Raw genomic sequence first — 104,844 nt, forward strand, 5'->3', positions numbered from 1 at the left:
GAAGAGATGTGCGAGCGCGTCGCGCTGGAGCGCCATTTTTCTGCCGATGAGCGCGACCGATTAGTCAGCCACAGCGAGGCGGTGATCCGCCAGGGGCGCGAAATGCTCTACGCCTGGGATAAGCACCCCGATGCAGAACACGCCGCTGCGCTTGCTGATGCGCTGGACGCCTACGCCAGCGGGCTAGCGCAGAACGGCAGCATCACGCCGACATTGAGCCCGGCTGCACGCGACAACCCCACCGCGCAGCACCTCACTCTTTTACCCGACTGGAGCAACCCGCCGCCCGTAGAGGCCGCGCGGGCGCAAGGAGCTATGCCACAATGACCCGACATTTTTCCCGCTTGCTGATTTGCAGCCTGCTCGGCACCACCACGCTGCTCTCCGGCTGCGCGTTGATCCGCAAAGACGGAACGCCGAGCCCGCAAATCGCCCCCGAGCAGATCAAGCTCGCCGACGACATTCATCTGGCAAGCCAGGGCTGGCCACAGGCCCAGTGGTGGAAACAGTTTCACGATCCGCAACTGGATGCGCTGATCGCCAGAACCCTTGCCGGATCGCACACGCTGGCCGAGGCGAAGCAGCATGAAGAAAAAGCGCAGTCGCAGGCTGAACTGCTGGAAGCCGGTTCACGGTTGCAAATGGCGGCGATCGGTATGTTGAACCGCCAGCGCGTTTCGGCCAGCGGCTTCCTGAGCCCTTATGCGATGGATGCGCCACGTTTAGGCATGGACGGGCCGTATTACACGGAAGCGACCGTCGGCGTGGTCGCCGGGTTTGATCTCGATTTATGGGGCGTGCATCGTTCAGCCGTCGAGGCCGCCATTGGCGCGAAAAACGCGGCGCTGGCAGAAACCGCCGCCGTCGAACTGTCGTTGACCACGGGCGTCGCCCAGCTGTATTACAGCCAGCAGGCGAATTACCAGATGCTTGATTTACTGGAGCAAACGCGTGATGTCATTGATTACGCGGTGCAGGCGCATCAAAGTAAAGTTAATCAGGGTCTGGAGGCAAAAGTACCGTGGCACGGCGCGCGCGCGCAGTTGCTGGCGGTGGAAAAACAAATCGCCGCTGTGAAAGGCCAAATCAAAGAGACGCGGGAATCGTTGCGCGCCATCATCGGCGCAACCGATATGCCGGACCTCAAACCGGTAGCGCTGCCGCAGGTTGATACCGGGCTGCCGTCGTCGCTCTCGTATGAATTGCTCGCTCGTCGTCCGGACCTTCAGGCCATGCGCTGGTACGTGCAGGCATCGTTGAGCCAGGTCGATGCCGCACGCGCGCTCTTCTATCCGAGCTTTGATATCAAAGCCTTCTTCGGCTTCGACGCTATTCACCTTGAGGATATGTTCAAAAGCCCGAGCAAGCAGATCAACTTCATCCCCGGCCTGCGTCTGCCACTGTTTGACGGCGGGCGGCTGAACGCCAATCTGGCGAGTACGCGCGCCAGCAGCAACATGCTGATTGAGCGCTACAACCAGTCGGTGCTCAACGCGGTACGCGATGTGGCGATTAACGGCTCACGCCTGCAAACGCTTAACGACCAGCGCGTCATGCAGACCGAACGCATCGACGCCGCGCGTTATACCCAGGCCGCCGCACAAGCCGCGTACAGGCAGGGCCTAGGCAGTCGCTTGCAGGCAACCGAAGCCCAGCTTCCAGTACTGGCGGAGCAAATGTCGCTGATGATGCTCGACACCCATCGGGTCATTGAAAATATTCAGCTCATAAAATCGCTGGGCGGCGGCTATCAGGCCATCAATCAAAAGTAATCTTCTCGCCGCGTGCCCCGTCACGCGGCGACCCTTCGACACGTCAAAACTGACGACAGACTGTTTTTCGTCAGGGTTTTGTCTAAATAACCCCCGTAATATCCGTGGATACCCACAATAAAAACATGGCATAGAACCTGCATAATAAAAGCCGTTAAGCGCGTTTACGCTGATTGATAACTGGAGCAAGACCGATGAAAAAAGTCGTCACGGTTTGCCCGTATTGCGCCTCAGGTTGCAAAATCAACCTGGTGGTCGATAACGGGAAAGTCGTTAAGGCTGAAGCGGCGATGGGGAAAACCAACCAGGGCACGCTGTGCCTGAAGGGTTATTACGGCTGGGATTTTATTAACGATACCCAGATCCTGACTCCGCGCCTGAAAAGCCCAATGATCCGTCGCCAGCGCGGCGGCAAGCTGGAAGCCGTCTCCTGGGACGAAGCCCTGAATTACGTTGCTGACCGCCTGAGCGCGATCAAAGCAAAATATGGCCCAGACGCCATTCAAACGACCGGCTCCTCTCGTGGTACCGGTAATGAAACGAACTATGTGATGCAAAAATTTGCGCGCGCCGTTATTGGTACCAATAACGTCGATTGCTGCGCACGTGTCTGACACGGCCCATCGGTTGCAGGTCTGCACCAGTCGGTCGGTAATGGCGCAATGAGTAATGCCATCACAGAAATTGATAACACGGATCTCGTGTTCATCTTCGGGTATAACCCGGCAGATTCACACCCGATTGTGGCGAATCACGTGATTAACGCCAAACGCAATGGGGCAAAAATTATCGTCTGCGATCCGCGCAAAATTGAAACCGCGCGCATTGCTGATATGCACATCGCATTGAAAAACGGCTCGAACATCGCGCTGCTCAATGCTATCGGGCATGTCATTATCGAAGAAAATCTGTATGACCAGGCGTTCGTCGCTGGCCGTACCGAAGGCTTCGAAGAGTACCGCAAAATTGTTGAAGGCTATACGCCGGAGTCCGTCGAGGAAATCACCGGCGTGAGCGCGCAGGAAATTCGCCAGTGCGCCCGTATGTATGCTTCAGCGAAAAGCGCGGCGATCCTGTGGGGCATGGGCGTGACTCAGTTCTATCAGGGCGTAGAAACCGTGCGTTCTCTGACCAGCCTGGCGATGCTGACCGGCAACCTTGGGAAACCAAGCGTCGGCGTAAACCCGGTTCGCGGTCAGAACAACGTACAGGGCGCGTGCGATATGGGCGCACTGCCGGATACCTATCCGGGTTATCAGTACGTCAAATTCCCGGAAAACCGCGAGAAATTCGCCAAAGCCTGGGGCGTTGACAGCCTGCCGGAACACACCGGTTATCGTATCAGTGAGCTGCCGCACCGCGTCGCACATGGTGAAGTGCGTGCCGCCTACATTATGGGTGAAGATCCGCTCCAGACTGACGCTGAACTCTCTGCCGTGCGTAAAGCGTTCGACGAACTGGAACTGGTGATTGTGCAGGACATCTTTATGACTAAAACCGCCTCGGCGGCTGACGTCATTCTGCCGTCCACCTCCTGGGGTGAGCACGAAGGGGTTTACACCGCGGCTGACCGTGGCTTCCAGCGTTTCTTCAAGGCCGTTGAGCCGAAATGGGACCTGAAAACCGACTGGCAGATCATCAGTGAAATCGCCACCCGCATGGGCTATCCGATGCACTACAACAACACTCAGGAAATCTGGGATGAGTTGCGTCATCTTTGCCCGGACTTCCTCGGTGCGACCTATGAAAAAATGGGCGAGCTGGGGTACATCATGTGGCCGTGCCGCGATGAATCTGACGCCGACCAGGGGACGTCGTATCTCTTTAAAGAGAAGTTCGACACGCCGAACGGTCTGGCGCAGTTCTTCACCTGCGACTGGGTTGCGCCTATCGACAAACTCACCGACGAGTACCCGATGGTGCTGTCGACGGTGCGTGAAGTTGGGCACTACTCCTGCCGTTCGATGACCGGTAACTGTGCGGCACTTGCCGCGCTGGCGGATGAACCAGGCTACGCGCAAATCAACACGGCTGATGCGGCACGCCTCGGCATTGAAGATGAAGCGCTGGTGTGGGTCAATTCACGCAAAGGGAAAATCATTACCCGTGCTCAGGTGAGCGATCGCCCGAATAAAGGCGCGGTGTATATGACCTACCAGTGGTGGATTGGCGCGTGTAACGAGCTGGTGAGTGAAAACTTAAGCCCGATTACCAAGACGCCGGAGTACAAGTACTGTGCGGTCAACGTTGAGCCGATTGCGGACCAACAGGCGGCAGAGCAGTATGTGATTCAGGAATACGACAAGCTGAAAGCCCGTCTGCGCGAAAGCGCGTTGGGTTAATAACGAAACGCCCCCTCACCCCGGCCCTCTCCCAAAGGGAGAGGGTGAAAACCGGCGCTGTATTTAAGTACGTGCACCATCGGTTCCCTCTCCCTCTGGGAGAGGGTTAGGGTGAGGGGCAAACCAACAAAAACGGGGATGAAAATCATCCCCGTTTTTGTTGCCGAACGTTACATATTCGCTTTCTTATCAAATTTACCCAGCACATCGCGTTCATACGCCAGCGCTTTTTTGCGGTCAAATTTGTGTTCCCACTTGGCGATAACCAGCACCGCCAGAGCATTACCTACCACGTTCAGCGCGGTACGCGCCATGTCGAGGATACGGTCAACACCGGCAATAAACGCCAGGCCTTCCAGCGGAATACCCACGCTGCCCAATGTCGCCAGCAGAACCACGAATGAAACGCCCGGTACGCCAGCAATCCCTTTCGAGGTCACCATCAGGGTCAGCACCAGAATGATTTCCTGCCAGATAGAAAGCTCAATACCGTACAACTGCGCAATAAAGATCGCCGCAATACTCTGATACAGCGTTGAACCATCAAGGTTGAAGGAGTATCCGGTCGGGACCACGAAGCTGGTGATCGCCGGTGGCGCGCCGTAGGCTTCCATCTTCTCGATAATACGCGGCAGCACGCTCTCGGAACTGGCGGTGGAGTACGCCAGAATCAGCTCATCTTTCAGGATAAGAATCAGGGTCCAGATACTCAGTTTACAGATGCGCGCAACCGCGCCCAGCACCACCAGCGCGAAGAACAGGATCGCGGCATAAACCAGAATCACCAGCTTCGCCAGCGGCCACAGTGATGCAAACCCAAAGTTGGCGACCGTCACCGAGATCAGCGCAAAGACACCGACCGGCGCATAACGCATCACCATATGGGTGACTTTAAACATGGTTTCAGAGATGGAGCGGAAAACGGTAACCAGCGGTTCGCGGTGCGTCGCAGGCAACGAGGAAAGGCCAAGACCAAACAGCACCGAGAAGAAGATGATCGGCAGCATATCGCCCTTCGCCATCGACGCAATAATATTGGTCGGCACCAGCGAAAGAATCGTGCCCATCAGACCGTGCGCATGACTTTGGACATCCGCCGTGGTGCTTTGGTATTTCGAAATATCCACCGTCGCCAGTTGCGACATATCAATGCCCGCACCCGGCTGGAAGACGTTGGCAAGCGTAATCCCGAGGATAATCGCCACCGTGGTGATCACTTCGAAATAGATAATGGTTTTTGCGCCGATTCGCCCCAACTGTTTGGCATCGCCCACGCCCGCAATCCCCACGATAAGGGTGGAGATCACAATCGGTACGACGATCATTTTAATCAGATGGATAAAGATATCACCCGCCGGTGATAAAAGGTTAGCAATCAACCATTCACGGCTATCACTTTGATAATGCAGGTAACTACCCAGCAGGATGCCCAGAATAAGGGCAATCAAAATCTGCCAGGCGAGGCTGATTCTCGTTTTTTTCATAACAACAGACTTCCTCAATGAAAGCTACCATTCCAAAAAGGAATGACATCTACTTGAAAGGGATGATTTGTGTTGCGTTTGTTTATGGGGTTTTTTAACGCGCAGTATCAGTATCATCTGGACGGTATGTTGCGCAACCCTTTAAGAACAGGGCTTTTCACTCCCTTCACGCATATTCTCATTAATTTCTACCAATAAACTATTATAAGTTTTTGTTATAAATAATAATTTTTTTTCACATTTTTCATAAATAACGGCTGGCAATTATTTTCCTTCAAAGAATCAAATGCACATTATTTGAACAATTCTAATAATGCGTGATCTGTCGCCCAAATAGTAAACAAAGGTCGCAATACCCCTACAATTAACTTTTTGGCGACATATTATTAACATCTTACAAGGAGAAAAAAAGCATGAGCCAAATACACAAACACTCAATTCCTGCGAACATTGCAGACCGTTGCCTGATCAACCCGGAGCAGTACCAGCAGAGATACCAGCTCTCTATCTCCGATCCTGATGCATTCTGGGGAGAAGAAGGTAAAATTCTCGACTGGATCCAACCTTACACAAAGGTCAAGAACACCTCGTTTGCGCCGGGCAACATCTCCATTAAATGGTATGAAGATGGCACCCTGAACCTGGCGGCGAACTGCCTGGATAGACACCTGCAAGAGCGCGGCGACCAGACCGCCATTATCTGGGAAGGCGACGACGCCAGCCAGAGCAAAAACATTACCTATAAAGAACTGCATCGCGACGTCTGCCGCTTCGCTAACGTCCTGCTCTCGCTGGGCATTAAGAAAGGCGACGTGGTCGCAATTTATATGCCGATGGTGCCGGAAGCCGCAGTCGCTATGCTGGCCTGCGCCCGTATTGGCGCGGTGCATTCGGTTATCTTCGGCGGCTTCTCACCGGAAGCGGTAGCCGGGCGTATTATCGACTCCAGTTCACGTCTGGTTATCACCGCTGACGAAGGCGTGCGCGCCGGGCGCGGGATCCCGCTGAAGAAAAACGTCGATGATGCGCTGAAAAACCCGAACGTCAAGACCATCGAAAACGTGGTGGTGCTGAAGCGTACCGGCGGCAATATCGACTGGCATGAAGGTCGCGACCTGTGGTGGAGCGACCTGATTGAAAAAGCTGACGACCAGCATCAGCCGGAAGCAATGAACGCCGAAGATCCACTGTTTATCCTTTACACCTCCGGCTCAACCGGGAAACCGAAAGGCGTACTGCACACCACTGGCGGCTACCTGGTCTACGCGGCGACGACCTTCAAATATACGTTTGATTATCATCCGGGCGACATCTACTGGTGCACCGCGGATGTCGGCTGGGTCACCGGCCACAGCTACCTGCTTTACGGCCCGTTGGCCTGCGGCGCAACTACGCTGATGTTTGAAGGCGTGCCGAACTCACCGACCCCGGCGCGTATGTGCCAGGTTGTCGATAAACACAAAGTTAATATTCTCTACACCGCGCCAACGGCGATCCGCGCCCTGATGGCGGAAGGCGATAAGGCGATTGAAGGTACCGACCGCTCTTCCCTGCGCATTCTCGGTTCCGTCGGCGAGCCGATTAACCCGGAAGCGTGGGAGTGGTACTGGAAGAAAATCGGCAAAGAGAAATGCCCGGTGATCGACACCTGGTGGCAGACCGAGACCGGTGGCTTCATGATCACCCCGCTGCCGGGCGCGACTGAACTGAAAGCCGGTTCCGCCAGCCGTCCGTTCTTCGGCGTACAGCCTGCACTGGTGGATAACGAAGGGAATCCGCAGGAAGGCGCGACCGAAGGCAACCTGGTGATCACCGACTCCTGGCCAGGCCAGGCTCGCACGCTTTTCGGCGATCACGAGCGATTTGAGCAGACCTACTTCTCCACCTTCAAAAATATGTATTTCAGCGGTGACGGCGCACGTCGCGACGAAGATGGCTATTACTGGATAACGGGGCGCGTCGATGACGTGCTGAACGTCTCCGGTCACCGCCTGGGTACGGCAGAAATCGAGTCGGCGCTGGTGTCGCATCCGAAAGTCGCGGAAGCGGCGGTAGTTGGCATTCCACACAACATTAAAGGCCAGGCGATTTACGCCTACGTGACGCTGAATCATGGTGAAGAGCCGACGCCGGCACTGTACACCGAAGTGCGTAACTGGGTGCGTAAAGAGATTGGCCCGCTGGCGACGCCGGACGTGCTGCACTGGACAGATTCATTACCCAAAACGCGTTCGGGCAAAATCATGCGCCGCATTCTGCGCAAAATTGCCGCGGGCGATACCAGCAACCTCGGCGACACCTCGACGCTCGCCGATCCGGGCGTGGTGGATAAACTGCTCGAAGAGAAGCAGGCGATTACCATGCCTTCATAACCATACCTTGCCCGGTGGCGCTTCGCTTACCGGGCCTACGGTAGGCCGGATAAGCGAAGCGCCATCCGGCAACTGCTTGCCCCATAACAAACCCCACTTTTACCTCTGGAGACTCTGTGATGAATGACACCATTTATCAGCGGATAGAAGACAGTGCGCGTTTCAGGGAGTTAGTCGAAAAACGGCAACGGTTTGCCACCATTCTGTCGATTATCATGCTGGTGGTTTATATCAGCTTTATCCTTTTGATTGCTTTCGCGCCTGGCTGGCTGGGCACACCGCTGCATGCGGGTACCAGCGTCACCCGGGGTATTCCGATTGGTGTGGGCGTGATTCTTATCTCCTTCGCCCTGACCGGTATTTATATCTGGCGCGCAAACGGCGAGTTCGATCGTCTTAACAAAGCGGTACTGCACGAGGTAAAAGCATCATGAAGCGAGTCCTGACGGCGCTTGCCGCCACACTACCCTTCGCCGCCAATGCAGCCGATGCGATTAGCGGTGCTGTACAGCGCCAGCCGACTAACTGGCAGGCGATTATCATGTTCCTTATTTTCGTCCTGTTTACGCTTGGGATCACCTACTGGGCCTCTAAACGCGTGCGCTCGCGTAACGACTATTACACCGCAGGCGGCAATATCACTGGCTTCCAGAACGGACTGGCGATTGCGGGTGACTATATGTCTGCCGCATCATTCCTCGGGATCTCCGCGCTGGTCTTTACCTCCGGCTATGATGGGCTTATCTACTCTCTCGGCTTCCTGGTGGGCTGGCCCATCATTCTGTTCCTGATTGCCGAGCGCCTGCGTAACCTGGGCCGCTACACCTTTGCGGACGTCGCCTCATATCGTCTGAAACAGGGGCCGATTCGTATTCTCTCTGCCTGTGGCTCGCTGGTCGTCGTCGCGCTGTACCTCATCGCCCAGATGGTCGGTGCGGGTAAACTGATTGAGCTGCTGTTCGGCCTGAACTACCACATCGCGGTGGTGCTGGTTGGCGTGTTGATGATGATGTACGTGCTGTTTGGCGGCATGCTCGCCACCACGTGGGTACAGATTATCAAAGCCGTGCTGCTGCTGTTTGGCGCGAGTTTTATGGCCTTTATGGTGATGAAACACGTGGGCTTCAGCTTCAATAACCTGTTCACTGAAGCCATGGCGGTTCACCCGAAAGGCGAAGCCATTATGAGTCCTGGCGGGCTGGTAAAAGATCCGATTTCCGCGCTATCGTTAGGCCTTGGCCTGATGTTCGGTACGGCGGGGCTGCCACATATTCTGATGCGTTTCTTCACGGTCAGCGATGCCCGCGAAGCGCGTAAAAGCGTGTTCTACGCCACCGGCTTTATGGGTTACTTCTACATCCTGACCTTTATCATCGGCTTTGGCGCAATCATGCTGGTGGGGGCGAACCCGGTCTATAAAGATGCGGCTGGCGCGCTGATTGGTGGTAACAACATGGCGGCGGTTCACCTGGCCAATGCGGTCGGCGGTAACCTGTTCCTCGGCTTTATCTCCGCTGTGGCCTTCGCCACCATTCTGGCGGTCGTCGCCGGGCTGACGCTGGCAGGCGCTTCGGCGGTCTCACATGACCTTTACGCTAACGTCTTCCGTAAAGGCGCCACCGAGCGTGAAGAGCTGCGTGTTTCGAAAATCACCGTATTGATTCTGGGCGTGATTGCTATCGTGCTGGGCGTGCTGTTTGAAAACCAGAACATCGCCTTCATGGTTGGCCTGGCGTTTGCCATTGCCGCCAGCTGCAACTTCCCAATCATCCTGCTCTCCATGTACTGGTCAAAACTGACCACCCGTGGCGCGATGCTGGGCGGCTGGTTAGGCCTGCTGACAGCGGTGGTGCTGATGATTCTCGGCCCAACCATTTGGGTACAGATCCTCGGCCACGAAAAAGCCATCTTCCCGTATGAATACCCGGCGCTGTTCTCCATCACCGTGGCATTCCTGGGGATTTGGTTCTTCTCGGCAACCGACAACTCTGCTGAGGGTAACCTTGAGCGCGAGCAGTTCCGCGCCCAGTTTATCCGTTCGCAAACCGGACTCGGCGTCGAGCAGGGGCGCGCGCATTAATGTTAGATTCCCCGGTCGAAAGGCCGGGGAAGCCTTATCCTGCAAAGAAAACACGCAATAATTTCAGTTGCCCATCTATCATCCCAAATTCCAGTATGGTTGTGCCATCACACACACTCGGTGGGATTTGCTCATTAGCCTGCGAGCCAATATTCAGCGTAATACCATCGTCAGAGATATTCCCCGACATTGCCAGTTCACATATGCCCGTGACGTAATGGCGCGCCCCTTTCTCTTCGTAATAGAAACGCCCGTCATCGAGGGGATAATACGTTCTTTTTTGCTCCACAGGCGTCAGCGACTGACTGAGATAATCATCAATCCATTGCGTACCCGGATGGATCGTGAATTTTGTTACGTTATGCAGACGCCGCATAATGGTTTCTGAATGGCGATCAAATAACGCTTCTGTGAAGGGTTCAGATTCAGGCAACTCAATCTCAGCGAGAAAGCCGAAATAGGTATCGTAGGGGAATTTTAAGAAGGTTTTTAGTTTCGTGGCATCCTTTGCACTCAGTGCTTGCTGAAACTTTTGCAATTGCGTTAAGGCATCTTTTTTCTGCTCCTGCGTGACCAGGGGCTGTACGCGCACCGCCTCGCATTCGCGTTGTGAATTTCCAGCAGGGCAAGTTGCCAGGACGGCCTGGCTCAGAAACAGCAGAGATAACCAAAAATATTTCACGGTGTCTATCCATCCCTGGATAAAAAAGATAACCCGCAGTGTACGTCATGGGCAAAACGCAGAGGATAGCGGGTTTTAAAATCGGAATAGTGCCTGCCCATATATCCCTGCTGAGGACGTTACACCACACTCCCCCACACCAGTTGCCCTTTATGGAACGTCGCCGTTCTCGGCGAGATACGCGCCACCGCCTCGGCAGAACAGGAGGCGTCCACCAGCACAAAGCTGGCGTCATCCTGCGCTTTTGGCCACACACGCTCGCCTTTTTCGTTGAGCGGCAATACATCGCCAGTGGCTAAAAACAGCGAGCGGGAGAGGTTCTGTTCGTTAGGACGAATATAGAGCTGCGCGTACAGATTGGCTTTTTCCAGCATGTCGCCCAGGCCGTAAGGCGACCAGTGGTCGATAACGCTGTCAGTGCCAGTCATCACTTTTACGCCTTTGTCGTGCAGCTGTTTGAGCGGCATATGCAACGTGCCAATCGGCACCGTCGAGGCGATAGAAATTTGCTGCGCCACCATCCGGTGCGCCAGCTCATCGACCTGTTGCTCGTTGAGCGTTGCCAGCGCAAAGGCGTGACTGATGGTCAGCTTGCCCTTCAGCTGTGGCGTTTTCTCTACCGTTTCAACCATATAGTTGATGGCTGCCACGCCTGCCGGAGTGGTTTCGTGCAGGTGAATATCGACGCCTTTGTCGTAGTCCAGCGCAATCTGGAACATGGTGTCGAGGGATTTTTCCATCGCGCCATCAACACTGGTTGGGTCCAGCCCGCCGACGTAATGCGCCCCCGCCTGCATCGCTTCGCGCATTAAGGGTTCCGATTTTGACAGCAGCAAACCGTGCTGCGGGAAGGCGACAATTTCACACTCGAAGCCCGCCTGACGTCGCGCCAGCACCGCCTGCAAATTTTGCAGATTTTTCAGGCCGGAAACCGGTTCGATATTGCAGTGGCTGCGGGCAATGGTAGTGCCTTTCGACTGCAATAAATCGATCAGTTTTTCCGCTCGTTCCTGAGTGTACGGTTGCAGCTCCGGCAGCATTTTCTGCTCGAGTTTGATCATGTCCTGGATGGTGGTGCCTGCCGGACGATTGAGCGAGCGCCACGGCCCGCCGTAAAAGGTTTTGTCAAGATGAATATGCATGTCGCGGGTGGTAGGCAGCATCAGCTTACCGCCAGCGTCATAGTGCGGCAGCGTGGCGTCCGGATGCTGCTTATTCTCGCGCAGGGCGACAATTTTGCCGTCCTGAATCTCCACGGTCTGGCGCGCCGTGCGGGTCTGCACCGCCACGCCATTTTCGTAGTCAAAACCGGTTTCCAGCAGCACGTTATCGAGATAGTAATGCGGGTCAGTGATTTTCATGGTGTTGTTCGCTTCGCAGTTTAGGGTGCCAGCTACCGCCGCATGGGCGAGCGGCACAGAGGTACCAAACAGCGCGGCGGCGGTAACCATCTTACCGCTCTGGCTCAAAAACTCACGACGGCTATTGCTTTCTTTCATCTTACGTCCTTACGTTTTAATAATATGGGTGCCCGTTTCGCCACGCAGCGCCGCGGGCAGGCATTCCGGCGTGGTGATAATCACTTCTTTGCCGCCCTGTTCCAGGAACGTCAGGCTGGCGATGATTTTTGGCAACATGCTGCCGGGCGGGAAATGCCCTTCCTGCATATAGCGGGTCATGGTGGCAATATCCACCCGATCGAGCGCCTGCTGCTGCGGCTTGCCAAAGTGAATACACACTTTTTCCACGCCGGTGGTGATCACCAGAATGTCGGCGTGAATTTCGCGCGCCAGCAGCGCGGTAGAGAGATCTTTGTCGATAACCGCGTCCACGCTTTGGTAATCCCCCGCGTCAGTACGCACCACTGGAATTCCGCCGCCGCCTGCGCCAATCACCACAAAGCCTTGCTGGATCAGCGCCTTAATGGCTGGTGCTTCGACAATACGTTTCGGTTCCGGCGAGGCGACCACGCGGCGATAGCCGCGTCCGGCATCTTCAACAAAACGCCAGTCAGGGTTAGCCTTTTGTAATTCGTCACGCTGGCTTTCACTGAAGAATGCGCCAATGGGTTTGGTGGGATGGGCAAACCCCGGGTCGTTTTTATCCACTTCCACCTGAGTCACCACGGTGACGGCTTTTTTCTCCCCGTGACGCGCCAGCCGGTTGTTCAGCGCCTGTTGGATCAGATAGCCGATGCCGCCTTGCGTATCTGCCACACAGTTCGCCAGCGGCGTTAAGGGCAGCCCTTCACGCTCGTGGGCTATCTCCGCGCGGCGTAAATCCAGACCGACCTGCGGCCCGTTGCCGTGGGTCAGCACAATGTCGTAATCGGAAGCCAGCATTTCCAGCACCGTATCGGCGACGGCTTTCACCGCCTCCGCCTGATGCTCAATCGACTGGCTGGCGTTATCTTTGATAATGCTGTTGCCACCAATGGCAACGACCACAAGTTCTTTCATGTTGTTATGTCCGCTACAGAGGGTGATGGGGTTATGACCAACGCCAAATTGCCTGATGCGCTACGCTTATCAGGCCTACCATTCTTGCGCCATTCGTAGGCCGGATAAGGCGTTCACGCCGCATCCGGCATAAACATGTAAGTCAGACGCCGTAACGTTCGCACCAGCCAAGAATGGCTTTCTCGAAGCAGGCGAATGGCGGATGCACAATACCCGCGCCAATCATGCCCACGCCCGCATCTTTATGGGCGATGGCGGTGTTGATCACCGGCAGAATGCCGCTGCTGCCAACGCGGGTGATGTCGATAGCCGACGGCACGCCCATAAAACCGAGCAGCGGAATGGTGACGTTCGGGTTTTCACCGAGGGTGATTTCGCGCATCTGACGAGAGAAATCGATAGCCTCTTCCACCGTGCCCCCCACCAGCGCGACGATTGCAGGCGCGGTCGCCATAGCAAATCCGCCAATACCGTAGGTTTCGGTGATGGCGCTGTCGCCGATATCCAGCCCCGAATCTTCCGGCTTATAACCGGCAAACATCGGGCCGATGACCTGCTGCGCCGGACCGGTAAACCATTGCCCCGGTAATCCGCTGACCCGCAGGCCAAACTCGACGCCGTTACGCGCCATCGTGGTGACCACGGTGCTGTATTCGATGCCGTGCGCCGCATCCATCGCCGCTTTACACATCGCCATCCACGTCGGGCCGGAGAAGTAGTCGCTGCTGGCGACAAACTCAAACACTTCGCGCTGTTGCTCGACGGAATAACCTGCCTGAATAATCCCCGGCGTCAGCGCCTGAATCAGCAGCGTCGTCCCGGCGTTATTGCGGTTATGGCACTCATCGCCCATATGCAGCGCTTGCGCCAGCATTAAGCGCAGATCGATCTCGCCGATAATTTTCATCGCGTCGCGCAGCATTGGCCCCTGCACATCGCGCATCCAGTTGAGGCGGTCAATCACGCTCTGATCGTTGGCACCCATACGCAAAATCTTCGCCATCTGCTCGCTCATGTTGGTGTAAGCGACGTTGCCGTAGGTTTTGTTTTTCACGATGTGCATAAACATCGAGGCCGAGGTGACACCCGCCATTGATCCCACACAGTCGTGTTCGTGGCACGGCGAGAAAGTGATCTCCCCGGAAGCCGCCAGTTCAGCCGCCTCGTCGAGATCTTTCGCCAGCCCTTCGAACACCAGTGCCCCGGTGACCGCGCCTTTCATCGCGCCGCACATTTTTTCCCAGGTAACCGGCGGCCCGGCGTGAAGAATGGTTTTCGGCGTCATGCCCGGTACCACGTTGATCGCCTGATCAAAACCAATCAGCACCGGATGGGACTGGATAATGCGCTCCAGCGCCTGCTGGTTAGCGGCGGCGATTTTGTCTGCCAGCGGTGAATCGGCAATGTTGTCCAGCGCCTGCACCACCTGCATATTGCCCTGCCCCGGCGGCGTCCAGTCGAGTTGGGTCACTTCTACATGCTGCTTTTTCAGGTCATCGCTAAACATGGCGATGCCGACGTTAATAACGTTCAACGGTTGGCTAAACAGTGACTGGCTCATCAGGCTTCCTCCCCTTTGCAGATAAATTCACGCGCCAGCAATCCGGTATTGGTGCTGCTGCTGGCCAGAATCGCTCCGGCATCAAGCAGCATCTGGCTTTGTTGTGCTAACGATGGCGTATCGAGATCGGTACCCAGCACATAGGCGAGAATGATCAACTCGCGTCCTTCGGCTGCGGCGATCGCTTTCGCTTCTTTGATCGCCTCGAGGGTGGAGCCGACCGGATCTTCATGCGATCCAAATCCGAGCACAAAATCCATCACGATCACCGCCACTTCTGGATCGCGCGCTTCTTCGATCAAGCGGCTGATGCGGTTGGTGGGGTCGATCATCGGGTGCGGCTTGCCGTTGGTGAAGTCGTCATCGCCAAAGTCGAGGAAGGTGTGTTTGATACTGCGGTTGATATCTTTCAGGCGGAATTCAGGATCGGGCTGGATGTTGCTGTAGACATCGCCGTGTTTTTCCATCACCGCGAACATGGTTTCGTCACACAGCGTGCCGCCGCAGAACAGGCCACGAATGTACTTCTGCTGCGGTTTCAGGCGAGCACGTACGTCAGCAATCAACGGCTGGTTCAGGGTATGCAGGTCGAGATGTTCCTGTTTCACGCCGGAGAGCATCACTGCTTTCAGCGCCGCCTCTTTGGTGCCGCGGGCAAACTGTAGCCCCTGCTCGTCCACTGGCGTTTCACCACGACCGAGGAAACAGACCACCACTGGCTTACGGCAGGTGCGCGCGCGTTCCAGCACTTTGCGGGCCACCGCAGGCGCAGGCGGTTTGGAGATCAGCGCGATGATTTCAGTTTGCGGATCGTTTTCCAGCATCCCGATAGCGTCGAGCATCATCAGGCCGCCGATTTTCTCGCTCAGGTCGCGCCCGCCGGTGCCGATCAGTTGTGAAACGCCGCCGCCAAATTCATGGATACGGACGCTCAGTTCCTGGCTACCTGTGCCGGATGCGCCAACAATACCGATGTTGCCGCGACGCACGGCGTTACCAAAACAGAGCGCCGCGCCGTTAATAATCGCCGTGCCGCAGTCTGGCCCCATCATCAGCAGCCCTTTTTCGTGGGCCAGTTGCTTGAGCGCCAGTTCATCTTCAACCGAGACGTTATCGGAAAACAGCATCACGTTAAGGTCGTTTTGCAGCGCCTGACGCGCTTCGCGAGCGGCAAACAGACCGTTGACCGAAATCACTGCCAGGTTACTTTCCGGGATATGCTTTTTGGCGCTGGCAAGGGTAGCGTAACGCGCCTCATGCGAGCCGCTTTGCGCTTTGCTGTTGAACAGTTCTTCAATCTCCGCCAGCAACTGCTCGTTGTCAGCGCCCGCTTTGCCATTGATGACAATCATCAGGTCGCCGTTTTTCGCCTGTTCCAGCTCCGGCGTCAGCAGCCCTAAATTCTTCAGCACGCCTTTGTTCATTTCAGTCGCCATCGCCACAAATGCCTGCTCGACGCCGTCGAGTTTATTTGCACGCGTGGAGATAGACATCAGCGAGACAGAATCAAAATAGGTATTCGGTTTAATGACTATTTTAACTGACATAATTCCCTCCGTAGGTTTGGCTCAGCGCACAACCATCAGCCATGCCATACAGCATGTCGCAGCCGGAACTGGAGCCAATATTTTTAATACCAGCGATATTCTTTTCCGATAATTGCCAGGGTTCATTAATCAGGCTGGCAATAAACGCAAAGATATTTTCACGATAACGATAATCAAATGCCGCCTCGAGCGTCGTGGCACTCAAGGATGTTGTATTTTTTCTGGCGCACGCCAAAGCCGATATAAATTCATCACGCAGATGCGCTGCCGGGTGACCAGGAATAAAAAGAATCGCACTCATCCCCACCAGATAATCATCGGAAGACGGCGTGAGCCCGATGCCTAAACCTATCATTTGCGTAACGGCGGACGTGATATTTAAATTATTAAGCAGCGCCTTAAGAAGTATTTTCCGGTTGCACTGCAATTGCTCAGAGATCGCCTGATAAAAAGGGTTACTCCCACCGCCAAGAAAAAGCGTTTCATGCGTTTGCAGTTGCTGAGTAATTGTATCGCGCCATTTAAGCCACGGTATCTGGTGAAAACGTTCGGCACTCAGCATTAATTTCGGCGGTTGCCAGCAACGACATGAAACCGTATCAATTTTCAGCTTATCAGCAACCCTGATTCCGTGAGGATGCAACTGAATCAACTGGCCCGGCTGAAATGAATCATCAAAGTGAGTGAGCGCTAACCTACAGCTGTTTGGGGCGTTGTCGCAGGTTTCACTGAGCAGCGTCAGCCATCGCTGCCGGGCAGGCAGCCAGAGATTAACCGCCCGGTTAAATACCTGTGCAATCTGCCCTGAGCCTCGTTCGGCCAGAAAACGCGCATCAGCCGTTAGCGCCTGCACACACCGGAGTTGAGGTGTGTTAATGGCGATTCTCCTTCGTTATGCACCCGCCGCAATCAGCAGTTCAGCAATGTCGGAAAAACCCTTTTCGCGCGCCAGTTCCAATGGCGTTTTACCATATTTATCGGTCATATGCGGGCTGGCGCCGTATTCCAGTAAAAGACGCACAATTGCCTGCTGCGTTTCACCACCATCATTGAGCACAATGGCTTCCAGCAGCGGCGTCCAGCCAACATAGTTGGTCTGATTAACGTTAATATCGGTGCGCGTTAATAATTCCCGCACAATATTGATATGGCCTTTTTCGCAGGCGGGTGTCAGCCCTACGCCGCCAAAACGGGTTAGTCGATTGAGATCGGGATTAGCGGGTAGAATTAAATTTAAAAGCGTTAAATCATTAGTCAGACAACTTAGCAAGAAAGGGTTTGCACAGATATTATCCTGTATATTAATATCGGCACCTGCCTCTATCAGTATTTGCACGCAATCATAGTGTTTATGCAGGCTTGCCAGAATAATAGCTGTTTGCTGAGTGGCATTGCGGGTATTAATATCAACGCCCTGCTGTAGGCAGTTTCTGAGCGCATCGATATTTCCGTGTTGGGCTGCCAGCAAAAACTCACTAGCCAAATTATTCGTGGTCATAAACATTCCCCTGATGATGGTGTGGCTGTTTGTTCCATGAATCGAGAATAGCAATGAAATTTCAGGAAAAGAAGGCGGTTAAATTTAATTCGCCGTAATACGCTTTATTATTGAAAATAATTCAACAATGAAAGCAGAGTGTGCGTTAAGGCACTGTTTGTTCTTTTCCCGCTATACCCCTTAACTCAACCGGGTTTTATTTGGATATAGTTCCGAAACGAAACCAACACATTCAGACAACATAACATTGGGGGCACCATGAACGGACTCACCGCAACAGGTATCACTGTCGGTATTTGCGCAGGGCTCTGGCAAATGGTGGCCTCTAAGGCCGGAATGACGCCAGGCTGGGAGTTATTGGGCACCACCGGCTTTGTCTCGTTTTGTAGTTTCTATGCGGCAGGCGGCGGAAAAGCCGGGTTTACAAAAAGCCTGTTCGTTAACGTCTCCGGGGCGGTATGGGCTTTTCTGGCAGCGCTGGCGACGGGCTGGTTAGCCACCGCGTCCGGGCTCTCGCCGTGGCTGGCTGGCGTGATAATGACCATTCCCTTCTCGGCGGTTATCGTCTGGCAGGGGCGCTTCTGGCTGACCTCGTTTATTCCCGGCGGCTTTCTTGGCATGACGCTGTTTTTTGCCACCGGGCTTAACTGGGCCGTTGCGCTGTCAGGGTTTATCGTCGGGAACGGCATCGGACTCATCTCGGAATATACCGGGCGCAGGCTGAGTGAGGCCACCTCAAAAGAGAAGGCGTAATGAGTTTTAAAAGTTATTCAAAAGTGATTGTCTCTTGGCCCTGAGAATCACTACAGTAAACAGGCGTGTATTGCGGCAACCGGAGCAGGAAAATGAACTCAATTTTTACGGAAGAAAACCTGCTGGCGTTTACCACCGCCGCACGTTACGGCAGCTTTAGCAAGGCGGCGGAGGAACTTGGGCTGACGACTTCCGCTATCAGCTACACGATCCGCAGGATGGAAACCGGCCTTGATGTGGTGCTGTTTACCCGCAATACGCGCAGCATTGAGCTTACGGAATCCGGGCGCTATTTTCTGCGTAAAGCCAGCGATCTGCTCAACGATTTTCACGCCATTCGCCGCAGCATCGACACTATCGCGCAGGGAATAGAGACAAGAATTCGTATTTGTATCAACCAGTTGTTGTATACACCGAAACACACTGCCCGCCTGCTTCAGGTGCTGAAAAAGCAATTTCCAACCTGCCAGATAACCGTCACGACTGAAGTGTATAACGGCGTCTGGGATGCGATGATCAACAACCAGGCCAGCATTGCCATCGGCGCGCCGGATACCCTGCTCGACGGCGGCGGCATCGATTACACCGAAATTGGCGCAATTCGCTGGGTCTTCGCTATCGCCCCCGATCACCCGCTGGCTTTTATGCCGGAGCCCATCGCCGAAAGTCAGCTGCGCCTTTATCCCAATATCATGGTGGAAGACACCGCGCATACCATCAATAAAAAAGTGGGCTGGCTGCTGCATGGTCAGGAATCGGTGCTGGTGCCCGATTTTAATACCAAATGCCAGTGTCAGATCCTCGGTGCGGGGATCGGTTTTTTGCCTGACTATATGGTGCGTAAAGCGGCAGAACAATCGCTGCTGGTGACCCGGCAAATCCACAACCCACGCCAGGATTCCCGTATGCTGCTGGCGACGCGCCACTCCGCCACCGGGCAGGTGACGCTGTGGATTAAAAAAGAGTTCGCCCCCGGCGGTATTTTGAGTGAGATTTATCAGGACCTTTTGCATAAAGAGAACTAATTTCGATGGGCATTTGCGAGAGTCCAGAATATCTCGCTGATATTCGTATTATTGCTGAATCACATTTTCACGCCCCTCTGGTGACTGGAATCACGCTTTGCGAACGTTGAAAAACGATCTGCATCACATTGATTTTTCACAACCTGCTACATCCATCACACTTTTCCCCCCTTCTGCCCTGCGCAATGCGTCTTCCCTCTGCCCGCAGGCGACTTTTCGCAGACCGCTCCCTATTCTTACCCCATCGACAGGCTGTAAGCGAAACGGCTCAGACGTTCAGGATTCAACAACATCGACAAAAACAGCGGGCTGCCCGCTGGCGGCGTTTCCAGCCAGCGGTCGAGCGTATCGGCATAGCGCAGCAGCGCATTTTGCTGTTCTGCAAGCGTACTGGTAGAGGGCTCGCTACCGTAGTGATCGTGCCAGGTGAGCAGCGTCACGCTGGCGGCGACGCGGGAAAACATCTGGCTGTAGACCTCGGCGCTACGCCAGGCGGCGAGCAGTTGCTCCAGTGAATCGTTCGGGCAGGTGATGCGCGGCATCAGTTCCCGCAGGCTCTGCACGGCGTTGGCGGCGAGGAAGCAGGCAGTCTCTTTCTCAAGGGCGATCAGCTCCCGCTGCTCATTGCCAAGCGCCGGGTCATCGGTGGGCATCAGCGGCTGGTACGCCTGCATCCAGTTGGCGCTGCGGGTATCCATGTGCAGCAGCTGTTGAGCCTGAGCGAGGCTTTCGGGGATTTGGCTTTGATAGTGCATACGCCTCCCCAGCAGGTTGGGCGTTTTGCACAACCAGTCATAGCTGGTGTGCAGCAATGTGGCGAGACGTTGTTTATCCTGCGCGGAACGGAAACGGAGCTGATGCTGCTCCGCCCAGCGTTCGAAGGTGGAGGGCGCGCCCTCCTGAAGTTGATTCGCCGCCGACAGGCCGAGCAGATTGATGGCGTTGACGGAGTCCATCACCCGGCTGTCGGGTAACCACTGCCAGCTGACGCGGGAAGTGATGGCTTCAACTTCGTTTTCCGCCACGCTCAGCGCCCAGCTCAGGCGACCGCTGATTTCATCTGCGAGATAGCACGGCAGCGCCGTCCAGCCGTAGCCGGTGCCGAAGAGGTCAAACTCGATCCACTTATTGTGGCCGGGCAGCGTGGCGATATTGGGATGGTTAGCGAAGCCGGGGTGGTAATCCAGCTCGGTGGCTTTGATGGAGGCGCGCACATCGCCCGGCAGGGTCGCGAGAATGCTCGAGAGCTGCTGGCGCGGCCAGCTGTCATCGATAAAGTCGCGCAGTACCAGCTTCTTGCCCTGCCCGCGCAGCAGGCTCCAGACGGAATGCAGGCTGCGCTGCCAGCCGGAGGTCTGAAACGCGGGCGTGGTCAGGCTGAGAATTAAACCGCTCAGATGCGGCAACGCCTGCAATAACGGATGCATGATTGCCGCATAAAACTGCGGCCAGAAATCGGGCGCGCTTTTTTCATCGAAAGCCATCTCGGGAAATTTGCGCTTAATAATGTCATCCGTCGGCGCGGCTTCACCCTGAAGCCAGAAGGATAAATTATTGTCGGCCAGATAACGGTCAACGCGTTTTAAATACAGCAACGCGTAATTTTGCTGATGAATAAGGTTCTCGACATTCAGTTTCTGACTCAATGGCGAGGGCGTAGCCAGAATAGAAAGCAGTTCCTGTTGGTGCAGGATTATCCCGGTGAAACCATGCTGTTTCGCACTCTGCACGCCCTGAACAAACCAGGGCCAGTGCCAGATAAAGGTGCTATTCAGTTCCATCAACTGGTGGGGAATACGTTTCATCGCGACATCCTGCCATTATTTGGTCGTTTATCATAATCGAGGACACAATGAAAAAATATGCGCTGGTCGGCACGGGAGGACGTGCAGGTTTATATATTTCAGCTATCGGCGGTCAATGGCGCGAAAATGCCAAACTGGTGGCCTTTTGCGATACCAATCAGACGCGCATGAATTACGCCAATACGCTGCTGCAAAAGGAAGGCGCCGAGCCCGTTTCTACCTGGAAAGCCGCGCAGTTTGAGGAGATGATCCGCGAAACCCGCCCGGATATTATTATCGTCACCACCATGGACCGCACGCATGATGACTATATCGTGCGGGCGCTGCACGCGGGCTGCGATGTGATCACCGAAAAACCGATGACCATCGATGAGAAGCGCGCCCTGCGCATTCTGGACGCCATTGAAGAAACCGGGCACACCGTGCGCGTGGCGTTCAACTATCGCTATGCACCACACCACAGCAAGGTGCGCGAACTGCTGATGCAGGGCGTGATCGGTCAGGTCACATCAGTGCACTTCGAGTGGCTGCTCAACACTGAACACGGGGCAGACTATTTCCGCCGCTGGCACCGCGAAAAACGCAACAGCGGCGGCCTGCTGGTGCATAAATCCACCCACCACTTCGATCTGATGAATTTTTGGCTGGCAAGCTACCCGGAACGCGTTTACGCCGAGGGCAGCCTGCAATTCTACGGCAAAGAAAACGCCGAAAAACGCGGCGTGACGCAGTTCTATCCACGCACTCACGGCTACGCGGAAGCGAAGAACGATCCGTTTGCGCTGGAAATGGCGGAAAACGCACAGCTTAAAGCGCTCTATCTGGACGCCGAACATGAAGATAACTATTTCCGTGACCAGAGCGTCTTTAGCGATGGTATTACCATTGAAGATACCATGTCGGTACTGGTGAAATACCAGAACCAGGTACAGCTCACCTACTCCCTGAACGCTTACTTACCGTGGGAAGGGCTGAACGTGGTGTTCAACGGTACCGAAGGGCGTCTGGAGATGAAAATCATCGAGAAATCCTACGTTAACGCGGGCGGCAAACGCGAGAACGAAGGCAGCCTGGAGCTGTGTGATATCACCGTCTTCCCGATGTTTGCCGAGCCATGGAAAGCGGATTTCACCCTCGGCGAAGGCGGCCACGGCGGTGGCGATAACGCCATGCTGGCGGATCTGTTCGGCGTGCCGGGCAACGACCCGCTACAACGCGCCGCCGACCACCGGGCCGGGGCGATGTCCATTCTCACCGGAATTGCCGGGAATATTTCGATGCAGCAGCAGCGCCCGGTCAATTTTAAAGAGTTTGAACTCGTTTCCCGCCTGACCAAACGTTAATCACCACGGCGCGGCGACCTGCCGCGCCGAGACCTCTGGTTAGTATTTTGCTGTTACTCACCTGCTTCTCTGTTTCGGAGTCGATAATGAATAAAATAGCTACAGGTGTTATCGCAACCCTTTTAATGTCCTGCACCACCGCCTGGGCGCAGCCCGTGGAATTACGCATGTCCTGGTGGGGCGGCAACAGCCGTCATCAGTCAACGTTAAAGGCTATCGCCGCGTTTGAACAAAAATACCCCGATATCAAAGTAAAGGCGGAATATACCGGCTGGGATGGCCATCTTTCGCGTTTAACCACGCAAATGGCGAGCGGTACCGAGCCCGATGTCATGCAAACCAACTGGCCATGGCTGATTATTTTCTCTAAAAATGGCGAAGGCTATTACGATTTAAATAAGCTGAAAGAGGTGCTGGATTTGGCGCAGTACGCGCCGGGCGATCTCAATTCCACCACCGTGAAAGGTAAACTTAATGGTCTGCCGATTTCAGTGAATGCCCCGGTGTTTTATTACAATGATATCACCTGGAAAAAAGCAGGGCTGACGTATCCAAAGAACTGGGATGAACTTTTTTCGGCGGGGAAAACCTTTCGCAGCACGTTAGGGGAAAACTATTATCCGTATGCGATGGTTGATCAGGATGTTATTTTACTACTCAACGCGTGGATGATGCAGAAATACAGTAAACCGATGTTTGACTCCAGTGGCAAATTCACCTGGAATGACGCGCAGTGGCAAGAGGCTTTTTCTTTTGTGAAACGTCTCAGCGACGATCACGTTATTCCAGGGCCAAAAACGATGTCCTCTTATGGCAAAGGCAATCTCTATGAGATGAAGCCCTGGATCACCGGCGAATGGGGCGGTACGTTTACCTGGAATATCTCTATCCGCATGTATATCAATAACATGACACCGCCCGCCAAACTGGTGTTAGGCGATTATGTTATGCAGCCGGGAGCACGTGATTCTGGTGTCTATTTTAAAACCGCGCAGATGTTCTCCATATCGAAATCGACCCGTCATCCGCAGGAAGCCGCAACGCTTATCAACTTCCTGCTGAATGACCCGCAGGCGGTGGAAGCATTAGGGCTCGAGCGCGGGATTCCGCTGAGTAAAACCGCAGAGAAAATATTGACCGACAACGGCACGATTGATCCGAACGACCCGGTCGTTGCCGGGCTGCGCCAGGCACAATCATTGCCCACAACCGCCGTTGCGACACCTTACATTGAGGATTTGCAGGTGGTGGATCAGTTCACTGCGGCGCGCGAGAAAATGGATCATGGCGGCCAGACGCCTGCGCAGGTTGCCGTCACATTCCGTCAGCAGGTTGAGCGTATTGTCCGGCGGTTGAACCGTTAATTTTTAAAACATCACCCAGCCCACCAGCGGCGCAACCAGCACCATCACCACGCCTGACAGCATCATCACCAGGCTTGCCACCACGCCCTCCTGCGGGCCCAGCTCGTAGGAGCGCGCGGTTCCGGCGCCGTGCGACGCGGCGCCAAATCCTGCGCCCTTCGCCATGCCTTCACGAATGGAGAGGCGTAAAAACAGTACATCGCCAATCACCATGCCAAAGACGCCGGTCACCACCACGAACAACGCGACCAGATCCGGCTGCCCGCCGAGCGGTTTGGCCGCCGCCAGCGCAAACGGTGTGGTCACCGAGCGCACCGCCAGGCTGCGCTGGATTTCATCCGGCAACGTAAACAACCGCGCCAGCCACACGGAACTGGTCACGGCCACCACCGTTGCGGTAATCACCCCGGCGGAAAGCGACATCCAGTGTCGCTTGATGATCGCCAGATTGTCATACACCGGCACGGCAAACGCGATGGTCGCCGGACCCAATAGCCACAGCAGCCAGTGCGCTTCGCCCATATAGTTTTGATAGGAGATATGACCGAACACCAGCATTAGCACCAGCAGAACCGGCGTTAACACCAGCGGCATCAGCGGCAGTTTGCGAAAGCGGCGATAGAGCCGTTTGTTGGCGAAATAGAGCACCAGCGTAATGGCGAGGCACAGCACGCTCAGCTGAAAGTTACTCATGGCGCATCCGCTTCAGTTCGTAGCGATAGACTTTATCCACCACCCACGCCGTCGCCCCGAGCACCATCATGGTGCTGAGCGCAATCACCAGGAAAATGCGCCAGCCATCAACCATCAGCAGTTGCGCATAATTCACCACCGCCACCACGGCTGGCACGAAGAAGAGCAGCATTTCCGCCAGCAGCCAGCGCGAGCCCGCGCGCACCCACTTCAGCGGCACAATATGGCAGACAATCAACGCCAGCATCAGCACCATCCCCACCAGATTGGCGGGCAGCGGCAGATTCAGCCAGTTCACCAGATATTCAGCAAAAACAAACAGCCCCGCATACAGAATGACCTGCACCGGCACCTGAAGACGTTGCAAAACGGAGGGCATCACGCGCCCTAAGGCCTCAGCCATGAAAGGAGTGTCCAGAAAAAATCAGAGACGCACAGTATAGTGAGCGCACGAGGATGGCAGAAATGAATTAAACTCATCGCAGGTATAGTTTCGAGGCATAATCATGGACATCAGAACGCTGCGCTATTTCGTTGAAGTGGTACGTCAGCAAAGCTTTACCCGCGCGGCGGAGAAACTCTTCGTTACGCAGCCCACCATCAGCAAGATGCTGAAAAACCTGGAAGATGAACTCAACAGCACCCTGCTTATCCGCGACGGACGCAAATTGCTGCTCACCGATACCGGGCAAGTAGTGTTTGAACGCGGGCTGGTGATCCTCGACGAATTCCGCCAACTGGAAGCCGAACTGACCGATATCAACCATCTCAACAAAGGCCAGTTGCGCCTCGGCATCCCGCCAATGGTCGGCATGATGATGGCCGGGCCTATCAGCCTGTTTCGCCAGCGCTACCCCGGCGTAGAACTCAAAGTGTCCGAATTCGGCGGGCTGACGGTGCAGCAGGCGGTGATGAACGGCGAACTTGATTTAGCCATGACCGCGCTGCCGGTGGAAGAAGAGAGCGGCCTTGCGACATTGCCGCTATTCAGCCACCCGCTTTGCGTGCTGGTTCCCCGTTCCGGCGAGTGGCTGGAACAGACGTCGGTTTCCCCGGAGCAGCTCGCGGCGCATCCTTTGCTTATCTATAACGAAGATTTCGCGCTGAGTCGTCAGTTGATGCATCTGTTTAATCAACATAACGTGAAGCCGCGTATCGCGGTGCGCAGCGGCCAATGGGATTTCCTCGCCGCGATGGTCCAGGCGGGTGTCGGCGTGGCGATTTTGCCGGAGCCGATTTGCGAAAGGCTGGATGCGAAAACGCTGCGCTGGCTGCCGCTCGAGAGCGAACTGCACTGGCAACTGGGCATGATCTGGCGCGAAGGGGTGTATTTGTCGCACAGCGCTCAGGCGTGGCTGAAGTGCTGCGAAGGGTTTTGGTTACCGAAGTAGGCAACCCTCACCCTAACCCTCTCCCACAGGGAGAGGGAACCGCTCGCAGATAAATGACAGAACAGCGCCGGTTGTCTCCCTCTCCCTGTGGGAGAGGGCCGGGGTGAGGGGCATCACTCACCTTCAATCAACAGCGCTTCCAGCAAATCAAGGTCATGCAGAAGTTTCTGCAACGTCTCATTACTAATCTGCCTTGTCGCACGCAGGTGGTACAGCTCCCCGCGCTCTGAACGCAGCGCCGCCAGGCGGAAACGACGTTCCAGCTGCTCTTCCAGCATTGAGGTTTCCACATCATTACGCCCATCGGCGCGGCGACGCAGGTTACCAATCACGCGGGAACTGACTTCCGTCAGCAACTGGTTATCAATGTTCTCCTGCGTATCCGCCGCCAGTCGTTCTTCCATCTTCTGAATCGCGACAATCGCCACTTCCGCCGTTGCGGACCGGGCCAGACGCTCCTCTTTTTGCTGCTGCGGCAGATCACGAACTTCAACGTGGCGCAGCAGAATCGGCAGCATAATCACGCCGACAAACAGTGAGAAGAGAATGACGCCCGCCGACAGGAACACCAGCTCATAACGTGCCGGGAAGACGTTGCCATCGGGTAGCAGCAGCGGGATGGAGAGCACACCGGCAAGGGTAATCGCCCCGCGCACCCCGGCGAAGGAGGCAATGGCCAGCTCGCGCGTTGACCAGCTCCCGAACTCCATCGGTTTTTTCTTCAGGAAGCGTTGGCTGAAGCGCTGCATCGTCCACAGCCAGCCAAAGCGTACCAGCATCAGCGCCGCATAAATCAGCAGAATGTCGGTAAACAGCATCCAGATTTCAACGTTCGGATCTGCTTCTGCGGCCACCAGCGATGTTTCGAGAATGCCGGGTAATTGCAGGCCCAACAGCAGGAACACCATGCCGTTAAACACGAACTCCAGCATCGCCCAGGTGCTGTTGGCACGCAGACGCATCGCCAGCGGCGCGGTACGCATCACGCCGGAACGGGTGATGGTCATCCCCGCCGCAACCGCCGCGAGGATGCCGGAAACGCCGACGTGTTCCGCAATCAGATAAGACGCGAACGGCAGCAGGAACAGCAGCACGATTTGCGTTGCCGGTTCATCGCCGCCCCAGCGACTCAGGAAGCGCAGCGAGCGACCATACAGCCAGCTGACCACAAAACCGGCCAGGATGCCGCCAATCGCCACTTTCATAAATTCCAGCGTCGCGCCGCCAACGGTAAAGACCATCGTGCCCATGGCAACCGCCACGGCAAATTTCAGCGAGACCAGGCCTGAAGCATCGTTCATCAACGCTTCACCCTGCAAGATGCCCATGATTTTCTTCGGAATGCGCCCTTCACCGACAATCCCGGAGAGCGCCACCGCATCGGTCGGCGACAGCACCGCCGCCAGCGCGAACGCAGGCACCAGTGGGATCCCCGGCACCAGCCAGTAAATCAGGAAACCAATACCAACCACCGTCACCAGCACCAGCGCAAGGGCCAGGCCGAGGATTTCGCGCCCGTGTTCAAGGAACTCGCGGGTCGGCGTTTTCCAGCCATCGGCGAACAGCAGCGGCGGAATAAACAGAACGAGGAACAGCTCCGGGTCGAACTCCACGTGCAGGCCGAAGGTCGGCCACGCCAGCAGCGCACCGATGGCGATCTGCATCAGCGGCAGCGGCACCTGAAATGGCAAGACACGGGTTACAACCCCGGAGAGCGAGACCACGAGGGTCATGATGAGTATGGTGAAGAATATTTCCATGCGATCCCTGTTTGCAGCGTTGTCTTATTATATGGAACGTAAAATATGAAGCGTCATGCCTCTGTATCATACGCATACCAGAGTAACGCAAAAGGAAACGAGACGATCCTTAAAATGAAAAATCGACCGGTAAAAAAATGCGAAAAATCGTTAACAGCTGTCGCGCTGGCACAACCTTGAGGTAATCGTCGCTTTCGGGCTCCAGTCGTTGTCGCTCAGCCGCGCCAGTAACGCTTTTCCGGCATCCGCGCCAATTTTTCGATGCGGCACAGCCATGGTGGTGAGTGGTGGCTGACACACCCGGCTCACATCGCTGTCGCCAAATCCAACAACCGCGAGATCTTCCGGCACTTTAATACGCCGACGCTGACACTCATACAGCACACCGCAGGCCAGCTCATCCGATTCACACACCAGCGCGTCCAGTTCCGGCCAGGCCAGCAGAAATTCCGGAAGCTGCGCCGCACCGGTGGAAAACGTGGGCGACGATGCCGCGTTAATGACGCGATCCGGGGAACGGTGATGACGCAACATCGCCTTGTACCACCCCTGCAGATGCTGTTGAAACACCCATTTTTCCTGATTGGCGCAGAGTAAGCCTATGTTTTGATAACCGCGTGTGATCAGCATTTCGGTCAGTTCAAACATCGCAGCGGCATGGTCAATGCCGATATTCATATCAATAGGATCGGCACGCACCGCGCCAATCTCCATCACCGGAATAGACGCATTTTGCAGCCAGTTGCGCACGTTTTCACTGTGTTCGACGCTCAGCAGTACCGCCGCCGCGATATTGGAAGCCAGCAGGGTTTCCAGCAGTTTTTCCTCCTGCTCCGGCTGATGCTGAGACTCCGCCAGCATGATTTGATAGCCCGCCGGTTGCAGCACCTGCTGTAAACCTGCAAACATTTCTGAGCAGCCGAATTCGCTAAGATGCGGCACGACCATCGCGATCGTCCACGATGAGGCGGAAGCCAACGCGCTGGCCGCCAGATTCGGCACATAGCCAAGCTCCTGAACGGCTGCTTCAATTTTCTCGCGTAACTTATCCGATACCGCCTCGGGCGTTCGCAGGGCCCTTGATACGGTCATCGTTCCAACCCCCGCCAGTTGGGCGACATCGGCCAGGGTAACCTTTCCCGTACTGCGTCGTTTTCGGGTTATCGACATTTGAATTCCTGAGTAAACGCTATGTTATTAGAGAGTTAGCGATCATTTTTTCTTCACATGTTGGGCAGTATACGCCGGAAACCCACAATTTTGCTGTGAATTGATGCGTCCCAATTTGATAGCGCTATCACAATTTCCAATGATACATTTTGATAGCGCTATCTTTGTGATAATCATCACGGTTACCAATTTCGCCGTTGAATAAAGTTTGCTCATTCCACACATCCCGTTGCAGGAGAATCCATGTGCTGAACCAATGGCTGAATGACACCACCATTGCACTAAGAAATGAGGTCGAAAGCTGGCCTCAGGCGCTGGAGATTTGCGCTCAGCAGCTGCTTGAGTCCGGCATTATCGAACCCGGTTACGTGACGGCGATAATCCAGCAGCATCAAAAATTAGGCCCCTATTACGTCCTGGCGCCCGGCCTTGCAATGCCGCACGCTCGTCCGGAAGAAGGTGCTCGGGGAATGGGATTGTCATTACTGAAATTACAGCACGGCGTGGCATTCGGCGCCGATGAATTTGATCCCGTCGATGTGATTATCATGCTCGCGGCACCCGATAAGCACAGCCATATTGAAATGATTTCTGCGCTTGCCGAACTTTTTTCCAGCGAAGACGATCTCGCATTGCTTCATCAGGCAAAAACATTAGAGGAGATTACAACCATTATTTCCCGTTTCTGATTTTATTTTTTCTCCGTTTTACATGCTCACGATCTCTCCTGACATCGTGCGCCCGTACTCTACTCAAAATAAGGTAACAACCATGAAAATAATGGCAATTTGTGGCTCCGGTTTGGGCAGTAGTTTTATGGTAGAAATGAATATCAAAAAAGTGCTGAAGAAATTAAATATTGAGGCGGAAGTCGAGCACTCAGATTTATCTTCGGCGACACCCGGCGCTGCCGATCTTTTTGTGATGGCGAAAGATATTGCCAGTAGCGCCAGTGTTCCGGAAAGTCAGCTCGTCGTTATTAACAACATTATCGATATTAATGAATTAGAAACTAAGCTCAGCGCTTATTTCTCGGCACAATAATCCTGATTAAAGCGAGGCGGATATGTTTATCCTTGAAACGCTAAATTTTGTTGTCGATATTCTTAAAGTCCCTTCCGTTCTGGTCGGGTTAATTGCCTTAATTGGCCTCGTGGCACAGAAAAAATCATTTTCTGATGTGGTTAAAGGCACCATCAAAACCATTCTCGGCTTCATTGTGCTGGGCGGCGGCGCATCCGTACTGGTGGGTTCACTGAATCCACTTGGCGGTATGTTCGAACATGCATTCAACATTCAGGGCATCATTCCTAACAACGAAGCGATCGTCTCTATCGCGCTGGAAAAATATGGCGCATCGACGGCGCTCATCATGGCCTTCGGCATGGTGGCCAACATCATCGTCGCCCGCTTCACGCGTCTGAAGTACATCTTCCTGACCGGGCACCATACGTTTTATATGGCGTGCATGATCGGCGTTATTTTGACGGTGGCGGGCTTCGACGGCATTGGTCTGGTGTTTACAGGGTCACTGATTCTCGGGTTAGTGATGGCTTTCTTCCCGGCGCTGGCACAGCGTTACATGAAGCGTATTACCGGCACTGACGATATCGCATTTGGTCACTTCGGCACGCTGGGTTATGTGCTTTCAGGCTGGATTGGCAGCGTGTGCGGGAAAGGTTCTCGCTCTACTGAAGAAATGAACCTGCCGAAAAATCTGAGCTTCCTGCGCGACAGCTCCATCTCTATCTCGCTCACCATGATCATTATTTACATGATTCTGGCCGTCAGTGCCGGACGTGAATATGTCGAAACCCAGCTCAGCGGCGGGCAAAACTACCTGGTTTACTCCATCATTCAGGCCATCACCTTTGCGGCGGGCGTGTTCATCATTCTGCAGGGTGTGCGTTTAATCCTCGCGGAAATCGTCCCGGCCTTTACCGGCTTCTCGGAAAAACTGGTGCCTAACGCCCGCCCGGCGCTGGATTGCCCGGTGGTGTATCCGTATGCGCCTAACGCGGTGTTAATTGGTTTCCTGTTCAGCTTCCTCGGCGGGCTGGTCGGTTTGTTCCTGCTCGGTCAGTTCAAGCTGGTACTGATTCTGCCCGGCGTCGTGCCGCACTTCTTCACCGGCGCAACCGCTGGCGTATTTGGTAACGCCACTGGGGGCCGTCGCGGCGCGATGATCGGCGCATTTGCCAATGGCCTGCTGATCACCTTCCTCCCGGTATTGCTGTTGCCCGTGCTTGGCGCGATTGGCTTCGCGAATACCACCTTCTCCGACGCAGATTTCGGCGTCGTCGGCATCGTTATGGGTAACCTGGCGCGCTACCTCTCCCCGATGGCGATTACCGGCCTGGTGGTAGCCCTGTTCGCGCTACTGGTGGTCTACAACATCGTGAAAAGTAAACCTAACGCGCAGCAGCAAGACACAGGAGCAAAATCGTAATGCATGATGAACTGAAAAGACTGGCGCGCGATATTCGCGTTGCCACGCTGAAATCCTTAACCCAGCTCGGTTTTGGTCACTATGGCGGCAGCATGTCGGTGGTGGAGACGCTGGCGGTGCTGTATGGCGATGTGATGCGTATCGACCCTGCCGACCCGGACTGGCCGCAGCGCGACTATTTTGTCCTGTCGAAAGGTCATGCGGGCCCAGCGCTGTACAGCACGCTGGCAATCAAGGGCTATTTCCCGATGGAGGAGTTGGCCACGCTTAACCAGAACGGCACGCGCCTGCCAAGCCACCCGGACCGACTCAAAACGCGCGGCGTGGACGCCACGACCGGCTCGCTCGGCCAGGGGATATCCATCGCGGCGGGCATGGCACTGTCGCATAAACTCGCCAGCCGCCCGAACCGCGTGTTCTGCATCGTCGGCGACGGCGAGCTGAACGAGGGTCAGTGCTGGGAAGCGTTCCAGTTTATCGCCCACCATAAGCTGAACAACCTGCTGGTGTATATCGACTGGAACAAGCAGCAACTGGACGGCGAACTGGACGACATTATTGCCCCCTTCGATCTTGCGGAAAAATTCCATGCTTTCGGTTTCGATGTGCAAACGGTGAAAGGCGACGATATTGCAGCGATTCAGGCCGTCACCCGCCCGGTACGCAGCGGAGATGACCGTCCCCGCATCGTGATCCTCGATAGTGTGAAAGGGCAAGGCGTGCCTTATCTGGAAAGTCTGATCAACACCCACCATCTGCGCCTGAATGATGAAATGCGAGAAGCGCTGAATGAATCAATTCGCCAACTGGAGGCCGCGTATGATTAAGGTTGCACCTGCGGGAGAGAAAGACACCATTGAAATGCGTAAGGTCTACGCGGGTTTTATCGCGGAGCAGGTCAACGCGGGCAGCGAGATTATCGCGCTGGAGGCAGACCTGATGAGTTCGATGGCGATGGATAGTGTGCAGCGTGAATTCCCCCGGCATGTCATCAACTGCGGGATCATGGAGGCCAACGTGATTGGCACCGCAGCAGGGCTGGCGCTAACCGGGCGGAAACCCTTCGTCCACACGTTTACCGCATTCGCCAGCCGCCGCTGTTTCGACCAGTTGTTTATGTCGCTGGATTATCAGCGCAATAACGTCAAAGTGATCGCCTCTGACGCGGGCGTCACCGCTTGCCACAACGGCGGCACGCATATGTCGTTTGAGGATATGGGCATTGTGCGCGGGCTGGCGCACTCCGTGGTGCTGGAAGTCACTGACGCGGTGATGTTTAAAGATGTTCTGCGCCAACTCGCCACCCTGGAGGGTTTCTACTGGGTACGTACCATCCGCAAACAGGCGCCAACGGTGTATCAGGAGGGCTCGACATTCACCATCGGCAAAGGAAACGTCCTGCGCGACGGCAATGACATCACGTTGATCGCCAACGGCATTATGGTGGCGAAAGCGCTGGAAGCGGCGGAAAAACTGTCTGCTGAAGGGGTGAGCGCCGCCGTTATTGATATGTTTACGCTCAAGCCAATAGATCGGATGCTGGTGAAGAACTATGCCGAGAAAACCGGGCGAATTGTCACCTGTGAAAACCACAGCATTCATAACGGGCTGGGCTCGGCAGTGGCGGAAGTCCTGGTGGAAACCTGCCCGGTCCCGATGCGTCGCGTGGGTGTGAAAGAGCGTTATGGTCAGGTAGGAACGCAGGATTTTCTCGAGCAGGAGTATGGGCTGACGCGGGATGATATCATCGCGGCGGCAAGGGAACTGCTGTAATTCGGGGATAAAAAAAGCGGCCGTGAGGCCGCTTTAGAGGAACTGTAGGGAGCATGCTGCAAATAGCCTGATGGCGCTGCGCTTATCAGGCCTACAAAGCACGCAGTAATATGATTTAAATCGCCCAGCCGCCCGCATAAAACGCCACCAGCGCCACCGCAATCACGATAGTGCCAACGTTCAGCTTACGCCATTCGCCCGATACCACGCGGCCAATCACCAGCGTGGCGAAACCGATCATAATGCCGGTCACGATGTTACAGGTCAGCACGATGAAAACGGCGGTAATCAGGCCAGACATCGCATCAACAAAGTCGTTGAAATCGATGCGTGCCACGTTGCTCAGCATCAGCAGGCCGACGTACATCAGCGCCGGAGCGGTGGCATAGGCCGGAACCAGGTAAGAAAGCGGAGAGAGGAACAGGATCAGCAGGAACAGAACGCCGACGGTGATCGCCGTTAAGCCCGTTTTGCCGCCCGCCGCCGTACCGGCCGCAGATTCGATATACACTGCCGCTGGCGCTGCGCCAACAAACGCGGAGAACACGCTGCTCAGGGAGTCAGTGGTCAGCGCTTTGCCGCCGTTGATGATCTGCCCGTCTTTGTCCAGCAGGTTAGCCTGACCCGCTACGGCACGAATGGTGCCGGTGGCATCGAACACCGCCGTCATCACCAGCGCCAGTACGCTTGGCAGCACGATCGGGTTCAGCGCGCCCATAATATCCAGGCTGCCAATCAGGGAGTTACCGTTGTCATCGCTCAGAGAAGGCATGGCGAAGAAACCGGAGAAGTGTACATTCGGGTCAAAAATCAGGCCGACAATCGACACACCGATGATGGTCAGCAGGATGCCGCCCGGTACTTTCAGTTTTTCGAGGCCAATAATCATCGCCAGACCGACCAGCGACATAATCACCGGGAAGCTGGCGAAGTGACCCAGCGCAACTGGCAGACCATCCAGCGGGTTCTTAATCACCAGGCCAACGCCGTTTGCCGCAATCAGCAGCAGGAACAGGCCGATACCGATACCGGTGCCGTGCGCGATGCCCTGCGGCAAATTGCGCAAAATCCAGCTACGGATGCCCGTCGCAGAAATAATGGTAAACAGAACACCCATCAGGAAGACCGCGCCGAGCGCGACCGGAATGCTGATGTGCTGACCCAGCACCAGACTGAACGCGGTGAACGCGGTCAGTGAGATAGCACAGCCAATAGCCAGCGGCAGGTTCGCCCACAGTCCCATCACGATGGAGCCGACGCCCGCCACCAGACAGGTGGCTACGAAGACCGCAGCAGGCGGGAAGCCCGCTTTGCCCAGCATCCCCGGCACGACGATAACGGAATAGACCATCGCCAGGAAGGTGGTAAGACCGGCGACAATCTCCTGACGAACGGAGCTACCACGAGCAGAAATTTTAAACCAGGCGTCGAGTGAACCGCCGGTACGCGCTGAAGGCGTAGACATAGAAAACATCCCCTGAAAATTTTTATCATTCGTTCGCATACGTGGTGGAGCATCCACTGACAGTTAAACGTCATCTCCTTGTGCTTAAACCTCGCGGCAAAGGGGAGCCGCAAAAAAGCAAACGTTTAACTCCGCGCATACAAAACGGTTGAGCGTTACCTTCCACGCTGCACATGCAGAATGGGTACTTTCTGGACGACACCGGCAAATCGACTAAGCATAAAACGTCAAAAATGCCAGAAGAAGGCGTCAGAATTTTAAGGCAAACGATTATCTGGTTTTTATGGCACCATTTTCAACTGATGTTTACGCCATTTCGCTAAATTTCGCTTATGACGATGAAGAAATCGCCAACCTGTGCGCAAACGTTATCGTTCATGCGCAATCCGACAACAATTTCGTTGCAAATCGGGCGCTATTCGCCAGGTAGTGAAAAGGGACCGCCCTTTTCAATCGCCTGCTGCCAGGCCGGACGCGCTTCCACACGCGCCTTCCATGCGGCGATATTGGGCAGAGACGGTATCCCACCGCGAGAAAGCAGCGCAAACAGTGGAAAACTCATCTGGATGTCCGCCATGCTCGGGTTTTCCCCCGCAAACCACGGCGTTTTCGCAAGATGCGACTCGATAAACCCGGCATGCGTGGCAATCTGATTATTCAGCCAGGCTTTCTGAACGCCCGTTCCCAGCACTTTCCCCACCGTGCGCAACCCCAACGGCACCGGGGATTTGCCCAGCATCTGCAAAACCAGCTTGATCATCATGAGCGACATCAACGAGCCTTCGGCATAGTGCAGCCAGAAGCGATACTGCAATTTTCCTTCGATATCCTGCGGTTTAAAGCGGCTTTCGGGATCGCCGATTTCCTGGAGATATTCGAGGATCGCGCCAGATTCAGCGATAACGTGGCCGTCATTCTCGACAATCGGCGATTTACCCAGCGGATGGATTTTTTTCAGAGAGTCAGGAGCCAGCATATCAGCCCCGCGCTGATAGCGGACAATCTGGTAAGGCAGGTTCAACTCTTCCAGCGCCCAGAGCACGCGCTGCGAGCGGGATTGGTTCAGATGGTGGACGGTTAACATGGTTTTCTCCGCAGGTTTGTTCAAATTAACTATAGGAACAGACGGCAATCCCCGTAAAAATTGCGGCGAAAAAAACGTCAATCTGACTGGCGAACAGGGGGAGGAGAGGTAGACTTAAAGTGTCAGCACAAACCGGAACCTCCAACCCGTAGCTCGACCGAGGGATGCTGATGTCGGGGGAAACCCTCCCATGAACCAGTGGGATAGAGCGAAAGACAAAGACCGGAACATACGAAAGCGCCCAGTTGTGGCGCTTTCGTTTTTTATTCGTCTTCCAGCAGGCGCGCGCCCGTTCCTTCTTCCCCCAGTTTGTCGCCAGGGTTACGCAGCGGGCAGTCACGCAGCGACATACAGCCGCAACCGATGCAGCCATCAAGCTGATCGCGTAGCGCTTCCATCGAGTGAATGCGTTTATCCAGCTCCTGACGCCACTGAGTGGTCAGCCGTTTCCAGTCTTTTTGCCCCAGCGTATGCCCTTCGGGCACCACGCCCAGCGACTCGCCGATCGTGGCGAGCGGGATGCCCAGCCGCTGCGCGATTTTAATGATTGCCACATAGCGCAGTACGTCACGTTTGTATCGCCGCTGATTGCCCGCGTTGCGCTGGCTGCGGATGAGCCCTTTGCTCTCATAGAAGTGCAAAGCGGAGACGGCAACCCCGGTACGTCTGGCGACTTCACCCGGCGTGAGCAGCGTTTTAATGCGCGTTGGTTTTTTTTCCATTTTCTGCTTTACCTCAAGTTAACTTGAGGAATTATACTCGCCAGCAAGACAAAAGTTGAAGCAAAAATAGACAACGGGGAGAGCCTTATGTCCCATCGGGAAATTATTCAAACGCTTATCGAATGGATAGATGAACATATCGATCAACCACTTAACATTGATATCGTGGCGAAAAAATCCGGGTATTCGAAATGGTATCTGCAACGGATGTTCCGCACCGAGATGCATCAAACGCTGGGCGACTACATTCGCCAGCGTCGTCTGTTATTGGCTGCGCAGGAGTTGCGTAATACCCAGCGCCCGATTTTCGATATTGCGATGGATCTGGGTTATGTTTCCCAGCAGACCTTCTCACGTGTTTTCCGCCGTGAATTCGACCGCACGCCGAGCGACTATCGCCACCGTCTGTCAGCATGAGTATCACGCCGGATAGCGCTGCGCTTATCCGGCCTACAGGTAAAACAGAGCCCTTTCCTTATGTAACTATTGTCAGCGATAAATGGCGCAATTTGCTGCGTTTACCTCTGGTGAATAAAACAGCGATTGTGATATAGTTCACACTATAGAGTGAAACAAAAACAGCGTTTCATATCATTTGTGAATGCCTGTCGATAGCCAGAGTGGACTACACCTCCGTGAGAACGCCGCGCTGTCAGGGCATACCGTTTATCTCTGAGGATAAGGTCTCATGGTTTCTATCTCTACAGGTGTCGTACTGTTACGCTGGCCGCTTTTCAGCGCCATTCTGATGTTCCTTGCCAGTACTCTGAAAATCCGCTTACGCAAAGCTGATTACGCGGGCCTCGCGGTGATTTGTAGCGCGCTGGGCGTGGCGTCGGCCTGCTGGTTCGCAACGGGGTTGCTGGGAATTACGATGGTGGATATTGCGACTATCTGCAATAACATCAAAGAGGTGATGGTGGAAGTGATGAGCCAGACACCGCCAGAATGGCCGATGGTGTTGACCTGATAAAAATTTTATCCATAAAAAAACCTGCTTTCGCAGGTTTTTTTATGTCTGAAAATCAGAACGGGATATCGTCGTCGAAATCCATCGGCGGTTCGTTAGACGGTGCCGGAGCGGCCTGCTGCTGCGGGCGAGACTGCGCGCCGCCGCTGAACTGGTTGCCGCCCTGCGGCTGCTGAGGCTGGCCCCAACCGCCCTGCTGCTGACCCTGACCACCTGCCGGTGCGCCACCGCCCTGACGGCCACCCAGCATCTGCATAGTGCCGCCAACGTTGACGACCACTTCAGTGGTGTATTTTTCAACGCCGGACTGATCGGTCCATTTACGGGTACGCAGCTGGCCTTCAATATAAACCTGAGAGCCTTTACGCAGGTATTCACCCGCAACTTCCGCGAGTTTGCCGAACAGCACAACACGGTGCCATTCAGTCTGCTCTTTCATTTCACCGGTCGCTTTATCACGCCAGGATTCGGAAGTAGCCAGCGTAATGTTGGCAACTGCGCCACCATTCGGCATGTAGCGTACTTCCGGGTCCTGGCCCAGATTACCGACGAGAATCACCTTGTTTACGCCTCTGCTGGCCATGATTGTCTCTCCTGAATGTGTTTCTTAATAGTGTAAACGCGCGATTGTAGCATTTCAAAGAGGCGTTTTGATAGCATGCGACGGTGATTCCACTAAACTCGTTTACGTTGAATATCTTACACTCAACTCTGGAATGCACATTCCACTACTGTATATTCATTCAGGGTGAGTTGTGTCATAATTAGCCGTTTCCGCCGTTTGTCCTTCAAGCAAATCTGGCAAGCCGAGTCTCTACCGGGAAAGGTAAATGGATAAGATCGAAGTTCGGGGCGCCCGCACCCATAATCTCAAAAATATCAACCTCATCATCCCGCGCGACAAACTGATTGTCGTTACCGGGCTGTCGGGGTCTGGCAAATCTTCACTGGCTTTCGACACCCTTTACGCCGAGGGGCAGCGTCGCTACGTCGAATCGCTTTCTGCGTATGCGCGCCAGTTCCTGTCGCTGATGGAGAAGCCGGATGTCGATCATATTGAAGGGCTGTCGCCTGCTATCTCTATTGAGCAGAAGTCGACCTCCCATAACCCGCGTTCCACGGTCGGGACCATTACCGAAATTCACGACTACCTGCGTCTGCTTTATGCTCGCGTAGGCGAGCCGCGCTGCCCCGATCACGACGTGCCGTTGGCGGCGCAAACCGTCAGCCAGATGGTAGACAACGTGCTGACGCAGCCGGAAGGCAAACGCCTGATGCTGCTGGCGCCAATCATTAAAGAGCGTAAAGGCGAGCACACCAAAACGCTGGAAAACCTGGCAAGCCAGGGCTACATCCGCGCGCGTATCGATGGCGAAGTGTGTGACCTGTCCGATCCGCCGACGCTGGAACTGCAAAAGAAACACACCATTGAAGTGGTTATCGACCGCTTCAAGGTGCGCGAAGACCTGGCGCAGCGTCTGGCCGAGTCGTTTGAAACCGCGCTGGAGCTTTCCGGCGGCACGGCGATCGTCTCTGATATGGACGATCCGAAAGCGGACGAACTGCTCTTCTCCGCCAACTTCGCCTGCCCGATTTGCGGCTATAGCATGAGCGAACTGGAACCGCGTCTGTTCTCGTTCAACAACCCGGCGGGCGCGTGCCCAACCTGTGACGGTCTGGGCGTGCAGCAATATTTCGACCCGGACCGCATCATTCAGAATCCGGAGCTATCGCTGGCGGGTGGCGCAATTCGCGGTTGGGATCGCCGTAATTTCTACTATTTCCAGATGCTGCGCTCGCTGGCGGAGCATTATGATTTCGACGTTGAAGCGCCGTGGGGCAGCCTGAATGCGTCAGTGCAGAAAGTGGTGCTGTACGGTTCCGGTAAAGAATCTATCGAATTCAAATATATGAACGATCGCGGCGATACCTCCGTGCGTCGTCATCCGTTTGAAGGCGTGCTGCACAACATGGAACGCCGCTACAAAGAGACGGAATCCAGCGCGGTGCGCGAAGAGCTGGCGAAATTCATCAGCAACCGTCCATGCACCAGCTGCGACGGCACGCGTCTGCGTCGCGAAGCGCGCCACGTGTACGTTGAAAACACTCCGCTGCCGACCATCTCCGACATGAGCATCGGCCATGCGATGGACTTCTTCAATAATCTGAAACTTTCCGGCCAGCGCGCGAAAATCGCTGAAAAAGTGCTGAAAGAGATTGGCGATCGCCTGAAGTTTTTGGTCAACGTTGGCCTGAACTACCTCACGCTCTCCCGCTCGGCAGAAACCCTTTCCGGCGGTGAAGCCCAGCGTATCCGTCTGGCGAGCCAGATTGGCGCAGGGTTAGTCGGCGTGATGTACGTGCTGGATGAGCCTTCCATCGGCCTGCACCAGCGCGACAACGAACGTCTGCTCGGCACATTGATTCACCTGCGTAACCTCGGTAACACGGTGATCGTGGTCGAACACGACGAAGATGCGATCCGCGCCGCTGACCACGTTATCGACATCGGACCGGGCGCGGGTGTACACGGTGGTCAGGTTGTCGCAGAAGGGACGCTGGACGACATCATGGCAGTGCCAGAGTCGTTAACCGGCCAGTTCATGAGCGGCAAACGTAAAATCGAAGTGCCGAAAAATCGCGTACCGGCGGACCCTGCGAAAGTGCTGAAACTGAGCGGCGCGCGCGGCAACAACCTGAAAGATGTCACGTTGACGCTGCCCGTCGGCCTGTTCACCTGTATCACCGGGGTATCCGGTTCCGGAAAATCTACGCTGATTAACGACACCTTGTTCCCGATTGCTCAGCGCCAGCTTAACGGCGCGACTATCGCCGAACCTGCGCCGTATCGCGATGTTCAGGGGCTTGAGCACTTCGACAAAGTCATCGACATCGACCAAAGCCCAATTGGCCGTACGCCGCGCTCTAACCCGGCAACCTACACCGGCGTCTTTACGCCTGTGCGTGAGTTGTTTGCGGGCGTGCCGGAATCACGCGCGCGCGGCTATACGCCGGGGCGTTTCAGCTTTAACGTACGCGGCGGGCGCTGCGAAGCGTGTCAGGGCGATGGCGTGATCAAAGTCGAAATGCACTTCCTGCCGGATATCTACGTGCCGTGTGACCAGTGCAAAGGCAAACGCTATAACCGCGAAACGCTGGAGATTAAGTACAAAGGCAAAACCATCCACGAAGTGCTGGATATGACCATCGAAGAAGCACGTGAGTTCTTCGATGCTGTACCGGCGCTGGCGCGTAAGCTGCAAACCCTGATGGATGTCGGCCTGACCTACATTCGTCTCGGCCAGGCGGCGACGACGCTATCGGGTGGTGAAGCCCAGCGCGTCAAACTGGCGCGTGAGCTCTCTAAACGAGGTACCGGGCAGACGCTGTACATTCTTGATGAGCCGACCACCGGCCTGCATTTCGCGGATATTCAGCAACTGCTGGAAGTGCTGCACCAGCTGCGCGACCAGGGCAACACCATCGTGGTAATTGAGCACAACCTTGATGTGATCAAAACCGCCGACTGGATTGTTGACCTCGGCCCGGAAGGCGGTAGCGGCGGCGGGGAGATTCTCGTCTCCGGCACGCCAGAAACCGTCGCCGAATGCGAAGCCTCACATACGGCGCGTTTCCTTAAACCGATGCTGAAGTAGTCATTTCACTAGCTGCTGCCGGGTTTGTTCCGGCAGCAGCGTGATTGCCTGCTGATACGAGGCATCCACCAGATAGTAAATTTGCGAATCCGGCAACGTGCCGTCGAGGTAAACCGTGCTCCAGTGCGCTTTATTGAGATGACGGCTGGGACGCACATCGCTGTGCTGCTGGCGCAGCAGCTCTGCCAGCTCAGGGCTGGTTTTCAACGACACCGCCGGGCGTTCTTCCACCTCTTTGACCATCGCAAAAAGCACATCCGCGACCTTAATCTGCGTCGCTTTCCAGTCGCTGTGTACGCTTTGCTCTGCGCCACTCTTCGCCATGCAGTACACCAAAAGATCCGAACTGGTCATATTATACCTCTTAGTCTCACGAGCCACGGTGTGCCAAACGTCATCACCTCAGTGTGCAACAAGTCGCCGAAAGGTGAAACCTTCCGGCGACTGATTTTTGACTAAAAAAGCATCATTTATTTACAGGGGGGCGTTTAGTACTCAGAATTAACAATCACTTCTTCATTGTACTTGCCCGCCTGCGGCAGCGGTCGATACGTGGAGTTTGAGGCGCGCAGCACGCGGATACCACGGGCACCGGCTTCACGCGCCGCCGAGATATCGTTATCCGAATCGCCGTAGAAGACCTTCACGCCCTTCTCTTTCAGCCACTGTGTTTTGGTATTCTGACCCGGTTTGTCACCGGCAAAAATGACCGGATTCATGCTGGTCGCCGGGATCAGGAAATAGTCCTGCAACGTTTTGGAGACCGTTTCGGTTTTGGTTTCGCTACGCCCGGTAACGAAATAGATGCTGTCACCGCGCTTCACGTGCATCGCAATCAGTGAACGGGCCACTTCTTTCGGAATGCTGAACTCATCCCAGCCGTTGTTCATTTTTTCCCAGAATGCAGGATTCTTCAGATACTCTTCGCTGCCCGGAGACCAGGTTTTCTGCCCGCGCCAGAAGCCGGGGCTGGAAAACAGCACCGTATCGTCGATATCAAAACCCACTGCCATCGGTGGATGATTCATCAGGCTGTTTTCAATTTGCGCCACTGATACCCAGTGGATGGGTGCCTGTTCGGCCAGTTTAGCGACATCCGTACCCGGATAAAGCGGAGAAGGTGATGAAGCGTGAGCGGTAACCGTGTTATTTAACGCGAACAACAAACAAACGGCGCTCAGCGCCTGTGTGATCTTGCGCATAGTTTTCCCTAAATCGTCGTCTTGTTTTTGTTTTAAAGTGAGTGATACTTCAAAAAATTAGAAAGACCTTAACGGTTACAGGGTGTGAAGGGAAGGATTTTCCAGGATTTATCCTGGAAAAAGGATAAGGGATCACACTTTTGCGTGGAGGGACTCTTCATGCGGCAGCAATGCCGCATGAAGAGTAAGTACTCGCTTACATTACCGCCGCAAATGCCTGCGCGACGCGATGCACGTTACGGGAATTCAGCCCGGCAACACACATACGACCGCTGGCAATCAGGTAGACGCCAAACTCATCACGCAGGCGATCAACCTGTGCCGCGCTCAGGCCGGTATAGCTGAACATACCGCGTTGCTTGAGGAGGTAATCGAAATTCCCGTCCGGCATGGCTTCTTTCAGTACGTTCACCAGCGCCCGACGCATGTCCAGAATACGCGCGCGCATGGCTTCCACTTCCGCCAGCCACGAGGCCTTCAGCACGTCGTCGTTCAACACGGTAGACACAAGCTGCGCACCGGTCGTCGGCGGGCTGGAGTAGTTACGACGTACCGTCGCCTTCAACTGGCCCAGCACGCGCCCTGCCGCATCAGCATCTTCGCAGACCACGGACAAGCCGCCGATACGCTCACCGTACAACGAGAAAATTTTTGAAAATGAGTTACTCACCAGCACCGGTAAGCCCGCCGCCGCAATCGTACGGATGGCATAGGCATCCTGCTCCATGCCGCCGCCAAAGCCCTGATAGGCGATATCAAGGAACGGGATCAGGTTACGCGCCTTCAGCACCTCCGTCACCGCATCCCACTGACTGTTCGTCAGGTCCGCGCCGGTTGGATTGTGGCAGCACGGATGCAGCAGCACGATGCTTTGCGCAGGCAACGTGTTGAGGGTTTCCAGCAGCGCGTCAAAACGCACGCCATTGGTCTCACCGTCAAACCACGGATAGGTTTTGACCGTAAAGCCCGCGCCTTCAAAGATAGCGACGTGGTTTTCCCAGGTCGGATCGCTGACCCAGACGCCGGAATCCGGGAAGTAGCGCTTGAGGAAATCCGCCCCCACTTTCAGCGCACCGGAACCGCCCAGCGTCTGAATGGTGGCGACGCGTTTCTGCGCCAGCACCGGATGGTCGGCACCAAACAGTAGCGGCGCAATGGCCTGACGGTAGCTGTTCAGCCCTTCCATTGGTAGGTAAAGCGAGGCGCTATGCGGCTCGGCGGCAAGGCGCTTCTCCGCATCAGCAACGGCCTGAAGCTGGGGGATGATGCCCTCTTCGTTGTAGTACAGACCGATACTGAGGTTCACTTTATCGCTGCGCGGATCCTCTTTGAAACGCTCCATCAGCGAAAGAATAGGGTCGCCAGCGTAGGCGTCAACTTTTTGAAACACGAGGTGGTTCTCCAGGTTTACAGAAGGCAGGTAATTACACAATAAACCGGAAGCGGGAGAAGGTCGAGAGGATGTTGTCGCCGGATGTTATCAAATAGTAGGCCGGGTAAGGCGCAGCCGCCACCCGGCACCACGCCAAACCGCACAATCAATCAATATACTTCATCGCCACGCGCGACGTCAGACGCGTGATAAGTTCGTAAGCACTCACTTTTGTGATTTCCGCGATGCGTTCAACGGGCAGCCCTTCGCCCCACATCACCACCGGATAGCCCGCTTTATCCTGCGCTTCTGGCCCCAGGTCAACGCAGATCATATCCATCGCCACGCGACCGACAATCGGCACTTCACGGCCATTAACCAGCACCGGGGTGCCGGACGGCGCAGCGCGCGGATAGCCGTCGCCATAGCCCATCGCCACCACGCCCAGCCGCGTATCACGCTCGCTGACCCAGGTACCGCCGTAGCCGACCGGCTCACCGGCTTTATGCTCGCGCACGGCAATCAGGCTGGAGGTCAGCGACATCACCGGCTGGAAGCCGAAATCCGGCCCCCAGGGCTTTTGTTCCAGCGGCGATACGCCATAGAGAATGATGCCCGGACGCGCCCAGTCGAAATGCGACTGTGGCCACAGCAAAATGCCGCCAGACGCTGCGATAGAGCGTTTCCCCGGCTTGCCTTCACAGAAAGTGTTGAAGATATCGAGCTGTTTTTCCGTCGCGCCGCACTCGGGTTCATCGGCACGCGCAAAGTGGCTGACGATGTTGACCGGCTGACTGACATTTTTACACTGGCTCAGACGCTGGTAAAACGCATCCGCTTCTTCGGGGCGAATACCCAGCCGATGCATACCGGTGTCGAGCTTCATCCACACCGTTACCGGGCGGCTGAGCTGCGCGGTTTCCAGCGCTTCGAGCTGTTCCATATTATGCACAGCGGTATGCAGTTGCTGTTCAGCGATAAGCGGCAGATCGGTGGCGTTAAAGAAGCCTTCCAGCAGTAAGATGGGTTGCGTAATGCCGCCCTCGCGCAACCGCAGGGCCTCTTCCAGACGTGCGACGCCAAAGGCGTCGGCATCGGGGAGCGTTCGCGCGGTCTCCAGAAGACCGTGTCCGTAGGCGTTCGCTTTCACCACCGCAACCAGTTTGCTGGCGGGCGCCAGTTCACGCAGACGTTGCAGATTGTGTCGCAGAGCGCGGCGGTTAATCACTACAGTTGCCGCTTGCATTTGTGTTCCTTGAAAAGTGTTTGCTTGAGTTACCTGAATCAATCTTGTTATTCGTCGTCGTACTGCGGGCCCGCGTAGTTATCGAAACGCGACCATTGCCCGTTAAAGGTAAGACGCACGGTACCGATCGGACCGTTACGCTGCTTACCGATAATAATCTCGGCGATACCTTTTAAGTCACTGTTTTCGTGATAAACCTCATCACGGTAGATAAACATGATTAAGTCGGCATCCTGTTCGATTGAGCCGGATTCACGCAGGTCGGAGTTGACCGGGCGTTTATCGGCACGTTGTTCCAGTGAACGGTTAAGCTGCGACAGCGCCACCACCGGCACATGTAATTCTTTTGCTAACGCTTTGAGTGAACGGGAGATTTCCGCGATTTCCAGCGTACGGTTGTCGGAGAGCGACGGCACGCGCATCAGCTGAAGGTAGTCGATCATGATAAGGCCAATGCCATCATGTTCGCGGGCAATACGACGCGCGCGGGAGCGCACTTCCGTCGGCGTCAGGCCGGAGGAGTCATCGATGTAGATGTTACGCTTCTCAAGCAGAATGCCCATGGTGCCGGAAATTCGCGCCCAGTCTTCATCATCCAACTGACCGGTACGGATTTTGGTTTGATCGACGCGCGACAGTGACGCCAGAGAACGCATCATAATCTGTTCCGATGGCATTTCCAGCGAGAAGATCAACACCGGCTTATCCTGCAACATCGCCGCATTTTCGACGAGGTTCATCGCAAATGTCGTTTTACCCATCGACGGACGCGCGGCGACGATAATCAAATCCGACGGTTGCAGCCCCGCGGTTTTTTTATTGAGATCGTCATAACCTGTGTTTACACCCGTCACACCATCGTGCGGCTGCTGAAAAAGTTGCTCGATACGCGCGACGGTGGCATCCAGCACATCGGCAATATTTTTCGGGCCTTCATCTTTATTGGCGCGGCTTTCCGCGATTTTAAAGACGCGGGATTCCGCGAGATCGAGCAAGTCTTCGCTGGTGCGCCCCTGAGGATCAAACCCGGCTTCGGCGATTTCATTCGCCACCGAAATCATCTCACGGACAACGGCACGTTCGCGCACGATATCGGCGTAGGCGCTGATATTCGCGGCACTTGGCGTATTTTTTGACAACTCCGCCAGATAAGCAAAACCGCCAACGCTATCAAGCTGCCCCTGACGCTCCAGCGATTCCGCGAGCGTAATCAGGTCGATCGGGCTGCCAGTTTCCTGTAAGCGCCCCATTTCAGTAAAGATATGGCGGTGCGGACGGGTATAAAAATCATCAGAGACAACACGCTCGGCGACATCGTCCCAGCGTTCGTTATCCAGCATCAAACCGCCCAACACCGACTGTTCCGCTTCAATCGAGTGCGGCGGCACTTTCAGCCCGGCGACCTGAGGATCACGCTCACGAGCTTCAGTCTGTTGTTTGTTGAAGGGTTTATTTGCTGCCATAGTGAATGGAGTTACCGAGATAAAGATTGGGTCGAAAGATTACCACATTGTTCAGGAGGAAGCATGGCAACACGCATCGAATTTGACAAGCATGGCGGCCCCGAAGTACTCAAGGCCGTAGACTTCACCCCCGCCGATCCGGCGAGCCACGAAGTGCAGGTCGAGAACAAGGCTATCGGTATTAACTATATCGATACCTACATCCGCAGCGGGCTTTATCCACCACCGTCGCTGCCAAGCAGCCTGGGTACCGAAGCGGCGGGCGTGGTGACGAAAATCGGTAAAGACGTGAAACACGTTAACATCGGCGATCGGGTGGTTTACGCGCAGTCTGCGCTGGGTGCCTATAGCGCAGTGCATAACGTGGCGGAAGATAAGGTGGCGATTTTGCCAGATGCCATCACTTTTGAGCAGGCGGCGGCGTCGTTCCTGAAAGGACTGACGGTGTTTTATCTGCTGCGCAAAACCTATGAAATTCAACCGGACGAGCCGTTCCTGTTCCATGCCGCAGCGGGCGGCGTAGGGCTGATTGCCTGCCAGTGGGCGAAAGCGCTGGGCGCGAAACTTATCGGTACCGTTGGCAGCGCGGAGAAAGGCAAACGTGCGCTCGAGGCCGGTGCGTGGCAGGTGATTAACTATCGCGATGAGAATATCGTCGAACGTGTGAAGGAGATTACCGGCGGTAAGAAAGTGCGCGTGGTGTATGACTCGGTCGGGAAAGATACCTGGGAAGCGTCGCTGGATTGCCTGCAACGTCGCGGGTTGATGGTGAGCTTCGGCAACTCCTCCGGGCCAGTCACGGGTGTGAACCTGGGAATTCTCAACCAGAAAGGTTCGTTATACGTGACCCGCCCTTCCCTGTACGGCTACGTGACAACGCGCGAAGAGTTGCAGGAAGCGAGCAATGAGCTGTTCTCGTTGATTGCCAGCGGTGTGATTAAAGTGGATGTGGCAGAGAAACAGAAGTTTGCGCTGACGGATGCGAAGCATGCGCACGAGGTTCTTGAGAGCCGGGCGACACAGGGTTCGAGCCTGTTAATCCCCTAGAAAAGCTTAGGGCTTCCACATGGGAAGCCCTTACTTTTTTTAGTTCGGCTGTATGTAGGGTACAGCTCGATGAATTCGTTAACGGCGCAATAGTGACAGATTTATTACGCGAAACCTATGCAGTTTTATGCAAAATTTCTATTGTGTGACGAACCCCTCAATACCTTAGTAACGCCAACGGTTATTACTCCGATACTCGGGGATCTTTGGTGTTTTAATCGCCCGAATCACCCATACCACGGCAATCGCCAGCAGTAACCAGGGCAGTAATTTAAACATCAGCGCGAATAAGCCGCCGACAAACATTAGCGCCGTGGCGACAAAAAGCGCGGCAATAATGCCCAGTAGTGAAACGCCCGTTACCAGCAGCATCACAAAAAATCCAATCACAAAAAGTAGCTCAAACATGGCTCTCTCCCAAAGATATCGTCATTCTCTGTCTGTGCTATTACAAGAATCATGCCAAAATTAACTTATTGATATTCAATAAAAACGCCCGACAACTACGTGCCGGGCGTGGTGAATTTGACCAGTTTTTAGTGAAATTTTAACGCTTATCGGCAACCAGCTTCAGTGCGTGCTCCAGCACGTTGATATCCGCTCCGGCTTTGTGGGCGTTCTCACTCAGGTAGCGACGCCACTGGCGCGCGCCCGGAATGCCCTGGAACAGACCCAGCATATGACGCGTCACGTGGCCCAGATAGGTGCCGTTACTCAGTTCACGTTCGATGTAGGGGTACATCGCGCGCACCACCGCAACCGGGTCCGCATCCGCACCTTCGATACCAAAGATTTCGCGATCGACCGTCGCCAGAATACCGGGGTTCTGGTACGCCTCGCGCCCGACCATGACGCCATCCATATGTTCCAGATGGGTTTTCGCCTCTTCCAGCGATTTAATGCCGCCGTTGATCGACATTGTGAGGTGCGGGAAGTCACGCTTCAGTTGATACACGCGCGGATAGTCCAGCGGCGGGATCTCACGGTTCTCTTTTGGGCTGAGACCAGAAAGCCAGGCTTTGCGCGCATGGATGATGAACATCTCGCACTCGCCGCGTCCGGCCACCGTATTGATAAAGTCGCAGAGGAATTCGTAGCTATCCTGGTCGTCGATGCCAATACGCGTTTTCACCGTCACAGGAATGGATACCACATCGCGCATCGCTTTCACGCAGTCGGCGACCAGTTGGGCATTGCCCATCAGACAGGCGCCGAACATCCCGTTCTGTACGCGATCGGACGGGCAGCCGACGTTGAGGTTAATCTCATCATAACCACGCTCTTCTGCCAGTTTCGCGCACTGCGCCAGCGCCGCCGGATCGCTACCGCCAAGCTGTAATGCGACCGGGTGCTCTTCTTCGCTGTAGGCCAGGTAGTCGCCCTTACCGTGAATAATCGCTCCGGTGGTGACCATTTCCGTGTACAGCAGCGTGTGGCGCGACAACTGGCGCAGGAAATAGCGGCAGTGTCTGTCGGTCCAGTCGAGCATCGGCGCGATGGAAAAACGGTGTGCAGGGAAAACGGTGGACGAAGATTCTGGCATGGCGATTTATTAAGCATTCTGAAAAAGGGGCGCTACTATAGCACAAAGCAAAAGCGGTGAGGCAAGGTTGCGATGGTGTATCGGCGGTGGGTGCGGTGAATAGCCCGGGGCGCTGAGCTTGCCGGGCCTACGGTGGCTAAGGTGCGGCTGGCTGCCCGGGGCGCTGCGCTTGCCGGGCCTACGGGGGCATCTACCGGGTAGGCCGGATAAGCGTAGCGCATCCGGCAAAAGGCTCAGAACGTGACGCTTAACTGCGCGCCAGCCCCCCAGGTTTCATCTTCACCAACCAGCCCCATCAGATCGACATGCACGCGGTTAAACGGCGCGAAACCCACACCGCCGGTGAAGACATTACTGTCATTATTCTTCACGTCCGCACGATAACCGGCGCGCACGGCGAGCCAGTCGAGTGGGCGAACTTCCGCCCCGACGCCAACATACTGCGAGTTATCCTCGCTTTTAAACCCTTTTGTTTCGGTCAAATCGCCATCGGCACTCACCGTCACCAAATCGTTATGCCACGCCACCCCAGCGGTCACCAGCGGGCGGATCTGGTAGGTGTCTTTATAGTTGGTCGTCACGCCCGTTTCACCATTGGTGATAAAGACATCTTTGGTGTCGATATCCCGGGAGATCAGGTTTTGCCCGCTCACGCCCACCGTCCAGTTCTCGCCAAAGTCAGCCGCAATACCGGCATCGACGTTAAAGCCGGTATCATCGTTGCGGTAGCGGCTGCTGTTCCAGTCGCTGCTGTCATAGTTGTAGATAGAGGTGGTGTAGTTATAGAGCCAGGTTTTTTGCAGCTTTGGCGTGATGCCGACCGAAACGGGCACATCGCCCAGCTCAAATTGCCGCGCCACCGCGACGCCGTAGTCAGAGACAATCGCCACGCGCCCTGAAGCTGTTGAATTAAGGTGTTTGGTGATTTCATCCGAGCCCCCCACCACGGCTTTTCCGGCCTCAGTAATCGCCGTCGTCTGGCTGCCCTCAATTTCTCTCAGGTAATCAATATCACCTTGATCGATAGCGGAACTCACCCGCCCGTGGGCATAGGCTTTGGTGACAAACGCCACCGACAGCACGTCGTTTGGAATGCTGACGGCAATCCCTGCCCCTCCGCTGGCGCGCGCGGTTTTGCCCTTCAGATAATCCAGCTCGCTGGCCAGATCGCCTGCCGCGCCCTGAAACTGCCCTAACGTACCCTGTGGGTCGAGCAGAATATCCTGCAAAGTTAGGTCATTAAGTACGCCGCGATAGTTATTAACTTTGTCATTAATCTCGTCGATTTCATCCTGAAGATTGTCTTTATCGGTAATTTGCGCACCCACGGCAGGAAGAATCACCGTAATGTCATCGTCCGGTTTGGCTTTCGCCAACAGCGCGGGGTTAATCAGCACGCCACTCCCGTAATTTGCCGACGCCACGCCGGTGCCCCCCATCGCATCATTTCGCGCTTCTGACCAGGTGTTGGCGGCATGCGCCTGATTTGCCATAAACAAAGATGCCGTAAGCGGGAGAATCGTGTTTCTAATGTTTTTTTTCACAGTTATTCCGTTCATTTGCAGGTGAATACGCCCCATACCCATGAAGCATAAGGGTGAACTATTGCTGTGAATGCGTTGAATTAAGAGGAAAAAACACAGGATATGTCAGGATTATTGGCAATTTATAATTATGATTAACGTCAGCTTTATTTATAGATGAGGTCAAAAGCGCTTCCCAGCTTTTCTCGCGTTGTCGGCAAGAAATGGCGATGTTTAGGATTTACCTCAGGTAGGCGATTATTCAGGCACTCGGTGTTTTTGCCATAACATGGTAAAGTAGAGGTCTATTTCCCCCGTAGCGCGAGGACGCAAAATGGATAAGACCACTTCGCAAGATATGTTGGCGCAGGCTGAAAAGCTGTGTGCGCAGCGCGGCGTGCGCCTGACTCCACAGCGTCTGGAAGTGCTACGTCTGTTGAGCCTGCAACAGGGTGCCATCAGCGCGTACGATCTTCTCGATCTGTTACGCGTGAAAGAGCCGCAGGCCAAGCCGCCTACCGTTTATCGCGCGCTGGAATTCTTACTCGAGCAAGGGTTTGTGCATAAGGTGGAATCCACCAACAGCTACGTGCTGTGCCATCTTTTTGATCAACCTACGCATACGTCGGCAATGTTTATCTGCGATCGCTGCGGCGTGGTGAAGGAAGAGTGTGCGGAAGGCGTGGAAGATATTATGCATATGGTCGCGGCACGCATGGGCTTTGCGCTACGTCATAATGTGATTGAAGCACACGGTCTGTGCGCAGAATGTGTGGAAGTAGAGGCATGCAGTTCACAAGAACATTGCCACCACGACCACACGATTCAGATCAAGAAAAAGGCACGGTAATTCGAGGGTTGGCACATCCTTGTACCAGCGGGTAGAAACGCTTATTGAGGGGAGTTAAGCGTTACGCATCAGCGAGATTACCAACGGTAATCGTTACGGGTTTCCCAATCGCTGACTTCTTTCTCAGCCTGATCTTTGGCATATCCATAACGTTCCTGGATTTTACCGACCAGCTGATCGCGTTTACCTTCGATAACGGTCATGTCATCGTCGGTCAGTTTGCCCCATTTCTCTTTCGCTTTACCTTTGAACTGTTTCCAGTTACCGCTGAGTTCGTCTTTGTTCATCATCAGCTCCTTATCATTCGATCATGGATGAGATATCACTTCGTCCTTCGGCGTTCATTTCTGCTGAACGTGATAATAAGTGTAGATGAGGATATCGCCGACGATTCACTATTCAGAATCTTTAACCATCCACGCCGTTATGTCTGCGGCGAAAACCAGGTGCCTTTTTGCCAGTGACGACGCCAGATAACCGCCAGCGACAGGCCACGCAGCGCAAGGAATACCGCCAGTGCCAGCCATAAACCATGGTTGCCTAATACCGGCACCGTCAGCAGCGTTAAGGCGAACCCGGCGGCAGCCACGGCCATACTGTTACGCATTTCCGCACCCCGTGTCGCACCAATAAACATGCCATCCAGCAGATAACACCAGACACCGATTACCGGCAAGACTGCCTGCCAGAGCACATAGCGATCGGCAAGCTGCTGCAACGACGGCAGTGACGTCAACATTGCCACGATATGCCTGCCTGCCAGGGCGTACACCAGCGCAAACGCCAGCGCCACAATGCCTGCCTGTCGGCAGGCCGCGCGCCAGACCTGCTGTAACTGGCTATCATCACGCGCGCCATAAGCCTGCCCGGAGTGCGCTTCCACGGCATAGGCAAAGCCATCCAGCGCGTAGGCGGTGAAGGTGAGCATGGTCATCAGTACCGCATTGACCGCCACCACATCGCTGCCCAGCCGCGCGCCAAATACGGTTAATGCGCCAAAGCAGAGCTGAAGCAGTAACGAGCGCAGCATAATGTCGCGATTGAGCGCCAGCAGGCTGCGCATATTTCCGCGCCAGGCCGTCTTCAGCATTTCAGATGTAATACCGCGTAGCACCAGCACCTTACGCGCCATCAGCAGGCCAATGAACATCGTGGCATATTCGGCAATCACCGTCGCCAGCGCCGCCCCCTGCACGTTCATATGCAGGCCCATCACCAGCCACAGATCGAGAACGATGTTCAGGACGTTGCCGACGATCAGCAAAATTACCGGTGCACGCGCGTACTGAACGCCGAGCAACCAGCCCAGCAACACCAGGTTGGCCAGCGAGGCGGGCGCGCTTAACCAGCGAATTTCAAGGAAGCGCCGCGCCTGCTCCAGCACCGTATCGCTGCCGCCGACAACGGTGAGTGCCAGATTAATCAGCGGACCTTTGAACAGTACGATAAGTAACCCTGCCCCCAGCGCCAGCAGCAGCGGTTGCACCAGCGCACGGGCAAGCCGAAGGGGATCTTTCGCGCCGAAGGCCTGCGCAGTTAAGCCGGTGGTACTCATACGTAAAAAGAGCAGCAGCATAAACAGGAAGCTGGTTGCCGTTGCGCCAATCGCCACGCCGCCGAGATAGACCGCGCTATCCAGATGACCAATCACCGCCGTATCCACCAGCCCCAGTAAGGGAACCGTGATATTGGAGAAAATCATGGGGAGGGCGAGACGCCATAATGCCTTGTCGGCAGCCGTGAAGAGCGACATGGTTAGGAACCTGAACAGAAAAGAGAACGAACAACGGCGCATGATGCGCCGTTGTTATCGGGAGAGGATTACAGCCATTCGCCGTTGCGGATCACGCCAACGGCCAGCCCTTCAATGGAGAAGTTCTGACGGCTAAGATCGACGACAATCGGGGAAAACTCGCTGTTTTCCGGCAACAGTTCAACGACGTTGCCCTGTTTTTTCAGGCGTTTTACCGTCACTTCTTCGTCGATACGCGCAACAACCACCTGACCGTTACGCACGTCCTGGGTTTTGTGCACCGCGAGCAGGTCGCCGTCCATAATGCCGATATCTTTCATCGACATGCCGCTAACCCGCAGCAGGAAGTCAGCGTTTGGTTTGAACAGTGAAGGATCGACCTGATAGTGACCTTCAATGTGCTGCTGTGCCAGCAGCGGCTCACCGGCGGCAACGCGGCCAATCAGCGGCAGGCCGGTTTCTTCTTCCACCAGCAGACGAATGCCGCGCGAGGCGCCAGAAACAATTTCAATGACGCCTTTACGCGCCAGTGCTTTCAGATGCTCTTCCGCCGCATTCGGGGAACGGAACCCCAGGCGCTGAGCAATTTCCGCACGCGTTGGCGGCATGCCCGTTTGGCTGATGTGATCCCGGATGAGATCAAACACCTCTTGCTGCCTGGTCGTTAACGCTTTCATTCCGCCCCCTGGGTGTATATACAGTTATGCTGTGAGTATATACAGTTAACGGCTATTTTGGAACCGCAAAACACACAAAATACAGGAGTTTTCGCAGATTATGCGAGCCTCAGTGGAAATGCGACCACAGCAGCACGCCCCAGGTCATCACCGCGACGAAAATCGCCAGCAATACCGCCGCAGAACCCATATCTTTCGCCCGCCCGGAGAGTTCGTGATATTCAGAACCAATGCGGTCAACTACCGCTTCCAGCGCACTATTGAGAATTTCCACTATCATCACCAGAAGGACGGAGCTTATCAGCAAGACGCGGGTAATGGCGTCAACGTCCAGCCAGCAAGCGATGATAATGGCCACAACCGAGGCGACCCCTTCCTGGCGGAACGCGGCTTCGTTTACCCACGCCGCGCGAAAACCTTTCCAGGAATAACCAGCCGCTTTGATAATTCGGGTGAGTCCAGTGGTATTATTGGCCATCAAATAGAACCTTTTAGCGTTATACGCATCAATGACAGTAGCTGTTATCGGCGGTAGAACAGAAATCCTGCTGACTTTCTGATATTCTTGCCGCGCATTTGCATGATTAACCAGAGGCTTTACATCGTTTATGTCCGGTTGGCCACGAATTTACTACAAATTACTGAATTTACCATTAAGCATACTGGTAAAAAGCAAGTCTATTCCGGCAGAGCCTGCCCAGGAATTGGGGCTCGATACGTCGCGCCCGATCATGTACGTCCTGCCTTATAACTCTAAGGCCGACTTACTGACCTTGCGCGCCCAGTGCCTGGCGCACGATCTCCCAGACCCGCTTGAGCCGCTGGAGATCGACGGCACCTTACTGCCCCGCTATGTGTTTATCCATGGCGGCCCGCGCGTGTTCACCTATTACACGCCGAAAGAAGAGTCTATCAAGCTGTTCCACGACTATCTCGATCTGCATCGCAGCAATCCGAATCTGGACGTGCAGATGGTGCCGGTGTCGGTGATGTTTGGTCGTCGTCCAGGGCGTGAGAAAGGCGAGGTGAACCCGCCGCTGCGCATGCTGAACGGCATCCAGAAATTCTTCGCCGTCTCCTGGCTCGGCCGCGACAGCTTTGTGCGTTTCTCGCCGTCCGTCTCGTTGCGCCGCATGGCCGATGAACACGGTACCGATAAAATTATCGCGCAAAAACTGGCGCGCGTGGCGCGTATGCACTTCGCTCGCCAGCGTCTGGCCGCAGTCGGCCCGCGTCTGCCAGCGCGTCAGGATCTCTTCAACAAGCTGCTCGCCTCCCGTGCGATTGCCAAAGCCGTTGAAGATGAAGCGCGCAGCAAAAAAATCTCTCATGAAAAAGCGCAGCAAAACGCCATCGCGCTGATGGAAGAGATTGCCGCCAACTTCTCCTACGAGATGATTCGCCTGACGGACCGCATTCTCGGCTTCACCTGGAACCGTCTCTATCAGGGTATCAACGTGCACAACGCCGAGCGCGTTCGCCAGCTGGCGCACGACGGCCACGAGATTGTGTATGTGCCGTGCCACCGTAGCCATATGGACTACCTGCTGCTCTCCTACGTGCTCTATCACCAGGGGCTGGTGCCGCCGCACATTGCTGCCGGTATCAACCTGAATTTCTGGCCAGCCGGCCCGATTTTCCGTCGCCTGGGCGCGTTTTTTATTCGCCGTACCTTTAAGGGCAACAAACTCTACTCCACCGTGTTCCGCGAATATCTCGGCGAGCTGTTCAGCCGGGGTTATTCCGTTGAATACTTTGTGGAAGGCGGGCGTTCCCGTACTGGCCGCTTGCTGGACCCGAAAACCGGCACCCTGTCGATGACCATTCAGGCGATGCTGCGCGGCGGTACGCGTCCTATCACACTGGTGCCGATTTACATCGGTTACGAGCACGTGATGGAAGTGGGCACGTACGCGAAAGAGCTGCGCGGTGCGACCAAAGAGAAAGAGAGCCTGCCGCAGATGCTCAAGGGCTTGAGCAAGCTGCGCAACCTGGGCCAGGGCTATGTGAACTTCGGCGAGCCGATTCCGCTGATGAACTACCTGAACCATCACGTACCGGAGTGGCGCGAATCTATCGATCCTATCGAAGCCATTCGTCCGGCCTGGCTGACGCCAACGGTGAACGGTATCGCCGCCGAACTGATGGTGCGCATTAACAACGCAGGTGCGGCGAACGCCATGAACCTGTGCTGTACCGCGCTGCTGGCGTCTCGTCAGCGTTCTCTGACCCGCGAGCAGTTAACTCAACAGTTAGACTGTTACCTGTCGCTGCTGCGCAATGCGCCGTATTCGCCGGATGCCACCACGCCAAACGTGACGGCCAGCGAGCTTATCGACCACGCGCTGCAGATGAACAAGTTCGAAGTCGAGAAAGACACTATCGGCGATATCATCATTCTGCCGCGCGAGCAGGCGGTGCTGATGACTTACTACCGCAACAACATCGCCCATATGCTGATCATGCCGTCGCTGCTGGCAACCATCATGACCCAGCATCGCCATGTTTCGCGCGCGGATGTGCAGAATATGGTTGAGGTGATCTACCCGATGCTGAAGGCCGAGCTGTTCCTGCGCTGGGAAAAAGCAGAGCTGGCGTCAGTGATTGATACGCTGGTTGACGAGATGGAACGCCAGGCGCTGATCACCCGTCAGGGCGATGAGCTGCATATTAATCCGTCCCACTCCCGCACCCTGCAACTGCTGGCCGCCGGTGCGCGTGAAACGCTGCAACGGTATGCCATTACGTTCTGGCTGCTGAGCGCCAACCCATCGATGAACCGTAGTACGCTGGAGAAAGAGAGCCGTACCGTGGCGCAACGTCTGTCGGTGCTGCACGGTATTAACTCGCCGGAGTTCTTTGATAAAGCGGTGTTCTCATCGCTGGTGCTGACACTGCGTGATGAAGGCTATATCAGCGACAGCGGCGACGCCGAGCCGGAAGAAACGATGAAGGTTTACCAGATGATGGCGAACCTCATCACCCCGGACGTGCGTTTGACGATTGAGAGTGTGACGCAGGACGAAGAACCGGCGCCGAAAGACGCCTGATGGCGCTTCGCTTATCAGGCCTACGGGTACGGTGCTTGTAGGGCGGGCAAGCGCAGCGCCCCCGCCATAAAAAAGCCGGATAAAATCCGGCTTTTTCATTTTTAGAAGTGCCAGTAACTCATCGCCAGACCAATGAACAACACCAGCCCAACGTAGTTATTGTTCATAAACGCCTGGAAACAGGCTGCGCGTTCGCGGTGTTGGATCAGCTTCTGCTGGTACGCAAACAGCGCGCCCGCAATCAAGATGGACCAGTAGAATTCCCAGTTAAGTCCGTTCAGATAACCAATCGCCGCCATTAATGCCAGCACGCCCACCTGCAAAATGCCGATAATTAAGCGGTCATACTGACCAAACAGAATCGCCGTCGATTTCACGCCGATTTTCACGTCATCGTCGCGGTCAACCATCGCATACTGCGTGTCGTACGCCACCGCCCACAGGATATTCGCCAGCAGCATCAACCAGCAGCTCAACGGCAGCGATTCACTGACGGCGGCAAAAGCCATGGGGATCGACCAGCCGAACGCCGCGCCCAGCACCACCTGCGGCAGATGGGTATAGCGCTTCATAAACGGATAAACCCACGCCAGCGCCAGCCCGGCGACCGAAAGCAGAATAGTCATGGTGTTGAGCGTCAGCACCAGCAGGAACGACAGCAGCACCAGCACGGCAAACAGGGTTCGAGCCTCTTTTTCCGTCACCGCACCGCTCGGTAACGGGCGATTGGCGGTGCGTTTTACATGACCATCAAATTTGCGGTCAGCATAGTCATTCACCACACAACCGGCGGCACGCATCAGCCAGACGCCCGCGACAAATACCGCCAGAATCCACAGCGGCGGTACGCCGGGCGCGGCAACCCATAACGCCCATAAGGTCGGCCACAGCAGCAGCAGCGCACCAATCGGCTTGTCGGTGCGCATCAGGCGATGAAAGGCCAGCAGCTTATTCTGCGTCAGACTCCTCTCCATTTTCTCTTCCTCTTAGTACAACGGCGATGCAGGCAGAAACAGCTCGGTCAGAAGCAGCGGTTTCCCACTCAACCGAAGGCGGGAACGACGCCCCCAGAGGTCTGCATGGCAACCTATCTCAATAAAATCACGCGTGAGCATGGAAGACGTAAACAGGTAACGACCCAGCGGCGTCTTGCCAAGCTGTTGCAGCGCCAGTTCCGGGCCGCTCAGCGTCGATTCGGGTACCACAGTGCGCCCGGCAAGCCAGGGTTCGCCGTCCACACACAGCAATATTTCTCGTAGCCAGTAGCGTTGCTCGTCGGACAACAACGGTAACTCTTCCGCTATAGCATCGCGGGTGACAAACCCTTCGTCAATCAGTGTGACGCTGACCACACCATATTGTTCGAAACGTTTGGTCATGGAATCTTCCAGCAGCAGCCAGTCGAGTTGTTCAGCGTCGAGCGAGGGGATTGCGTCAAAATAGTTCAGCGCACGCAGTTGCGTCAGTGCGGGATGCGTCATGCCTGACTCTCCAGTACATATTGTGCGGCTATTGTATCGCAGAATGGGGCGGGCGGGAGTGCAGTAATGGCTAAATACGATCATCGACGCAACAGTTATGCAACAGCATGGCGCACAACAGAAAAAAAGTGCGCCCCAGGGGGCGCACCGAAAGGCATAGCCTAAACATCAGCGCTGTGGGGATATGATTACCCCTTGCCTTTTACAGAGCTGATAAAGGTGGATCTCGCAGAGGTGGAGCCGAGGCGCTCAGCTTCATCCAGCAGTTTCAACGCTTTATCCACATCACCACTCGCAACCGCCTGTTTAATGGCTTTGTTGAAGTAAGATTCAGTGTCATTCAGCATCGGTTCACTTTTCTTCGCCGGTGCTGGCGCAGGTGCGGCGGCTACAGCGGCAGGCGCGGCGTAAGTCGGTGCGGCGGTGTTACCGACGGTAACCGGTGCCGGGCCGGAAGAGCCAAACAGCGGGCCAACCAGAACGCTGGAGGTGCTATTAGTTTTCACTTTCAGCTTCAGCGTGCCATCGGTGATATGACGGGCAATCGGATCCGGGATATCCGGAATCGCGTTACCGACGCCTTTGGCGTAGGACTTAGCCGGGTCCAGTAATTTGGTGGTTTTTTGCAGATCTTGTTCGGTGGTAAACACCAGCACATACAGTTTCTGCTGACCCAGCGCAGGCGTCAGACGCATTTCGCCTTCAAGACGGTCAGCGCTCATGACGCCCGGTTCCTGATAGGTGAAGTAGCTTGACGGGAAGAACGCTGATGGCGTCATGTTCTGATCCAGAATCAGGACGTTCGGCGCAAATACGCTGGTTTGTTTGTTGACTTCACTGCTCAGCGTGAGCGTCAGCTCGCCAATGTTGGCGGGCACGCTGTAGGCCGCAACCGGGCCGCTGATACCAGGCACATTCAGGCTCTGGCCAGCCGTGGAGAGCGTTGTGGTCTGAACTTTAGATTGATCCACCGGCGTCCAGGTCAGTTGCTGTAACGCTGCGGTCGGAATGGTTGGCGCGGCAGAGGTGTTCTGCGGCACGTAGTTTACATCGGCAAAGGTGACTGCCGGTACGCTTGCCATAAGACCTGCGCAGAGGCCGAGGGCGACGAGACTTTTCTTCATTTTCATTGTTATTACCTCAGATACAGAGCTCAGCGCTCGCCAGGCAATAGCGCGCTGCGCGTAAAGAGAGAGGGGCTTACGCCCCTCTTTTCAGGCATTACATCGGGTTAAACGACAATTACCACCAGATTTCCATCTGTGCGCCGAAGCTGAATTCGTCATCGTCGCCGCGGCTGTTAGTCATCTGACCGTTACCGGAGGAGTCGCTCATGGCATAACGGCTGGTAGAGCCATTGCTGTTTTTCACGTAACCCCATTTTTCATCCCACTTCGCGTAGGTTGCGAAGACGCGGATAGCCGGACGAGACCAGATGCTGTCGCCTGCCTGCCACTGTTGCGCCAGGGTGATTTTGTACTGGCTGTTGCGATCGCCCGTTTCCTGAGATTTCACGTTGTCGTAGCCAACTTCCAGCAAGGTACTCATGATCGGCGTCCATTTGAACATCGGGCGCACACCCACGGTCCACCAATCGGTACCCAGATTGCTGTCCAAATCGGTTTTCTGGAACATACCGACATACATCAGGTCCCAACGGTCGCCAAGAGAGATCGCACCGTGATCCAGGATGCGCCACATTTTGCCGTCGTTGTTGATGTTGCGGTTATCAAACTCAGAACCCGCATCGTGGTAAGAACCCTGAGGAATACCTTTGCCCTGAGTGGTCATTGCGTCAGTTGCGTACTGAACAACAAATTTGTTGTAGCCTTTCAGCATGCTCTGAGTATGTTCAGCAGTGAACATCCAGCCATCTTTCGATGCGCCATCGGCCAGACGATAATCGTCAGTGGTGTTCGCACGACCGTAGTCCGCACCCAGCTCCAGCACGCCGTCCGGGTTAGTTTCCAGACCAGCTAAACGCACGTCGAAGACGTCGTTTGCCGTGTCTTTAGTTGTGTCATAAATATGGTTGCTGCTGAAGGTTGAAGAACCGCCAGCTTCCTGAGAACGAGTCGCTGCCATAGACAGTTTACCGAAGCCCAGGTCGATGTTTTCGATACCCGCACCAGGACCAGAAATATCCCAGTAGTAGAAGTCGATCATGTGAACGTCATGACGCTGATAGAAGCGCTTACCGGCCCAGATGGTGGAACCAGGCAGCCATTCAATCAGGTTTTTACCCTGTACGTTAGCTTCACGGAATGCCGGGTCAGTACCTTCCCAGTCATTCTGTTGAGCAACGGAGTACGCCACGTTGGTGTCAAAGTAGAAACTCTTATCACCTTCTTTCCAGACTTCCTGGCCCAGCTTCAGTTCCGCATAGGTTTCACATTCGTTACCGAGACGGTACTTACTTTGTGCACCTGTCGCCTGGAAACACTGTTGTTCACCGCCGCTGCCAGTCCAGCCAATACCGGAACGAGCGTAGCCGTGGAAATCTACTGCCAGCGCCTGAACAGACATAACGCCTGCCGCAACGGCGACTGCCAGTGGAAGTTTGCGCAGAGTAATCATCATTCTATCTCCTGAGATCATTGCTTTTCTTTGAAACACGAACCCTTGTAGCCGGGTTTTGTGCCTTTGTTATGGGAATCAAACGCCGGGCTCTTTATGCAACCGACGACATGCGGTGCCATCCTCACGGAACAGGTGGCAGCGCTCTGGTGGCAAACCAATGGCGAATGTGGCTCCCTCTTCTACTAACACCACATCATTCTGGCGATAGACCAGGTTCTGATGGATGGCGGGGATCTGGATATGAATTTGCGTTTCGTGACCAAGCTGTTCCACAACGTGGACTTCGCCTTCCAGGGTGACATCGGCGATGTCGCTGGGCAGCAGATGTTCAGGACGAATACCCAGTGACATATTGGCGCCGACCTGCACATTGTTACTTTCTACCGGCAGCCAGACCTGTTGACGGTTTGGCAGCTCAACCTGCACCTGATCAATTGCCGTTGCCGTGACTTTTACCGGCAGGAAGTTCATCTTCGGCGAACCAATAAAGCCCGCAACGAAGCGGTCGGCCGGGTAGTGATAGAGTTCAAGCGGCTTGCCGACCTGCGCGACGCGGCCAGCATCCAGCACCACGATTTTGTCGGCAAGCGTCATCGCTTCAACCTGATCGTGGGTGACGTAAATCATCGTGCGGCCCAGGCGTTTGTGCAGGCGGGAAATTTCGATACGCATCTGCACGCGCAGCGCGGCATCCAGGTTGGAAAGCGGTTCATCGAGCAGGAACACGTTAGGTTCCGCCACCAGCGTACGGCCAATCGCCACACGCTGACGCTGACCACCGGAAAGCGCTTTCGGTTTACGTTCTAACAGGTGCGCCAGCTGCAATACTTCGGCAACCTGATTCACACGCTGGTTAATGACTTCTTTTTTCGCGCCGGCCAGTTTCAGACCAAAGGACATGTTTTCGGCAACGGAGAGATGCGGATACAACGCATAAGACTGGAACACCATGCCCACACCGCGTTCCGCAGGCGGGATTTCGTTCATCCGGGTTTCCCCGATATAGAGGTCGCCGCTGGTAATCGTCTCAAGCCCAGCGATCATGCGAAGCAGTGTAGATTTGCCACAGCCCGACGGCCCAACAAACACCACGAACTCCCCTTCCTGGATATCCAGGTTGATATCTTTCGATACCACCACGTCGCCCCAGGCTTTCGTTACATTTCGCAGTTGTACGTTTGCCATCGCCTTCTCCCTTGTTACAACCCGTCACTAACAGAAACATTCAAGATGGATTGAACTATGGGGTATCCCTTGTTGTCGCGAATCCTCCACCCCCCCTGTTTTTTATGGGGGAGGAGGCGGGAGGATGAGAAAACGCCTTCTGCCACCGGGGGTTAGGGGCTACAGGGAAAATCGTGAGCTGGCCTGCAAAAACGGGGGGTTTTTTATGTGCGCCAGGACTCATAACTCTGATTTATGTAACAGAGATCACATAAACACCCCCCGGGGCGTAGAGGAAGGGAGGATGGAAAGAGGTTGCTAAAAAAGGAGACTCAACAATGTAAAAACCACCTCTGTGTATCCACGAGTAAATCACCAAAAAGGACGGGATATATGAAAATTAAAACTGGCGCTCGCATCCTCGCGCTGTCTGCTCTGACCACGATGATGTTTTCCGCCTCAGCCCTCGCGAAAATCGAAGAAGGAAAACTGGTTATCTGGATCAACGGCGATAAAGGCTACAACGGCCTCGCCGAGGTAGGTAAGAAATTCGAGAAAGACACCGGCATTAAAGTCACCATTGAACACCCGGACAAGCTGGAAGAGAAATTCCCGCAGGTTGCGGCAACCGGTGACGGCCCGGACATTATCTTCTGGGCGCATGACCGTTTCGGCGGCTACGCGCAGTCTGGCCTGCTGGCTGAAATCAGCCCGGACAAAGCCTTCCAGGACAAACTCTATCCGTTTACCTGGGACGCCGTTCGCTATAACGGCAAACTGATCGCGTACCCGATTGCGGTTGAAGCGCTCTCCCTGATCTACAACAAAGACCTCGTACCGAACCCGCCGAAAACCTGGGAAGAAATTCCTGCGCTGGATAAAGAGCTGAAGGCGAAAGGTAAGAGCGCGCTGATGTTCAACCTGCAAGAACCGTACTTCACCTGGCCGCTGATCGCCGCCGATGGGGGTTATGCGTTCAAGTTTGAAAACGGCAAATATGACGTGAAAGATGTCGGCGTGGACAACGCTGGCGCGAAAGCGGGCCTGACCTTCCTGGTTGACCTGATTAAAAACAAACACATGAACGCGGATACCGATTACTCCATCGCTGAAGCGGCCTTTAACAAAGGCGATACCGCGATGACCATCAACGGCCCGTGGGCATGGTCCAACATCGATAAGAGCAAGGTGAACTACGGCGTAACGCTGCTGCCGACCTTCAAAGGCAAGCCGTCTAAACCGTTCGTCGGTGTGCTGAGCGCCGGTATCAACGCCGCAAGCCCGAACAAAGAGCTGGCGAAAGAGTTCCTCGAAAACTATCTGCTGACCGATCAGGGTCTGGAAGAAGTGAACAAGGACAAACCGCTGGGCGCCGTTGCACTGAAATCTTACCAGGATCAGCTGGCGAAAGATCCGCGTATCGCGGCCACCATGGATAACGCCCAGAAAGGCGAAATCATGCCGAACATCCCGCAGATGTCCGCCTTCTGGTATGCCGTTCGCACCGCAGTCATGAACGCCGCAAGCGGTCGTCAGACTGTCGATGCTGCATTGAAAGACGCGCAGGGCCGTATCACTAAGTAATGCTGTCGATGTGCCTGATGGCGCTTCGCTTATCAGGCCTACAGAGGATTGTAGGCCGGATAAGGCATTTATGCCGCCATCCGGCACATCTCCGGCCAGGAAGTTTCACCGTTGTAGAGGAAGATCCCCATGGATGTCATTAAAAAGAAACATTGGTGGCAAAGCGACACGCTGAAATGGTCAGCGATCGGTCTGCTCGGCCTGCTGGTGGGTTACCTTGTAGTTTTAATGTACGCACAAGGGGAGTACCTGTTCGCCATCATGACGCTGATTTTGAGCTCTGCTGGCCTGTATATTTTCGCCAATCGTAAAGCGTACGCCTGGCGCTATGTTTATCCGGGCATGGCCGGGATGGGGCTGTTTGTCCTGTTCCCGCTGATATGCACCATCGCCATCGCCTTCACCAACTACAGCAGCACTAACCAGCTCACCTTTGAACGTGCCCAGCAGGTTCTGATGGACCGCTCTTATCAGGCGGGTAAGTCTTACAACTTCACGCTTTTCCCGGCGGGAGATGAGTGGCAACTGGCGCTGACCGACGGTGAAAGTGGCAAGAATTACCTCTCCGACGCCTTTAAATTTGGCGGCGAGCAAAAAATCACACTGAAAGAGGCTGAAGCCCTGCCAGAAGGTGAGCGTGCAGCCCTGCGCGTGATCACCCAAAATCGTCAGGCCCTGAACCAGTTAACCGCCGTTCTGCCTGACGAAAGCAAAGTCGTGATGAGTTCTTTACGTCAGTTCTCCGGCACTCGCGCGCTTTACACGCTGGGCGCTAACGACGAGCTGACCAACAACCAAACCGGCGTAAAATATCTGCCGAACAACGACGCAGGCTACTATCAGGCAGTCGATGCCGCCGGTAACCTGACCGGCGAAAAGCTGAGCCCCGGCTATACCGTCACCATCGGCTGGGATAACTTCACCCGCGTCTTCACCGACGAAGGGATTCAGAAACCGTTCTTCGCGATTTTCATCTGGACGATTGTCTTCTCAGTACTGACCGTCATCCTGACCGTTGCCGTCGGCATGGTGCTGGCGTGCCTGGTACAGTGGGAGTCCCTGAAAGGCAAAGCAATTTATCGCGTGCTGCTGATTCTGCCCTACGCCGTACCGTCGTTTATCTCAATTCTGATTTTCAAAGGGCTGTTCAACCAGAGCTTTGGTGAAATCAACATGATGCTGAGCGCACTGTTCGGTATCAAACCGGCCTGGTTCAGCGACCCGACCACCGCGCGTTCGATGATTATCATCGTCAACACGTGGCTCGGTTACCCGTACATGATGATCCTGTGCATGGGCTTACTGAAAGCGATTCCGGACGATCTGTATGAAGCCTCGGCAATGGACGGCGCAGGCCCGTTCCAGAACTTCTTCAAGATTACGCTGCCGCTGCTGATTAAGCCGCTGACGCCGCTGATGATTGCCAGCTTCGCCTTTAACTTTAACAACTTCGTTCTGATTCAGTTGTTGACCAACGGCGGCCCGGACCGACTCGGCACCACAACGCCTGCCGGTTATACCGACCTGCTGGTGAGCTACACCTACCGTATCGCCTTCGAAGGTGGCGGCGGGCAGGACTTCGGCCTCGCCGCAGCGATTGCCACGCTTATCTTCCTGTTGGTCGGTGCGCTGGCGATAGTGAACCTGAAAGCCACGCGTATGAAGTTTGATTAAGGGAGATAACGACAATGGCTATGGTACAACCGAAATCTCAGAAACTGCGCTTGTTTACAACGCACCTGTTACTCCTGATCTTCATCGCGGCAATCATGTTCCCGCTGCTGATGGTTATCGCCATTTCACTGCGCGAAGGTAACTTCGCGACCGGCAGCCTGATCCCGGAAAAAATCTCCTGGGAGCACTGGCGGCTGGCGTTGGGCTTCAGCGTAGAACACGCTGATGGCCGCGTCACACCGCCACCCTTCCCGGTTCTGCTGTGGTTGTGGAACTCGGTGAAAATTGCGGGCATCACTGCGATTGGCATCGTCACCCTCTCCACAACCTGTGCTTACGCCTTTGCCCGTATGCGTTTCCCGGGTAAAGCGACCCTGCTGAAAGGGATGCTGATTTTCCAGATGTTCCCGGCGGTGCTGTCTCTGGTGGCGTTGTACGCGTTGTTTGACCGTCTGGGCCAGTACATTCCGTTTATCGGCCTGAACACCCACGGCGGCGTGATTTTCGCTTACTTAGGCGGTATCGCGCTGCACGTCTGGACGATTAAAGGCTACTTCGAAACCATCGATAATTCGCTGGAAGAAGCGGCGGCACTGGATGGCGCAACCCCGTGGCAGGCCTTCCGCCTGGTGCTGCTGCCGCTCTCCGTACCGATTCTGGCGGTGGTATTTATTCTGTCGTTTATCGCCGCCATCACCGAAGTACCGGTAGCGTCACTGCTGCTGCGTGATGTGGACAGCTACACCCTGGCCGTTGGTATGCAGCAATATCTCAACCCACAAAACTATCTGTGGGGCGACTTTGCCGCAGCCGCTGTGCTCTCTGCCATTCCGATTACCGTCGTGTTCCTGCTGGCGCAGCGCTGGCTGGTTAATGGCCTGACGGCAGGCGGTGTGAAAGGTTAATACCCTCGTTCTACCCTCCCGGAAACGGGAAAAGCCACTGCAATCCTCGATTTAACTTGTGACTGTTGTTTGGCGCTCTTCGGAGCGCCATTTTTTTATTCCCGTTTCAGGCGTTTGGAGTTACACAACCACAGGGTGATCACCAGCAACAGGATCGCCCCGGAGTAGATCAACACGTCAAGCGGCGATGTGTGATCGACGATGATCAGGCGCACAATCGCGGTGATCCCGATATAGATGAAGTAGCGTAGCGGGAAGTGAAAACCGGACTGAAAGTACTTCACAATCAGTGCGATAAATTCGAAATAGAGAAAATAAACCACCAGGCCTTCCACCAGCTCGTATTTGCTGGTGCGCTCAGGCGCAAAAAGCACGTCGGCTAAGTGCAGCGTCTCTTTGCCGAGAAAGATGACCAGAATCATACCAAGGCAGAGTAGCCCAAGGTTGAGGACAGTCTGTAAGATCGTCGAGATAAACTCGACGCGTGGACGGGGGAGTGATGTCATGGCGGCATCTCCTGTGCAGGCTGAGCCTCTTGTATAACGCAGAAATGTGATCTGGATCTACATTTTTTGCTTATACCCAATTTATCACACCAATAACAATCACCCTTTTAGGTGATTTTTTAACCTGATTAATGCGAGATAATGATGCATGTTCCTGCGGGAACATTCTTCTAATCGTTTGATAAGGTGGTGAAAATGAAGCGGTATTTTACTACTCTGATGTTATCAACGTTGATGACCTGCTCTTATGCTTCCGCCGTTGGACTGGATGAAGATTCAGAGTCCTCTGCGCTACCCACAAGCAACGTTCATAGCCCTCTAAAAGGGCAATCAGCCAAAATTGCCGAGATTCAGGCGTATCCTGATAGCCATGTAACACCGTGTTATCGCATCTACATACCAGACAGGAAGCCGGGCATAAACTGTATTCCTGATGCCTCTACCGGGCATTAGTGATATGACGTGCCAGCCCCAGTGGCTGGCACTTTCAACAAAAGTGATTACCTGAAATTCATACTCTTATCGCTGGTAATCCCATACAAATCAAACTTGCGCCCCAGCTTCTGGCCGCCATCACGGGTCAACGGCACCCAGTTCACCGCGGCACGGCTGCGGGTGGCGCCGGAGGAGAAGAGATCCAGCGGCACAGAGACATACACGCCTTTAGTGAACTCCCCTTCCCCATATTCATCACCGGAAACGTTGGTGATGGTAGCGTAGCCACCGACCACCACGCCGCTGTCGAAGTGTTTAGAGATATCGAGCGTGCCGCCCTTATCGCCCGCCAGATACTGGCCGACGCTGGCTTTCACCAGCACGTCCTGAGCAAACGGCGGCGTCCAGTAAGCGGTGAGATGTCCGGTCTTCACGCTGTAGTCAGTGAATTTCATCATGTCCTGCGCGCTGCGCCAGTCACGCTGTTTCACGTAGTTGGCGTCGATACCCACCGCCCAGTTGCTGTCCACCGGGCGATAAAGCGCTTCGACGCCCGCACCGCCGAACATGGTTTCCAGATAGCCGCCGTAAACCTGGCCGTAGAAATTATTCCCCAGATACTGGAAATAGTTGGCCTGGAGATTGTTCACATAGACGTTATTCTCAACGTATTCACGCACGTGAGTACGCACGCGCGGCAGTTTCGAGTCGCTCGGCGGGTTGGTGTAGTTAAACTTGTCGTAGTTGTTGGCGATGTTGGCAAACAGGCTGCCGCTGGTTAGCAGGTGGTCGGTCACCCACCAGTCCGCCGTGCCCATCACGCCCAATTGGTACATGTAGAAACTTTCCGGCCCACCGACCGACTGACTCAGCACCGGGTCGATATGGAAATCGAAGCTCGATTTGTCGATATACCAGCCCTGCTCGGTGGTTTCCGGCACGATCGGCGTGACGCGTTTCTGCTCCAGCGGCGTTTCGTGGCCGAGCGGCTCGCCTTCCAGATGACGTTGCAGGCTGGCGACGTTAGTTTCCGTGGTCACCTGCGGCATGTTGAGGCGATTTTCGGTAATGCGGATGGTGCGAATGCCTTCCGGCAGATCGTTCATGATGATGCGATTCGCCCGATCGATGCCCTCGCGCGAGTCGCGATATTTCACCTGCTCGCCGGTGACGTAGAGCGTATCGCCTTTAGTTTGAATATTCGGGTCGGCAAATCCGGCATTATATTTCAGCAACGTGAGCTGGTTCGCTACCACTGAATGTTGCAGAATCGGGTCCTGCGGCTGCGGGCGATATTTTGGCCGCGCGTTGTCGTTGTAAGACGGACGCAGGTCGTTGAAATTCGTGCGCAGGGTGAAGCCAAACATCACGGTATTCCCGCGCTCATAGCTCAGGTTAACGTCGGCCCAATCCGCAACGCGATAAATAGCGCCGACGTTAAACTTGCTTTTCTGGTCCAGTTTTCCGGCAAAATCCTGCTGGTAGTTATTGCCTTCATACTCCAGCTTCAGGCGTAGTGGTTGCCAGGGCGTTTGATATTCTACCCCGCCAAAAAACGCCGCCGGGCCGCGAAACATCTGGCTGCTGTCCATCGATCCCGCTTCGCGGTAGCTGTTGTCGCGGTGGCAATATTTATCGCTGTAAGAGCAGAACGGGTTGGTGGCGTTGCCGCTGGTACCCAGATAGCCCCAGCCCATTCCGAGGGAGAAATCGAACGGCCCCCAGGCTTTGTTGGCGACGATATACTCCGAGTCAAACAGCCCGGTACCGCCGATGTCGCGCGCGCCGACGGAGACCTGCGGCATCCAGTAACTTTCTTCCCACAGGCGCAGCTTCAGGTCGAAGGCTTTATCTTTATAGGTTTGATCGCCCGAGAAGGCATCGACGCTGCTGTATTGTTTGGTTCGCACGTCGGTATAACGCAGCGTCGTTTCCAGCCACGGGAACAGTTGCACGGAGGCAGAGTAGTAGCGGTACTGATCGTTATCGCGATAGTTAAGGCTGATTTCCCCTTCCCGCGCCATTCGAGCGGTAGGCGTTTGCAGCAGGCCGACGCCGCCAAAATCAGACTGCGAAGGGCCAATGGGCGCCGGATACGTTTCGGCATGGCACGCGGCGCTGACGCCCAGCGCCAGCAGGCTATAGAGGTATTTTTTCTTCATTAATCAGGTATCCGCTGCGACAGGGAGCGAAGAATGGCGACGTTGAGTTCATCGTATTTCTTCGTCCACAGTGAATCGGCAAAGCCAACAAACACGATGCTGCCGGGCATCGGCTCAATATGACGTCGGTTCCAGTAGGCGATGGGGGCCTTCAGCGTACGGCCATCGGGATAAATCACCCACGCGTAGCTGCGCTCGCCGCCGCTCAGTCGATCAACCTCTTTGAGATAGCTGGCAATATCGCGACCGGGCGTGAACGCCACTTTGCCGGGGCGATTGATCAAACCGAGAAGCGTAATCGTCGAGGGTTCATTGCCCACCCACAGGCTGTATTTCCCCTGAAGCGGCGGATTTTTCCCTTCACCGATGCGAACCTCATCCGGGTCCAGCGAGACAAACTGTCGCCCCGTGACTTTGATAGCCTGAAGCTGCTGGCGTAAGGCGTTAATGGCGGCAGCATCGGTTCCGCTCGCCTCCATCGCCGCGCGGCTTAACGCGGCGAGCAATACCTGATGCTGTTGCTCGGCAACCGTAGTCGCCTGCTGTTCGGCGATCACCGCGCCGCGCCACCAGCTTCCGGCGAGTCGTGGTTGTGCGACGAGATCAGCCAGGTGATCGGCGTTGGTCAACGTGAGTGTTTTTGCCTCGCCTTCACGATGAACATCCACTGTACCTGCTGCGAAAGCGCCACCCGAGATGGCGCAGAAAAGTCCTGCGATGAGCGTGATTTTTTTCATTGTTTTGCGGCCTTGATCAGGGTCGTTTTCACCGGGAAATAGCCCGCCCCAAGGTATTGTTCTGATTGTCGAATCTGGCCTTCGTCATCAATCCAGAAGCGGTTGCGCCAGTTTGTTTGGTCGGTGGTCACCGTTTCTTCCAGCACGCGGACCGGCGTCTCGCTTCCGGCTAAGGTCAGCGTTTCGCGCTCGCCCCAGTGGAAGGTGGAGTGCGCGGTGGCGTAGCGCACCTGGCGGTGTTCGGTCCATCCCATGGTGCGCGTCCAGCTTGCGCCATCCACCACCTGATTAGGTTTGGCTAACGGGTCGCTGGCGAGATTGTTAACATCCAGCAGGTTATCGCCCGCCAGTTGCGTCTTGACGATACGACCGTGCTGCGTGACCAGCGTGGCCTGATCCTGCGTCACCCACTTGTGCTGGCCGTTTTCCGAGTAAGCCAGCGCCACAAAAATCTGCGGGCCGTTATTGAGCTGAATGTACTGGCTGGCGTAGGGCATATTCTGGATATCGTCCGCCGTGAGATGCACACCGGGCGTGCCGAACAGGCTATCCCATAACGATTTTCCCAGCCCTTTTGTGCTGGATGAACACGCCTGAAGCAGCAGGCAAAGAGTGATAATGGCAAGTCGCTTCACGACGTTTCTCCGAAGGGGCAAAATAACCACACCGAAGTGTGGTTATGGGTAAACGCACCCGTATTACTGGGTACTGGTGGTTGTGGTGGTCGTGGTTCCGGTATTGGAGCCATCACCGCCACCTGTCGCTGCCAGCGCGACACCCACCGCAGAACTCACGGTGCTGGCGCTGGTCGCGGTAGAACTCCCCGCGGAGACAGACGTCGCCGCAGAGCCCGCCGCGTCACCGGTTTCCACCGGTGCTGCTGACGCGGATGCCGCCGCAAACGCAGATATGGCAAAAATGCCATAGAGGATTTTCTTCATAACAATTTCCCTTCATTGAATAAATGGAGGTACATACCCTGGGAATTCCGGGTTGCAGAGTGAAAGTCGGCATGAAATACATGCGTGGCTCACGCACATACAACCTGAAAATAAGCGGATATACCTGAAATATTCAGGCGTCATCGAGTATACACAACTCAATACCGGGAATTAGCGTTGGGGGAAGTGAGCAAGGGATTTTAAGAAAATGAGAAAAAAGAAACAGATAAGTATTATTTATTGATTATAAAGAACATTAAATCAACAGGTTACGACTTGTGTTCTTTTTATTACCCTGCGTAATATCCGAAAATGAGACCTTATTTAATTCAGGTCTTTTTATGTTTTAGGAATATGCTCATCGGTAATTTTCAGCTGAGATCACGGACAAGGGGATTTATCCGATAAAAAAATGCCGGCTATTACGCCGGCATTTTCAGATTAAGACGACTTATGCACGCCAGGATTTATAACGGTTAATCAGGCCGTTGGTAGAGCTATCGTGGCTGCTAATTTCGCTACCATCTTTCAGTTCCGGCAGAATACGGTTTGCCAGCTGTTTACCCAGCTCAACGCCCCACTGGTCGAATGTGAAGATGTTCAGGATAGCGCCCTGAGTAAAGATTTTGTGCTCATACAGCGCAATCAACGCGCCCAGGCTGAACGGGGTGATTTCGCGCAGCAGGATGGAGTTGGTTGGGCGGTTGCCTTCGAACACTTTGAATGGCACCACGTGTTCCAGCGTTGCCGGATCTTTACCCTGATCGCGATATTCCTGTTCAACCACTTCGCGGGATTTGCCGAACGCCAGCGCTTCGGTCTGGGCGAAGAAGTTAGACAGCAGTTTCGGGTGGTGATCGGAAAGCGGGTTGTGAGTGATAGCCGGCGCGATGAAGTCACACGGAACCATTTTGGTGCCCTGGTGAATCAGCTGATAGAACGCGTGCTGACCGTTAGTACCCGGCTCGCCCCAAATGATTGGGCCGGTCTGGTGCGCCACTTTGTTGCCGTTGCGGTCAACATACTTACCGTTGGACTCCATGTTGCCCTGCTGGAAGTACGCCGCGAAACGGTGCATATACTGGTCGTACGGCAGAATCGCTTCAGTTTCCGCGCCGAAGAAATTGTTGTACCAGATGCCGATCAGCGCCAGCAGAACCGGCAGGTTTTTCTCAGCAGGCGTGGTGGAGAAGTGTTTGTCCATCGCGTGCGCGCCGGAGAGCAGCTCCACAAAATTGTCGAAGCCCACGGAGAGAATGATCGACAGACCGATGGCTGACCACAGAGAGTAACGGCCGCCCACCCAGTCCCAGAACTCGAACATGTTGGCGGTATCAATACCAAACTCGCCCACCGCTTTGGCGTTGGTAGAAAGCGCCGCGAAGTGTTTCGCCACATGTTTCTGATCGCCCGCAGTCGCCAGGAACCAGTCGCGCGCGCTGTGGGCGTTGGTCATGGTTTCTTGCGTGGTGAAGGTTTTAGACGCCACCAGGAACAGGGTGGTTTCCGGGTCAACGGTTTTCAGCACTTCCGCGATGTGGGTACCATCGACGTTAGACACAAAGTGCATATTCAGATGATTTTTGTACGGACGCAGCGCTTCGGTCACCATGAACGGGCCGAGGTCGGAACCGCCGATACCAATATTGACCACGTCGGTGATCGCTTTACCGGTGTATCCTTTCCAGCTACCGGAAATGATGGCTTCAGAGAAACCTTTCATTTTATCCAGCACAGCGTTAACTTCCGGCATCACATCTTTGCCGTCAACGATAATCGGGGTATTGCTGCGATTACGCAGCGCCACGTGCAGCACGGCGCGGTCTTCGGTGCGGTTGATCTTCTCACCGGAGAACATCGATTTAATCGCGCCGCTCAGATCGGTCTCTTTCGCCAGATCCTGCAGTTTGCTCAGCGTCTCTTCCGTAATGCGGTTTTTGGAAAAATCCACCAGCATCAGATCGTCAAACGTAGCGGAAAACTTGCTGAAACGGTCGCTATCTTTGGCAAACAGCTCGGCAATAGTGACATCTTTCATTTCATCGAAGTGTTTCTGTAGTGCCTGCCACGCAGCGGTCTGCGTTGGGTTGATGTTTTTCATTAGCAATACCCTTCTGATTTGAGAATCGTTACTGCCCTCGATTGTAGCGCCAGTTACAAAAATTTGTGATCGTTTTAGTGTTACAGGCAACAAACAAGGCATAAAGTCGCAAAAAGTATAGCTGTCATAAGTGTTTTTTCTGACACCCCTTTTTGCATGAAAAATCCGCATAACCCCAGCGTTGACAGGGGTGGCTTAAGCCTTTATTTATAAAGGCACTACCTGCGCATGGCGCAGGCCAGAAGAGGCGCGTTGCCCAGGTAATCGTATTTCAGGAGCCAGTCCGCGAAAGATACGTGAGGGGGAGTAACGCCGAGGTGGCTGAACGCCTGGTCACGTTCGCTATCGGCTACAGGGGCTGAATCCCCTGGGTTGTCACCAGAAACGTTGGCAGTCCGGCGTTTCGCAAGGTGGAGCACTTCTGGGGAAATCGTAGTTTCTGCGTCCCCCTGTATACCGCTCTTCCCTTGTGCCAAGGCTGAAAAAAGGAACCCCTGACACGAGGCAGTACACAATGACAGATTTTGTCGTCGCCAAATTTGGCGGCACCAGCGTAGCCGATTTTGATGCCATGAACCGCAGCGCGGACGTGGTCCTCTCCGATTCCCGCGTCCGTTTAGTGGTGCTTTCCGCCTCCGCAGGCGTGACCAATCTGCTGGTTGCGCTGGCCGAAGGGCTGGAAGCCACCGAACGCTTCGCCAAACTTGATGCCATCCGCAAAATCCAGTTCTCCATTCTGGAACGCCTGGCGAACCCGAACGTGATCCGCGAAGAAGTGGAACGCCTGCTGGAAAATATCACCACGCTTGCGGAAGCGGCTTCTCTGGCCACCTCAACTGCGCTGACCGATGAACTGGTCAGCCACGGCGAGCTGATGTCCACCCTGCTGTTCGTTGAAGTGCTGCGCCAGCGGGATGTGCAGGCGCAGTGGTTTGACGTGCGTAAAGTGATGCGCACCAGCGATCGCTTTGGCCGCGCCGAACCGGACGTTGCCGCGCTGGCCGAGCTGGCAACCCAGCAACTGGCCCCGCGTCTGGCGGAAGGCATGGTCATCACACAAGGCTTTATCGGCAGCGAAGCCAAAGGCCGCACCACCACGCTGGGCCGTGGCGGCAGCGACTACACTGCGGCTCTGCTGGGCGAAGCGCTGCACGCCACCCGCGTCGATATCTGGACGGATGTTCCGGGCATCTACACCACCGACCCGCGCGTCGTCCCTGCCGCTAAACGCATTGATGAAATCGCCTTTGAAGAAGCCGCCGAAATGGCGACCTTCGGCGCGAAAGTGCTGCACCCGGCCACGCTGCTGCCGGCCGTGCGCAGCGATATTCCAGTGTTTGTTGGCTCAAGCAAAGATCCGAAAGCGGGCGGCACGCTGGTGTGCAACAAAACGCAGAATCCACCGCTGTTCCGCGCGCTGGCTCTGCGTCGTAAACAAACGCTGGTAACCCTGCATAGCCTGAATATGCTGCACTCGCGCGGTTTCCTGGCGGAAGTTTTCGGCATTCTGGCGCGTCATAATATCTCGGTCGATTTAATCACCACCTCGGAAGTGAGCGTGGCGTTAACGCTGGATACCACCGGTTCAACCTCCACCGGCGATACGCTGCTGACTCAGTCGCTGCTGATGGAGCTTTCCGAACTGTGCCGCGTCGAAGTGGAAGAAAATCTCGCCCTGGTCGCGCTGATTGGGAACGACCTCTCTAAAGCCTGCGGCGTAGGCAAAGAGGTATTCGGGGTGATGGAACCGTTCAACATCCGCATGATTTGCTATGGCGCATCCAGCCACAATCTGTGCTTCCTGGTGCCAGGTAGCGAAGCCGAACAGGTTGTGCAGAAGCTGCATCAGAATTTGTTTGAATAAATTGGCACCGAATATTGCCCGACAAGCGTTATCGCTTTCGGGCAATTTGTTCATGCCATCACCGTTTGATAAAGCAGTTTATCAAGCGCGCTGACATTTCCCGTTCGGGCATCTGGCAACGCAGGCGTCACTTCGCCTCTCGCCAGTTCCGAGTGGATGAATGCATGCAACAACGGACGCCGCATGCCATATTCCGCTTCACCTGCGCGCATTTTACGCATCAACAATTCGTCTATCTCCCGACGCAATGACACCTCCAGATCGCTACCTGCCAACAACTCGGCAAAGCGCATCGGTGGAGCACCTTTTCCCGCTTCAATCCAGCGAACTGCCAGCAGCGGACGCAGTACATAGAAGTATTTTTTCAATCTGACTTCATCCCCCTGCAAATAACCACGAAAGTTTTTCCGCGCCATTGAGAGGTAGTGCCAGCGTGCGCGAAGCGGTGAGAACCAATGAGGGATCTGCTCTTTCAGCGCCGAAAATGTCACATCGTCCTGCCGATAAACGATTGGCGAATCCAGCCATTCGATAAGCGTCGGATTTGCCCCTTTCAGTAGCCCAAGAGCCTTACGCCACTCCCAACCACAAACATCCAGTTCATCATCTATCGGCAGTTCGATCACATCTCGCTGGGGCTCAACCCGCAAATACCATTCCGGCGGGTGAACATATAAAAAGCGCACGTCGTAATCACTATCAGGCGAGGCGAATCCCCAGCCCCGGCTACCGGATTCACAGGCAAAAAGCACCCTTACATCATAACGGCGCTCCACCTCTTCGAGCTGTCGTAACACCTGCTCGCGCATCGCGCCGTTAACGCCGTTATTCATCATTTACTCTACCCTTTTATATTCACTAAACCGTGTAGCACCTGGTCAAGACCGCCAAAGACCGAGATTTTATCGATACGTTCAGCCACCTTTTCTAAGGTCTCCATTTCCTTGAGTCGCAGCGCAACCGGGTTGTTTTCCATGACTTTGGCTGTGTTTAAAAGCGAACGCGTTGCAGCCGTCTCCTCGCGTCGACGGATAACGTTCGCCTGCGCCGATTTCTCGGCTTCAACGACTTTCGCCAGGATGGTTTTCATTTCGCCCGGCAGCACAATGTCCTTCACGCCTAAAGACGCGATTTCAATACCCAATGGCGCCATACGGGCTTTCACCTGTGCGCTCACCACCTGATCGATAACCTGCTTATCTTCCAGCAATTCATCGAGCGTGCGTGTTCCCACGGCTTCACGTAGCGCGAATTGCAGCTCGCGGTACAAGTGATCTATCGGTTTCGCCAGTTGTCCAAAAGCCTGTAAAACATCCTGATAACGCCAGTTAGCCGCCAGATTCAAACGCAGATTCACTTTGTCTTTGGTCAGAATCTCCTGCCCGCCCACTTCCAGAACCTGAAGTCGGGTATCGACCGCCTCTGCCTCCACAAGGTGATTCACCTTCCACCAGGCACTCAATCCGGGTGACAGCAATGCCTGTGTTTCACCATCAACTTTTAAAACCCCCACATGCCATGCAGCGATAGATACCGTGAGAATAATATCGCGCCCTTTTACCGCACCACTGCGTCGTGGCTGTAACACCGCGTTCATGACCTCCGCAGGGACCTGAACCTGCCGCGTATCCATACGCATCACGTGCATCTCCTCAACAGGCTTCCAGTACAAACGACGTGTGGAAGGCGCGAGAATCTCCTGCAACACGCCATTGATATACAAGGCACCCGCTTCAGAATCGGTTAAATCCGCGATCACGCAGTAGCGTTCAACCCATTCTGGCTGATAGCGACGCAGCCAGTTCGCCAGTACTTCAGGCACCTCACCACCGTCCAGGTTTATCACCAACACATCCGGCGTGGTGAACCAGGATAAACGATGTTCGCCTGCTTCCAGCACGCTGTAGTAATCGCCATTTTTTGCCAGTAATCCCAACTGACCTTTTCGTATTGTGATTTTCTTCGTCATTTTCTGTTCCTTTTTAAAACCAGGTGCGAGTGCAGAGGCGAAGCGACAGGGGAACTCCCTTTTGCCTGCCGCACGGCATCATTACCGGCAGCCTGTTTTGCGAATTGCCACCTGCACAATCCACGGTTTTGTTCGATGAATAACAACCAGTGTTCATTGAGTAAATGAATCGGGAATCGAACCCTTGCGTGTCATCGACTGAGACGGAACGCTCTCGGGAAAACAGCTTCAGCTGTTCCTGGGGCGCCGGCGGGGTTTTAATCCCCTGCATTTTCAGCACGTTGACCGATGACGTAATTGCCAGAAGCGTGCCAGAAGAAGAAAATCACGATAAATACTTATAATCATATGATTAATAATGGTTTTATTTTTTCTGTCCGTAACAGGCATTGCCTGCCTGTCAGGAAAATTTTATCTTCTGATATCGATATTTATTTTTATGGATAAACCATGAAAAAACGGCGGGTGGTGATTGGCGTCCTGGGTACAGTCCTGGATAAACGCGGCAAGCGAGCAAACCGATTTAAGAAATGGCGGCCCACGGTAGGATTATGCCAGCAGGCTGATTTCCCCATAGACCGCCTGGAATTACTCCACCAGCCACGAGATGAAAACATGGCGCAACGGCTGGCAGAAGATGTTGCCCTGCTCTCGCCTCGCACCGATGTGCGTCCACATACCGTGATGATTAATGACCCGTGGGATTTTGAAGAGGTTTACGCCGCCTTTCTCGACTTTGCGACGCATTACCCTTTTGATACCGAGAATGAAGAGTATCTGGTGCATATCACCACCGGTACGCATGTGGCGCAAATCTGCTGGTTCCTGCTCACGGAGGCTCGCTATCTTCCCGCCAGCCTGCTGCAAACCAGCCCGGCGCCGAAAGGTTCATCTGATGAAGCCATCGCAGCAGGCGAGTACTCGGTTATCGACCTTGATTTAAGTCGTTACGCCACCCTGACCAGTCGTTTTCAGCACGAACAGCAGCAATCGGTCTCTTTTCTGAAAGCCGGTATCGAGACGCGAAACGCCACATTTAACAAACTGATTGACCAGATTGAGCGCGTGGCCCTGCGTTCCAGTGCGCCGATCTTGCTTACCGGGCCGACCGGTGCCGGGAAGTCATTTCTGGCAAAACGGATATTTCAGCTTCGTCAGTCGCGTCATCGGGTCGACGGAAAATTCGTGGCCATCAACTGCGCCACATTGCGCGGCGATAACGCCATGTCCACGCTGTTTGGGCATGTCAAAGGCGCATTTACCGGCGCATTAACGCCTCGCGCCGGTTTGCTGCGGGAAGCCGATGGCGGCGTGCTATTTCTTGATGAGATCGCCGAACTGGGGCTGGACGAACAGGCAATGCTGTTAAAAGCCATTGAGGAAAAAACCTTCTTCCCATTTGGCTCTGATAAAGAGGTGCATAGCGATTTTCAACTGATTGCCGGCACCCATCGCGATATGCGCCAATGGATCGCCGAGGGGCGTTTTCGCGAAGACCTTTACGCCCGTATTAATATGTGGAGTTTCGCACTGCCAGGACTGATACAGCGGCGGGAAGATATCGCACCCAACGTTGAGTATGAACTGGGGCGATTTACGCGTGAACAACAATCACAGGTGCGTTTCGATAAAGAGGCGCGTGAGCGTTACCTCTCCTTTGCCTGCTCGCAACAAGCAGTATGGCGTGGAAACTTCAGGGAATTAAGCGCATCAATCACGCGTATGGCAACACTTGCAGAGAAGGGGCGCATAACGCTCGCTGTCGTCGATGAAGAAATTGCTCGCTTAAAGGCAGAGTGGCAAACCACAGGTGAAACGACAATCGTTAATCAGGAAATTGATCTCTTTGATCAGCGCCAACTGGAGACCGTTCTGGACGTATGCCGTACCAGCGCATCGCTTTCAGAAGCAGGAAGAATGCTGTTTGCTGTCTCCCGGCAGAAAAAGGCCAACCCTAACGACGCCGATCGATTACGTAAATATCTGGCACGTTTTGGATTGAGCTGGGAGAGTATTCACAGGGGAACATGAGCATAATTTGTTTGAATAATCCCCTTCCTCGCGATAAACAATACCTATGGCCGGGCTCGAACCCTGCCATTTTTATAACAAACAATGCAAACACAACGCTATCGCAAGGAATACAACATGCTCGCTGTTCTGACCCGGCTGTTCCCGTTATGGGCGCTGCTGCTCTCCGTTATTGCTTATTACACGCCGCCCACCTTCACAGCCATCGGCCCGTGGGTGCCGACTCTGCTGATGCTGATTATGTTCGGCATGGGCGTGCATCTCAAAGTGGACGATTTTAAGCGCGTGCTTTCACGCCCGGCACCGGTGGCGGCGGGGATTTTTCTGCATTATCTGGTGATGCCGCTCGCCGCCTGGCTGCTGGCGCTGCTGTTTAAGATGCCCCCGGAGCTTTCTGCCGGGATGGTGCTGGTTGGCAGCGTGGCGAGCGGTACAGCATCCAACGTGATGATTTATCTGGCGAAAGGCGACGTCGCGCTGTCAGTCACCATTTCCTCTGTTTCAACGCTGGTTGGCGTAATTGCCACGCCATTGCTCACCCGTCTGTACGTCGATGCGCATATTCAGGTTGATGTAATGGGCATGCTGCTGAGTATTCTGCAAATCGTGGTGATCCCTATCGGCCTGGGGCTGATTGTGCACCACCTCTTCCCTCGCGTGGTGAAAGCCGTAGAGCCTTTTCTTCCCGCCTTTTCGATGGTGTGCATTCTGGCGATCATCAGCGCCGTGGTGGCCGGTTCCGCATCACACATCGCCTCGGTCGGTTTTGTGGTGATTATCGCCGTCATTCTGCACAACACGATTGGCCTGCTCGGCGGCTACTGGGGTGGGAAACTGTTTGGCTTTGATGAGTCCACCTGCCGCACGCTGGCGATTGAAGTGGGGATGCAAAACTCCGGCCTCGCGGCTGCGCTGGGTAAAATCTACTTCGGCCCACTTGCGGCGCTGCCCGGCGCACTGTTCTCGGTGTGGCACAATCTTTCCGGCTCACTGCTTGCGGGTTACTGGTCCGGGAAGCCGATTGATGAGAAGGCGCGGGATGCGGTGAAAGAGGGATGATTTGCGGCCCGGTGAGGTGAACTTGCCGGGCTTTATGCTCTGTCCAGAAATTCTTTGCGAGGCGCTTTCCGGATTTTTATTGCAAATCTCGTGTAGATAACGCTCCGCGATAAGATTCGTACAAGGATCGCTGGCAGAGGGATGCAGCACGGATGAGTAACTTATCAATTCATGAAATTCATCATTACTGTCTTAATATCACTCAGGAAATCATTCTGATTTTGGGATGGCGCTCCATTTCGGTAGACATCCAAAGCGCAGAAGATAAATCTCTGTTAGCTGCGGGGGTTGCAGATAGTTCTCTCAACTGGTCATGGGGGATACGCCATTATTGCGGTGGTATCAGCAACGGTATTTTGGATATCCATCTCAAGCTCACCGACCGATCAACACCGGGTTCGCTGCATGCGGTTATTCTCTGTAAGTACGATTCCAGAAGAAATGAATTCGCAATTTGTATGCTGGAAAACTTTATTGCGCATGAAGTGAGTATGCTAACGGGAAACATCCTGACGATTGCCCTCATCTACTCAACCACTTTTTGCGACATGCTCGGATTAAGCGAGGTTTTCATTTGTGATCCGGTTCCGGACGCTCAGCCGCGTTATCGTGCGTATGGCTTTGCACAAGTCGCCAACGGCTATAATAAAATGTCTGCTGAAGTCATTGATATAAAAGAGACCATTCGAAGAAGAACGCTCAACGCACAAGATATTGCGTACTGAATGTCGCGTTATTCTCCCTATTTGTGATGCGAACTATTTTCAGTTAAAGTGATGTTCGATGGACAAAATTCATACAGGAGTCATCATGACCATAACCCATAAAAAAATTGATGCCGTCGACGTCAGGGCTGCTGCAACACGTGCCTTAGCATTCTGGTCAACCATTGATGGCCGTAAGCTCGCTGCAATCGGCCAAAACGAAAAGTCGATGGATATCATCGGGCCGGAAAAGAAAATACACTACGCTCGCCTCGCCTGACCTGGCGATTTGATTAAACCATTCTGCTCTCAGCTAATTTCCCGTACACTGGACTCTCTGGCTAACTGAGGGCACCATCATGGCACTCCCCCGCATCACCCAAAAAGAGATGACCGAACGCGAGCAGCGTGAACTGAAAACGTTGCTTGATCGCGCCCGTATCGCGCATGGCCGCGTGTTGACCAACGCCGAAACCAACAGCATCAAGAAAGAGTACATCGATAAGTTGATGGTTGAGCGTGAAGCTGAAGCGAAGAAAGCCCGCCAGTTGAAGAAAAAGCAGGCTTATAAACCGGATGCGGAAGCGTCGTTTTCCTGGTCGGCAAGTACGCCAACGCGCGGCAGACGCTGATTAACGTCCTTTCTTTTTACGCCCCGGCGAGTTAAAACGCTTACCGTTGGACGCCGGGCGGCCCCCTTTTTCAGCGGTTTTTTCCATCTTCACCACCGGGCGTTTAATGCCCGCCGTTTTCGGTTTGGCCTTCGCCTTTGGCTTCGCTTCCGAAGAGGAGCCTTCGATAAGTTTAAACAGGTCGATGAGCTCATCGTCGGTTAAATCACGCCACTCGCCCAGCGGAATACCGCTTAAGCTGACGTTCATGATGCGCGTACGTTCCAGTTTCTTCACTTCATAGCCAAAGTGCTCGCACATGCGACGAATCTGACGGTTCAGGCCCTGTACCAGGGTGATGCGAAACACAAACGGTGCTTCTTTTTTCACTTTGCACTTCTTCGTCACCGTCCCAAGAATCGGTACGCCCGCCGCCATGCCGCTCACGAACTCATCCGTCACCGGTTTATCTACCGTAACCAGATACTCTTTTTCGTGATCGTTACCGGCACGCAGGATCTTATTGACCAGATCGCCGTGGTTGGTGAGGAAAATCAGCCCCTGAGAATCTTTATCCAGGCGGCCAATCGGGAACACGCGCTTGCTGTGGTTGACGAAATCGACGATGTTATCGCGCTCGCCATCTTCCGTCGTGCTGACAATGCCCACCGGCTTGTTCAGTGCGATCAGCACCAGATCTTCTGCCTCGCGTGGCTCAATCAACTGACCGTTTACTTTTACAACGTCGCCAGGCTTCACCTGATCGCCAATGGTGGCGCGTTTACCGTTAAGGAAAACGTTACCTTGTTCGATATAGCGATCGGCTTCGCGACGAGAGCAAATTCCGCTTTCGCTGATGTATTTATTTAAACGGATGGATGAGTCGGGCAGCATAAGTTCTCCTCTAAAACGCGGAATATACCTTACCTCTTAGCGAGGAAAAACAGGGTTATGCGGCAACGTCGAAATTAAATGTGATCTGCCGCGCCTTTTATCACAAAAGTGTCGCCGCAAACCGGCTGCAATTTTGCGTAGCCAAAACCAGGATAATCAAGGCATTACGAATTTCTGCACACCTGTGCTGATGACTGCTACGAACAGAAACAAATGTGCAAGAGAAAGCGCCATTTCAGCCCGCGCAAAGAGTGAAAAATCGCTTTTAAAGGCTAACGGGATGGGGTTATATCAGATCAAGCGGTTAAAAAGCGTATTTGCACAAATGTGCAGAACCAGGAGGCGGCAATGGAAAACAGTGACGATATCCGTTTGATTGTGAAGATTGCCCAACTCTATTACGAACAGGATATGACGCAGGCACAAATCGCACGCGAACTGGGGATTTATCGGACCACCATCAGCCGCTTGCTTAAGCGGGGCCGCGAGCAGGGCATTGTCACCATCGCCATCAACTACGACTACAACGAAAACCTCTGGCTGGAGCAGCAGCTGAAGCAAAAGTTTGCCCTGAAAGAAGCTGTGGTGGTGTCGGGGCACGATGAAGAGGAAGACGTGCAACTGGCGGTGATGGGGTTACACGGCGCGCAGCTGTTGGATCGCTTGCTGGAACCTGGCGATATTGTCGGTTTTTCCTGGGGCCGCGCGGTACGCGCACTGGTCGAAAATCTACCGCAGGCGGCGCAATCCCGGCAGTTAATCTGTGTGCCGATTATCGGTGGGCCGTCCGGAAAACTTGAAAGCCGCTATCACGTGAACACATTAACCTACGGCGCGGCGGCGAAGCTGAAAGGGGAATCGCATCTCGCAGATTTTCCTGCCCTATTGGATAACCCATTAATTCGTAATGGGATCATGCAGTCTCAGCACTTTAAAACCATCTCGGCCTACTGGGATAATCTGGATGTCGCCCTGGTGGGGATTGGTTCCCCGGCCATTCGCGATGGCGCTAACTGGCATGCATTTTATGGCGGCGAAGAAAGTGACGACCTGAATGCCCGCCAGGTCGCCGGCGATATTTGCTCACGCTTTTATGATATTCACGGCGTAACGGTCGATACCAATATGAGTGAGAAAACGCTCTCAATCGAAATGAATAAATTAAAGCAGGCACGTTATTCCATCGGCATTGCCATGGGCGAAGAAAAATACAGCGGAATTATTGGCGCACTACGCGGAAAATATATTAATTGTCTGGTTACGAATAGCGACACAGCGGAACTGTTACTGAAATAAAAAATCTGCCCGACTTTTACCGTAATGAAAAATTACGGCGGGCCTCTGTTACCTAAAATCAGGAGTCTGTTATGCAAACGTGGTTAAATTTGCAGGATAAAACCATTATTGTCACCGGCGGCGCGTCCGGTATTGGCCTGGCAATTGTCGAAGAATTATTAGCACAAGGCGCAAACGTGCAGATGGCCGATATTCACGGTGGTGACGGTCAATATGAAGGCCATAAAGGGTATCAGTTCTGGCCGACCGATATTTCCAGCGCCAAAGAGGTGAATCATACGGTTTCGGAAATTATTCAGCGCTTTGGCCGCATCGACGGTCTGGTCAACAACGCTGGGGTCAATTTCCCGCGTCTGCTGGTCGATGAGAAAGCGCCTGCCGGACAGTATGAACTCAACGAATCCGCGTTCGAAAAAATGGTCAATATCAACCAGAAAGGCGTTTTTCTGATGTCACAGGCAGTGGCGCGACAGATGGTCAAACAACACGATGGAGTGATTGTGAACGTCTCCTCGGAAAGCGGGCTGGAAGGCTCAGAGGGCCAGAGCTGCTACGCCGCCACCAAAGCAGCGCTCAATAGTTTCACCCGCTCCTGGTCGAAAGAGCTGGGTAAACACGGTATCCGTGTGGTCGGCATCGCGCCGGGAATTCTGGAAAAAACCGGGCTGCGCACGCCGGAATATGAAGAAGCGCTGGCGTGGACGCGCAATATCACCGTTGAGCAACTGCGCGAAGGCTACACCAAAAATTCCATTCCTATTGGGCGTTCCGGAAGATTAGCAGAAGTAGCTGATTTTGTTTGTTATCTGCTGTCCGAACGCGCCAGCTACATCACCGGAGTAACCACTAACATCGCGGGCGGCAAAACGCGCGGGTAAGGAGGCTTTATGGTCAATGCCATTTTTTGCGCCCACGGCAAATTAGCCTGCGCCATGCTGGAATCGGTTCAGATGGTATACGGCGACGCCAATGTCGAGGCGGTTGAATTTGTACCCGGCGAGAACGCCGGAGACATCGTGGCAAAGCTGGAAAAGTTAGTGAGTATTCACAATCAGGACGAGTGGCTGATTGCCGTGGATTTACAATGCGGCAGCCCATGGAATGCGGCCGCGACGCTTGCAATGCGTAACCCGTGCCTGCGGGTGATCAGCGGCCTTTCTCTGCCCCTGGCGCTCGAACTGGTCGATAACCAGGGCAGCATGAACGTTGATGAACTGTGTGAACACCTGACGCAAATCTCAACGCAAACCTGCGTCGTCTGGAAACAACTGGAAACGGCTGAGGAGGATTTCTGATGAACATTACGCTCGCCCGCATTGATGACCGCCTGATCCACGGCCAGGTCACCACCGTATGGTCGAAAGTGGCTAATGCCCAGCGCATTATTATCTGCAATGACGAGGTGTATAACGATGAAGTTCGCCGAACCTTATTGCGTCAGGCTGCGCCGCCGGGAATGAAGGTTAACGTGGTCAATATTGAAAAAGCCGTCGCGGTTTATCACAACCCACAATATCAGGACGAAACCGTTTTTTATCTTTTCACCCGACCTCAGGATGCCTTAGAGATGGTTCGCCAGGGCGTAAAAATCGGCACCCTGAATATTGGGGGAATGGCCTGGCGGCCCGGTAAAAAACAGTTAACCAAAGCCGTATCATTAGATGACGATGATATTAACGCATTTAATGAGTTGAATAATCTTGGCGTCACCCTGGATTTACGCGTCGTGGCGTCCGATCCCTCAATCAATATTATCGACAAAATAAACGAACAGTTAGCTACAAATTAAATAATAGCGCCTGTGTACGAATGCTTTAACAGGCAGGGATGACGACACTTAAAAGGTGACAAATAATGGAAATAAGTACCCTACAAATCATAGCAATATTTCTCTTTTCCTGTATTGCCGGAATGGGCAGCGTGCTGGATGAATTTCAGACTCACCGTCCGCTTATCGCCTGTACGGTGATTGGCTTAATACTTGGCGACATCAAAACCGGGATTATGCTCGGTGGCACGCTGGAGCTTATCGCGCTCGGCTGGATGAACGTCGGCGCGGCACAGTCTCCGGATTCCGCGCTCGCCAGCATTATCTCCGCCATTCTGGTTATCGTCGGGCAGCAAAGTATCGCCACGGGCATCGCAATCGCCCTTCCTGTGGCGGCGGCAGGCCAGGTGCTGACGGTCTTCGCCCGCACCATCACCGTGGTGTTCCAGCACGCGGCGGATAAAGCTGCTGAAGAGGCGCGCTTTCGCACTATCGATATTCTGCATGTCTCCGCACTGGGTGTGCAGGCGCTGCGCGTCGCCATTCCGGCACTGATTGTCTCGCTGTTCGTCAGCGCCGACATGGTCAGCAATATGCTGAGCGCGATACCGGAATTCGTCACGCGTGGTCTGCAAATTGCGGGCGGTTTTATTGTCGTCGTCGGCTATGCCATGGTGCTGCGCATGATGGGCGTGAAGTATCTGATGCCCTTCTTTTTCCTCGGTTTTATCGCGGGCGGCTATCTCGACCTCAGCCTGCTGGCCTTTGGCGGCGTCGGCGTGATTATCGCGCTGGTCTATATCCAGCTGAATCCACAGTGGCGTAAAGCCGCACCGCAAACGCAGGCCACCTCTTCCACCGCCCTTGACCAGCTTGACGACTAACGGAGCCCATCATGGAACAGAGAAAAATCACACGCAGCGATCTGGTGAGCATGTTTCTGCGCTCCAACCTGCAACAGGCGTCCTTTAACTTTGAACGTATTCATGGGCTAGGCTTTTGCTACGACATGATCCCTGCCATTAAGCGCCTCTATCCACTGAAAGAAGACCAGGTCGCCGCGCTGAAGCGCCATCTGGTGTTCTTCAATACCACGCCAGCCGTGTGTGGCCCGGTCATCGGTGTGACCGCCGCCATGGAAGAAGCGCGCGCCAACGGTGCCGAAATTGATGACGGCGCCATCAACGGTATCAAAGTTGGCCTGATGGGCCCGCTGGCCGGGGTCGGCGATCCGCTGGTCTGGGGGACCTTGCGCCCGATTACCGCCGCGCTTGGCGCCTCGCTGGCGTTATCCGGCAACATTCTCGGCCCGCTGCTGTTCTTCTTTATTTTCAACGCAGTGCGTCTGGCGATGAAGTGGTATGGGCTACAGCTCGGCTTTCGCAAAGGCGTGAATATCGTCAGCGATATGGGCGGAAATGTGCTGCAAAAACTGACCGAAGGTGCCTCGATTCTTGGCCTGTTCGTGATGGGCGTGCTGGTCACCAAATGGACCTCAATCAACGTGCCGCTGGTCGTCTCGCAAACACCTGCCGCAGACGGTTCCACCGTCACCATGACCGTGCAGAACATTCTCGATCAGCTCTGCCCTGGCCTGCTGGCGCTGGGTTTGACGCTGCTGATGGTGCGTCTGCTCAACAAAAAAATTAACCCCGTATGGCTGATCTTTGCCCTGTTTGGCTTAGGGATTATCGGCAATGCGCTGGGCTTCCTGTCCTGATTCTTCGCCCCGGCGCAACTGCCGGGGCCATCGCTCAACATGAGGTGGTTTATGAAAACAACAGCTCTGCGTCTTTACGGTAAACGTGACCTACGTCTGGAAACCTTTGACCTTCCTGAAATGCAGGAAGATGAAATTCTGGCGACAGTGGTTACCGACAGTCTATGTCTTTCCTCCTGGAAAGAGGCCAACCTGGGTGAAAACCATAAAAAAGTGCCCGACGATGTGGCGACCAACCCGATCATCATCGGCCATGAGTTTTGCGGCGATATTCTGGCCGTCGGTAAAAAATGGCAGCATAAGTTCCAGCCCGGCCAGCGCTATGTGATTCAGGCTAACCTGCAACTGCCGGATCGCCCGGACTGCCCAGGCTACTCCTTCCCGTGGGTGGGCGGCGAAGCGACGCATGTGGTTATCCCCAACGAGGTTATGGAACAGGATTGCCTGCTGGCATATGAAGGCGAAACCTACTTTGAAGGCTCGCTGGTTGAACCACTCTCCTGCGTGATTGGCGCATTCAACGCCAACTATCATCTGCAGGAAGGCACTTATAACCACAAGATGGGGATTCGCCCGCAGGGACGGACGCTGATCCTCGGCGGCACAGGCCCGATGGGGCTGCTGGCGATTGATTACGCCCTGCATGGGCCGGTTAACCCGTCGCTATTAATCGTCACCGATACCAATAACGACAAGCTGAGCTATGCGCGGAAACACTATCCGTCAGAGCCGCAAACGCTGATTCATTATCTCAATGCAACCGACGCCTCGTACGAGACGTTAATGGCGCTCAGCGGCGGCCACGGCTTCGACGATATTTTCGTTTTCGTGCCCAATGAAGGGCTGGTTACCCTCGCCTCTTCGCTGCTGGCGGCCGACGGCTGTATGAACTTTTTCGCCGGGCCACAGGATAAACACTTCAGCGCGCCGATTAATTTCTACGATGTGCATTACGCGTTTACCCACTACGTGGGCACGTCAGGCGGCAATACCGACGACATGCGCGCGGCGGTCAAACTGATCGAAGAGAAAAAAGTGCAGGCCGCAAAAGTGGTAACACATATTCTTGGGCTGAATGCCGCGGGCGAAACCACGCTGGAATTGCCTGCCGTCGGCGGCGGGAAAAAGCTGGTGTATACCGGAAAATATCTGCCGCTGACGTCACTCACGCAGATCCAGGATGAAGGACTGGCGGCGATTATGACACGTCATCAGGGAGTCTGGTCCGGTGAAGCGGAGCAATACCTGCTCGCTCATGCAGAGGCAATTACCCATGATTAATCGCGAGACTCAACTCTGCATGTCGCTGGCCGGTCGTCCCGGCAACTTCGGCACGCGCTTTCACAATTATCTGTATGAAAAGCTGGGGCTGAATTTCATCTATAAAGCGTTCACCACCGAGGATATTGCTGCGGCGGTGAACGGCGTTCGCGCGTTGGGTATTCGCGGCTGCGCCGTGTCGATGCCGTTTAAAGAAAGCTGCATGCCCTTGCTCGACGCAATCGATCCGTCGGCGAAGGTCATTGATTCGGTGAATACTATCGTGAATGACGACGGCAGGCTGACTGGGTTTAATACCGACTATATCGCGGTGAAAAGCCTGATTACCCACCACCAGCTCAATACCGCCGCACGCGTGATGATTCGCGGCAGCGGTGGAATGGGCAAAGCGGTGATTGCCGCCTTTCGCGACGAGGGGTTTACGAATGTCGTCATCGCCGCCCGCAACCGCGAGAGCGGTCTGGCGCTGGCGAAGCAGTATGGGTTTCAGTGGCAACCGCAGCCGGAAGGTATCGCCTGCGATATTCTGGTCAACGTGACGCCCGTCGGCATGACCGGCGGTAAAGAGAGCCATGAGCTGGCCTTCAGCGAAGCGATGGTCTCTGCGGCAAGCGTCGTTTTTGACGTTGTGGCATTGCCGCCGGAAACGCCGCTCATTCGCCTGGCGCAACGGCTTGATAAGCAGACGATCAGCGGCGCGGAGGTGATTGCCTTACAGGCCGTCGAGCAATTCGCGATGTATACCGGCGTGCGACCCGATGCGCAGCTGATTGCTGAAGCGGCAAGGTTTGCGCGCGAGGGGTGAGCGACATGAGCGCCTTAACAGGCGCTCATACTGATGACAAACGCGAAATTGCCTGATGCGCTACGCTTATCAGGCCTACGAGTTCCTTCACTATATTGAATTTGCACGCGTTTGTAGGCCGGATAAGGCGTTCACGCCGCATCCGGCATGAACAAAGCGCACTTTATCAATCATCGAACGCTAATACATACAAATGCAGAATGGGTCCATCAGAACGGTCGTTGAAAATCGCTGAACGAACCGTTCTCGTCAACCCAATGGTTAACGGATTCAATTGACTCTTTATTCTCCTGTAGCCACGTCTCTCTCTCTTGTTTTCGCGAAATTTCTCCAGCAGCGCTTCGGTTAACACAGCTGACAGATTAATCTTCAACTTGCGTGCTTCTTCCAGAACTCCGTGAACCTCGTCAGCGAGTCTTATCACCCGGCGTGATAGCATAGTCATCAACCCCTTAATTCCCTGATTGTCTGGAGAAAGAATGGAACTGCTGCTGTTAAGTAACTCGACGTTGCCGGGTAAAGCCTGGCTGGAACATGCGCTACCGCTGATTCGTGGCGCGCTAAACGGTCGCCGTTCGGCGGTATTTATTCCCTTCGCGGGCGTGACGCAAACGTGGGATGCCTACACGGCAAAAACGGCGGCGGTCTTTGAGCCGATGGGCGTGTCGGTCGTCGGTATTCATAATACAACCGATCCGATCGCGGCCATTGAAAATGCGGACCTCGTGATTGTCGGTGGTGGAAATACCTTCCAGTTGCTGAAAGAGAGCCGCGAGCGTGGGCTGTTGGCGCCGATTGTTGATGTGGTGAAGCGCGGCGCGCTCTACATCGGCTGGAGCGCAGGCTCGAACCTGGCTTGCCCAACCATTCGCACTACCAATGATATGCCGATTGTCGATCCGCAAGGTTTTGATGCACTGGGGCTGTTCCCGCTGCAAATTAACCCGCACTTCACCAATGCGCTGCCGGAAAGGCACCAGGGTGAAACGCGCGAACAACGCATCCGCGAACTGTTGGTTGCCGCGCCAGAGCTGACGGTGATTGGTTTACCGGAGGGTAACTGGATTCAGGTGAACGGTGAAATCGCGACGCTTGGTGGGCCAAACACCAACTATCTGTTTAAAGCAGGTGAAGAGGCGGTGCCGCTGGAGGCTGGACACCGTTTGTAAAAGATTTTGCCGGATGCGCTGCGCTTATCCGGCCTACAGATTGTGCCAATTGTAGGCGAGATAAGGGCTGCGCATCCGGTGTCAAAACGCACTAATAATCATCCCGTTCGTCATCTTCGTCCGGCTGCTCCAGCACGCTGTAAGCCACTGAACAAAATAGCGAGTTGAGACGCTGCATATCGCCCAGCAGGCCAAGGTGTAGCGAGCTGGTTTCAATACTCTGCACGTTCTGCTGGTGTAGACGATCAACGTGCGCGTGCGAGTAACGGCGATTCAGGATGCGGAAGCGATGCTTGCTGCGGCGCAGGCGGCGGGCGCTGGTGACGTCACCGGAGAAGAACACCGACATCGCCAGCTGCAGGTTACTCAGCAGTTGATCGTAAAGCGCATCCAGTTCCTTCAGCCCTTCAAGCGAGAACGCGCGACGGGCCGCCAGCGATTTATCGGCGATCTCACTGCCCATGCGTTCCACGATGTCCGACGCCTGTTCCAGGTTGAGCGACATCTCGATGATTTCCGCCCAGCGCCGGGATTCCTCCTCCGCCAGTTCATCCTTCGGCATGCGTGCCAGATAGAGCTTGATGGCGGTGTAGAGCACGTTAATGTCGTCCGCCAGCTTGCGCAGCTCTTTCTCCTCGCGCGGCTCGCCGTGCATCACCTTTTTCAACCCTTCCAGCATCAACTCCATCGCATCGCCGATACGCAGCGCTTCACGCGCGGCATTGGCTAACGCCAGCGTTGGCGTGTCGAGGGCGGTGGTATCGAGATGCTTGGGCTTCAGGCGTGCGTCCAGTTCAGGTTCATCGCGGATCATTCGTTTGCAGAAACGCGCCATCGGCTCGGCGAACGGGATCATCACCACGCAGCGAATCAGGTTGTAGAAGACGTGGAAATAGATAACCAGTTCCGATTCCGGCAGCGGCAGTTTGTGCAGAGTATCCGCCAGCACATGGACAAACGGCAGAATGACCAGACTGCCCACCAGCTTGAACAGCAAACTACCCAGCGCCACGCGGCGAGCGGCAGCATTGGCGGCGCTGTTGTTGAGCATAGCCAGCAGGCCGGAGCCGAGGTTAGCGCCAATCACCAGACACAGCGCCACCGGGAAGGAAATAATCCCCGCCGTGGTTAGCGTGGCGGTCAGCAGCACGACGGCCAGGCTCGAATAACTGACGATGGCGAACATCGCGCCAATCAGTGCATCCAGCATGATATCGCCGGTGAGCGAGGCAAAGATCACCTGTACGCCGTTGGCCTGGGTGATCGGCGTGACGGCCTGGACGATGAGTTCCAGCGCCAGCAAAATCAGGCCAAGGCCAATCCCGACGCGCCCCAGTTGCCCGGCACGAGACTGTTTGCGGCCGAGGAAGAAGATCACGCCGATAAAAATCAGCAGCGGCGACAGCCAGGATAAATCGAAGGTGAGGATACGCGCCATCAGCGCGGTCCCCACGTCGGCCCCCAACACAATCACCAGGGCGGGCGTCAGGGCGACCAGGTCCTGGGCGACGAACGACGTCACCAGCATGGTCGTGGCGTTACTGCTCTGCACCAGCGCAGTGACGCCAATGCCCGCGCAGAAGGCGAGCGGTTTCTTTTCAACACTACGGCTGAGGACGGTACGCAGGCGCGCGCCGAAGACGCGCATCACGCCCGTGCGGACAATGTGGGTGCCCCAAACCAGGAGGGCGACAGCGGAAAGCAGGTGTAACAGCGTTAACACAGAGTGGGGTTCTCCTTATCGTTATTGTTTTCCTGAGGCTATCTGCGCGGTTCTGCCGGATGGCGCTGCGCTTATCCGGCCTACAGGCAAGTCGTGAATCCGACGGCGAACCATGTAGGCCCGGTAAGCGTAGCGCCACCGGGCAAAACCGACGAAGCCTTCTTCCAGTATAAGGGTTTACTCACAAGAAAGAGACAGGGCGCTCAATGAGCGCCCTGTTTGTTGTAAGGAAAAGTGACGTTAGTCCGCGTCATACCCCAGATTCGGGGCCAGCCAGCGTTCAACTTCCTCTACGCTCATCCCTTTGCGGCGGGCGTAATCTTCCACCTGGTCACGCTGAATTTGCGCGACCGCGTAGTACTTGCTGTCCGGGTGGCTGAAATACCAGCCAGAGACCGACGCGCCGGGCCACATGGCGAACGATTCTGTCAGCTTCATGCCGGTGTGTTTTTCGACGTCCAGCAGTTCCCAGATAGTGCCCTTTTCCGTGTGTTCCGGGCAAGCCGGGTAACCGGGCGCCGGGCGAATGCCCTGATAGTTTTCGCGGATCAGTTCTTCGTTGCTGAGGTTCTCGTTCGGCGCATAACCCCAGTAAACTTTACGCACGCGCTCATGCAGATATTCAGCAAAGGCTTCCGCCAGGCGGTCGGCAATCGCTTTCACCATGATCTTATTGTAATCATCGTGCTGCGCTTCAAAAGCATCCGCCAGCGCATCTTCTTCCAGCCCACCGGTGACGGCGAACGCGCCGATGTAGTCTTCTTTACCGCTCAGTTTTGGCGCGACAAAGTCGGAAAGACAGTAGTTTGCGAAGCCCACTTTCTCGGTCTGCTGGCGTAAATGACGGCTGACGGTAAGCACGTGAGTACGCGTTTCGTCACGGTAGATTTCAATGTCGTCACCCACACGGTTTGCCGGGAACAGGCCGACCACGCCGCGCGGATTCAGCGTTTTCCCGGCGCTCAGTTTGTCGAGTAACTCATTGGCATCTTTAAACAGACGCTGTGCTTCTTCGCCAACGACTTCGTCTTCAAGAATGCGCGGGTATTTCCCGGCCAGCGACCAGGTCATAAAGAACGGCGTCCAGTCGATGTAGTTGCGCAGCGTTTCGATACTGGCTTCCACTTCCTGCACGCCGAGACGATGAGCCACCGGCGGCGTGTAGCTCGCCCAGTCGAATGCCAGATCGTTTTCGCGCGCGGCCTGCAAGGTCACTGGCGGCGTGCGCGGTTTCTTACGCCCGTGCTGAATACGCACGGTCTCATACTCTTTACGCGTGCGGGCGACGAAGTCGTCACGCTGGGTATCGGAAAGCAGCGCCGCAACTACGCCAACGGTGCGCGAGGCGTTCTGCACATACACCGTCGGGCCGCTATAGTTCTGCTCGATTTTCACTGCCGTGTGCGCTTTCGATGTGGTCGCGCCGCCAATCAGCAGCGGAATAGTGAAGCCCTGACGCTCCATCTCTTTCGCCACGTTAACCATTTCGTCCAGCGACGGGGTGATCAAGCCGGAGAGGCCAATCAGGTCCGCATTCACTTCCCTGGCGGTTTTCAGGATTTTGTCGGCAGGCACCATCACGCCCAGGTCGATGATTTCGTAGTTGTTGCACTGCAACACCACGCCGACGATGTTTTTGCCGATATCGTGGACATCGCCTTTTACAGTCGCGATCACCATCTTACCGTTGCTGGAGCCTTTCTCTTTGCTGGCTTCAATGTACGGTTCGAGATACGCCACCGCTTGTTTCATAACGCGCGCCGATTTCACCACCTGCGGCAGGAACATTTTGCCCTCGCCAAACAGGTCGCCGACCACGTTCATGCCATCCATCAGCGGGCCTTCAATCACCTGAATGGGGCGTTCAGCCTGCTGACGCGCCTCTTCCGTATCCAGCTCGATAAATTCAGTAATGCCTTTCACCAGCGAGTATTCGAGGCGTTTTTTCACGTCCCACGAACGCCATTCGGCCTGCTGGGCGTTGGCGGTGTCGTCGGTTTTGCTGCCGCGATATTTCTCGGCAAGATCCAGCAAACGCTCGGTGCCATCGTCGCGACGATTGAGGATCACATCCTCCACCGCGTCGCGCAGTTCAGCCGGCAGGTCGTCGTAAATCGCCAGTTGCCCGGCGTTCACAATCCCCATATCCATACCGTTGCGGATGGCGTAGTAGAGGAACACCGCGTGAATGGCTTCACGCACCGGATCGTTACCACGGAACGAGAACGAGACGTTAGAGACACCGCCGGAAATCAGCGCATGCGGCAGTTCGCGTTTGATGTCTTCACAGGCGCCGATAAAGTCCTGCGCATAGTTGTTGTGCTCGTCAATCCCGGTCGCTACTGCGAAAATATTCGGGTCGAAGATGATATCTTCCGGCGGGAAACCGACTTCCTCGGTGAGAATTTTGTACGCCCGGCGGCAAATTTCGATTTTACGCGCGCGGGTGTCGGCCTGACCCTGCTCGTCAAAGGCCATCACCACCACCGCCGCGCCGTAGCGACGCAGCAGTTTGGCATGGTGCATAAAGGTCTCCACGCCCTCTTTCATCGAGATGGAGTTGACGATGCCTTTGCCCTGAATGCACTTCAGACCTTTTTCGATGACGTCCCATTTCGAGGAGTCGATCATAATCGGCACGCGAGCGATATCCGGCTCGCCCGCAATCAGGTTGAGGAAACGCACCATCGCCGCTTCGGCATCGAGCATCCCTTCATCCATGTTGATATCGATAATCTGTGCGCCGCTTTCCACCTGCTGGCGAGCCACATCCAGCGCTTCGCTGTATTTCTCTTCTTTAATCAGGCGCTTGAACTTAGCGGAACCGGTGACGTTGGTGCGTTCACCCACGTTCACAAACAGGCTGTCGTCGCCAATGTTCAGCGGCTCCAGGCCAGACAGGCGGCAGGCGACGGGCAGTTCAGGCAGCTTGCGCGGCGGCAGCCCGGCAACGGCGCGGCTCATCGCAGCAATGTGTTCCGGCGTGGTGCCACAGCAACCGCCGACGATATTGAGGAAACCCGCTTCCGCCCATTCGCGGATCTGTTTTGCCATCGTGTCGGCATCGAGATCGTATTCGCCAAAGGCGTTTGGCAGCCCGGCGTTGGGGTGCGCGGTGACGTAGCATTCCGCAATCCGCGACAGCTCCTGTACGTACTGGCGCAGTTCATCCGGCCCCAGCGCACAGTTCAGTCCAAAGGTCAGCGCTTCGGCGTGGCGCAGGGAGTTATAAAACGCTTCCGTAGTTTGCCCGGAGAGGGTACGCCCGGAGGCATCGGTGATGGTGCCGGAAATCATGATCGGCAGGTCAACGCCCAGCGCTTCAAACTCTTCTTTTACCGCAAAAATCGCCGCTTTGGCGTTGAGGGTGTCGAAGACGGTTTCAATCAGGATCAGATCCGCGCCGCCTTCCACCAGCGCTTTCGTCGATTCGCGGTATGCAGCCACCAGCCCATCAAAGGTGATATTGCGGAATGCCGGGTCGTTGACGTCCGGTGAAATGGACGCCGTGCGGTTGGTGGGGCCAAGAACGCCAGCCACATAGCGCGGTTTTTCCGGCGTGCGCGCGGTCCACTCATCGGCGCAGGCGCGCGCCAGTTTGGCGGCAGCGAAGTTGATTTCCGCCGACAGGGATTCCATCTGGTAATCCGCCATGGCGATGGTCGTGGAGTTAAAGGTGTTGGTTTCAATGATATCCGCACCCGCGTCGAAGTAGGCATCATGAATGGCGGAGATCACCTCCGGCTTGCTCAACACCAGCAGGTCGTTGTTACCTTTGAGGTCGCACGGCCAGTCGGCAAAACGCGCGCCGCGAAAATCCGCTTCGCTCAGGCGATAGCTCTGGATCATGGTGCCCATGCCCCCGTCCAGAACCAGAATTCGATCATTTAACTGCTGACGTAATTGTTCAACTTTGCTGCTCACACGCACTCCCGACCACGCTCAACCAAACCCAGAGAAAAAACGGCAATAGACCATACTGGCATAAACCCTGATGGTGGAAAAGAGAACAACGCGCTACATGAGACAAGTTCACCATGACTCATCGGATCAGTAAGTCTGGTGATTGCATTATAATCAAATAAAACGAAAATGATTTCCACGATACAGAAACAGGAGTTCGCTATGGTTGCCACCGTTCCCGCGAAGCGCGGGAGAAAACCCGCCGCAGCCGCCGCTCCGCCGAGTGGCCAGGTTCAGTCTTTAACGCGCGGGCTAAAATTACTGAAATGGATTGCCGAATCAAACGGTAGCGTCGCGCTGACTGAGCTCGCTCAGCAGGCCGGGCTGCCCAATTCCACCACTCACCGTTTGCTCACCACCATGCAGCAGCAAGGTTTCGTCCGCCAGGTGGGCGAGCTGGGGCACTGGGCGGTGGGTGCGCATGCATTTATCGTCGGCAGCAGCTTTTTGCAGAGCCGTAATTTGCTGGCGATTGTCCATCCTATCCTGCGCAAACTGATGGAGGACTCCGGCGAGACGGTCAACCTGGCGGTGCTGGATCAAAGCGACCATCAGGCCATTATTATTGATCAGGTTCAGTGCACGCAGCTGATGCGCATGTCCGCGCCCATTGGCGGCAAACTGCCGATGCACGCCTCCGGCGCGGGCAAGGCGTTCTTATCGCAACTGAGCGAAGAGCAAGTTACCGGCTTACTGCACCGCAAAGGGCTGCACGCCTATACCCATGCGACGCTGGTATCGCCGGTGCATTTAAAAGAAGACCTCGCCCAAACGCGCAAGCGCGGGTATTCCTTTGATGATGAAGAACACGCGCTGGGGCTGCGCTGCGTGGCGTCCTGCATTTATGACGAGCACCGCGAACCGTTTGCGGCGATCTCCATTTCCGGGCCGATTTCACGCATTACCGACGACCGGGTAACGGAGTTTGGCGCGATGGTGATCAAAGCGGCGAAGGAAGTGACGCTGGCGTATGGTGGGGTGCGCTAAAGCACTTTGGCGGGCCTAAAGATAATTATTTGGGTCCTGCCTTTCATGCAGCACGGCTAAAACCACAATCCCTGCCGGCACCTCACAATAGTAAATCACGTGGCTTTCGACCGGAAAGCTACGCACGCCAGAAAATAAATCGCCGCTGCGATCGCGGCCTGGCGAGGGATGCCTGTCGAGAACGTTCGTTATTGTGGCACGTAAAACAGCCGCATATGTCTCAGCGACCTCTTTTCCCCATCGTTGCGCAGAGTAAACCCGAATCGCCCGGATATGCGCCTTCGCCATTGTGGTAAACCGTACGCTCATCCCTGAACTGTATCCTTACTTTGCGTTGAGCTCATCATCAGTCAGTGGGCCAAATACGTCATCGGCGGTATGAAGTTCACCTCTATCCGCCTGGGCGATAGACTCTGCCAGTACGGATTTCAGGCTCTGCAATTTAAGCTGGACATAGTGGTCATACTCTTCTGGCGAGATAACGACGGCCACACGTTTTCCATGCTTGCTGATTTCAACGGGCTCGCGCTGGGCTTTCATCAATAATTCACCAAACTGGTTCTTGGCTTGCTGTGCGGGCATGCTCTGCATACCGCCTCCTTCCGTCTAAAATGGCTCGAATAGCTATTAGCAATATCATAGAAAGAAGGCATCGGTTGCTCCAGTGAAATCAACATGACATACGTTCTGATCCAAACTGGGGCCACCATAGAACGCAAAATCGCGTTTCACAAATGACTTGATGTATTCCTGGAAAGAGGCTCGCAAAAGCGGGATTCTGGCATACCATAACGCACGCTGAAACGCTGGCGACGACGGTAGGCGTAAACATCCTCCACATGACCATTTTTGATGCGCGTCTGTAGGCCGCGCCAGTAGTCGGCGCTGAACAAGTCGGCATGCATCTCTTCAAACAGCGGGCCGATACGCGGGTCGGCGCAGAGCCAGTGGCGAAACTCCTCCGGGAAGACATCGCCCGGCGAGACGCTGTACCAGGGTTCGCTGGCCAGTTCGTCTTCCGGGTAGCGCGGGGGCGGTATATCGCGGAAATTCACTTCAGTCATGTAGCAAATTTCATCGTAATCATAGAACACCACGCGGCCATGACGCGTGACGCCGAAGTTTTTAAACAGCATGTCGCCGGGGAAAATATTGGCGGCGGCGAGCTGGCGAATGGCGTTGCCGTACTCTTCAATCGCGTCGCGCAACTGCTGGCCCTCTGATTGCTCCAGCCAGATATTGAGCGGCACCATGCGCCGTTCGATATAAAGATGGCTGATAACGATGTGGTCGCCCTGTTCGGTGATTTTCTCCGGCGCTTCCTGCTGCAATAGCGCCATCAGCGCAGGCGAGATTTGCCGTTTCTCCAGCACAAAGTTTTCGAACTCCTGAGTGTCCGCCATCCGCCCGACGCGATCGTGCTCTTTAACCAGTTGATAGCAGGCGCGAACGTGCGCGGCATTCATCTCTTTTTGCGGAGCAAATTTGTCTTTGATGACCTTGAAGACGCGATCATAACCTGGCAGCGTAAATACCAGCATCACCATGCCACGAATGCCTGGCGCCTCAATAAACTGCTCATCGGTGCTGGCGATGTAATGCAGATATTCGCGGTAACTCTCGGTTTTTGCATGCTTCTGGCAGCCAATCGCCATATACAGTTCCGCGGTGGATTTGCCGGGCAGAATCTCGCGCAACCATTCCACCATCGCTGCCGGCAGTGGCGCATAAACCATGAAATAGGAGCGGGCGAAGCCAAAGACAATGCTCGCTTCCGTCGCGGTGGTCAGACAGGTATCGACAAACAGTTCCCCTTCGTCCGTGCGGTGAATGGGCACTAAAAAGGGCAACGTGGCGGCAGGCGTCACCAGCTTGCCCACCAGCCATGCCGCTTTATTCCGATAAAACAGTTCGTTCGCCACCTGCAGGTGCGATTGTTGAAGTATCGCCTGGCCGAAGGTTTCACTCAGATGCGCAATGATGTAGTTGATATCACGCTGTTTATTCTGCCACGGCAGGCGTAGCGGCAGGTCAGTCAGCAGGCGATTGAGCAGTTGCCCCCAGCCGTGTTCGGGAAAGAAATCCTTCGCCAGCGGGCGTGGAATGGTGCGGAAACGGCGCTCCGGCTGTGAGCTAAAAATAAAAAGCCGCTCCGGTGTGAGCGAGCGGTGATCAAATAACCGGCAGTAAACCGAGTTAAAAAAGCTCTCCGCGATTTCGAAGCGAGGGTAATCAGGGAGAAGCGCGGTGTAGTGCTCTTTCACGCGTAACAAAAATTCGGCATCCGCGCCTTTGCCATCGGTGATGCAGCGCAACTGCTCCACCACCAGGCCAACATGATGATCATAAAGGTGAATACGGCTTTTCATCGCCTTCTGTACGGCATGCCAGTCGGCCTGTTCAAAGCGCTGCTGCGCGCCGGACGTCACTTCCAGGAAGCGCCCGTACTGGGCGTCAAAACCTTGCAAAATGGTGTGGGCAATCAGTAATTCCAGGCCACGCGGCATAATCGACCTCGTCCGGTGCGCGGTATGCCGGATGGCGCTGACGCTTATCCGGCCTACAAAACGGTGTAGGCCCGGTAAGCGACGCGCTACCGGGCATCTGGATCAGAACTGTGACTCTTCCGTTGAACCGGTCAACGCGGTTACTGAGGAAGCGCCGCCCTGAATAATGGTCGTCACTTTATCGAAGTAGCCCGTCCCCACTTCCTGCTGATGAGAAACGAAGGTGTAACCGTCTTTACCCGCTTCAAATTCAGGCTGCTGCACTTTTTCAACATAATGCTTCATGCCTTCACCCTGCGCGTAAGAGCGCGCCAGGTCGAACATGTTGAACCACATGCTGTGAATGCCCGCCAGGGTGATGAACTGGTATTTGTAGCCCATATCCGACAGTTGTTGCTGGAAGCTGGCGATGGTTTTATTGTCCAGATTTTTCTGCCAGTTGAACGACGGCGAGCAGTTGTAGGCCAGCAGCTTGCCCGGATATTTAGCGTGGACCGCCTCGGCAAAACGGCGTGCGAGGTCGAGGTCCGGCGTAGAGGTTTCACACCACACCAGGTCTGCATACGGCGCATACGCCAGGCCACGGCTAATTGCCTGCTCGATACCCGCACGGGTACGGAAGAAGCCTTCGTTGGTACGCTCGCCGGTGATGAATTCGCTATCGTAAGCGTCGCAATCAGAGGTGATCAGATCCGCCGCATCCGCATCTGTTCGCGCAATGACAAGCGTCGGCACGCCCATAACATCGGCCGCCAGGCGCGCTGCAACCAGTTTCTGAATAGCTTCCTGCGTCGGAACCAGCACTTTACCGCCCATATGACCGCACTTCTTCACCGACGCGAGCTGATCTTCGAAGTGAACGGCCGCTGCACCGGCCTCAATCATCGATTTCATCAGTTCATACGCATTCAGCACGCCGCCGAAACCGGCTTCAGCATCGGCGACGATCGGCAGGAAATAATCGGTATAACGCGGATCGTTCGGTTCGATACCGGACGCCCACTGGATCTGATCCGCACGACGGAAGGTGTTGTTGATCCGATCCACCACCGCAGGCACCGAGTTCGCCGGATAAAGGGATTGATCCGGATACATACTTGATGCCAGGTTGGCGTCAGCCGCTACCTGCCAGCCGGAGAGGTAAATCGCCTCAATACCCGCTTTCGCCTGCTGCAACGCCTGGCCGCCGGTCAGCGCACCGAGGCTGTTGACGTAGCCTTTCTTCGACTCACCGTGCAGCAGTCGCCACATTTTCGCCGCACCCAGTTGCGCCAGCGTGCACTCCGGGTTAACCGAGCCGCGTAATTTCACCACTTCCTCGGCGCTGTAGGGGCGACGAATGCCTTCCCAGCGCGGTTGAGTCCACTCTTTCTGTAATTCTTCAATTTGTTGTGTACGGGTTTTCATGTGCAGATGCTCCATATTGTTATGTGGTGATTTACGCTAACAGGCGGTAGCCTGGCAGAGTCAGGAAGTCGATAAGGTCGTCGGAGGTAGTGATCTGCTCCATCAGGCGCGCGGCGTCGTCGAAGCGCCCGCTGCTGAAGCGGTGCTCGCCCAGCTCTTCCTGAATCACCAACAACTCTTCGGCCAGCATCTGGCGGAACAGCGCTTTGGTGACGGCTTTGCCGTTGCTCAGGGTTTTCTCATGATGGATCCACTGCCAGATAGAGGTACGCGAGATTTCCGCCGTCGCCGCATCTTCCATCAGGCCGTAGATAGGGACGCAGCCGTTGCCGGAGATCCACGCTTCGATGTACTGCACCGCGACGCGAATATTGGCGCGCATGCCCTCTTCAGTACGTTCACCGTCACAGGGGGCCAGCAGTTGTTCGGCGGTGATCGGCGCATCGTCGCTGCGGGTCACGAATAACTGATTTTTATGCTCGCCGAGCACATCGTTGAAAACCGCCATCGCAGTATCCGCCAGCCCCGGATGCGCCACCCATGTGCCATCATGACCGTTATTGGCTTCCAGCGATTTATCCGCTTTGACTTTGTTGAGCACCTGCGTATTTCGCTCGGCGTCTTTGCTCGGGATAAACGCTGCCATGCCGCCCATCGCGAACGCGCCGCGTTTGTGGCAGGTTTTAATCAGCAGGCGTGAATATGCGCTGAGGAACGGTTTGTCCATCGTCACCACCTGGCGGTCAGGCAACACGCGGTCCGGGTGGTTTTTCAGGGTCTTAATGTAGCTGAAGATGTAATCCCAGCGGCCGCAGTTCAGGCCGACAATGTGATCGCGCAGCGCGTGCAGGATTTCATCCATCTGGAAGACGGCGGGCAACGTTTCAATCAGCAGAGTCGCTTTGATGGTGCCGCGCGGCAGGTCAAAGCGATCTTCCGCATAGCTGAAGACTTCACTCCACCAGGCCGCTTCCTGCCAGGCCTGGGTTTTCGGCAGGTAGAAGTAAGGGCCGCTGCCTTTCTCCAGCAACGCTTTGTAGTTGTGGAAGAAGTAGAGCGCGAAATCAAACAGGCTGCCCGGAATGGCTTCACCGCGCCAGGTAACGTGTTTCTCCGGTAAATGCAGGCCACGCACGCGACAAATCAGCAGCGCGGGATTGGGTTTCAACTGGTAGATTTTCCCGGCTTCATTGGTGTAGCTGATGGTGCCGTTCACGGCATCGCGCAGGTTGATTTGCCCATCAATCACTTTGTTCCAGTCCGGCGCCAGTGAATCCTCGAAATCAGCCATAAAGACTTTTACGTTGGCATTCAGCGCGTTAATCACCATTTTGCGTTCAACGGGACCGGTGATCTCTACGCGGCGATCCTGTAAGTCTTCCGGGATACCGCGGATTTTCCAGTCACTATTACGAATGGAAGCGGTTTCCGAAATAAAATCAGGCAACTTTCCGTCATCGATATCCTGCTGTTGCTGAATGCGCGCAGCCAGCAGTTTATTGCGCTTCGGCGTAAAGCGCGTCACCAGTTCACTGAGAAATTCAACGGCTTCTGCCGTTAAGATCTGCTGCTCCTGCCCGGTAAAAGGTTCGGTAAACGCCAGTTCATCCGCCGTTGTTGCCTGTTGTGTCATTGTGCTGATCCTCATTATGTATTCCGATCGATCCGCTGGGGTGAACGGACGATCTATGCATAGTTTTCATTCAACACTTTTAAGACTACCCAGGAATTAATAAAAATCAAAAACGATTTCCATTTTTAATTTAAATTACATGTAACGTGATGATTATAATGGAATTAAAATTTTTTAATTGATTGAGGTGCGTTTCGGAAATAAAAAAGGCACCCGAAGGTGCCTGAGGAAGAGTGCTGAAACGCTTTAGGATCGAGAGACGTAGACGATCAGTCCAGCGTTGGATTCATACTCCGCAGATCGTATGGCGTGATCTGGTAGACGTAATAGTTGAGCCAGTTGGCAAACAGCAGATTGCCATGGCTACGCCAGGTGGCGCGCGGTTTATTCTGCGGGTCGTTTTTCGGGAAGTAATTGTGCGGCACTTCCGGGCTAAGACCGGCATCCACGTCCCGGAAAAATTCGCCTGCCAGCGTGTTAGCGTCGTACTCAGGATGACCCGTCACAAATGCAATGCGCTTGTCTTTGCTGGCAAAGAGGTAAGCATCTCCGCCGTCTGTTTCCGCCAGAATATCGAGGTCGGTATAGTCGCGAATCAACGCTGCCGGGAAATCGGCATAGCGTGAGTGTGGGGCGAGGAAACTGTCATCAAACCCACGCGTGAGCAAGGCGTGTGGCTGAAGAATATGGTGCTCATAGACGCCAGAGAGTTTGTCGCTGCGGGTCTGTTTTGGGATGCCATACAGAATGTTCAGCGCGGCCTGAACGGCCCAACAGACAAACAGCGTGGAGGTAACGTGATCTTTTGCCCACTCCAGCACCTGCTTTATCTGCGGCCAGTAGGCGACATCATTAAACTCGACCAACCCCAACGGCGCACCGGTGACAATCAGTCCGTCGAAGTTCTGATCGCGGATCTCGTCGAAATTACAGTAGAAGTTATTCAGGTGCTCAGTTGGCGTATTGCGAGATTCCCGCGCGTCGATGCGTAACAGCTGGATATCCACCTGCAACGGCGAGTTAGAGAGAAGACGCAGAAACTGGTTTTCCGTTTCGATTTTCTTCGGCATCAGGTTAAGAATCAGGACCTTAAGCGGACGGATTTCCTGACCTGTTGCGCGTGATGCGGTCATTACAAAGACATTTTCATCACGCAAGAAATTGACGGCTGGTAGCTCGTCCTGCACCCGAATCGGCATAACCTTGTTACCTCACAACATACGTATAAACGTTTAGACATCCAGATAGCTGACAATAACCAGGAATAAGTGAAATGTCGAGTCTGCATGTGAAAGGTGAGAAAGTTTCACCGACAACATTACCGTAGAATATAAGAATAAATAAAAGGAGTATCTATGGTTATTAGTATTCGCCGTTCCCGGCACGATGAAGGGGAAAAACTGGTGGCCGTCTGGTGCCGTTCTGTTGATGCCACGCACCATTTTTTGTCTGCTGAGTATCGGGCTGAGCTGGAGAGGCTGGTACGCTCATTTTTACCGGAGGCACCGCTGTGGGTTGCAGCCAATGCACAGGATGAGCCGGTTGGTTTTATGTTGTTGAGTGGGCAGCATATGGATGCATTGTTTGTGGACCCTGATGTGCGTGGTATGGGGGTTGGCCGTTTGTTGGTTGAACATGCGCTTTCTCAGGCACCGGCGTTAACGACCAATGTGAATGAGCAGAACGAGCAGGCGGTTGGGTTTTATAAGAGGATGGGGTTTAGGGTGACAGGACGCAGCGAGGTGGACGATCTTGGGAAGCCGTATCCGTTGTTGAACCTGGCGTATTTGAAGGGGTAGTGCGCGCTGTGTTGCCCGGTGGCGCTGCGCTTACCGGGCCTACAATGTGCACCGTACCCGCAGGCCGGATAAGGCGCAGCCGCATCCGGCAGGTTTTTTCCGCACCAGCGCAAAAAGGCCATCCTTCCGGATGGCCTTCTGCTTTATTTGATGCCTGGCAGTTTATGGCGGGCGTCCTGCCCGCCACCCTTCGGGCCGTTGCTTCGCAACGTTCAAATCCGCTCCCGGCGGATTTGTCCTACTCAGGAGAGCGTTCACCGACAAGCAACAGATAAAACAAAAGGCCCAGTCTTTCGACTGAGCCTTTCGTTTTATTTGATGCCTGGCAGTTCCCTACTCTCGCATGGGGAGACCCCACACTACCATCGGCGCTACGGCGTTTCACTTCTGAGTTCGGCATGGGGTCAGGTGGGACCACCGCGCTAGTGCCGCCAGGCA

Annotated in this window: 94 protein-coding genes, 1 rRNA gene, 1 pseudogene and 1 riboswitch (1 of these 97 only partly in view); of the genes and pseudogenes, 43 read left to right on the top strand and 53 right to left on the bottom strand. The window is 54.9% G+C overall.

Going from position 1 to position 104,844, the window contains the following annotated elements:
* The 3 genes from mdtO to fdhF form a co-directional block, all read left to right on the top strand.
* A protein-coding gene (gene mdtO, locus ACWWFX_RS17100) for a multidrug efflux transporter permease subunit MdtO (RefSeq protein WP_473224386.1) crosses the window boundary here: on the top strand, positions 1 to 327 show its 3' end. 1,656 nt of this gene lie to the left of the window's left edge; the window shows 327 of its 1,983 coding nt (coding positions 1,657–1,983); its start codon lies beyond the left edge, outside the window; its stop codon occupies positions 325 to 327.
* Positions 324 to 1,772: an MdtP family multidrug efflux transporter outer membrane subunit gene (locus ACWWFX_RS17105; protein WP_276222096.1), complete on the top strand. Its 1,449-nt coding sequence runs from the start codon at positions 324 to 326 to the stop codon at positions 1,770 to 1,772. The genes mdtO and ACWWFX_RS17105 overlap by 4 nt, the downstream gene beginning before the upstream one ends.
* A 194-nt stretch (positions 1,773 to 1,966) precedes the next feature.
* Positions 1,967 to 4,114: a formate dehydrogenase subunit alpha gene (gene fdhF, locus ACWWFX_RS17110; protein WP_473224343.1), complete on the top strand. Its 2,148-nt coding sequence runs from the start codon at positions 1,967 to 1,969 to the stop codon at positions 4,112 to 4,114.
* A 170-nt stretch (positions 4,115 to 4,284) separates the two neighbouring features.
* Here fdhF and gltP read toward each other — a convergent pair whose 3' ends face one another.
* Positions 4,285 to 5,598, bottom strand: coding sequence for a glutamate/aspartate:proton symporter GltP (gltP, locus tag ACWWFX_RS17115; protein WP_015966293.1), 1,314 nt, complete (start codon positions 5,596 to 5,598; stop codon positions 4,285 to 4,287).
* Between the two features lie 413 nt (positions 5,599 to 6,011).
* On the opposite strand from gltP, the gene acs reads away from it, so the two are divergent.
* The 3 genes from acs (at position 6,012) to actP (ending at position 10,050) form a co-directional block, all read left to right on the top strand.
* Positions 6,012 to 7,970 carry an acetate--CoA ligase gene (gene acs, locus ACWWFX_RS17120; protein ID WP_276222100.1) on the top strand — a complete coding sequence of 653 codons (1,959 nt, stop codon included), beginning with the start codon at positions 6,012 to 6,014 and terminating at the stop codon, positions 7,968 to 7,970.
* A gap of 119 nt (positions 7,971 to 8,089) precedes the next feature.
* Positions 8,090 to 8,404 (top strand): DUF485 domain-containing protein, encoded by a 315-nt coding sequence (locus ACWWFX_RS17125; RefSeq protein ID WP_276222102.1) that lies wholly within the window; start codon positions 8,090 to 8,092, stop codon positions 8,402 to 8,404.
* A complete protein-coding gene (gene actP, locus ACWWFX_RS17130; RefSeq protein WP_473224344.1) occupies positions 8,401 to 10,050 on the top strand; it encodes a cation/acetate symporter ActP in 1,650 nt (549 codons plus the stop codon). Before ACWWFX_RS17125 ends, actP begins: the two co-directional genes overlap by 4 nt.
* 34 nt (positions 10,051 to 10,084) lie before the next feature.
* Here the strand turns inward: actP and ACWWFX_RS17135 are convergent, their stop codons facing one another.
* From ACWWFX_RS17135 to ACWWFX_RS17165, 7 genes are all read right to left on the bottom strand, one after another.
* The gene (locus ACWWFX_RS17135; protein WP_473224345.1) at positions 10,085 to 10,732 is read right to left on the bottom strand and encodes a hypothetical protein; all 648 of its coding nucleotides are present in this window, start codon (positions 10,730 to 10,732) and stop codon (positions 10,085 to 10,087) included.
* 119 nt (positions 10,733 to 10,851) lie between these two features.
* Positions 10,852 to 12,231 (bottom strand): amidohydrolase family protein, encoded by a 1,380-nt coding sequence (locus ACWWFX_RS17140; RefSeq protein ID WP_473224346.1) that lies wholly within the window; start codon positions 12,229 to 12,231, stop codon positions 10,852 to 10,854.
* A gap of 9 nt (positions 12,232 to 12,240) precedes the next feature.
* On the bottom strand, positions 12,241 to 13,191 hold the full coding sequence (locus tag ACWWFX_RS17145) for a carbamate kinase family protein (RefSeq protein WP_085008420.1): 951 nt from the start codon (positions 13,189 to 13,191) through the stop codon (positions 12,241 to 12,243).
* A gap of 142 nt (positions 13,192 to 13,333) precedes the next feature.
* Positions 13,334 to 14,752 carry a YlbE family protein gene (locus ACWWFX_RS17150; RefSeq protein WP_135492016.1) on the bottom strand — a complete coding sequence of 473 codons (1,419 nt, stop codon included), beginning with the start codon at positions 14,750 to 14,752 and terminating at the stop codon, positions 13,334 to 13,336.
* Positions 14,752 to 16,299, bottom strand: coding sequence for an acyl-CoA synthetase FdrA (gene fdrA, locus ACWWFX_RS17155; RefSeq protein ID WP_473224347.1), 1,548 nt, complete (start codon positions 16,297 to 16,299; stop codon positions 14,752 to 14,754). Before fdrA ends, ACWWFX_RS17150 begins: the two co-directional genes overlap by 1 nt.
* Positions 16,289 to 17,152: an oxamate carbamoyltransferase subunit AllH family protein gene (locus tag ACWWFX_RS17160; protein WP_473224348.1), complete on the bottom strand. Its 864-nt coding sequence runs from the start codon at positions 17,150 to 17,152 to the stop codon at positions 16,289 to 16,291. Before ACWWFX_RS17160 ends, fdrA begins: the two co-directional genes overlap by 11 nt.
* Before the next feature lie 39 nt (positions 17,153 to 17,191).
* On the bottom strand, positions 17,192 to 17,797 hold the full coding sequence (locus tag ACWWFX_RS17165; RefSeq protein WP_473224387.1) for an ankyrin repeat domain-containing protein: 606 nt from the start codon (positions 17,795 to 17,797) through the stop codon (positions 17,192 to 17,194).
* Positions 17,798 to 18,055: 258 nt separating this feature from the next.
* Between ACWWFX_RS17165 and ACWWFX_RS17170 the strand changes: the two genes are divergently transcribed.
* Together ACWWFX_RS17170 and ACWWFX_RS17175 are read left to right on the top strand one after the other, a co-directional pair.
* Positions 18,056 to 18,550, top strand: a complete 495-nt coding sequence (locus ACWWFX_RS17170; RefSeq protein ID WP_473224349.1) for a DUF1097 domain-containing protein — start codon at positions 18,056 to 18,058, stop codon at positions 18,548 to 18,550.
* 92 nt (positions 18,551 to 18,642) lie between these two features.
* Positions 18,643 to 19,575: a LysR substrate-binding domain-containing protein gene (locus ACWWFX_RS17175; RefSeq protein ID WP_473224350.1), complete on the top strand. Its 933-nt coding sequence runs from the start codon at positions 18,643 to 18,645 to the stop codon at positions 19,573 to 19,575.
* Positions 19,576 to 19,811: 236 nt separating this feature from the next.
* Here ACWWFX_RS17175 and ACWWFX_RS17180 read toward each other — a convergent pair whose 3' ends face one another.
* Positions 19,812 to 21,380 (bottom strand): hypothetical protein, encoded by a 1,569-nt coding sequence (locus tag ACWWFX_RS17180; RefSeq protein WP_473224351.1) that lies wholly within the window; start codon positions 21,378 to 21,380, stop codon positions 19,812 to 19,814.
* 47 nt (positions 21,381 to 21,427) lie between these two features.
* Between ACWWFX_RS17180 and ACWWFX_RS17185 the strand changes: the two genes are divergently transcribed.
* Positions 21,428 to 22,723, top strand: coding sequence for a Gfo/Idh/MocA family protein (locus ACWWFX_RS17185; protein WP_276222123.1), 1,296 nt, complete (start codon positions 21,428 to 21,430; stop codon positions 22,721 to 22,723).
* An 86-nt stretch (positions 22,724 to 22,809) separates the two neighbouring features.
* On the top strand, positions 22,810 to 24,087 hold the full coding sequence (locus tag ACWWFX_RS17190) for an ABC transporter substrate-binding protein (RefSeq protein ID WP_473224352.1): 1,278 nt from the start codon (positions 22,810 to 22,812) through the stop codon (positions 24,085 to 24,087).
* A 3-nt stretch (positions 24,088 to 24,090) separates the two neighbouring features.
* On the opposite strand, the gene ACWWFX_RS17195 is transcribed toward ACWWFX_RS17190, so the two are convergent.
* Positions 24,091 to 24,780 (bottom strand): LrgB family protein, encoded by a 690-nt coding sequence (locus tag ACWWFX_RS17195; RefSeq protein ID WP_473224353.1) that lies wholly within the window; start codon positions 24,778 to 24,780, stop codon positions 24,091 to 24,093.
* A complete protein-coding gene (locus tag ACWWFX_RS17200) occupies positions 24,773 to 25,183 on the bottom strand; it encodes a CidA/LrgA family protein (protein ID WP_015966301.1) in 411 nt (136 codons plus the stop codon). The genes ACWWFX_RS17195 and ACWWFX_RS17200 overlap by 8 nt, the downstream gene beginning before the upstream one ends.
* Before the next feature lie 103 nt (positions 25,184 to 25,286).
* Here ACWWFX_RS17200 and ACWWFX_RS17205 point away from each other — a divergent pair, with 103 nt between their 5' ends.
* Positions 25,287 to 26,171 (top strand): LysR family transcriptional regulator, encoded by an 885-nt coding sequence (locus ACWWFX_RS17205; RefSeq protein ID WP_108476037.1) that lies wholly within the window; start codon positions 25,287 to 25,289, stop codon positions 26,169 to 26,171.
* 113 nt (positions 26,172 to 26,284) lie between these two features.
* Here ACWWFX_RS17205 and ACWWFX_RS17210 read toward each other — a convergent pair whose 3' ends face one another.
* On the bottom strand, positions 26,285 to 27,931 hold the full coding sequence (locus ACWWFX_RS17210; RefSeq protein WP_149461797.1) for a Na+/H+ antiporter: 1,647 nt from the start codon (positions 27,929 to 27,931) through the stop codon (positions 26,285 to 26,287).
* A gap of 150 nt (positions 27,932 to 28,081) precedes the next feature.
* Positions 28,082 to 29,101, bottom strand: a complete 1,020-nt coding sequence (locus ACWWFX_RS17215) for a LacI family DNA-binding transcriptional regulator (RefSeq protein ID WP_149461796.1) — start codon at positions 29,099 to 29,101, stop codon at positions 28,082 to 28,084.
* Positions 29,102 to 29,346: 245 nt separating this feature from the next.
* On the opposite strand from ACWWFX_RS17215, the gene ACWWFX_RS17220 reads away from it, so the two are divergent.
* The 5 genes from ACWWFX_RS17220 (at position 29,347) to ACWWFX_RS17240 (ending at position 33,323) form a co-directional block, all read left to right on the top strand.
* Positions 29,347 to 29,790 (top strand): PTS sugar transporter subunit IIA, encoded by a 444-nt coding sequence (locus ACWWFX_RS17220; protein ID WP_473224354.1) that lies wholly within the window; start codon positions 29,347 to 29,349, stop codon positions 29,788 to 29,790.
* A gap of 82 nt (positions 29,791 to 29,872) precedes the next feature.
* Entirely contained in the window at positions 29,873 to 30,145 is a 273-nt protein-coding gene (locus tag ACWWFX_RS17225) for a PTS sugar transporter subunit IIB (RefSeq protein ID WP_015966306.1), read from the top strand.
* A 22-nt stretch (positions 30,146 to 30,167) separates the two neighbouring features.
* Entirely contained in the window at positions 30,168 to 31,550 is a 1,383-nt protein-coding gene (locus tag ACWWFX_RS17230) for a PTS ascorbate transporter subunit IIC (RefSeq protein WP_473224355.1), read from the top strand.
* Positions 31,550 to 32,377 carry a transketolase gene (locus tag ACWWFX_RS17235; protein ID WP_473224356.1) on the top strand — a complete coding sequence of 276 codons (828 nt, stop codon included), beginning with the start codon at positions 31,550 to 31,552 and terminating at the stop codon, positions 32,375 to 32,377. The genes ACWWFX_RS17230 and ACWWFX_RS17235 overlap by 1 nt, the downstream gene beginning before the upstream one ends.
* Positions 32,370 to 33,323 (top strand): transketolase family protein, encoded by a 954-nt coding sequence (locus ACWWFX_RS17240; RefSeq protein ID WP_473224357.1) that lies wholly within the window; start codon positions 32,370 to 32,372, stop codon positions 33,321 to 33,323. The genes ACWWFX_RS17235 and ACWWFX_RS17240 overlap by 8 nt, the downstream gene beginning before the upstream one ends.
* Positions 33,324 to 33,438: 115 nt before the next feature.
* Here the strand turns inward: ACWWFX_RS17240 and ACWWFX_RS17245 are convergent, their stop codons facing one another.
* The 3 genes from ACWWFX_RS17245 to soxR all read right to left on the bottom strand — a co-directional run bounded on the left by ACWWFX_RS17245 (position 33,439) and on the right by soxR (position 36,594).
* Positions 33,439 to 34,788, bottom strand: coding sequence for an NCS2 family permease (locus ACWWFX_RS17245; protein ID WP_276222128.1), 1,350 nt, complete (start codon positions 34,786 to 34,788; stop codon positions 33,439 to 33,441).
* 415 nt (positions 34,789 to 35,203) lie between these two features.
* Complete coding sequence (locus tag ACWWFX_RS17250; RefSeq protein WP_473224358.1) at positions 35,204 to 35,872, bottom strand: glutathione S-transferase family protein; 669 nt, start codon at positions 35,870 to 35,872, stop codon at positions 35,204 to 35,206.
* A 263-nt stretch (positions 35,873 to 36,135) separates the two neighbouring features.
* Positions 36,136 to 36,594 carry a redox-sensitive transcriptional activator SoxR gene (gene soxR / locus ACWWFX_RS17255; protein WP_015966312.1) on the bottom strand — a complete coding sequence of 153 codons (459 nt, stop codon included), beginning with the start codon at positions 36,592 to 36,594 and terminating at the stop codon, positions 36,136 to 36,138.
* An 87-nt stretch (positions 36,595 to 36,681) separates the two neighbouring features.
* Between soxR and soxS the strand changes: the two genes are divergently transcribed.
* The gene (gene soxS / locus ACWWFX_RS17260) at positions 36,682 to 37,011 is read left to right on the top strand and encodes a superoxide response transcriptional regulator SoxS (RefSeq protein ID WP_276222132.1); all 330 of its coding nucleotides are present in this window, start codon (positions 36,682 to 36,684) and stop codon (positions 37,009 to 37,011) included.
* Positions 37,012 to 37,282: 271 nt separating this feature from the next.
* The gene (locus tag ACWWFX_RS17265) at positions 37,283 to 37,564 is read left to right on the top strand and encodes a YjcB family protein (protein WP_015966314.1); all 282 of its coding nucleotides are present in this window, start codon (positions 37,283 to 37,285) and stop codon (positions 37,562 to 37,564) included.
* A 55-nt stretch (positions 37,565 to 37,619) separates the two neighbouring features.
* On the opposite strand, the gene ssb1 is transcribed toward ACWWFX_RS17265, so the two are convergent.
* Positions 37,620 to 38,147, bottom strand: a complete 528-nt coding sequence (ssb1, locus tag ACWWFX_RS17270) for a single-stranded DNA-binding protein SSB1 (RefSeq protein ID WP_149461788.1) — start codon at positions 38,145 to 38,147, stop codon at positions 37,620 to 37,622.
* Between the two features lie 247 nt (positions 38,148 to 38,394).
* On the opposite strand from ssb1, the gene uvrA reads away from it, so the two are divergent.
* Complete coding sequence (gene uvrA / locus ACWWFX_RS17275) at positions 38,395 to 41,220, top strand: excinuclease ABC subunit UvrA (protein WP_456146641.1); 2,826 nt, start codon at positions 38,395 to 38,397, stop codon at positions 41,218 to 41,220.
* Here uvrA and ACWWFX_RS17280 read toward each other — a convergent pair whose 3' ends face one another.
* The 5 genes from ACWWFX_RS17280 to dnaB form a co-directional block, all read right to left on the bottom strand.
* A complete protein-coding gene (locus ACWWFX_RS17280) occupies positions 41,221 to 41,574 on the bottom strand; it encodes an MmcQ/YjbR family DNA-binding protein (protein WP_015966317.1) in 354 nt (117 codons plus the stop codon).
* Between the two features lie 134 nt (positions 41,575 to 41,708).
* Entirely contained in the window at positions 41,709 to 42,422 is a 714-nt protein-coding gene (gene aphA / locus ACWWFX_RS17285; RefSeq protein WP_276222139.1) for an acid phosphatase AphA, read from the bottom strand.
* Between the two features lie 196 nt (positions 42,423 to 42,618).
* Positions 42,619 to 43,812 carry an aromatic amino acid transaminase gene (gene tyrB, locus ACWWFX_RS17290; protein ID WP_473224359.1) on the bottom strand — a complete coding sequence of 398 codons (1,194 nt, stop codon included), beginning with the start codon at positions 43,810 to 43,812 and terminating at the stop codon, positions 42,619 to 42,621.
* A 148-nt stretch (positions 43,813 to 43,960) separates the two neighbouring features.
* On the bottom strand, positions 43,961 to 45,040 hold the full coding sequence (gene alr / locus ACWWFX_RS17295) for an alanine racemase (RefSeq protein ID WP_473224360.1): 1,080 nt from the start codon (positions 45,038 to 45,040) through the stop codon (positions 43,961 to 43,963).
* A 47-nt stretch (positions 45,041 to 45,087) separates the two neighbouring features.
* Entirely contained in the window at positions 45,088 to 46,503 is a 1,416-nt protein-coding gene (gene dnaB, locus ACWWFX_RS17300) for a replicative DNA helicase (RefSeq protein ID WP_041686336.1), read from the bottom strand.
* A 63-nt stretch (positions 46,504 to 46,566) separates the two neighbouring features.
* Between dnaB and ACWWFX_RS17305 the strand changes: the two genes are divergently transcribed.
* Positions 46,567 to 47,550, top strand: a complete 984-nt coding sequence (locus tag ACWWFX_RS17305; protein WP_456146644.1) for a quinone oxidoreductase — start codon at positions 46,567 to 46,569, stop codon at positions 47,548 to 47,550.
* A 165-nt stretch (positions 47,551 to 47,715) separates the two neighbouring features.
* On the opposite strand, the gene pspG is transcribed toward ACWWFX_RS17305, so the two are convergent.
* From pspG to ACWWFX_RS17320, 3 genes are all read right to left on the bottom strand, one after another.
* Positions 47,716 to 47,958 (bottom strand): envelope stress response protein PspG, encoded by a 243-nt coding sequence (gene pspG / locus ACWWFX_RS17310; protein WP_149461781.1) that lies wholly within the window; start codon positions 47,956 to 47,958, stop codon positions 47,716 to 47,718.
* Positions 47,959 to 48,097: 139 nt separating this feature from the next.
* On the bottom strand, positions 48,098 to 49,093 hold the full coding sequence (dusA, locus tag ACWWFX_RS17315) for a tRNA dihydrouridine(20/20a) synthase DusA (RefSeq protein WP_276222149.1): 996 nt from the start codon (positions 49,091 to 49,093) through the stop codon (positions 48,098 to 48,100).
* A gap of 233 nt (positions 49,094 to 49,326) precedes the next feature.
* The gene (locus ACWWFX_RS17320; protein ID WP_473224361.1) at positions 49,327 to 50,652 is read right to left on the bottom strand and encodes a conjugal transfer protein TraF; all 1,326 of its coding nucleotides are present in this window, start codon (positions 50,650 to 50,652) and stop codon (positions 49,327 to 49,329) included.
* Between the two features lie 298 nt (positions 50,653 to 50,950).
* On the opposite strand from ACWWFX_RS17320, the gene zur reads away from it, so the two are divergent.
* Positions 50,951 to 51,466 carry a zinc uptake transcriptional repressor Zur gene (gene zur, locus ACWWFX_RS17325; protein WP_108476012.1) on the top strand — a complete coding sequence of 172 codons (516 nt, stop codon included), beginning with the start codon at positions 50,951 to 50,953 and terminating at the stop codon, positions 51,464 to 51,466.
* A gap of 77 nt (positions 51,467 to 51,543) precedes the next feature.
* Here zur and ACWWFX_RS17330 read toward each other — a convergent pair whose 3' ends face one another.
* The 4 genes from ACWWFX_RS17330 to ACWWFX_RS17345 all read right to left on the bottom strand — a co-directional run bounded on the left by ACWWFX_RS17330 (position 51,544) and on the right by ACWWFX_RS17345 (position 54,374).
* The gene (locus ACWWFX_RS17330) at positions 51,544 to 51,753 is read right to left on the bottom strand and encodes a CsbD family protein (RefSeq protein WP_276222241.1); all 210 of its coding nucleotides are present in this window, start codon (positions 51,751 to 51,753) and stop codon (positions 51,544 to 51,546) included.
* Between the two features lie 137 nt (positions 51,754 to 51,890).
* On the bottom strand, positions 51,891 to 53,219 hold the full coding sequence (gene dinF, locus ACWWFX_RS17335) for an MATE family efflux transporter DinF (protein ID WP_473224362.1): 1,329 nt from the start codon (positions 53,217 to 53,219) through the stop codon (positions 51,891 to 51,893).
* Positions 53,220 to 53,287: 68 nt separating this feature from the next.
* Positions 53,288 to 53,896 (bottom strand): transcriptional repressor LexA, encoded by a 609-nt coding sequence (lexA, locus tag ACWWFX_RS17340; protein ID WP_473224363.1) that lies wholly within the window; start codon positions 53,894 to 53,896, stop codon positions 53,288 to 53,290.
* Between the two features lie 109 nt (positions 53,897 to 54,005).
* The gene (locus ACWWFX_RS17345; RefSeq protein ID WP_276222158.1) at positions 54,006 to 54,374 is read right to left on the bottom strand and encodes a diacylglycerol kinase; all 369 of its coding nucleotides are present in this window, start codon (positions 54,372 to 54,374) and stop codon (positions 54,006 to 54,008) included.
* Between the two features lie 130 nt (positions 54,375 to 54,504).
* Between ACWWFX_RS17345 and plsB the strand changes: the two genes are divergently transcribed.
* Positions 54,505 to 56,946 carry a glycerol-3-phosphate 1-O-acyltransferase PlsB gene (gene plsB, locus ACWWFX_RS17350; protein WP_276222160.1) on the top strand — a complete coding sequence of 814 codons (2,442 nt, stop codon included), beginning with the start codon at positions 54,505 to 54,507 and terminating at the stop codon, positions 56,944 to 56,946.
* A 101-nt stretch (positions 56,947 to 57,047) separates the two neighbouring features.
* Here the strand turns inward: plsB and ubiA are convergent, their stop codons facing one another.
* The 5 genes from ubiA to malK form a co-directional block, all read right to left on the bottom strand.
* Positions 57,048 to 57,920: a 4-hydroxybenzoate octaprenyltransferase gene (gene ubiA / locus ACWWFX_RS17355; RefSeq protein WP_276222162.1), complete on the bottom strand. Its 873-nt coding sequence runs from the start codon at positions 57,918 to 57,920 to the stop codon at positions 57,048 to 57,050.
* Between the two features lie 12 nt (positions 57,921 to 57,932).
* A complete protein-coding gene (ubiC, locus tag ACWWFX_RS17360) occupies positions 57,933 to 58,427 on the bottom strand; it encodes a chorismate lyase (RefSeq protein WP_473224364.1) in 495 nt (164 codons plus the stop codon).
* A 188-nt stretch (positions 58,428 to 58,615) separates the two neighbouring features.
* Positions 58,616 to 59,557: a maltose operon protein MalM gene (gene malM, locus ACWWFX_RS17365; protein WP_473224365.1), complete on the bottom strand. Its 942-nt coding sequence runs from the start codon at positions 59,555 to 59,557 to the stop codon at positions 58,616 to 58,618.
* 112 nt (positions 59,558 to 59,669) lie between these two features.
* Positions 59,670 to 61,007 (bottom strand): maltoporin, encoded by a 1,338-nt coding sequence (locus ACWWFX_RS17370; RefSeq protein WP_276222166.1) that lies wholly within the window; start codon positions 61,005 to 61,007, stop codon positions 59,670 to 59,672.
* Between the two features lie 75 nt (positions 61,008 to 61,082).
* Positions 61,083 to 62,192 carry a maltose/maltodextrin ABC transporter ATP-binding protein MalK gene (malK, locus tag ACWWFX_RS17375; RefSeq protein WP_015966337.1) on the bottom strand — a complete coding sequence of 370 codons (1,110 nt, stop codon included), beginning with the start codon at positions 62,190 to 62,192 and terminating at the stop codon, positions 61,083 to 61,085.
* 372 nt (positions 62,193 to 62,564) lie between these two features.
* On the opposite strand from malK, the gene malE reads away from it, so the two are divergent.
* From malE to malG, 3 genes are all read left to right on the top strand, one after another.
* Entirely contained in the window at positions 62,565 to 63,755 is a 1,191-nt protein-coding gene (gene malE, locus ACWWFX_RS17380; RefSeq protein ID WP_473224366.1) for a maltose/maltodextrin ABC transporter substrate-binding protein MalE, read from the top strand.
* A gap of 129 nt (positions 63,756 to 63,884) precedes the next feature.
* The gene (gene malF, locus ACWWFX_RS17385) at positions 63,885 to 65,429 is read left to right on the top strand and encodes a maltose ABC transporter permease MalF (RefSeq protein ID WP_473224367.1); all 1,545 of its coding nucleotides are present in this window, start codon (positions 63,885 to 63,887) and stop codon (positions 65,427 to 65,429) included.
* A 14-nt stretch (positions 65,430 to 65,443) separates the two neighbouring features.
* Complete coding sequence (malG, locus tag ACWWFX_RS17390; protein WP_015966340.1) at positions 65,444 to 66,334, top strand: maltose ABC transporter permease MalG; 891 nt, start codon at positions 65,444 to 65,446, stop codon at positions 66,332 to 66,334.
* Between the two features lie 95 nt (positions 66,335 to 66,429).
* On the opposite strand, the gene psiE is transcribed toward malG, so the two are convergent.
* On the bottom strand, positions 66,430 to 66,840 hold the full coding sequence (gene psiE, locus ACWWFX_RS17395) for a phosphate-starvation-inducible protein PsiE (protein ID WP_015966341.1): 411 nt from the start codon (positions 66,838 to 66,840) through the stop codon (positions 66,430 to 66,432).
* A gap of 195 nt (positions 66,841 to 67,035) precedes the next feature.
* On the opposite strand from psiE, the gene ACWWFX_RS17400 reads away from it, so the two are divergent.
* Positions 67,036 to 67,293 carry a hypothetical protein gene (locus ACWWFX_RS17400; protein WP_442961933.1) on the top strand — a complete coding sequence of 86 codons (258 nt, stop codon included), beginning with the start codon at positions 67,036 to 67,038 and terminating at the stop codon, positions 67,291 to 67,293.
* A 47-nt stretch (positions 67,294 to 67,340) separates the two neighbouring features.
* Here ACWWFX_RS17400 and ACWWFX_RS17405 read toward each other — a convergent pair whose 3' ends face one another.
* From ACWWFX_RS17405 to pgi, 5 genes are all read right to left on the bottom strand, one after another.
* Positions 67,341 to 69,437 (bottom strand): YjbH domain-containing protein, encoded by a 2,097-nt coding sequence (locus tag ACWWFX_RS17405; protein ID WP_473224368.1) that lies wholly within the window; start codon positions 69,435 to 69,437, stop codon positions 67,341 to 67,343.
* On the bottom strand, positions 69,437 to 70,174 hold the full coding sequence (locus tag ACWWFX_RS17410) for a capsule biosynthesis GfcC family protein (protein WP_473224369.1): 738 nt from the start codon (positions 70,172 to 70,174) through the stop codon (positions 69,437 to 69,439). The genes ACWWFX_RS17405 and ACWWFX_RS17410 overlap by 1 nt, the downstream gene beginning before the upstream one ends.
* Complete coding sequence (locus tag ACWWFX_RS17415; RefSeq protein WP_473224370.1) at positions 70,171 to 70,809, bottom strand: YjbF family lipoprotein; 639 nt, start codon at positions 70,807 to 70,809, stop codon at positions 70,171 to 70,173. Before ACWWFX_RS17415 ends, ACWWFX_RS17410 begins: the two co-directional genes overlap by 4 nt.
* Positions 70,810 to 70,872: 63 nt before the next feature.
* Complete coding sequence (gene yjbE / locus ACWWFX_RS17420) at positions 70,873 to 71,115, bottom strand: exopolysaccharide production protein YjbE (protein WP_015966345.1); 243 nt, start codon at positions 71,113 to 71,115, stop codon at positions 70,873 to 70,875.
* A gap of 451 nt (positions 71,116 to 71,566) precedes the next feature.
* The gene (gene pgi / locus ACWWFX_RS17425) at positions 71,567 to 73,216 is read right to left on the bottom strand and encodes a glucose-6-phosphate isomerase (RefSeq protein ID WP_276222182.1); all 1,650 of its coding nucleotides are present in this window, start codon (positions 73,214 to 73,216) and stop codon (positions 71,567 to 71,569) included.
* 234 nt (positions 73,217 to 73,450) lie between these two features.
* A riboswitch (Lysine riboswitch) is annotated at positions 73,451 to 73,645 on the top strand.
* A gap of 85 nt (positions 73,646 to 73,730) precedes the next feature.
* Here pgi and lysC point away from each other — a divergent pair.
* Positions 73,731 to 75,080, top strand: coding sequence for a lysine-sensitive aspartokinase 3 (lysC, locus tag ACWWFX_RS17430; RefSeq protein WP_253898245.1), 1,350 nt, complete (start codon positions 73,731 to 73,733; stop codon positions 75,078 to 75,080).
* A gap of 50 nt (positions 75,081 to 75,130) precedes the next feature.
* Here the strand turns inward: lysC and ACWWFX_RS17435 are convergent, their stop codons facing one another.
* On the bottom strand, positions 75,131 to 75,916 hold the full coding sequence (locus ACWWFX_RS17435; protein ID WP_473224371.1) for a nucleotidyltransferase domain-containing protein: 786 nt from the start codon (positions 75,914 to 75,916) through the stop codon (positions 75,131 to 75,133).
* 5 nt (positions 75,917 to 75,921) lie between these two features.
* Positions 75,922 to 77,049, bottom strand: a complete 1,128-nt coding sequence (locus tag ACWWFX_RS17440; protein ID WP_473224372.1) for a slipin family protein — start codon at positions 77,047 to 77,049, stop codon at positions 75,922 to 75,924.
* A 450-nt stretch (positions 77,050 to 77,499) separates the two neighbouring features.
* Between ACWWFX_RS17440 and rtcR the strand changes: the two genes are divergently transcribed.
* From rtcR to ACWWFX_RS17465, 5 genes are all read left to right on the top strand, one after another.
* The gene (gene rtcR / locus ACWWFX_RS17445; protein ID WP_276222190.1) at positions 77,500 to 79,080 is read left to right on the top strand and encodes an RNA repair transcriptional activator RtcR; all 1,581 of its coding nucleotides are present in this window, start codon (positions 77,500 to 77,502) and stop codon (positions 79,078 to 79,080) included.
* A gap of 117 nt (positions 79,081 to 79,197) precedes the next feature.
* Positions 79,198 to 80,139 carry a ketopantoate/pantoate/pantothenate transporter PanS gene (panS, locus tag ACWWFX_RS17450; protein ID WP_276222192.1) on the top strand — a complete coding sequence of 314 codons (942 nt, stop codon included), beginning with the start codon at positions 79,198 to 79,200 and terminating at the stop codon, positions 80,137 to 80,139.
* A 152-nt stretch (positions 80,140 to 80,291) separates the two neighbouring features.
* Complete coding sequence (locus ACWWFX_RS17455) at positions 80,292 to 80,864, top strand: hypothetical protein (RefSeq protein WP_473224373.1); 573 nt, start codon at positions 80,292 to 80,294, stop codon at positions 80,862 to 80,864.
* An 85-nt stretch (positions 80,865 to 80,949) separates the two neighbouring features.
* The gene (locus ACWWFX_RS17460; RefSeq protein WP_276222196.1) at positions 80,950 to 81,123 is read left to right on the top strand and encodes a hypothetical protein; all 174 of its coding nucleotides are present in this window, start codon (positions 80,950 to 80,952) and stop codon (positions 81,121 to 81,123) included.
* A gap of 79 nt (positions 81,124 to 81,202) precedes the next feature.
* Complete coding sequence (locus ACWWFX_RS17465; RefSeq protein WP_276222198.1) at positions 81,203 to 81,475, top strand: YjbD family protein; 273 nt, start codon at positions 81,203 to 81,205, stop codon at positions 81,473 to 81,475.
* Here ACWWFX_RS17465 and rluF read toward each other — a convergent pair whose 3' ends face one another.
* The gene (rluF, locus tag ACWWFX_RS17470; RefSeq protein WP_276222200.1) at positions 81,476 to 82,348 is read right to left on the bottom strand and encodes a 23S rRNA pseudouridine(2604) synthase RluF; all 873 of its coding nucleotides are present in this window, start codon (positions 82,346 to 82,348) and stop codon (positions 81,476 to 81,478) included.
* A 348-nt stretch (positions 82,349 to 82,696) separates the two neighbouring features.
* Here rluF and ACWWFX_RS17475 point away from each other — a divergent pair, with 348 nt between their 5' ends.
* The 8 genes from ACWWFX_RS17475 to ACWWFX_RS17510 all read left to right on the top strand — a co-directional run bounded on the left by ACWWFX_RS17475 (position 82,697) and on the right by ACWWFX_RS17510 (position 89,218).
* The gene (locus ACWWFX_RS17475; RefSeq protein WP_473224374.1) at positions 82,697 to 83,644 is read left to right on the top strand and encodes a sugar-binding transcriptional regulator; all 948 of its coding nucleotides are present in this window, start codon (positions 82,697 to 82,699) and stop codon (positions 83,642 to 83,644) included.
* A 71-nt stretch (positions 83,645 to 83,715) separates the two neighbouring features.
* Positions 83,716 to 84,522, top strand: coding sequence for an SDR family oxidoreductase (locus ACWWFX_RS17480; RefSeq protein WP_473224375.1), 807 nt, complete (start codon positions 83,716 to 83,718; stop codon positions 84,520 to 84,522).
* Positions 84,523 to 84,531: 9 nt separating this feature from the next.
* Positions 84,532 to 84,939 (top strand): mannose/fructose/sorbose PTS transporter subunit IIA, encoded by a 408-nt coding sequence (locus tag ACWWFX_RS17485; protein WP_473224376.1) that lies wholly within the window; start codon positions 84,532 to 84,534, stop codon positions 84,937 to 84,939.
* Complete coding sequence (locus tag ACWWFX_RS17490) at positions 84,939 to 85,433, top strand: PTS sugar transporter subunit IIB (RefSeq protein WP_456146661.1); 495 nt, start codon at positions 84,939 to 84,941, stop codon at positions 85,431 to 85,433. The genes ACWWFX_RS17485 and ACWWFX_RS17490 overlap by 1 nt, the downstream gene beginning before the upstream one ends.
* Positions 85,434 to 85,498: 65 nt before the next feature.
* Positions 85,499 to 86,296, top strand: coding sequence for a PTS mannose/fructose/sorbose transporter subunit IIC (locus ACWWFX_RS17495; protein WP_276222208.1), 798 nt, complete (start codon positions 85,499 to 85,501; stop codon positions 86,294 to 86,296).
* An 11-nt stretch (positions 86,297 to 86,307) separates the two neighbouring features.
* Positions 86,308 to 87,132, top strand: a complete 825-nt coding sequence (locus tag ACWWFX_RS17500) for a PTS system mannose/fructose/sorbose family transporter subunit IID (protein ID WP_015966358.1) — start codon at positions 86,308 to 86,310, stop codon at positions 87,130 to 87,132.
* A gap of 51 nt (positions 87,133 to 87,183) precedes the next feature.
* Positions 87,184 to 88,413, top strand: coding sequence for an L-sorbose 1-phosphate reductase (sorE, locus tag ACWWFX_RS17505; protein ID WP_157704591.1), 1,230 nt, complete (start codon positions 87,184 to 87,186; stop codon positions 88,411 to 88,413).
* A complete protein-coding gene (locus ACWWFX_RS17510) occupies positions 88,406 to 89,218 on the top strand; it encodes a shikimate 5-dehydrogenase (protein WP_473224377.1) in 813 nt (270 codons plus the stop codon). The genes sorE and ACWWFX_RS17510 overlap by 8 nt, the downstream gene beginning before the upstream one ends.
* Positions 89,219 to 89,427: 209 nt before the next feature.
* Here the strand turns inward: ACWWFX_RS17510 and ACWWFX_RS17515 are convergent.
* Positions 89,428 to 89,612, bottom strand: a pseudogene (locus ACWWFX_RS17515) (type II toxin-antitoxin system CcdA family antitoxin); the annotation flags it as partial.
* Between the two features lie 85 nt (positions 89,613 to 89,697).
* Here ACWWFX_RS17515 and pepE point away from each other — a divergent pair.
* A complete protein-coding gene (gene pepE, locus ACWWFX_RS17520) occupies positions 89,698 to 90,387 on the top strand; it encodes a dipeptidase PepE (RefSeq protein ID WP_473224378.1) in 690 nt (229 codons plus the stop codon).
* A 91-nt stretch (positions 90,388 to 90,478) separates the two neighbouring features.
* Here pepE and ACWWFX_RS17525 read toward each other — a convergent pair whose 3' ends face one another.
* Together ACWWFX_RS17525 and metH are read right to left on the bottom strand one after the other, a co-directional pair.
* A complete protein-coding gene (locus ACWWFX_RS17525; protein ID WP_473224379.1) occupies positions 90,479 to 92,110 on the bottom strand; it encodes a Na/Pi cotransporter family protein in 1,632 nt (543 codons plus the stop codon).
* A 240-nt stretch (positions 92,111 to 92,350) separates the two neighbouring features.
* Positions 92,351 to 96,034, bottom strand: coding sequence for a methionine synthase (gene metH, locus ACWWFX_RS17530; protein ID WP_276222218.1), 3,684 nt, complete (start codon positions 96,032 to 96,034; stop codon positions 92,351 to 92,353).
* A gap of 201 nt (positions 96,035 to 96,235) precedes the next feature.
* Between metH and iclR the strand changes: the two genes are divergently transcribed.
* Entirely contained in the window at positions 96,236 to 97,060 is an 825-nt protein-coding gene (gene iclR / locus ACWWFX_RS17535; RefSeq protein ID WP_473224380.1) for a glyoxylate bypass operon transcriptional repressor IclR, read from the top strand.
* A gap of 15 nt (positions 97,061 to 97,075) precedes the next feature.
* Here iclR and ACWWFX_RS17540 read toward each other — a convergent pair whose 3' ends face one another.
* The 6 genes from ACWWFX_RS17540 to metA all read right to left on the bottom strand — a co-directional run bounded on the left by ACWWFX_RS17540 (position 97,076) and on the right by metA (position 103,806).
* Positions 97,076 to 97,369 (bottom strand): type II toxin-antitoxin system RelE/ParE family toxin, encoded by a 294-nt coding sequence (locus ACWWFX_RS17540; protein WP_473224381.1) that lies wholly within the window; start codon positions 97,367 to 97,369, stop codon positions 97,076 to 97,078.
* 15 nt (positions 97,370 to 97,384) lie between these two features.
* Positions 97,385 to 97,651, bottom strand: coding sequence for a type II toxin-antitoxin system Phd/YefM family antitoxin (locus ACWWFX_RS17545; RefSeq protein ID WP_276222224.1), 267 nt, complete (start codon positions 97,649 to 97,651; stop codon positions 97,385 to 97,387).
* 137 nt (positions 97,652 to 97,788) lie between these two features.
* Positions 97,789 to 99,567: a bifunctional isocitrate dehydrogenase kinase/phosphatase gene (gene aceK, locus ACWWFX_RS17550; protein ID WP_473224382.1), complete on the bottom strand. Its 1,779-nt coding sequence runs from the start codon at positions 99,565 to 99,567 to the stop codon at positions 97,789 to 97,791.
* Between the two features lie 102 nt (positions 99,568 to 99,669).
* Complete coding sequence (aceA, locus tag ACWWFX_RS17555; RefSeq protein ID WP_276222228.1) at positions 99,670 to 100,974, bottom strand: isocitrate lyase; 1,305 nt, start codon at positions 100,972 to 100,974, stop codon at positions 99,670 to 99,672.
* Between the two features lie 31 nt (positions 100,975 to 101,005).
* Positions 101,006 to 102,607 carry a malate synthase A gene (gene aceB, locus ACWWFX_RS17560; protein ID WP_473224383.1) on the bottom strand — a complete coding sequence of 534 codons (1,602 nt, stop codon included), beginning with the start codon at positions 102,605 to 102,607 and terminating at the stop codon, positions 101,006 to 101,008.
* 269 nt (positions 102,608 to 102,876) lie between these two features.
* Positions 102,877 to 103,806, bottom strand: a complete 930-nt coding sequence (metA, locus tag ACWWFX_RS17565) for a homoserine O-succinyltransferase MetA (RefSeq protein ID WP_473224384.1) — start codon at positions 103,804 to 103,806, stop codon at positions 102,877 to 102,879.
* Between the two features lie 156 nt (positions 103,807 to 103,962).
* Between metA and ACWWFX_RS17570 the strand changes: the two genes are divergently transcribed.
* On the top strand, positions 103,963 to 104,406 hold the full coding sequence (locus tag ACWWFX_RS17570; protein WP_473224385.1) for an acetyltransferase: 444 nt from the start codon (positions 103,963 to 103,965) through the stop codon (positions 104,404 to 104,406).
* Positions 104,407 to 104,726: 320 nt separating this feature from the next.
* Here the strand turns inward: ACWWFX_RS17570 and rrf are convergent.
* Positions 104,727 to 104,842 (bottom strand): 5S ribosomal RNA (gene rrf / locus ACWWFX_RS17575).
* Between the last annotated feature and the right edge of the window lie 2 nt (positions 104,843 to 104,844).

It is taken from the genome of Pseudocitrobacter sp. 2023LY-00077 (genome assembly GCF_055796175.1).

Bases quoted from the DNA above. Each gene is read 5' to 3' on its own strand.
- ACWWFX_RS17105 (WP_276222096.1), top strand. From the start codon at position 324: ATGACCCGACATTTTTCCCGCTTGCTGATTTGCAGCCTGCTCGGCACC.
- gltP (WP_015966293.1), bottom strand. From the start codon at position 5,598: ATGAAAAAAACGAGAATCAGCCTCGCCTGGCAGATTTTGATTGCCCTT.
- acs (WP_276222100.1), top strand. From the start codon at position 6,012: ATGAGCCAAATACACAAACACTCAATTCCTGCGAACATTGCAGACCGT.
- ACWWFX_RS17125 (WP_276222102.1), top strand. From the start codon at position 8,090: ATGAATGACACCATTTATCAGCGGATAGAAGACAGTGCGCGTTTCAGG.
- actP (WP_473224344.1), top strand. From the start codon at position 8,401: ATGAAGCGAGTCCTGACGGCGCTTGCCGCCACACTACCCTTCGCCGCC.
- ACWWFX_RS17140 (WP_473224346.1), bottom strand. From the start codon at position 12,231: ATGAAAGAAAGCAATAGCCGTCGTGAGTTTTTGAGCCAGAGCGGTAAG.
- ACWWFX_RS17145 (WP_085008420.1), bottom strand. From the start codon at position 13,191: ATGAAAGAACTTGTGGTCGTTGCCATTGGTGGCAACAGCATTATCAAA.
- ACWWFX_RS17150 (WP_135492016.1), bottom strand. From the start codon at position 14,752: ATGAGCCAGTCACTGTTTAGCCAACCGTTGAACGTTATTAACGTCGGC.
- fdrA (WP_473224347.1), bottom strand. From the start codon at position 16,299: ATGTCAGTTAAAATAGTCATTAAACCGAATACCTATTTTGATTCTGTC.
- ACWWFX_RS17165 (WP_473224387.1), bottom strand. From the start codon at position 17,797: ATGACCACGAATAATTTGGCTAGTGAGTTTTTGCTGGCAGCCCAACAC.
- ACWWFX_RS17170 (WP_473224349.1), top strand. From the start codon at position 18,056: ATGAACGGACTCACCGCAACAGGTATCACTGTCGGTATTTGCGCAGGG.
- ACWWFX_RS17175 (WP_473224350.1), top strand. From the start codon at position 18,643: ATGAACTCAATTTTTACGGAAGAAAACCTGCTGGCGTTTACCACCGCC.
- ACWWFX_RS17180 (WP_473224351.1), bottom strand. From the start codon at position 21,380: ATGAAACGTATTCCCCACCAGTTGATGGAACTGAATAGCACCTTTATC.
- ACWWFX_RS17185 (WP_276222123.1), top strand. From the start codon at position 21,428: ATGAAAAAATATGCGCTGGTCGGCACGGGAGGACGTGCAGGTTTATAT.
- ACWWFX_RS17190 (WP_473224352.1), top strand. From the start codon at position 22,810: ATGAATAAAATAGCTACAGGTGTTATCGCAACCCTTTTAATGTCCTGC.
- ACWWFX_RS17195 (WP_473224353.1), bottom strand. From the start codon at position 24,780: ATGAGTAACTTTCAGCTGAGCGTGCTGTGCCTCGCCATTACGCTGGTG.
- ACWWFX_RS17200 (WP_015966301.1), bottom strand. From the start codon at position 25,183: ATGGCTGAGGCCTTAGGGCGCGTGATGCCCTCCGTTTTGCAACGTCTT.
- ACWWFX_RS17205 (WP_108476037.1), top strand. From the start codon at position 25,287: ATGGACATCAGAACGCTGCGCTATTTCGTTGAAGTGGTACGTCAGCAA.
- ACWWFX_RS17210 (WP_149461797.1), bottom strand. From the start codon at position 27,931: ATGGAAATATTCTTCACCATACTCATCATGACCCTCGTGGTCTCGCTC.
- ACWWFX_RS17215 (WP_149461796.1), bottom strand. From the start codon at position 29,101: ATGTCGATAACCCGAAAACGACGCAGTACGGGAAAGGTTACCCTGGCC.
- ACWWFX_RS17225 (WP_015966306.1), top strand. From the start codon at position 29,873: ATGAAAATAATGGCAATTTGTGGCTCCGGTTTGGGCAGTAGTTTTATG.
- ACWWFX_RS17230 (WP_473224355.1), top strand. From the start codon at position 30,168: ATGTTTATCCTTGAAACGCTAAATTTTGTTGTCGATATTCTTAAAGTC.
- ACWWFX_RS17235 (WP_473224356.1), top strand. From the start codon at position 31,550: ATGCATGATGAACTGAAAAGACTGGCGCGCGATATTCGCGTTGCCACG.
- ACWWFX_RS17240 (WP_473224357.1), top strand. From the start codon at position 32,370: ATGATTAAGGTTGCACCTGCGGGAGAGAAAGACACCATTGAAATGCGT.
- ACWWFX_RS17245 (WP_276222128.1), bottom strand. From the start codon at position 34,788: ATGTCTACGCCTTCAGCGCGTACCGGCGGTTCACTCGACGCCTGGTTT.
- ACWWFX_RS17250 (WP_473224358.1), bottom strand. From the start codon at position 35,872: ATGTTAACCGTCCACCATCTGAACCAATCCCGCTCGCAGCGCGTGCTC.
- soxR (WP_015966312.1), bottom strand. From the start codon at position 36,594: ATGGAAAAAAAACCAACGCGCATTAAAACGCTGCTCACGCCGGGTGAA.
- soxS (WP_276222132.1), top strand. From the start codon at position 36,682: ATGTCCCATCGGGAAATTATTCAAACGCTTATCGAATGGATAGATGAA.
- ACWWFX_RS17265 (WP_015966314.1), top strand. From the start codon at position 37,283: ATGGTTTCTATCTCTACAGGTGTCGTACTGTTACGCTGGCCGCTTTTC.
- ssb1 (WP_149461788.1), bottom strand. From the start codon at position 38,147: ATGGCCAGCAGAGGCGTAAACAAGGTGATTCTCGTCGGTAATCTGGGC.
- uvrA (WP_456146641.1), top strand. From the start codon at position 38,395: ATGGATAAGATCGAAGTTCGGGGCGCCCGCACCCATAATCTCAAAAAT.
- ACWWFX_RS17280 (WP_015966317.1), bottom strand. From the start codon at position 41,574: ATGACCAGTTCGGATCTTTTGGTGTACTGCATGGCGAAGAGTGGCGCA.
- aphA (WP_276222139.1), bottom strand. From the start codon at position 42,422: ATGCGCAAGATCACACAGGCGCTGAGCGCCGTTTGTTTGTTGTTCGCG.
- alr (WP_473224360.1), bottom strand. From the start codon at position 45,040: ATGCAAGCGGCAACTGTAGTGATTAACCGCCGCGCTCTGCGACACAAT.
- dnaB (WP_041686336.1), bottom strand. From the start codon at position 46,503: ATGGCAGCAAATAAACCCTTCAACAAACAACAGACTGAAGCTCGTGAG.
- ACWWFX_RS17305 (WP_456146644.1), top strand. From the start codon at position 46,567: ATGGCAACACGCATCGAATTTGACAAGCATGGCGGCCCCGAAGTACTC.
- pspG (WP_149461781.1), bottom strand. From the start codon at position 47,958: ATGTTTGAGCTACTTTTTGTGATTGGATTTTTTGTGATGCTGCTGGTA.
- dusA (WP_276222149.1), bottom strand. From the start codon at position 49,093: ATGCCAGAATCTTCGTCCACCGTTTTCCCTGCACACCGTTTTTCCATC.
- ACWWFX_RS17320 (WP_473224361.1), bottom strand. From the start codon at position 50,652: ATGAACGGAATAACTGTGAAAAAAAACATTAGAAACACGATTCTCCCG.
- zur (WP_108476012.1), top strand. From the start codon at position 50,951: ATGGATAAGACCACTTCGCAAGATATGTTGGCGCAGGCTGAAAAGCTG.
- ACWWFX_RS17330 (WP_276222241.1), bottom strand. From the start codon at position 51,753: ATGAACAAAGACGAACTCAGCGGTAACTGGAAACAGTTCAAAGGTAAA.
- dinF (WP_473224362.1), bottom strand. From the start codon at position 53,219: ATGTCGCTCTTCACGGCTGCCGACAAGGCATTATGGCGTCTCGCCCTC.
- lexA (WP_473224363.1), bottom strand. From the start codon at position 53,896: ATGAAAGCGTTAACGACCAGGCAGCAAGAGGTGTTTGATCTCATCCGG.
- ACWWFX_RS17345 (WP_276222158.1), bottom strand. From the start codon at position 54,374: ATGGCCAATAATACCACTGGACTCACCCGAATTATCAAAGCGGCTGGT.
- plsB (WP_276222160.1), top strand. From the start codon at position 54,505: ATGTCCGGTTGGCCACGAATTTACTACAAATTACTGAATTTACCATTA.
- ubiA (WP_276222162.1), bottom strand. From the start codon at position 57,920: ATGGAGAGGAGTCTGACGCAGAATAAGCTGCTGGCCTTTCATCGCCTG.
- ubiC (WP_473224364.1), bottom strand. From the start codon at position 58,427: ATGACGCATCCCGCACTGACGCAACTGCGTGCGCTGAACTATTTTGAC.
- malM (WP_473224365.1), bottom strand. From the start codon at position 59,557: ATGAAAATGAAGAAAAGTCTCGTCGCCCTCGGCCTCTGCGCAGGTCTT.
- ACWWFX_RS17370 (WP_276222166.1), bottom strand. From the start codon at position 61,007: ATGATGATTACTCTGCGCAAACTTCCACTGGCAGTCGCCGTTGCGGCA.
- malK (WP_015966337.1), bottom strand. From the start codon at position 62,192: ATGGCAAACGTACAACTGCGAAATGTAACGAAAGCCTGGGGCGACGTG.
- malE (WP_473224366.1), top strand. From the start codon at position 62,565: ATGAAAATTAAAACTGGCGCTCGCATCCTCGCGCTGTCTGCTCTGACC.
- malF (WP_473224367.1), top strand. From the start codon at position 63,885: ATGGATGTCATTAAAAAGAAACATTGGTGGCAAAGCGACACGCTGAAA.
- malG (WP_015966340.1), top strand. From the start codon at position 65,444: ATGGCTATGGTACAACCGAAATCTCAGAAACTGCGCTTGTTTACAACG.
- psiE (WP_015966341.1), bottom strand. From the start codon at position 66,840: ATGACATCACTCCCCCGTCCACGCGTCGAGTTTATCTCGACGATCTTA.
- ACWWFX_RS17400 (WP_442961933.1), top strand. From the start codon at position 67,036: ATGAAGCGGTATTTTACTACTCTGATGTTATCAACGTTGATGACCTGC.
- ACWWFX_RS17405 (WP_473224368.1), bottom strand. From the start codon at position 69,437: ATGAAGAAAAAATACCTCTATAGCCTGCTGGCGCTGGGCGTCAGCGCC.
- ACWWFX_RS17410 (WP_473224369.1), bottom strand. From the start codon at position 70,174: ATGAAAAAAATCACGCTCATCGCAGGACTTTTCTGCGCCATCTCGGGT.
- yjbE (WP_015966345.1), bottom strand. From the start codon at position 71,115: ATGAAGAAAATCCTCTATGGCATTTTTGCCATATCTGCGTTTGCGGCG.
- pgi (WP_276222182.1), bottom strand. From the start codon at position 73,216: ATGAAAAACATCAACCCAACGCAGACCGCTGCGTGGCAGGCACTACAG.
- lysC (WP_253898245.1), top strand. From the start codon at position 73,731: ATGACAGATTTTGTCGTCGCCAAATTTGGCGGCACCAGCGTAGCCGAT.
- ACWWFX_RS17435 (WP_473224371.1), bottom strand. From the start codon at position 75,916: ATGATGAATAACGGCGTTAACGGCGCGATGCGCGAGCAGGTGTTACGA.
- ACWWFX_RS17440 (WP_473224372.1), bottom strand. From the start codon at position 77,049: ATGACGAAGAAAATCACAATACGAAAAGGTCAGTTGGGATTACTGGCA.
- rtcR (WP_276222190.1), top strand. From the start codon at position 77,500: ATGAAAAAACGGCGGGTGGTGATTGGCGTCCTGGGTACAGTCCTGGAT.
- panS (WP_276222192.1), top strand. From the start codon at position 79,198: ATGCTCGCTGTTCTGACCCGGCTGTTCCCGTTATGGGCGCTGCTGCTC.
- ACWWFX_RS17455 (WP_473224373.1), top strand. From the start codon at position 80,292: ATGAGTAACTTATCAATTCATGAAATTCATCATTACTGTCTTAATATC.
- ACWWFX_RS17460 (WP_276222196.1), top strand. From the start codon at position 80,950: ATGACCATAACCCATAAAAAAATTGATGCCGTCGACGTCAGGGCTGCT.
- ACWWFX_RS17465 (WP_276222198.1), top strand. From the start codon at position 81,203: ATGGCACTCCCCCGCATCACCCAAAAAGAGATGACCGAACGCGAGCAG.
- rluF (WP_276222200.1), bottom strand. From the start codon at position 82,348: ATGCTGCCCGACTCATCCATCCGTTTAAATAAATACATCAGCGAAAGC.
- ACWWFX_RS17475 (WP_473224374.1), top strand. From the start codon at position 82,697: ATGGAAAACAGTGACGATATCCGTTTGATTGTGAAGATTGCCCAACTC.
- ACWWFX_RS17480 (WP_473224375.1), top strand. From the start codon at position 83,716: ATGCAAACGTGGTTAAATTTGCAGGATAAAACCATTATTGTCACCGGC.
- ACWWFX_RS17485 (WP_473224376.1), top strand. From the start codon at position 84,532: ATGGTCAATGCCATTTTTTGCGCCCACGGCAAATTAGCCTGCGCCATG.
- ACWWFX_RS17490 (WP_456146661.1), top strand. From the start codon at position 84,939: ATGAACATTACGCTCGCCCGCATTGATGACCGCCTGATCCACGGCCAG.
- ACWWFX_RS17495 (WP_276222208.1), top strand. From the start codon at position 85,499: ATGGAAATAAGTACCCTACAAATCATAGCAATATTTCTCTTTTCCTGT.
- ACWWFX_RS17500 (WP_015966358.1), top strand. From the start codon at position 86,308: ATGGAACAGAGAAAAATCACACGCAGCGATCTGGTGAGCATGTTTCTG.
- sorE (WP_157704591.1), top strand. From the start codon at position 87,184: ATGAAAACAACAGCTCTGCGTCTTTACGGTAAACGTGACCTACGTCTG.
- ACWWFX_RS17510 (WP_473224377.1), top strand. From the start codon at position 88,406: ATGATTAATCGCGAGACTCAACTCTGCATGTCGCTGGCCGGTCGTCCC.
- pepE (WP_473224378.1), top strand. From the start codon at position 89,698: ATGGAACTGCTGCTGTTAAGTAACTCGACGTTGCCGGGTAAAGCCTGG.
- iclR (WP_473224380.1), top strand. From the start codon at position 96,236: ATGGTTGCCACCGTTCCCGCGAAGCGCGGGAGAAAACCCGCCGCAGCC.
- ACWWFX_RS17540 (WP_473224381.1), bottom strand. From the start codon at position 97,369: ATGAGCGTACGGTTTACCACAATGGCGAAGGCGCATATCCGGGCGATT.
- ACWWFX_RS17545 (WP_276222224.1), bottom strand. From the start codon at position 97,651: ATGCAGAGCATGCCCGCACAGCAAGCCAAGAACCAGTTTGGTGAATTA.
- aceK (WP_473224382.1), bottom strand. From the start codon at position 99,567: ATGCCGCGTGGCCTGGAATTACTGATTGCCCACACCATTTTGCAAGGT.
- aceA (WP_276222228.1), bottom strand. From the start codon at position 100,974: ATGAAAACCCGTACACAACAAATTGAAGAATTACAGAAAGAGTGGACT.
- aceB (WP_473224383.1), bottom strand. From the start codon at position 102,607: ATGACACAACAGGCAACAACGGCGGATGAACTGGCGTTTACCGAACCT.
- metA (WP_473224384.1), bottom strand. From the start codon at position 103,806: ATGCCGATTCGGGTGCAGGACGAGCTACCAGCCGTCAATTTCTTGCGT.
- ACWWFX_RS17570 (WP_473224385.1), top strand. From the start codon at position 103,963: ATGGTTATTAGTATTCGCCGTTCCCGGCACGATGAAGGGGAAAAACTG.